The sequence below is a fragment of the Streptomyces sp. NPDC001903 genome, assembly GCF_042891345.1.
Taxonomy (GTDB): domain Bacteria; phylum Actinomycetota; class Actinomycetes; order Streptomycetales; family Streptomycetaceae; genus Streptomyces.
In genome coordinates, this window is the sequence record NZ_JBIASZ010000007.1 from 1 (window position 1) to 115343 (window position 115343).

At 74.4% G+C, this 115343-nt stretch carries 87 protein-coding genes, 1 tRNA gene and 2 pseudogenes (1 of these 90 running past the window's edge); 60 read left to right on the plus strand and 30 right to left on the minus strand.

The window, feature by feature from the left end; translation table 11 throughout:
* The 3 genes and pseudogenes from ACFYZS_RS17515 to ACFYZS_RS17525 all read left to right on the plus strand — a co-directional run.
* Positions 1–207 (plus strand): annotated as a pseudogene (locus tag ACFYZS_RS17515) (ABC transporter permease); the annotation flags it as partial.
* Between the two features lie 38 nt (positions 208–245).
* A complete protein-coding gene (locus ACFYZS_RS17520; protein WP_389013444.1) occupies positions 246–998 on the plus strand; it encodes a sirohydrochlorin chelatase in 753 nt (250 codons plus the stop codon).
* A gap of 112 nt (positions 999–1110) precedes the next feature.
* Positions 1111–1551 carry a hypothetical protein gene (locus ACFYZS_RS17525; RefSeq protein ID WP_389012719.1) on the plus strand — a complete coding sequence of 147 codons (441 nt, stop codon included), beginning with the start codon at positions 1111–1113 and terminating at the stop codon, positions 1549–1551.
* 10 nt (positions 1552–1561) lie between these two features.
* On the opposite strand, the gene ACFYZS_RS17530 is transcribed toward ACFYZS_RS17525, so the two are convergent.
* Positions 1562–2572, minus strand: coding sequence for a ketopantoate reductase family protein (locus tag ACFYZS_RS17530; protein WP_389012722.1), 1011 nt, complete (start codon positions 2570–2572; stop codon positions 1562–1564).
* 46 nt (positions 2573–2618) lie between these two features.
* On the opposite strand from ACFYZS_RS17530, the gene ACFYZS_RS17535 reads away from it, so the two are divergent.
* Entirely contained in the window at positions 2619–3467 is an 849-nt protein-coding gene (locus ACFYZS_RS17535) for an aldo/keto reductase (protein ID WP_389012725.1), read from the plus strand.
* 19 nt (positions 3468–3486) lie between these two features.
* On the opposite strand, the gene ACFYZS_RS17540 is transcribed toward ACFYZS_RS17535, so the two are convergent.
* Together ACFYZS_RS17540 and mgt are read right to left on the minus strand one after the other, a co-directional pair.
* Positions 3487–4038 (minus strand): DUF1697 domain-containing protein, encoded by a 552-nt coding sequence (locus tag ACFYZS_RS17540; RefSeq protein WP_389012728.1) that lies wholly within the window; start codon positions 4036–4038, stop codon positions 3487–3489.
* Positions 4035–5296: pseudogene (gene mgt / locus ACFYZS_RS17545) on the minus strand (macrolide-inactivating glycosyltransferase). Before mgt ends, ACFYZS_RS17540 begins: the two are co-directional and overlap by 4 nt.
* Before the next feature lie 78 nt (positions 5297–5374).
* Between mgt and ACFYZS_RS17550 the strand changes: the two are divergent.
* Both ACFYZS_RS17550 and ACFYZS_RS17555 read left to right on the plus strand, forming a co-directional pair.
* On the plus strand, positions 5375–6235 hold the full coding sequence (locus ACFYZS_RS17550) for a phosphotransferase enzyme family protein (RefSeq protein WP_389012731.1): 861 nt from the start codon (positions 5375–5377) through the stop codon (positions 6233–6235).
* A 23-nt stretch (positions 6236–6258) separates the two neighbouring features.
* Complete coding sequence (locus ACFYZS_RS17555) at positions 6259–6894, plus strand: hypothetical protein (RefSeq protein WP_389012735.1); 636 nt, start codon at positions 6259–6261, stop codon at positions 6892–6894.
* Between the two features lie 43 nt (positions 6895–6937).
* Here ACFYZS_RS17555 and ACFYZS_RS17560 read toward each other — a convergent pair whose 3' ends face one another.
* Both ACFYZS_RS17560 and ACFYZS_RS17565 read right to left on the minus strand, forming a co-directional pair.
* Entirely contained in the window at positions 6938–7690 is a 753-nt protein-coding gene (locus ACFYZS_RS17560) for a 3'-5' exonuclease (protein ID WP_389012738.1), read from the minus strand.
* Positions 7691–7762: 72 nt separating this feature from the next.
* Positions 7763–9061 carry an SAV2148 family HEPN domain-containing protein gene (locus ACFYZS_RS17565; protein ID WP_389012741.1) on the minus strand — a complete coding sequence of 433 codons (1299 nt, stop codon included), beginning with the start codon at positions 9059–9061 and terminating at the stop codon, positions 7763–7765.
* A gap of 307 nt (positions 9062–9368) precedes the next feature.
* On the opposite strand from ACFYZS_RS17565, the gene glgX reads away from it, so the two are divergent.
* On the plus strand, positions 9369–11483 hold the full coding sequence (gene glgX / locus ACFYZS_RS17570) for a glycogen debranching protein GlgX (RefSeq protein WP_389012744.1): 2115 nt from the start codon (positions 9369–9371) through the stop codon (positions 11481–11483).
* Here the strand turns inward: glgX and ACFYZS_RS17575 are convergent.
* A complete protein-coding gene (locus tag ACFYZS_RS17575; RefSeq protein ID WP_389012747.1) occupies positions 11468–12850 on the minus strand; it encodes an MFS transporter in 1383 nt (460 codons plus the stop codon). The genes glgX and ACFYZS_RS17575 overlap by 16 nt on opposite strands.
* Before the next feature lie 82 nt (positions 12851–12932).
* Between ACFYZS_RS17575 and treY the strand changes: the two genes are divergently transcribed.
* A complete protein-coding gene (gene treY, locus ACFYZS_RS17580; RefSeq protein WP_389012749.1) occupies positions 12933–15251 on the plus strand; it encodes a malto-oligosyltrehalose synthase in 2319 nt (772 codons plus the stop codon).
* Between the two features lie 117 nt (positions 15252–15368).
* On the plus strand, positions 15369–16754 hold the full coding sequence (locus ACFYZS_RS17585) for a M14 family zinc carboxypeptidase (protein ID WP_389012752.1): 1386 nt from the start codon (positions 15369–15371) through the stop codon (positions 16752–16754).
* On the opposite strand, the gene ACFYZS_RS17590 is transcribed toward ACFYZS_RS17585, so the two are convergent.
* Positions 16744–17259, minus strand: a complete 516-nt coding sequence (locus ACFYZS_RS17590; protein ID WP_389012754.1) for a GNAT family N-acetyltransferase — start codon at positions 17257–17259, stop codon at positions 16744–16746. The genes ACFYZS_RS17585 and ACFYZS_RS17590 overlap by 11 nt on opposite strands.
* 84 nt (positions 17260–17343) lie before the next feature.
* Positions 17344–17907 carry a DUF1707 and FHA domain-containing protein gene (locus ACFYZS_RS17595; RefSeq protein ID WP_389012756.1) on the minus strand — a complete coding sequence of 188 codons (564 nt, stop codon included), beginning with the start codon at positions 17905–17907 and terminating at the stop codon, positions 17344–17346.
* A gap of 112 nt (positions 17908–18019) precedes the next feature.
* Between ACFYZS_RS17595 and treZ the strand changes: the two genes are divergently transcribed.
* Positions 18020–19774 carry a malto-oligosyltrehalose trehalohydrolase gene (treZ, locus tag ACFYZS_RS17600; RefSeq protein ID WP_389012759.1) on the plus strand — a complete coding sequence of 585 codons (1755 nt, stop codon included), beginning with the start codon at positions 18020–18022 and terminating at the stop codon, positions 19772–19774.
* 11 nt (positions 19775–19785) lie between these two features.
* Complete coding sequence (locus ACFYZS_RS17605; protein WP_389012762.1) at positions 19786–20562, plus strand: class I SAM-dependent methyltransferase; 777 nt, start codon at positions 19786–19788, stop codon at positions 20560–20562.
* Positions 20563–20580: 18 nt separating this feature from the next.
* Here ACFYZS_RS17605 and ACFYZS_RS17610 read toward each other — a convergent pair whose 3' ends face one another.
* Both ACFYZS_RS17610 and ACFYZS_RS17615 read right to left on the minus strand, forming a co-directional pair.
* The gene (locus tag ACFYZS_RS17610; protein WP_389012765.1) at positions 20581–21714 is read right to left on the minus strand and encodes a M24 family metallopeptidase; all 1134 of its coding nucleotides are present in this window, start codon (positions 21712–21714) and stop codon (positions 20581–20583) included.
* A gap of 39 nt (positions 21715–21753) precedes the next feature.
* Positions 21754–22599, minus strand: a complete 846-nt coding sequence (locus ACFYZS_RS17615) for a LysR family transcriptional regulator (protein WP_389012768.1) — start codon at positions 22597–22599, stop codon at positions 21754–21756.
* 138 nt (positions 22600–22737) lie between these two features.
* Here ACFYZS_RS17615 and ACFYZS_RS17620 point away from each other — a divergent pair, with 138 nt between their 5' ends.
* The 3 genes from ACFYZS_RS17620 (at position 22738) to ACFYZS_RS17630 (ending at position 24220) form a co-directional block, all read left to right on the plus strand.
* The gene (locus ACFYZS_RS17620) at positions 22738–23256 is read left to right on the plus strand and encodes a hypothetical protein (protein ID WP_389012771.1); all 519 of its coding nucleotides are present in this window, start codon (positions 22738–22740) and stop codon (positions 23254–23256) included.
* 88 nt (positions 23257–23344) lie between these two features.
* Entirely contained in the window at positions 23345–24073 is a 729-nt protein-coding gene (locus ACFYZS_RS17625; RefSeq protein WP_389012774.1) for a hypothetical protein, read from the plus strand.
* A gap of 74 nt (positions 24074–24147) precedes the next feature.
* A tRNA-His gene (locus tag ACFYZS_RS17630) sits at positions 24148–24220 on the plus strand.
* Between the two features lie 62 nt (positions 24221–24282).
* Here the strand turns inward: ACFYZS_RS17630 and ACFYZS_RS17635 are convergent.
* Together ACFYZS_RS17635 and ACFYZS_RS17640 are read right to left on the minus strand one after the other, a co-directional pair.
* Positions 24283–25038, minus strand: a complete 756-nt coding sequence (locus tag ACFYZS_RS17635; RefSeq protein WP_389012778.1) for an alpha/beta fold hydrolase — start codon at positions 25036–25038, stop codon at positions 24283–24285.
* Between the two features lie 209 nt (positions 25039–25247).
* Entirely contained in the window at positions 25248–27308 is a 2061-nt protein-coding gene (locus tag ACFYZS_RS17640) for a phosphocholine-specific phospholipase C (protein WP_389012781.1), read from the minus strand.
* A 187-nt stretch (positions 27309–27495) separates the two neighbouring features.
* Here ACFYZS_RS17640 and ACFYZS_RS17645 point away from each other — a divergent pair, with 187 nt between their 5' ends.
* From ACFYZS_RS17645 to ACFYZS_RS17680, 8 genes are read left to right on the plus strand one after another with little or no spacing between them, the layout of a single operon-like run.
* A complete protein-coding gene (locus ACFYZS_RS17645; protein WP_389012784.1) occupies positions 27496–29778 on the plus strand; it encodes a hypothetical protein in 2283 nt (760 codons plus the stop codon).
* Position 29779: 1 nt separating this feature from the next.
* The gene (locus ACFYZS_RS17650) at positions 29780–31111 is read left to right on the plus strand and encodes a hypothetical protein (protein WP_389012787.1); all 1332 of its coding nucleotides are present in this window, start codon (positions 29780–29782) and stop codon (positions 31109–31111) included.
* Positions 31108–33648: a GTPase-associated protein 1-related protein gene (locus ACFYZS_RS17655; protein WP_389012790.1), complete on the plus strand. Its 2541-nt coding sequence runs from the start codon at positions 31108–31110 to the stop codon at positions 33646–33648. The genes ACFYZS_RS17650 and ACFYZS_RS17655 overlap by 4 nt, the downstream gene beginning before the upstream one ends.
* Positions 33645–35345 carry a hypothetical protein gene (locus tag ACFYZS_RS17660; protein ID WP_389012793.1) on the plus strand — a complete coding sequence of 567 codons (1701 nt, stop codon included), beginning with the start codon at positions 33645–33647 and terminating at the stop codon, positions 35343–35345. The genes ACFYZS_RS17655 and ACFYZS_RS17660 overlap by 4 nt, the downstream gene beginning before the upstream one ends.
* A gap of 46 nt (positions 35346–35391) precedes the next feature.
* Positions 35392–35520 carry a hypothetical protein gene (locus tag ACFYZS_RS17665; RefSeq protein ID WP_389012796.1) on the plus strand — a complete coding sequence of 43 codons (129 nt, stop codon included), beginning with the start codon at positions 35392–35394 and terminating at the stop codon, positions 35518–35520.
* A 36-nt stretch (positions 35521–35556) separates the two neighbouring features.
* Positions 35557–36219 (plus strand): tellurium resistance protein, encoded by a 663-nt coding sequence (locus tag ACFYZS_RS17670; protein WP_389013446.1) that lies wholly within the window; start codon positions 35557–35559, stop codon positions 36217–36219.
* A 38-nt stretch (positions 36220–36257) separates the two neighbouring features.
* Positions 36258–37397, plus strand: a complete 1140-nt coding sequence (locus tag ACFYZS_RS17675; protein ID WP_389012799.1) for a PP2C family serine/threonine-protein phosphatase — start codon at positions 36258–36260, stop codon at positions 37395–37397.
* Positions 37394–38725, plus strand: a complete 1332-nt coding sequence (locus tag ACFYZS_RS17680) for a protein kinase (protein WP_389012802.1) — start codon at positions 37394–37396, stop codon at positions 38723–38725. Before ACFYZS_RS17675 ends, ACFYZS_RS17680 begins: the two co-directional genes overlap by 4 nt.
* A 12-nt stretch (positions 38726–38737) precedes the next feature.
* Here ACFYZS_RS17680 and ACFYZS_RS17685 read toward each other — a convergent pair whose 3' ends face one another.
* The 3 genes from ACFYZS_RS17685 to ACFYZS_RS17695 form a co-directional block, all read right to left on the minus strand.
* On the minus strand, positions 38738–39067 hold the full coding sequence (locus ACFYZS_RS17685; RefSeq protein ID WP_389012805.1) for a hypothetical protein: 330 nt from the start codon (positions 39065–39067) through the stop codon (positions 38738–38740).
* 29 nt (positions 39068–39096) lie between these two features.
* Positions 39097–40566, minus strand: a complete 1470-nt coding sequence (locus tag ACFYZS_RS17690) for a hypothetical protein (protein WP_389012808.1) — start codon at positions 40564–40566, stop codon at positions 39097–39099.
* 278 nt (positions 40567–40844) lie between these two features.
* Positions 40845–41048 (minus strand): MbtH family NRPS accessory protein, encoded by a 204-nt coding sequence (locus ACFYZS_RS17695; RefSeq protein ID WP_053690667.1) that lies wholly within the window; start codon positions 41046–41048, stop codon positions 40845–40847.
* Between the two features lie 231 nt (positions 41049–41279).
* On the opposite strand from ACFYZS_RS17695, the gene ACFYZS_RS17700 reads away from it, so the two are divergent.
* The 9 genes from ACFYZS_RS17700 to ACFYZS_RS17740 all read left to right on the plus strand — a co-directional run bounded on the left by ACFYZS_RS17700 (position 41280) and on the right by ACFYZS_RS17740 (position 65519).
* Positions 41280–43631 carry a lantibiotic dehydratase gene (locus ACFYZS_RS17700; protein WP_389012811.1) on the plus strand — a complete coding sequence of 784 codons (2352 nt, stop codon included), beginning with the start codon at positions 41280–41282 and terminating at the stop codon, positions 43629–43631.
* Positions 43631–45136: an amino acid adenylation domain-containing protein gene (locus ACFYZS_RS17705; RefSeq protein WP_389012814.1), complete on the plus strand. Its 1506-nt coding sequence runs from the start codon at positions 43631–43633 to the stop codon at positions 45134–45136. Before ACFYZS_RS17700 ends, ACFYZS_RS17705 begins: the two co-directional genes overlap by 1 nt.
* A complete protein-coding gene (locus ACFYZS_RS17710; RefSeq protein ID WP_389012817.1) occupies positions 45133–46224 on the plus strand; it encodes a threonine/serine dehydratase in 1092 nt (363 codons plus the stop codon). Before ACFYZS_RS17705 ends, ACFYZS_RS17710 begins: the two co-directional genes overlap by 4 nt.
* 104 nt (positions 46225–46328) lie before the next feature.
* Positions 46329–46604 carry an acyl carrier protein gene (locus tag ACFYZS_RS17715; protein ID WP_389012820.1) on the plus strand — a complete coding sequence of 92 codons (276 nt, stop codon included), beginning with the start codon at positions 46329–46331 and terminating at the stop codon, positions 46602–46604.
* 10 nt (positions 46605–46614) lie between these two features.
* Positions 46615–48909 carry a lantibiotic dehydratase gene (locus tag ACFYZS_RS17720; protein WP_389012823.1) on the plus strand — a complete coding sequence of 765 codons (2295 nt, stop codon included), beginning with the start codon at positions 46615–46617 and terminating at the stop codon, positions 48907–48909.
* A 186-nt stretch (positions 48910–49095) separates the two neighbouring features.
* Positions 49096–55449: an amino acid adenylation domain-containing protein gene (locus ACFYZS_RS17725; RefSeq protein WP_389012826.1), complete on the plus strand. Its 6354-nt coding sequence runs from the start codon at positions 49096–49098 to the stop codon at positions 55447–55449.
* A 52-nt stretch (positions 55450–55501) separates the two neighbouring features.
* Positions 55502–62827: an amino acid adenylation domain-containing protein gene (locus ACFYZS_RS17730; protein WP_389012828.1), complete on the plus strand. Its 7326-nt coding sequence runs from the start codon at positions 55502–55504 to the stop codon at positions 62825–62827.
* On the plus strand, positions 62824–64224 hold the full coding sequence (locus ACFYZS_RS17735) for a cytochrome P450 (RefSeq protein WP_389012831.1): 1401 nt from the start codon (positions 62824–62826) through the stop codon (positions 64222–64224). The genes ACFYZS_RS17730 and ACFYZS_RS17735 overlap by 4 nt, the downstream gene beginning before the upstream one ends.
* Positions 64225–64253: 29 nt before the next feature.
* Entirely contained in the window at positions 64254–65519 is a 1266-nt protein-coding gene (locus ACFYZS_RS17740; protein ID WP_389012834.1) for an MFS transporter, read from the plus strand.
* 53 nt (positions 65520–65572) lie between these two features.
* Here the strand turns inward: ACFYZS_RS17740 and ACFYZS_RS17745 are convergent, their stop codons facing one another.
* From ACFYZS_RS17745 to ACFYZS_RS17755, 3 genes are all read right to left on the minus strand, one after another.
* Positions 65573–68491, minus strand: a complete 2919-nt coding sequence (locus tag ACFYZS_RS17745) for an AAA family ATPase (RefSeq protein WP_389012837.1) — start codon at positions 68489–68491, stop codon at positions 65573–65575.
* Between the two features lie 109 nt (positions 68492–68600).
* The gene (locus tag ACFYZS_RS17750; protein WP_389012839.1) at positions 68601–68828 is read right to left on the minus strand and encodes a hypothetical protein; all 228 of its coding nucleotides are present in this window, start codon (positions 68826–68828) and stop codon (positions 68601–68603) included.
* Between the two features lie 90 nt (positions 68829–68918).
* A complete protein-coding gene (locus ACFYZS_RS17755; protein WP_389012842.1) occupies positions 68919–72149 on the minus strand; it encodes a type 2 lanthipeptide synthetase LanM family protein in 3231 nt (1076 codons plus the stop codon).
* A 322-nt stretch (positions 72150–72471) separates the two neighbouring features.
* Between ACFYZS_RS17755 and ACFYZS_RS17760 the strand changes: the two genes are divergently transcribed.
* The 4 genes from ACFYZS_RS17760 (at position 72472) to ACFYZS_RS17775 (ending at position 75342) form a co-directional block, all read left to right on the plus strand.
* Positions 72472–73107 (plus strand): LuxR C-terminal-related transcriptional regulator, encoded by a 636-nt coding sequence (locus tag ACFYZS_RS17760; RefSeq protein WP_389012845.1) that lies wholly within the window; start codon positions 72472–72474, stop codon positions 73105–73107.
* A 5-nt stretch (positions 73108–73112) separates the two neighbouring features.
* Positions 73113–73559 (plus strand): response regulator transcription factor, encoded by a 447-nt coding sequence (locus ACFYZS_RS17765; protein ID WP_389012848.1) that lies wholly within the window; start codon positions 73113–73115, stop codon positions 73557–73559.
* A 90-nt stretch (positions 73560–73649) separates the two neighbouring features.
* The gene (locus ACFYZS_RS17770) at positions 73650–74579 is read left to right on the plus strand and encodes a hypothetical protein (RefSeq protein WP_389012851.1); all 930 of its coding nucleotides are present in this window, start codon (positions 73650–73652) and stop codon (positions 74577–74579) included.
* A 19-nt stretch (positions 74580–74598) separates the two neighbouring features.
* Positions 74599–75342, plus strand: coding sequence for a hypothetical protein (locus tag ACFYZS_RS17775; protein ID WP_389012854.1), 744 nt, complete (start codon positions 74599–74601; stop codon positions 75340–75342).
* A gap of 6 nt (positions 75343–75348) precedes the next feature.
* On the opposite strand, the gene msrB is transcribed toward ACFYZS_RS17775, so the two are convergent.
* From msrB to ACFYZS_RS17795, 4 genes are all read right to left on the minus strand, one after another.
* The gene (gene msrB / locus ACFYZS_RS17780) at positions 75349–75756 is read right to left on the minus strand and encodes a peptide-methionine (R)-S-oxide reductase MsrB (RefSeq protein WP_389012857.1); all 408 of its coding nucleotides are present in this window, start codon (positions 75754–75756) and stop codon (positions 75349–75351) included.
* Between the two features lie 21 nt (positions 75757–75777).
* Entirely contained in the window at positions 75778–77175 is a 1398-nt protein-coding gene (murC, locus tag ACFYZS_RS17785) for a UDP-N-acetylmuramate--L-alanine ligase (protein WP_389012860.1), read from the minus strand.
* A gap of 115 nt (positions 77176–77290) precedes the next feature.
* A complete protein-coding gene (locus tag ACFYZS_RS17790; RefSeq protein ID WP_266634243.1) occupies positions 77291–77758 on the minus strand; it encodes an indole-3-glycerol phosphate synthase in 468 nt (155 codons plus the stop codon).
* A gap of 148 nt (positions 77759–77906) precedes the next feature.
* Positions 77907–78710 carry a pyrimidine reductase family protein gene (locus ACFYZS_RS17795; RefSeq protein ID WP_389012863.1) on the minus strand — a complete coding sequence of 268 codons (804 nt, stop codon included), beginning with the start codon at positions 78708–78710 and terminating at the stop codon, positions 77907–77909.
* 36 nt (positions 78711–78746) lie between these two features.
* On the opposite strand from ACFYZS_RS17795, the gene zapE reads away from it, so the two are divergent.
* The 5 genes from zapE to ACFYZS_RS17820 all read left to right on the plus strand — a co-directional run bounded on the left by zapE (position 78747) and on the right by ACFYZS_RS17820 (position 83789).
* Positions 78747–79859, plus strand: coding sequence for a cell division protein ZapE (zapE, locus tag ACFYZS_RS17800; RefSeq protein WP_389012866.1), 1113 nt, complete (start codon positions 78747–78749; stop codon positions 79857–79859).
* Between the two features lie 73 nt (positions 79860–79932).
* The gene (locus tag ACFYZS_RS17805) at positions 79933–80358 is read left to right on the plus strand and encodes an OsmC family protein (protein WP_030863232.1); all 426 of its coding nucleotides are present in this window, start codon (positions 79933–79935) and stop codon (positions 80356–80358) included.
* Between the two features lie 89 nt (positions 80359–80447).
* The gene (locus ACFYZS_RS17810) at positions 80448–81788 is read left to right on the plus strand and encodes an alkaline phosphatase PhoX (protein ID WP_389012869.1); all 1341 of its coding nucleotides are present in this window, start codon (positions 80448–80450) and stop codon (positions 81786–81788) included.
* A gap of 81 nt (positions 81789–81869) precedes the next feature.
* Complete coding sequence (locus ACFYZS_RS17815; RefSeq protein ID WP_389012872.1) at positions 81870–82778, plus strand: PPK2 family polyphosphate kinase; 909 nt, start codon at positions 81870–81872, stop codon at positions 82776–82778.
* Between the two features lie 84 nt (positions 82779–82862).
* Positions 82863–83789: a polysaccharide deacetylase family protein gene (locus tag ACFYZS_RS17820; RefSeq protein WP_389012875.1), complete on the plus strand. Its 927-nt coding sequence runs from the start codon at positions 82863–82865 to the stop codon at positions 83787–83789.
* Between the two features lie 16 nt (positions 83790–83805).
* On the opposite strand, the gene ACFYZS_RS17825 is transcribed toward ACFYZS_RS17820, so the two are convergent.
* Genes ACFYZS_RS17825 through ACFYZS_RS17840 form a run of 4 tightly spaced genes read right to left on the minus strand, consistent with a single transcriptional unit; the run spans position 83806 to position 86163 of the window.
* Entirely contained in the window at positions 83806–84006 is a 201-nt protein-coding gene (locus ACFYZS_RS17825) for a hypothetical protein (protein WP_389012878.1), read from the minus strand.
* A 14-nt stretch (positions 84007–84020) separates the two neighbouring features.
* The gene (locus ACFYZS_RS17830) at positions 84021–84680 is read right to left on the minus strand and encodes an ABC transporter (protein ID WP_389012880.1); all 660 of its coding nucleotides are present in this window, start codon (positions 84678–84680) and stop codon (positions 84021–84023) included.
* Positions 84677–85492: an ATP-binding cassette domain-containing protein gene (locus ACFYZS_RS17835; protein WP_389013449.1), complete on the minus strand. Its 816-nt coding sequence runs from the start codon at positions 85490–85492 to the stop codon at positions 84677–84679. Before ACFYZS_RS17835 ends, ACFYZS_RS17830 begins: the two co-directional genes overlap by 4 nt.
* Positions 85489–86163 carry an AIM24 family protein gene (locus ACFYZS_RS17840; protein WP_389012883.1) on the minus strand — a complete coding sequence of 225 codons (675 nt, stop codon included), beginning with the start codon at positions 86161–86163 and terminating at the stop codon, positions 85489–85491. The genes ACFYZS_RS17835 and ACFYZS_RS17840 overlap by 4 nt, the downstream gene beginning before the upstream one ends.
* A 71-nt stretch (positions 86164–86234) precedes the next feature.
* On the opposite strand from ACFYZS_RS17840, the gene ACFYZS_RS17845 reads away from it, so the two are divergent.
* The 5 genes from ACFYZS_RS17845 (at position 86235) to ACFYZS_RS17865 (ending at position 92104) form a co-directional block, all read left to right on the plus strand.
* Positions 86235–87002: an aminoacyl-tRNA hydrolase gene (locus tag ACFYZS_RS17845; protein ID WP_389012886.1), complete on the plus strand. Its 768-nt coding sequence runs from the start codon at positions 86235–86237 to the stop codon at positions 87000–87002.
* A 118-nt stretch (positions 87003–87120) separates the two neighbouring features.
* Entirely contained in the window at positions 87121–88434 is a 1314-nt protein-coding gene (locus ACFYZS_RS17850; protein ID WP_389012889.1) for a DUF692 domain-containing protein, read from the plus strand.
* Positions 88431–89519: a TIGR04222 domain-containing membrane protein gene (locus ACFYZS_RS17855; RefSeq protein WP_389012892.1), complete on the plus strand. Its 1089-nt coding sequence runs from the start codon at positions 88431–88433 to the stop codon at positions 89517–89519. Before ACFYZS_RS17850 ends, ACFYZS_RS17855 begins: the two co-directional genes overlap by 4 nt.
* 32 nt (positions 89520–89551) lie before the next feature.
* Positions 89552–90313, plus strand: a complete 762-nt coding sequence (locus tag ACFYZS_RS17860) for a TIGR04222 domain-containing membrane protein (RefSeq protein ID WP_389013451.1) — start codon at positions 89552–89554, stop codon at positions 90311–90313.
* A gap of 99 nt (positions 90314–90412) precedes the next feature.
* On the plus strand, positions 90413–92104 hold the full coding sequence (locus tag ACFYZS_RS17865) for an alpha/beta fold hydrolase (RefSeq protein ID WP_389013454.1): 1692 nt from the start codon (positions 90413–90415) through the stop codon (positions 92102–92104).
* 131 nt (positions 92105–92235) lie between these two features.
* Here ACFYZS_RS17865 and hemQ read toward each other — a convergent pair whose 3' ends face one another.
* Both hemQ and hemG read right to left on the minus strand, forming a co-directional pair.
* Positions 92236–92949, minus strand: a complete 714-nt coding sequence (gene hemQ, locus ACFYZS_RS17870) for a hydrogen peroxide-dependent heme synthase (RefSeq protein WP_030154553.1) — start codon at positions 92947–92949, stop codon at positions 92236–92238.
* A 47-nt stretch (positions 92950–92996) separates the two neighbouring features.
* The gene (gene hemG / locus ACFYZS_RS17875) at positions 92997–94451 is read right to left on the minus strand and encodes a protoporphyrinogen oxidase (RefSeq protein WP_389013456.1); all 1455 of its coding nucleotides are present in this window, start codon (positions 94449–94451) and stop codon (positions 92997–92999) included.
* A 166-nt stretch (positions 94452–94617) separates the two neighbouring features.
* Between hemG and ACFYZS_RS17880 the strand changes: the two genes are divergently transcribed.
* Both ACFYZS_RS17880 and ACFYZS_RS17885 read left to right on the plus strand, forming a co-directional pair.
* Positions 94618–95637, plus strand: a complete 1020-nt coding sequence (locus ACFYZS_RS17880) for a DUF4349 domain-containing protein (RefSeq protein ID WP_389012895.1) — start codon at positions 94618–94620, stop codon at positions 95635–95637.
* A gap of 79 nt (positions 95638–95716) precedes the next feature.
* Positions 95717–97105 (plus strand): FAD-dependent oxidoreductase, encoded by a 1389-nt coding sequence (locus tag ACFYZS_RS17885; protein WP_389012898.1) that lies wholly within the window; start codon positions 95717–95719, stop codon positions 97103–97105.
* Between the two features lie 182 nt (positions 97106–97287).
* Here the strand turns inward: ACFYZS_RS17885 and hemE are convergent, their stop codons facing one another.
* A complete protein-coding gene (hemE, locus tag ACFYZS_RS17890) occupies positions 97288–98391 on the minus strand; it encodes a uroporphyrinogen decarboxylase (protein ID WP_389012901.1) in 1104 nt (367 codons plus the stop codon).
* A gap of 91 nt (positions 98392–98482) precedes the next feature.
* On the opposite strand from hemE, the gene ACFYZS_RS17895 reads away from it, so the two are divergent.
* The 12 genes from ACFYZS_RS17895 to ACFYZS_RS17950 all read left to right on the plus strand — a co-directional run bounded on the left by ACFYZS_RS17895 (position 98483) and on the right by ACFYZS_RS17950 (position 114020).
* Positions 98483–99139, plus strand: a complete 657-nt coding sequence (locus tag ACFYZS_RS17895; protein ID WP_389012904.1) for a DUF3000 domain-containing protein — start codon at positions 98483–98485, stop codon at positions 99137–99139.
* A 304-nt stretch (positions 99140–99443) separates the two neighbouring features.
* Complete coding sequence (locus tag ACFYZS_RS17900) at positions 99444–100106, plus strand: response regulator transcription factor (RefSeq protein WP_007267191.1); 663 nt, start codon at positions 99444–99446, stop codon at positions 100104–100106.
* Between the two features lie 124 nt (positions 100107–100230).
* Positions 100231–101502 carry an HRDC domain-containing protein gene (locus ACFYZS_RS17905; RefSeq protein ID WP_389012907.1) on the plus strand — a complete coding sequence of 424 codons (1272 nt, stop codon included), beginning with the start codon at positions 100231–100233 and terminating at the stop codon, positions 101500–101502.
* Positions 101503–101634: 132 nt separating this feature from the next.
* Positions 101635–102384 carry a ferritin-like domain-containing protein gene (locus tag ACFYZS_RS17910; RefSeq protein WP_389012910.1) on the plus strand — a complete coding sequence of 250 codons (750 nt, stop codon included), beginning with the start codon at positions 101635–101637 and terminating at the stop codon, positions 102382–102384.
* A 135-nt stretch (positions 102385–102519) separates the two neighbouring features.
* Positions 102520–103746 (plus strand): acetyl-CoA C-acyltransferase, encoded by a 1227-nt coding sequence (locus ACFYZS_RS17915; protein ID WP_229335995.1) that lies wholly within the window; start codon positions 102520–102522, stop codon positions 103744–103746.
* The gene (locus tag ACFYZS_RS17920) at positions 103743–105872 is read left to right on the plus strand and encodes a 3-hydroxyacyl-CoA dehydrogenase NAD-binding domain-containing protein (protein ID WP_389012913.1); all 2130 of its coding nucleotides are present in this window, start codon (positions 103743–103745) and stop codon (positions 105870–105872) included. The genes ACFYZS_RS17915 and ACFYZS_RS17920 overlap by 4 nt, the downstream gene beginning before the upstream one ends.
* A gap of 132 nt (positions 105873–106004) precedes the next feature.
* Positions 106005–107060 carry a signaling protein gene (locus ACFYZS_RS17925; protein WP_389012916.1) on the plus strand — a complete coding sequence of 352 codons (1056 nt, stop codon included), beginning with the start codon at positions 106005–106007 and terminating at the stop codon, positions 107058–107060.
* Positions 107061–107169: 109 nt separating this feature from the next.
* Entirely contained in the window at positions 107170–109164 is a 1995-nt protein-coding gene (locus ACFYZS_RS17930; protein ID WP_389012919.1) for a hypothetical protein, read from the plus strand.
* A 98-nt stretch (positions 109165–109262) separates the two neighbouring features.
* Positions 109263–110768 carry an SDR family NAD(P)-dependent oxidoreductase gene (locus tag ACFYZS_RS17935; protein WP_389012922.1) on the plus strand — a complete coding sequence of 502 codons (1506 nt, stop codon included), beginning with the start codon at positions 109263–109265 and terminating at the stop codon, positions 110766–110768.
* Positions 110769–110770: 2 nt separating this feature from the next.
* Entirely contained in the window at positions 110771–111580 is an 810-nt protein-coding gene (locus ACFYZS_RS17940; RefSeq protein ID WP_389012925.1) for a rhamnogalacturonan acetylesterase, read from the plus strand.
* Between the two features lie 12 nt (positions 111581–111592).
* Complete coding sequence (locus ACFYZS_RS17945) at positions 111593–112405, plus strand: Ig-like domain-containing protein (RefSeq protein WP_389012928.1); 813 nt, start codon at positions 111593–111595, stop codon at positions 112403–112405.
* A 13-nt stretch (positions 112406–112418) separates the two neighbouring features.
* Positions 112419–114020, plus strand: a complete 1602-nt coding sequence (locus ACFYZS_RS17950) for a glycosyltransferase family 2 protein (protein WP_389012931.1) — start codon at positions 112419–112421, stop codon at positions 114018–114020.
* Between the two features lie 31 nt (positions 114021–114051).
* On the opposite strand, the gene ACFYZS_RS17955 is transcribed toward ACFYZS_RS17950, so the two are convergent.
* The gene (locus ACFYZS_RS17955) at positions 114052–115149 is read right to left on the minus strand and encodes a hypothetical protein (protein ID WP_389012933.1); all 1098 of its coding nucleotides are present in this window, start codon (positions 115147–115149) and stop codon (positions 114052–114054) included.
* A gap of 173 nt (positions 115150–115322) precedes the next feature.
* On the opposite strand from ACFYZS_RS17955, the gene ACFYZS_RS17960 reads away from it, so the two are divergent.
* A protein-coding gene (locus ACFYZS_RS17960) for an LCP family protein (protein WP_389012936.1) crosses the window boundary here: on the plus strand, positions 115323–115343 show its start. Its footprint extends 1044 nt past the window's final position; only the first 21 of its 1065 coding nucleotides appear in the window; the start codon lies at positions 115323–115325; the stop codon falls past the right edge of the window.

Genomic DNA, 115343 nt, shown 5'->3' on the forward strand with positions numbered 1-115343 from the left:
ATGGCCGCCGAAATCATCGCCAGCTCCCCCGACCTCGGACTCGGACTCGGCCAACTCCTCGAAAACGGCCGCAACAACATCGACCTCCCCGGCGTGTTCCTCGCCATCCTCCTCATCCTCGTCGTCGGCATCGCCATCGACCTCCTCATCTTCAGCCCCATCGAACGCCGGGTCCTGCGCACCCGCGGCCTCCTGGTCAAGAGCTGAGCCGCGCCATGCTTCCCCTCTTCCGCGCCCCCGCACCGGTGAGCGCCCCCGTCCTGCTCGTCATCGCCCACGGCAGCCGCGACCCGCGGCACGCGGCGACCGTGCACGCCCTCACCCGGCGGGTGCGGGCGCTGCGGCCGGGGCTGCGGGTGGAGACGGCGTTCCTGGACTTCGACACCCCGACGGTGGCGCAGGTGACCTCCGCCCTGTACCGGTCCGGCGTACGGGAGGTGGTGGCCCTCCCGCTGCTCCTGACCCGGGCGTTCCACGCGAAGTCCGACATACCCGCGGTGCTGGCCGAGGCCACCTCCCGCATGCCGGACCTCTCGGTCCGGATCGCGGACGTCCTCGGCCCGTCCCCGCTGCTGGTCGGCGCCCTGGAGCGCCGCCTCGCGGAAGCGGGCCTCGACCCGGCGGACCGGGCCACCACCGGTGTGGTGCTCGCGTCCGCCGGTTCCTCCGACCCGGAGGCGATCGCAGTGATCGCTGAAATCGCGCGGGAGTGGCGGCACACCGGTTGGTGCGCCGTGCGGCCTGCGTTCGCCTCCGCCTGCCTGCCCCGTACGGAGGACGCCGTACGGGCCCTGCGCGCCGAGGGCGTCCGCCGGGTGGCGGTGGCCCCGTACGTCATCGCCCCCGGGCGCCTGCCGGACCGCATCGCCGCGGGTGCGGAAGCCGCCGGGGCGGACCTGGTGTCCGGCGTCCTCGGCGCGGCCCCCGAACTGGCCCGCCTGCTGCTGCGCCGCTACGACACGGCCCCGCGCAGCGCGCCCCTCCTCGCCGCGGCCTGATTCCCGTTCGAGTGAACCAAGGGCTCGGGACGGTGGATCACGGGTAGTCCAGCCGCGAGGTTCCGTGCATCACACAACGGGATCGATCGTCCTGGCCGCCCCTGGAGGGCTGATGTCCATGTCACGCCGTACGCGCAAGCTCCTCGCCACGTCCGCCGCCGCCCTGATCCTGTCCGCCGCGGGGGCGGGTCTCACCGCCCCCGCGAACGCCGCCCCCTCCGGTGCGCCGAGTGCGGTGCGGGAGGTCAGGGCGGCCGGGTTCAACGCCACAGGCGTCTGGACCATCTACCAGAGCAACGCCACCGTGCGGGTGGACCTGCGGCAGGACGGCAGCGGGAACCTCTTCGGATCCACGTCGTCCGGGAACACCGTGGGGACCGTGCAGGAGGGCTCCGTCACCGGGAACGACATCTACTTCGTCGTCCAGTGGAACCACGGGCCCAAGGGCCGTTACACGGGCTCCCTCGGCCCGGACCGCCGGCTCTCCGGCATCACCGTCGACCTGAACAACCCGTCCAGCCAGGCCACCTGGCGCAGCGACCGCACCTTCTGACGCACCGCCGCTAGGCCGTGTCGGCCCTGGCCGCCGCCTCGTCGGCCAGGGCCGTCAGGTCCTCGATGCTCATCGCGCCCGGCGGAAGGCCTTCGCGGGCGAAGATGTTCGCCGCGTGGCGCAGGGTGTCGTTCACCGGGGTCGGGACCCCGTGGAGGCGGCCCAGCAGGGAGATCTCGCCGTTGAGGTAGTCCGCCTCGATGGAGCCGGTGCCCCGGCGCAGGGACTGCCAGGAGGAGCCGCCCCGTACGCCCGGGGGCTGGGCGACCTTGCCGTCCCGGGCCGCCGCCTGTTCCGCGTCGGAGGCGTAGGCGATCCCCGCCGCCCCGAGCACCGCCCGTCCCTCCCGCTGCGCGCGCAGCAGCAGGGCGGCCTTCGCCGGGTGCGGTTCGGGTCCCGTCGTCGCCTGGACCGCGTTGCCCAGGTTCCCCAGCAGCTTCGCGTACTTCCACCGCATCACGTCCTCGACGACCGGCGCCTCGAAGCCGGACTTCTCCAGGTCGGCCGCGATCCGCCGGGCCCGGGCGTCCGCTCCGCCGGCCGCCAGCCCGATGTGCAGGATGCCCGTGAGCGGCGCGCACAGCGCGGAGACCACGCCCGGCTCCAGGAAGGTGGCGGGCAGCCAGACGCAGACCCCGTACACGCGGGCGAAGCGGCGCAGCGCCAGCCGCTCGCTCTCCACCCCGTTCTGGGCGCACAGCACCGGCAGCCGCTGCGCCGCCGTACCGCCGCCCGCCACCTCCGCGTCGCCCCACGCGTCGAGCGCGGCGATCGCGTCCTGGGTCTTCACGGTCAGCAACAGGACGTCGTCGGGCCGCAGTTCACCCAGCTCCTCCGGTCCCGTGACCACCGGGATCCGGTGCACCCGGGCCCCGTCCGCCGTGGTGAGCCGCAGCCCGTCCGCCGTGAGGGCCTGCGCGTGCGGGCCGCGCGCGACGAGGACCGCCTCGGCGCCCGTCTCCGCCAGCCGTCCGCCGATGGTCGCGCCGATCGCCCCGGCGCCGATGATGATGTAACGCATGGTCCGGAGCCTGGCACATCCGGCGCCCTGCGTTACCGTCGGGGGCATGGTGGACGACGTGTTCCTTATCGGCGGAGAACTCCCGGTGCGGCGGCTCGGCCTCGGTACGGGCGGCCTGGTCGGCCCCGGCTACTGGGGTCCGCGCGGCAGCCGCGCCGAGGCCCGGACGCTGCTGCTCACCGCCGTCGAGCGCGGTGTCACGCTCATCGACACCGCCGACAACTACGGCCCCGACCTGGCCGAGGAGCTGATCGCCGAGGCCCTGCACCCGTACGGGGAGCGGCTCGTCATCGCGACGAAGGGCGGGGTGGTGCGCACCGGCCCCGACCGGTGGCACGCCGCGGGGCGGCCCGAGCAGCTGCGGGCGATGTGCGAGGCGAGCCTGCGCCGGCTGCGGGTGGAGAGCATCGGCCTCTACCAGCTGCACCGCTTCGACCCGGCGGTCCCGGTGGCGGAACAGCTGGGCGCGCTGGCCGCGTTGCGGGCGGAGGGCAAGATCCGGCACATCGGCCTGGACACGGTGACCGCCGAGCAGCTCCGGCAGGCGCTGGAGGTGGTCCCGGTGGCCGCCGTGCAGAACCCGTACAACCTGATGGACCGGTCCTCGGCGGAGGTGCTCGCGCTGTGCGAGGCGCGGGGGATCGCCTTCCTCCCGCACTACCCGCTGGGCAGCGGGGCCCTGGCGCGCGAGAGCGCGGCGGCGGTGGCCGCCGTGGCCGCCGAGCACCGGGCGGGGCCGGGGCAGATCGCGCTGGCCTGGCTGCTGCACCGGTCTCCGGTGCTGTGCCCGACGCCGGGGACCGGGTCCTTGGTCCACCTCGCCGAGAACCTGGACGCGGCGACCGTCCGGCTGACGCCGCGGGAGATGTCCGTACTGGACGCGCTCGGCCGGTAGCCCGGCGCCGTCGCGCCCGTCAGTCTGCCGTCAGCTCCACGAGTTTGGCGACGGTGTTCCAGTTGCGGGTCGTCGCGTCGATGCCCTTGAGGACGGCGGGCTTGTGGAGGGCCTCGCCCAGCTTGGAGCGGCCGAGGCCGTCCGGAGCGTAGAGGTAGACCACCCGGTCGCCGACCCGGTACTCCTCCGGGAGGTACGAGGGACCGTCGATCGGGGCGAACCGCTCCTCGCCGGGCTGCGCGGAGAGGAAGGTGGCGTGCAGCTGCCTGCCCTCCAGTTCGGCGGCCGGGAAGGGGCAGGCCTCGACGACGGCGCGCAGGTACTCCCCGTCGACCACCAGGCAGGCCACCGCGAAGCCGAAGCGGGCCTCGACGGCCCGCTCCAGCTCGCGGGCCAGGGCGGCCGGGTCCTTCTCGGGGCTCGCGAAGACGGCGTTGCCGCTCTGGAGGTACGTCTGGACTCCGGTGAGGCCGAGGCCCGCCAGGACCTCGCGCAGCTCGGCCATCGGGACCTTCTTGGCCCCGCCGACATTGATCCCGCGCAGCAGGGCGGCGTACTTCTTCGTGGTCATGACCGAACGATAGGACGGGGTACCGACAGTTCGGCCTCGATGAGGTCCGCGGCCCTTCGCGTACCGCCCTCGGTGGCCATCCGTGCGCGGACGGCCTCGGCGCGGGCGGCGACCTCGGGGTCCGCGACGAGTGCGAGGACGGCCTCCCGCAGGGTGCGGGCGTCGGCCTCCTCCCTGGGGAGGTGGCGGGCCACGCCGAGCCCTTGGAGCATGTCGGCGTTGCCGAACTGGTCGACGGCCTGGGGGACGGCGACCATCGGGGTGCCGGTGGCGAGGCCCTCCTGGCTGCCGCCGGCGCCCGCGTGGGTGATGAAGGCGTCGGCCTGGCGCAGGATGTCCAGCTGCGGAACCCAGCGGTGGACCTCCACGTTGGCGGGGACGGCGCCGAGCTCGGCCTCGTCGGTGAACCTGCCGATCTGGAGGACGACGTGCCAGTCGGGGAGGTCCCCGAAGGCCTCGACGCAGGCGCGGTAGAAGGCGGGCTGCCGGGTGAAGGTGGAGCCGAGGGAGACGAGCAGCACCTTCTTGCCGGCGGCCGCGGCCGGGCGCGCCCAGGTGCCCTGGGCGGCGCTGCGGTCGCCCTGGCAGGCGCCGACGAAGGTGTGGACGGTCTCGTCGACGCGGTCGGCGTGCGGCTGGAGGGCGCGCGGGATGAGCACGATGCTGCGGCGCGGCCGGCCGACGAAAAGGTCGCTGTCCTCATCGATGCCGTTCTCGTCGAGCCAGGCCCGGAAGCGGGCGTAGTACGCCCGCCCGCGCTCGGAGGCGCGCAGTCCGGCCGTCATCGGCTCGCCGACCTCCTCCTCGTACCCGGTCCAGGCGACCAGGTTCGGGGAGAGGGAGACGGCGGGCACGCCCCAGCGGTGGGCGAGGACGCGCGCCGGGTAGGAGGTGATGTCGTGGAGGACGAGGTCGGGCTCGTCGCCCTCGAAGGCCGCCGCCAGCTGCGGCAGGGCCTGGACGGCGTCCTCCAGGAACGGCTCGATGTTGTCGATGAGCTCGGTCCCCCAGGCCTCGGGCTCGTCGTCGGTGGGGAGGATGGAGTTCCAGATCACCGGCACGGCCCCGGTCTGCGCGACCTTCCCGGCGAAGGAGGCGGGGATGGCGTAGCTGACGCGGTGGCCGCGGGCGACGAGTTCCCGGATCACTTCGATGCTCGGGTTCACGTGCCCGTGGGCGGCGATGGAGAACATGGCGATGTGCGCGGGCTTGGCTGAGGTCATGCACCGAGGCTAACGAGACGATACGTCTCGTGCAACGCGGTTTTCCGGCCGCGCACGGGGCGGGGTGCGAGACTGGGCGGATCCACGAAGATCCGGATCCGGAGAGACACGGCATGGACGAGGCGCAGGCCAGGGACGTACTGACGGCGGCGGGCCTGACGGGGCCGGCCGGCCCGGCCACGCTGCTGGCGCTCGGCGAGAACGCGGTGTTCGCGGTGGGCGAGCTGGTGGTGAAGGTCGGCCGGGAGGCGGCGCTGCTGGGGCGGGCCGAGCGGGAGCTCGCGGTGGCGGCCTGGCTCGAAGCGGCCGGGGTCCCGGCGGTCCGCGCGGCGGAGCCGAAGGCGCGACTGGCGGCGGGGCACCCGGTGACGGTGTGGCACCGCCTCCCCGACCCGGTCCGCCCGGCCGGCCCCGAGGACCTGGCGGCGCTGCTGCGGCAGGTCCACGCCCTCCCCGCGGCGCCGTTCGCGCTGCCCGCGCGGGACCTGCTGGGCGGGGTCGAGCGCTGGCTCCGGCTCGCGGGCGAGGCGGTCGACCCGGCCGACGCCGCCTACCTGCGGGCCCGGCGCGACGCCTACGCCGGCGAGGTGGCCGCGCTCGCCCCGCACCTCCCGCCGGGCCCGATCCACGGCGACGCCCTGCCCCGCAACGTCCACGTGGGCCCGGACGGTCCGGTCCTGGTGGACCTGGAGACCGTCTCGGCCGACCTGCGCGAGCACGACCTGGTGGTGATGGCCCTCTCCCGCGACCGGTACGGCCTGCCGGCGCGGTCGTACGAGGACTTCGTGGCGGCGTACGGCTGGGACGTACGCGACTGGGAGGGCTGCGCGGTCCTGCGCGGCGCCCGCGAGACGGCCAGCTGCGCCTGGGTGGCCCAGCACGCCCCGGCCAACCCGAAGGCCCTGGCCGAATTCCGCCGCCGGGTCGCCTCCCTGCGCGACGCCGACCCGGAAACCCGCTGGCACGCCTTCTAGGAATGCCGTACCAAAGACGGCACATGAAACTGCACACCACGATCCACACCGCCCGCCTGGGCGCGGCGGAGTTCAAGGTCATCCGCCCGGCCCGGACCCCGGTCCACGCCCTGCTCGTCGACGACCCCTGGTACGTGAACGGCTGGTTCGACCGGGAAGCCGCACGGACCACCGCGGGGCTGTGGGCCCTGGCGGCCACCTCTCCCCGGTCGCTGGTCCACCTGCCGCTGCGGGCCAACGCCGCGCCGGCGGGCGAACCGCGGGACACGGGCGCGCGGCGCGCGCTCGACCTCGTCCTGCTGCACCACTCCCTGCAGTTCGCCCCCTCCCGGTGGAAGGAGCTGCGCGGCCGGCTCGGACCCGGCCGCCCCCGCACCGTGGAGCTGCCCTGCCCCGGTCCCGACGCGGAGCCGCACGCATCCGCGCGGTACCACCGGGAGGACCGGGACCGGTTCCGCCAGGCCATCCACAGCGAGACGCTGTTCATGACCGGCAGCGCCAGGACTTTCCGGGAGGCCGCCGGGCGGTTCGCCGACCTCGCCCGCACGGGCCCCGGCCGGGTGTTCAACCACGGGGGCAGGCACTACTGCCGGAGCGTGGACTGCGATCCCGCCGACCGCGACCTGCACATCGAGTACCGCGATGAGTGGCCGCCGTAGGGCGTGTCCCCAAGGTCCTGCCCGGCCCGGCACGCCCCTCGGGTCAGGCCGTCGCCGGGAGGGCGGTGCGCAGCGGCCAGTTGGGGTCGATCACCGCGTCCGGGGTGCCCTGGCGGCGGAGGTAGGACTGGAAGTCGCGGGCCCAGCGCTCGTGCCAGGCGCCCTGGCGGGCGTGCAGGGCGGCCGGGGTGAGCGCCGCCACCTCCGGGTGACGGGCGGCTATCGCACGGGCCACCTGCACGGCGGCCAGCGCGTCCGCGCCGGCGTCGTGCGCGGAGTCCAGGGTGACCCCGTACACCCCGCACACCGCCTCCAGCGTCCGCTTGCCGCGCCGGTAGCGGTCCACGGCCCGGTCGATGGTCAGCGGGTCCACCACGGGCCCCGTCCCTCCCCCGGGCTGCGCCGGGGCCGCCCCCGGCCCGCCCAGCCGGTCGGCCAGCGAGGGCAGTCCGTGCCGGGCGAGCTCGGCCGTCAACAGGGACAGGTCGAAGGCCGCGTTGTACGCGACGACCACCGCGCCCCGGCGCCAGTGCTCCACCAGCGCCTGCGCCACCTCGTCCGCGACCTCCCGCGCCGGCCGGCCGTCGGCCACCGCCCGCTCCGTGCTGATCCCGTGGATCGCCGAGGTCTCCTCGGGGATCGGTATCCCGGGATCCGCGAGCCAGCCGCGCCGCCCGCACACCTCGCCCGCCCGCACCTCGACCAGCGCCGCCGTCACGATCCGCGATTCCACCGGCTCCGTACCGGTCGTCTCCAGGTCGAATCCGATCAGCACACCGCCGTGCCAGTCCCCCATGCCGCGCCCCTCCCCCGCACTCCCCGTGCACCTTCGGTCTGTGACTTTCAGCCTGCCACGGGGCACTGACAGTCAGGACACCGGGCGGGAGTCCTCCCAGATCGACTCGAATTCCTCGCGGTACGTCGGGAACAGCCCGTGCTCCGCGTCCCGTGCCGGGCCGCGGGCGCCGCCGCCCCGCAGGACCAGCACCGGCGCCTCCATGCCGCGCGCCCGGCGCAGGTACGACTGCACCACGGCGATGCCCGAGGTCTCCCCCTCCACCAGGTACGCGGTGAAGCGGGGCGTCTCGTCGAAGACGTGGATCTCGAACCGCGAGGGGTCCCGCAGCCCCGCCCGCACCCGGCGCACGTGCAGGATGTTCATCTCCACCGAGCGGCTCAGCTCGCCCTTGCGCAGGCCGAGCTCCCGCTCGCGCCGCTTCACGGCGCTGCTGGCCGGGTTCAGGAAGAGCAGCCGGACCCGGCAGCCGGCCTCGGTCAGGCGCACGAGTCTTCGGCCCGAGAAGTTCTGCACCAGCAGGTTGAGCCCTATGCCGATGGCGTCGAGCCGCCGCGCGCCCCCGAACAGGTCCTCCGCGGGGAGCTGCCGCTGCAGCCGCACCCGGTCCGGGTGGACCGAGATGACGTCCGCGTACCGGTCGCCCACCAGGTCCTCGACGGCGTCGATGGGCAGCCGGTCCGCGCCCGGGGAGCCCGCGCCGCCGCCCAGTACCTCCAGCAGCCGCGCGGAGGCCCGCTCGGCCTGCTCCAGCACCGCCCGCGACAGGGCCCGGTTGCGGGAGACCACGTTGCGGGTGACCTCCAGCTCGTCGAGCGCGAGCTCGATCTCCCGCCGGTCGTCGAAGTACGGCTCGAAGCAGGGCCAGTGCTGGACCATGAGCTCCCGCAGCTGCGGGAGCGTCAGGAAGCTCAGCACGTTGTCGTCGGCCGGGTCCAGCAGGTAGCCCTTGCGACGGCTGACCTCGCGGACCGCGACGGCCCGCTGCACCCACTCCTGCCCGGCGGGCCCGGCGGCCGCGACCACCCAGTCGTCCCCTCCGTGCACGGGCTCGTAGATCGGGCGCAGCACGGCGCCGACGACGGCGCGCAGCCGCTGCTCGATCAGATTCAGCCAGATGTACGCACGGCCGGCCCGCTGCGCGCGGGTGCGGACCTCGCTCCACGCGTCCGCGCCCCAGTCCAGCTCGGCCCCGGCCCGCACACTCCCGGCCGCCGTCGGGGCCAGCGACACCGCCCCGGCCGGCACCCCCGTCGGCACGCCGCCGGACACCCCGCCGGGCGCACCACCGGGTGCACCTCCTGGGGCGTCCGCCGGGCCGCCCTCGTGACCGCTGTCACCAGGGGGCAGCTCCAGACCTCCCGAGCTCACCCGTGCACCGCCTTCTGCGTCTGGACGCCCGTCTCCAGTGATCACGGAAGGGTACTCCGAGCTCGGCGCCCGATGCAGCCCGATGGGGTGCGACGGGCCTTACCCGGGTGCTCCGTTGACCCATTATCGGATGCCCGCATAGTCCGCTGACCCGCATATCAGCTCTCCGGGTCACCCGGTAGGAGCATCCCAAGTCCCCGCGTGCGGGCCCACTTTCGGGGAAGATCTGGAACAGACGCGGTCCACGCCGGATCGGCACCGAGACATCAGCCCGCCAGCCGGGGGAACGAGGGGAAGAGCCGAATCCATGCAGGTCTGGCCGGGACAGGCGTATCCGCTCGGTGCCACGTACGACGGCGCCGGCACCAACTTCGCGGTCTATTCCGAGGCCGCCCGACGCATCGAGCTGTGCCTCCTCCACGACGACGGCTCGGAGACGGCGGTCGAACTGCGCGAGACCGACGCCTTCGTACGCCACGCCTACCTGCCCGGAGTGATGCCCGGGCAGCGCTACGGCTTCCGCGTGCACGGCCCGTACGAGCCCGAGCGCGGGCAGCGCTGCAACGCGGCGAAACTGCTGCTGGACCCGTACGCGCGGGCCATCGCCGGGAGCGTCGACTGGGGCGAGGAGGTGTACGGCTACCACTTCGGCCGGCCCGATTCGCGCAACGACCTCGACTCGGCCCCGCACACGATGAGTTCGGTCGTGGTGAATCCGTACTTCGACTGGGCCAACGACCGCCCGCCGCGCCACGAGTACCACCACACCGTGCTGTACGAGGCGCACGTCAAAGGGCTGACCATGCGTCATCCCGACCTGCCCGAGGAGCTGCGCGGCACGTACGGGGCCCTCGCCCATCCGGCGGTCATCGGGCACCTCACCAAGCTGGGGGTGACGGCGCTGGAGCTGATGCCCGTACACCAGTACGTCAACGACCACCGGCTGGTCGACGACGGGCTCAGCAACTACTGGGGCTACAACACGATCGGCTTCTTCGCCCCGCACAACCGCTACGCCTCCGGCGACCGCGGCCAGCAGGTGCTGGAGTTCAAATCGGCGGTGCGGGCCCTGCACGAGGCGGGGATCGAGGTCATCCTCGACGTGGTCTACAACCACACCGCGGAGGGCAACCACCTGGGCCCGACGCTGTCCTTCCGCGGGCTCGACAACGCCTCGTACTACCGCCTCACGGACGATCCCCGGCACTACATGGACACCACGGGGACCGGGAACTCGCTGCTGATGCGCTCCCCGCACGTGCTCCAGCTGATCATGGACTCGCTGCGCTACTGGGTCACCGAGATGCACGTGGACGGCTTCCGCTTCGACCTCGCCGCCACCCTCGCCCGGCAGTTCCACGAGGTGGACCGGCTGTCCTCGTTCTTCGACCTGGTCCAGCAGGATCCGGTGGTGAGCCAGGTGAAGCTGATCGCGGAGCCCTGGGACCTGGGCGAGGGCGGCTACCAGGTGGGGAACTTCCCGCCGCTGTGGACCGAGTGGAACGGCAAGTACCGCGACACCGTACGGGACTTGTGGCGCGGGCAGCCGCGCACCCTCGCGGAGTTCGCGGGACGGCTGACCGGCTCCTCCGACCTGTACCAGGACGACGGCCGGCGCCCGCTGGCCTCCATCAACTTCACCACCTGCCACGACGGATTCACCCTGCACGACCTCGTCTCGTACGACGAGAAGCACAACGAGGCGAACCGCGAGGGGAACCGGGACGGCGAGACCCACAACCGGTCCTGGAACTGCGGGGTGGAGGGACCCACGGAGGACCCGGAGGTCCTGGAGCTGCGCGAGCGCCAGATGCGCAACTTCACGGCCACGCTGATGCTTTCGCAGGGCGTGCCGATGCTCAGCCACGGAGACGAGTTCGCCCGCACGCAGGGCGGCAACAACAACGCGTACTGCCAGGACAACGACCTGTCGTGGGTGAACTGGCCGGAGCCGGGCAAACCGGCCCCCGCCCTGCTGGAGTTCACCCGGCGGATGGTGTGGCTGCGGCGCGACCACCCGGTGTTCCGGCGGCGCCGGTTCTTCCACGGCCGGCCGGTGGAGGGGACCGACGACGAGCTCTCCGACATCGCCTGGTTCACCCCGCACGGGGAGCCGATGCGGGCCCGCGACTGGCAGGCGCAGCACGCGCGCTCGTTGACGGTGTTCCTCAACGGGGAGGCGATCTCCGAGCCGGGCTCGCGCGGGGAGCGGATCACCGACGACTCGTTCCTGCTGATGTTCAACGCGGGCGCCGATCCGCAGGAGTTCACGATTCCGGCCGGGCACGGCGCGCAGTGGCGGCTGGTCGTGGACACGGCGCGGGCGGACGTACTGCCACCCGGAACCGGACCGCAGTACGCGGCCGGGGACCGGGTGGCGCTGACGGGGCGGTGCCTGGTGGTGCTTCAGCGCCCGGCGTAGGAGGAGCCGGACGCGGCCCCCCGCGCGGGGCCCGGCTCCCGCGGGGAGCCGGTCTGCTGCGCCGGGATGAACACCTTCGGCGCTGCGGGGTGCGCGCGGGCGGCCGGCACGCGGGTCGCGAGGGCGAGGACGAGGGACAGCGCGGCCGCCCCGACGGCGACCGCGAAGGCCCCGGCGGGCCCGTACCACTCGGCGAGCCGCCCGGAGGCGGCGAGCGCGGCGGCCTGCCCGGCCACGAGCGAGCTGGCGGCGAAGGCCATGGACTCGGCGAGCCGGGCGGGCTCCACGACCCGCTCGGTGAGTGCGAACGCGGTGATCAGGTGCGGGGCGTACGCGGCCCCGAGCACCGTGACGACCGCGTACAGCGGCCACAGGGCGTCGGTGAAGAGCAGCGGTACGGAGAGCACCAGCGCGGCGGCGGTCGCCGCCCGCCAGCGCACCCGCAGCCCGATGCGGGCGGGCAGCGCGCCGAGCGCGAGGCCCACGGCGGCGCTGACCACGCCCATCGCGGCGTACACGATGCCCGCCTGGCCGGGGACGCCCAGACGAGCGGTAAGGGCGGCTATTCCGGCCTGGCAGGCGCCGAACATGGCGCCCTGGAGGAGCAGGGAGCCCCGTACGGCGTACACGACGCGCGGGTGGCGGGCGGAGCGGCGGGCCGCGCCGGCGCCGGCGCCCGCCCCGGCCTCGGCACCGGCACCGGCACCGGCACCGGCCCCGGCTTCCTCCTCGCGGCCCGCCTTCGGGCCCGCCCCGGCCGTGACGGCGGCGGTGGGGTGCAGGGCGAAGGCGGTGCCGAAGACGGCGACGAGGGCGGCGGCCCCGCCGAGGGCGATCGCGGGGTGCGCGACCAGCGCGGCGAGTCCGACGAGGGCCGGCCCGAAGACGAAGGAGACCTCGTCCAGGGTGCCTTCGAGCGAGTGGACGGCGCCCACCACCCCCTCGTCGGCCTCGGCGCGGTGGGCGAGGGCCACGGAGCGGGTACGGGCGAGCGGCCCGATCAGCGGTACGGAGGCCCCGGTGACGGCGCCGATCGCGGCGAGCGGGGCGGTCGCGAGCCCGCCGAGGGCCCCCGCGACCAGGGCCCCCGTGGCGACGGCGTTGACGGCCGCGGCCGCCAGCACCACGGGCCGCTGCCCGTACCGGTCGGCGAGCCGGCCCAGGACGGGCCCGAAGACCACCTGCCCGGCGGAGAGGGTGCCGCCGACGATGCCGGCGGTGGCGAGCGAGCCGCTGGTCTCGGCGACCAGCAGCACGCTCCCGAACTGGGACATCGCGACGGGCAGTCGCGCGAGGAAGGAGAGGAGCGGGAGGAGGGGCCCGGTCAGGGCGATGACTCTTCGATAGGTGTTGACGGTTCCGGCCACTTGATCAACGCTAACCCGGTGGAGTCACCCGGATGCATTGGGTAATGGCACGGAATCCGGGAAGGTGGGTACGTACGTTCTCATGAGCCAGCCGTATGCGCGCATCCAAACGGAATCTGATGTTCTGACAGCCGTCACTCAGGCGACATCCGCGGCCCCGACACCCGCACCGGCTCCCGGCCCGCGGTCGACGTACCGCCTCCAGCTCCGGCCGGAGTTCCCCTTCTCGTCGGCCGGGGAGGCCGTACCGTACCTCGCCTCGCTCGGGGTGTCACACCTGCACCTGTCGCCGGTGCTGGAGGCCGTCCCCGGCTCGGCGCACGGGTACGACGTCACCGACCACACCCGGGTGCGGGCCGAGCTCGGCGGCGAGGCCGGACTGCGCGCGCTGGCCGCGACCGCCCGGGGTCACGGGCTCGGCCTGGTGCTGGACATCGTCCCGAACCACATGGCGGTGCCGGCCCCGCTGCGGCTGAACGGCCCCCTGTGGGAGGTGCTGCGCGACGGCCCGGACTCCCCGTACGCACGCTGGTTCGACATCGACTGGGAGGCGGGCGGCGGACAGGTGCTGCTGCCGGTGCTCCCGGGCCCGCCCGAGCCGGACGCGTTCACGATCGACCGGGACCGCGGCCTGCTGCGCCACGGCGAGCTGGAGTTCCCGCTGCGGGAGGGGACCGCCGGGCTGGCGCCCGCCGAGCTGCTGGCCGCCCAGTGGTACCGGCCCGCCTGGTGGCGCGCGGCCCGCACGGAGCTCAACTACCGCCGGTTCTTCACCATCGCGGAGCTGATCGGGGTCCGGGTGGAGGATCCGCAGGTGTTCGCGGCCACCCACGCGAAGGTGCTGGAGCTGGTGCGGGACGGGGTGGCCGAGGGGCTGCGGATCGACCACGTCGACGGGCTGGCGGACCCCGAGGGGTACCTGCGGCGGCTGCGGGCGGCCGTGGGCGACGGATGCTGGGTGGTGGTGGAGAAGATCCTGGCCCGCCACGAACGGCTGCCGCCCGGCTGGCCGGTGGCGGGGACCACCGGGTACGACGCCCTGAGCCGGGTGGACGGGGTGTTCACCGATCCGGCGGGGGCCGCGGAACTGGCCCGCCGGTACGCGGAGTTCACCGGAAGCCCGGAGTGGGAGCAGACGGCCCGGGCGTGCGCGCGGGAGGTGCTGACCGGAGACCTGGCGGCCGAGCTGGCGGCACTGGAGCGGGCCGCCGGTCCGGGACTCGCCCAGGGCGTCCGGGAGTTGTTGATCGCCTATCCCGTCTACCGGCCCTACCCGGGGGAGCCGGAGCTCGACCGGCAGGCCCTGGCGGAGGCCGCCGCTCCGGCCGGTCCGGGCCCGGTGGCCGGCGTACGGGACCTCGTGCTGGGCGATCCGGCCTTCGCGGCGCGCTTCGCCCAGACCTCGGCGGCGCTGCGGGCCAAGTCGCTGGAGGACCGGGCCTTCTACCGGCACGCCCCGCTGCTGTCGGCCACGGAGGTCGGCGGGGATCCGGGGCAACCGGCCCTGCCGCCGCACGAGTTCCACGCGTACTGCGCCGCGCTCGACCGGGACTGGCCCCGCTCCGGGACGGTGCTGTCCACGCACGACACCAAGCGCAGCGCGGACGTGCGGGCCCGGATCTCGGTCCTCTCCCAGGCCCCCGAGGTGATGGGCCGGCCCGCCGGGCCCGATCCCCAACTCGCCTGGGTGGCCCGGCAGACGGCGCTCGGCCTCGGGGCGGTCCCCGAGCGCGCCGAGCGCCTCGGCCAGGCGCTCCTCAAGGCCGTCCGCGAGGCGGCCCTGCACACGAGCTGGACCGACCAGGACCCCGCGTACGAGGCCACGGTCGCGGGGTACGCACCGGACGACCCGGAGCTGCCCGCCGGGCTGGCGGAGGCGGCCCGGGCGAACCTGCTCGGCATGGCGCTGCTGCACCTGGCGATGCCCGGGGTCCCGGAGGTCTACCAGGGCGCCGAGACGGAGTACCGGGCCCTGGTCGACCCCGACAACCGGCGCCCGGCCCTCTTCCCGCGCGAGGCACTGGCCCGGCTGGACGCCGGGGAGCCGCCGCGGGGGCAGGCGCAGGAGAAGCTGGAGCTGACGGCCGCCCTGCTGCGGCTGCGGCGGGACCGGCCCGAGCTGTTCACCGGGTACGCCGCGCTGGCGGCCCGGGGCGCGGCGGCGGAGCACTGCCTGGCCTTCGCCCGCCCCGCCGGGCTCGTCGCGGCGGCCACCCGGCTCTCGCACCGGCTGGCCGGGGCCGGGGGCTGGCGGGACACCGTCCTGGTCCTCCCGCCGGGGCGGTGGACGGCGCTGCTGGAGCAGGGGAGCTCCTCCGCGTACCAGGGCGAGGTCCGGCTCGCGGAGCTGCTCTCGGCGCGGCCCGTCGCCCTCCTGCTGCGCGAGGACGGGGGCGGCTGAGGGGGGTCCGGGGGATCATGCGGGTGGCCCTCGCGGCAAGGCGTTGGCCAGGGGTTTCCGGGAAGTGTGGGGCGCGCGGAGCAGTAGGGGGCGTGCGCGGCGGGCATTGCATGAGACGTGACCCTCCTCCGTGACATCTGCTACCCCACACCATCCGAACTCGCGCTGGCCGCCCGCGCCCTGGCGGACGAGCACCCCGGCCGGGTCCGGCTCCGCCAGGCCGGCACCTCCCGGGCCGGCCGGCCCCTGTGGCTGCTCTCCGTCGGGCCGGGCGGCGGCCCGAGCGGCGCGTGCGTGCTCGTCGTCGCCGGGGCCCACGCCAACGAGCCCGTCGGCGGCGCCACCGCCCTCGCCCTCGCCCGGCGCGTCCTGCACGAACCGGCGTTCCGCGCGGGCCGCGGCTGGCACTTCCTGCTCTGCGCCGATCCCGACGGGGCGGCCCTGCACCGCACGCCCCGCCCCCGCTCCCTGCTCGACTACCACCGGAACTTCTTCCGTCCCCCCGGCCCGGAACAGCCCGAGTGGGCGCCCTCTTTACTGCCCCCGGACCGGCTGCCGCCCGAGACCCGGGTCCTGACCTCCCTCATCGACGAGCTGCGACCCCTCCTGCAGGTCTCCCTGCACGGGACGGACCTCGGCGGCTCCTGGGTCCAGCTCACCCGGGACATACCCGGCCTGGCGGAGCCGTTCGCCAAATCGGCCGCCGAGCTGCGGATCCCGGTGGAGACCGGAGCCTCGGACGCGGCCGGCTGGCACTCCCCCGGGCCCGGGATCTTCGTGATGCCGCAGCCCGGGGCCGGACCGGGCGGGGCGTTCCACCCGGAGGACACCCGGCTCAGCACCTGGTACCACGCCCACCGGTACGCCGGCACCACGGCCATCGTCGAAGTCCCCATGTGGGCCTCGGACCTGGTGGACGACCCCGCCCCGCACCCGGACCCGCGCGGCGCCCTGCGGATCCTGGCGGGGCGGCTCGCCGCCGACGCCGCGCTGGTGGCCCGCGTACGGGACCGGGTGCCGGTGGCGCCGGATCCGGGCGCGGATCCGGCGGCGGGTCCCGCCGCCGGTCCCGGCGGGCGTGCGGTCCCCGGCGCGGACGCCGATGCGGCCGCCCTGCTGCGCGCCGTCGACTGGACGCTCGCGCTGATCCCCCGGATCACCGTGGAGTGGACCGGCCCCGGAGCCCCCGCCGAGGCCACGGCGGCCGCCATCACCAGCATCGACGCCTTCGGGCGGCGGCTGTCCCTGCGCGCCGCAGCGATGCTGCTGCGGGTGCTCCGGGCCCAGGGGCACCCGGCGGCCCCGGGGCTGGACCGGCTCGTCACCGGCTGGTGCGAGGAGTTCGCCGCCCGGTTCCGGGCGCGCCGGATCCCGGTGGCCACCCAGGTCGAGCACCAGAGCCGTACGGTCCTGGCCGCGTACGAGCGCCTCGTCGCGGAGGGACCGCAGGGGGCCGGCGCGCCCGCCCGGCCGGCCGAACCCGACGGGACGGTCAGTGCGTAGCGGCCGCCGCGGCCTTCCCGGGCCGCGGCGGCACGGACAGGGTGTAGCGGCGCTTGGGCGCGCCGGCGGCCCCGAGCCGGTCGTAGAAGCGGATCGCGCCCTCGTTCCAGTCCGGGGTCTGCCACTGGACCTGGTCGAGGCCGAGCGCGCGGGCGAGGTCCGCCACCCCGTCCATCAGGGCGGCGCCGAGGCCGTGGCCGCGGGCCCCCTCGGCGAGGTAGAGGCAGTCCATGTGGAGGTAGTGGCGGGCGTCCCAGAACGCGAACTCGGCCGAGCAGGCGGCGTATCCGGCGACCGATCCGTCCGGGGCCTCGGCCAGCAGCACCCACAGCCGGGCGCCGTCCGCGAACAGCTGCGGCCCGAGCCGGTCGGCGAGGTCCGGGGGCCGGGGCGCGGACTTCTCGTACGCGACGTGCTCGTGGACGAGCTCGACGAGGCGGGGCAGGTCCTCGGGGCGCGCGGCGCGCACGACGGGCCGGTGTTCCTTGGGGTCTTCAGCTTCCATGGGCACCATCTTCGGCCCCGGCACGACGGGCGGGGCGACGGGGCCTTCCCGGTCCGAACGACACGGCCCCCATGCCTACACCCGCTAGCTCGACGAGAGCCGGAAGTTCATCCGGCCGAAGCCGATCTGGTCCCCGTCCCGGACCGCCACCGAGCCGGTCACGCGGCGGCCGTTGACGGTGGTGCCGTTGGAGGAGCCGAGGTCCGTGAGCACCCACACCCCGTCGCGCATCCCGAGCTCGGCGTGGACCCGGGAGACCGTCTCGTCGGTGAGCCGCAGCCCGTTCCCGGGGTCGCGGCCGATCCTCAGGGCGCGGGCGCTCGGGTGCGGCAGCAGGAGCTTGGGCAGCCGCTCGGCGTTCCAGGCGCGCCGGACCCCGGCGGACACGGCCGAGGCCCGGCCCACCCAGGCGAAGACGCGGCGGGTCCACGGGCCTTCGCCGCCCCCGCGGCTGCCGAGGTCGGCGGTGAGGACCGCGAGGTCCTCGGAACGGCGGGCGACGAGGGCGAGTTCCATACGTCGCAGGAACGTGTCGTGGGACAGCTTCCCGAGGGCCGCACCCTCGCGGAGCTGCTCCAGCGCCCGGTCGCGCTCCGCGTCCGAAAGGCGCGGTACCGGGAAGGCGGGGAACTCGAAACTCGACGTCACAGGGTGATTGTCGGCCCGTCAGGGCCGGAGTGTCCAGAACTCCTCCGGCCGTCCACGCGATGATGGTCCCGGCACACGTTCCGGGTACCGCAGCAGACGAGGGGAACCGTCCGTGCAGTTCGAGGTGTGGGCACCGCAGACAGACCGGGTCGCGCTGCGGCTCCGCGAGGCGACGTACGAAATGGCCCGCGATCCGGACCGGGCCGGCTGGTGGACCGCCGAGGCCCCGGCCGCCGACGGGGACCGGTACGGATTCCTGCTGGGCGTGGCGCCCGGGGCGGAGTCCGTACGGCCCGACCCGCGCGGGCGGCGGCTGCCGGACGGGCCCGACGGCCTCTCGGCGGTGGTGGATTTCGAGCCGCTCGCCCCGCAGGCGCCGTCGCCCGGCACCCGGCTGCAGGACGCGGTCCTGTACGAGCTGCACGTCGGCACCTTCACCCCCGAGGGCACCTTCGACGCGGCCGCCGAGCGCCTCGGGCACCTCACCGCGCTCGGGATCACGCACGTGGAGCTGATGCCGGTCTGCTCCTTCCCCGGCCGGCACGGCTGGGGGTACGACGGGGTCGCGCCGTGGGCGGTCCACGAGCCGTACGGCGGCCCGGCCGGGCTGGCCCGGTTCGTGGACGCGGCGCACACGGCCGGGCTCGGCGTGGTGCTGGACGTGGTCCACAACCACCTGGGCCCCTCCGGGAACCACCTCCCCGCCTTCGGCCCGTACTTCACGGACACCCACCACACCCCGTGGGGCGCGGCGGTCAACCTGGACGCGGCGGGCTCCGACGAGGTGCGCGCGTACCTGCTGGGCAGCGCCCTCGCCTGGCTGCGGGACTACCGGATCGACGGGCTCCGGCTGGATGCCGTGCACGCGCTCGCCGACGGGCGGGCCCTGACCTTCCTGGAGGAGCTGTCCGCGGCGGTGGACGAGCTCGCCGCCGAGTCCGGGCGCCCGCTGTTCCTGATCGCCGAGTCCGACCGGTGCGATCCGCGCACCACGACCCCGCGCGGGGCCGGGGGGCTGGGCCTGCACGCGCAGTGGAACGACGACTTCCACCACGCCCTGCACTGTGCGCTGACCGGCGAGTCCCAGGCGTACTACGCCGATTTCGCGGACGCGCCGCTCGCCGCCCTGGCCAAGACCATGACCCGGGCGTTCTTCCACGACGGGACCTGGTCCTCGTTCCGGGGCCGCAGCCACGGCCGCCCGGTGGACCGGCGGCGGACCTCCGCGCACCGGTTCCTGGGCTACACGCAGACCCACGACCAGATCGGCAACCGGGCGCTCGGCGACCGGCTCGCCGCCTCGCTCTCCCCCGGGCTGCTGGCGTGCGGTGCGGCGCTGGCGCTGACCGGCCCGTTCGTACCGATGCTGTTCATGGGCGAGGAGTGGGCCGCGGGCACGCCGTGGCAGTACTTCACCGACCATCCGGACCCGGAGCTCGCCGAGGCCGTGCGCAGCGGCCGGCGCCGGGAGTTCGCGGCGCACGGCTGGAAGGCCGAAGAGATCCCGGACCCGCAGGACCCGGCCACCCGCGACCGCTCCTGCCTGGACTGGTCGGAGCCGGAACGCGCCCCGCACGACCGGCTGCTGGCCTGGTACCGGACCCTGATCGCGCTCCGGCGCACCCACCCGGACCTGCGCGATCCGGACCTGGCGGCGGTGCGCGTGGCGTACGACGAGGAGCGCCGCTGGGTGACCTTCCGGCGGGGCGACGTACGGGTGGCGGTGAACCTGTCCCCCGAGCCGGTGACGATCGCCCTGGGCCGCAACGGGGTCCGCGTGCTGGCGGCCTGGAACCCGGCCGAGCACCCGGGACCGGACGGCCGCGTGCACGTCCCGGCCGAGTCGGCGATCGTACTGGGGCCGTAGCCTTCCCCTCCATGGAACAGGTACGGGATGAACGCGACGGACCGGAGCCCGCGGCGGCGTACGACCGCATAGGGATCGGCTACAAGAACGTACGGCGGCCCGATCCCCGGCTGGGCGCGCTGATCCGGCAGGCGCTGGGCGGCGCGCGCACGGTCGTCAACGTCGGCGCCGGAGCGGGCTCGTACGAACCCGAGGACGCCGAGGTCACCGCCGTCGACCCCTCCCAGGTGATGCTCGACCAGCATCCCGGTCCGCGCAAGGTGAAGGCGGGGGCGGAGGAACTGCCCTTCGCGGACGGCGCGTTCGACGCCGCCATGGCGGTGTTGACCGTCCACCACTGGCCCGATCCGCACCGCGGGCTCCGCGAGCTGCGCCGGGTCTCGCGCCGCCAGGCCGTCTTCACCTGGGACCCGGAGCACCGGCCGGAGCTGTGGGTGGTGGAGGAATACCTGCCGGAGATCCGGGAACTGGACGGGGCGCGGTTCACGCCCCTGGCCGAGGTCGTCCAGGCGATGGACGCGCACACCGTGCTGCCGTTCCCGATCCCGCACGACTTCACGGACGGTTTCCAGTCCGCCCACTGGCGGCGGCCGGAGGCCTATCTCGACCCTGCCGTACGGGCGGCCAGCTCCACCTTCGCGACGCTGCCGCCCTCCGTCGTGGAGCCGGCGATGGAGCGGCTGCGCGCCGACCTGGCCTCCGGGGCCTGGCAGCGGCGCCACGCCCACCTGCTCGGGCGGGAGAGCGTGGACTACGGCTACCGGCTGGTCGTCGCCGGGGAGTCGTGACCGCCCGGGCCGCGGCCCTCACTCGACGACGGCCAGCTCCCGCGGTGCGTTGTTGAAGCTGCGGCCGCCGTCCTCGGTGACCGTCACGATGTCCTCGATGCGCACTCCGAAGCGGCCCGGCAGGTAGATGCCCGGCTCCACGGAGAAGCACATCCCGGGGACCAGCGGCCGCTCCTCGCCCTCGACCATGTACGGGGGCTCGTGGGTGGTCACGCCGATGCCGTGGCCCGTGCGGTGGATGAACCGGTCGCCGTAGCCGAACTCGGTGATCACCGCGCGGGCCGCCCGGTCCACGTCCTGGCAGGCGATGCCCGGGCGGACGGCGGCGGAGGCGGCCCGCTGGGCCTCGCGGACGATGTCGTGGACGCGCTGTTCCTCGGCGCTCGGCTCGCCGACGTGCACGGTGCGGGAGATGTCGGAGCCGTAGCCGTCCTTGAGCCCGCCGAAGTCGAGGACCACCATGTCGCCGTGCACGATGGTCCGGCCGCCGGCCTCGTGGTGCGGGTTGGCCCCGTTGGGGCCGGAGCCCACGACCGTGAAGTCCACCTGGGAATGGCCGTGTTCGCGCAGCAGCGCGGCCAGGTCGGCGGCGATGTCGGTCTCCCGCCGGCCGGCGAACGGGACCTCCAGGATCCGCGCGTACGCGGCGTCGGCCGCGGCGCCGGCCGCCGCCAGCCGCTCCAGCTCCCGCGGGTCCTTGACCGCGCGGAGCATCGGCAGGACCTCGGTGAGCGGGGCGTAGGAGGTGCCCGCCAACCTCCGCTGGAGGCCCAGCAGATGCAGGGCCCAGGTGTTGTCGCTGACCCCGAACCGGCCGCCCGCGTCGAGGAGCGGCGCGGCGACCCCGTACGGGTCCTTCCCGTCGGCCCAGTCGCGCAGGATCAGCGCGGGCGCCCCGGGGGCCTCGGCCGCGTCGGGCGCCTCCAGGGCGGGCACGACGAGTACGGGCTCCTGCCCGGCGGCGAGCACGAGCAGGGTCAGCCGCTCGGTGTCGCCGGGCCGGTACCCGGTGAGGTGGGCGAGGTCGGGGCCGGGGGCGATCAACAGGCCCGCGAGGCCCGCGTCGGCCGCGCTCTGCGCGGCGGCGGCCATCCGGGCGGCGTAGTCGGCGTGCGTGAACGGATCGGGTTCGAGGTCGCGTGCGAAGTCCATGGGGCGATCCTCCCGCCGCCGCGGGCGGGGCGCGAGGGGTTACCGGGACGCCGTGAGCCGGGCGGCCAGGGCGGTGGCGGCCGGGGTCGGGGTGCCGGGGGCGAGGAGTTCCGTACGGTGCACCAGGCGCGGGTCGGACAGCGGTACGGCGACCCCTGCCCCGGCGGCCCCGGCCACCCGGCGGGGCAGCAGGACCAGGCCGTGCCCGGCGGCGGCGAGGGCGCACAGGGCGTGCAGGTCGGTGCCCTCGTAGTGCAGGGCCGGGCCGGTGCGGACGGCGGCGGGCGCCGGCGCCACCCCGGGGGCGTCGATCCAGCGGGCGTCGGCGAGGTCCTCCAGCCGGAGCGAGGCCCGCCCGGCGCAGGGGTGTCCGGCCGGGAGCAGTACGGCGAGGGCGTCCTCGCCGGCTCCGGTGACGGTGAGCGGGGCCACGTCGGGCAGCCGGAGCGGGTCGCTGGGCGCGGCGAGGCCGTCGACCAGCCCGAGGTCGCAGCCGCCGGTGGCGACCGCGGCCGGCACCTCGGCGGGCGGCAGCACCCGCAGCGAGACCCCGGTGGCGGGCAGCGCGGCCAGCAGCCGGGGCCCGACCGCGAGCGGGGACGCGGCCACGGTGACCCGCCCGGGCGGCGCGGCGGCCAGCCGCAGCACGTCGGCCCGGGCCGCGTCGAGCCGCAGCAGCAGCGGCCCGGCGTGCTCCAGCAGCCGCACCCCGGCCGGGGTCGGCTCGACGGGCCGCCGGGTGAGGAGCTCCGCCCTCAGGTCGCCTTCGAGGGCGGCGATGTGCTGGGACACGGCGGACTGGGTGTAGCCGAGCTCGCGGGCGGCCCCGGAGAAGGAGGACAGCCGGGCGACGGTGACGAAGGTGCGCAGGAGGTGCGGATCCATGGCGCCAGCGTGCACCACCGCGGGGCGGGCGCGGCGGGCCGGGGCGCGCGGGCGGGCCGGGCCGGCAGACGCGCGCAGGCGGGCGTACCTTCGGCGTGGCCGGGCGGTGGCGGGGTGCGGGCTCCCTATCGTGGCAGGGTGAGCATCCCCAGTGGCCGGCCCGAAGGCCGCAGCAGGCCACAGCGCGCACGCCGGACCGACTCCGCCGGGGCCGTCTACGGCTCCCTCCTCGCCACCTCCGTGGTGGCCACCGCCGGCACGGCCGGCGAGTATCCGCGGGTCCAGCTCGTGATCCTGCTGATCGTCACGGGGCTGGTGTTCTGGGCCACGCACGTATACGCCCAGCTGGCAGGGGAGCGGCTGGTCGGCGAGCCGTGGAGCCGGCACGAGATCCGCCGCGTCGCCCTGCACGAGTGGCCCATCGTCGAGGCCGCCGCCCTGCCCGCGGCCGCCGTCGCCCTCAGCGGCCTCCTCGACCTGGACTACGTCGCGACGGCGTGGCTCGCCATGGGCGTGGCGGTGGTCCAGCAGGTCGCCTGGGCCTGCATCGGCGCCGCCCGCGCCGGCGCCACCCGCGGCCAGTTGGCGACCGAGGGGGTCGTCAACCTCGTCCTCGGGCTGGTCCTCGTGGCCACCAAGGCCGCACTGAAGCACTGAAGCGCCGAGGCGCCGATCAGCTCCGCTTATCGAACATGCAGGAACAATCGTTGGCGCTGAACCGGACCGGCGTCGCAGGATGATCGGCATGACCACCGCCACCGCCACCGCGCGCATCGCCCTCGTCGGCGACCGCTCCCCCCATGTGAAGTCCCACACCCGGATCCCGCTCCTCCTCGACGCCCTCGCCTCCCGCGACGGGCTCGTCCTCGACGCGTACTGGATCCCCACCTCCGACGCCGAGGCCGAGGCCGCCTCCGGGGCCCTGGCCCGTTTCGACGCGATCTGGCTGCTGCCCGGCAGCCCGTACGCCAGCGAGGCGGGGGCGCTCGCCGCGATCCGGGTGGCGCGGGAGGAGGGCATCGCGTTCCTCGGCACCTGCGGCGGCTTCCAGCACACGCTGCTGGAGTACGCCCGCTCGGTCTGCGGACTGGCCGGGGTCGCGCACGCCGAGAACGACCCCGGGGCCGAGGAGCTGCTGATCGCCCCGCTCGCCTGCTCGCTCGTCGGGCACGAGGGCCTCGTACGGGCCGAGCCGGGCTCGCTCGCCGAGTCCGCGCTCGGCGCGGAGCGGTCCATGGAGCGCTACCACTGCGGCTACGGACCCGAGCCGCGGTACCTGCCGGTGCTCGCCGCGCACGGGCTGCGGCTGTCGGGGCACGACGAGGAGGGGCAGGCGCGGATCGCGGAGCTGCCGGGGCACCCGTTCTTCCTGGCCACGCTGTTCCAGCCGGAGCTCTCGGGGGACGGAACCCGCCCGCACCCGGTCGTGAAGGCGCTCGCGACGGCGGCCGTCGCACACGCCGCGGCCGGATAACGCGTGGCGGGACCACCCTCCTGATCAGCTATGCTGTGCATGCACATCGAACGGGCGGTCCGCCGCCCTTCGTGGTGGGTGTAGCTCAGTTGGTAGAGCACCTGGTTGTGGTCCAGGTGGCCGCGGGTTCAAGTCCCGTCACTCACCCTGATCCCCTGGGGTACGAGGTCTCCTCGTACCCCAGGGGTTTTTTGCGTCCGCCTCTCCCGCTACCCCCGGAGGAACGCCTCCACCGCCGCGGCGAAGGCGACCGGGGTCTCGTGCGGCGGGTAGTGGCCGGCGCCGGGCACGGGGTGGACCCGGCAGTTGGGGTACGAGACCTGCCAGGTCGCCCGCATCACCTCGGGGGTCAGGGCGAGGTCGTGCTCGCCCGCGAGGACGAGCACCGGGACGGTGCTGCCCTTCACGGCGGCGGACAGGTCCAGCGGCTGCCAGCTCTCCAGGTAGGCGGCGAAGGCCTCCGGGCGGGAGACGTCGAGGGAGTGCCCGATCATCCGGTCCAGCCAGTGGCGGCTCGCGCGGTGGCCGGTGACCAGGTCGAGGATGGTCCGCCGGTTCTCGGCGCTGCCCGCGGCGCCGTGGAAGAGGGCGTGGGTCGCGTCGTCCATCTCGTACGGGCCGGCGGGGACCGGGTTGATCCCGATCAGCTTCTCGATCCGCTCGGGGGCCCGGACCAGGACCTGCTGCATGGCCTTGCCGCCCATGGAGTGGCCCATGAGCGAGAACGCGTCCCAGCCGATCTCGTCGGCGAGCGCGAGGACGTCGTCGGCGATCTCGGGGAGGGTGTAGCGGCCGGCGACGTCCCTGCGGTCGCCGTAGCCGCGGTAGTCGAGGAAGACGTACGAGAACCCCTCGGGGTCCAAGTAGTCAAGTACGGAGCCCCAGTTCGCGGAGGTGCCGAACCAGTCGTGCAGCACGATGACGCGGACGGGGCCGGTGCCGATCCTGCGGTGGGCGATGGCCATGCGTTCTCCCTCGGTGACGGGGATGCCGGAGCCGGACGCCGTACGTTCTGCCCAGCCGCCCCGCCGTCACACCGGCCGGTTCGCCGCGCGTGACGCGGCCGCCACCTCGCCCACGAGGATCACTTCCCGTTGAGCCACGCCCGCGGAGTCAACGCAAGCGTTGACTCCGCGGCGCGCGAAAGCCGGGGCGGCCACCCCGGAGAGTGATGTCAGACGGTCTTGATCGCCGGGTCCGAGACGCCCGGGGCGCCGGTTTCCACGTGGCCCGCGAAGCGGCGCAGGAAGGTGGTGTCCGCTCCGGAGGTGACCTTCACGTCGTACCAGCGGCCCGTCGTGGAGAGGTCCGCCGTATACGTGGCCGTGCCGCCCGCCGCGACCCGGAGGGTCTGGGTCGCGCCGCCGTAGGCGTTGGTCACCGTGAGGTCGACCGCCGCCGCGGCGGAGTTCGTCAGCGTCAGCTTCAGGTTGCCGGTGGCGGCGTCGTGGCGGGCCGTGACCTCGGGGCCGGTCTTCTTCGCCGGGCCCTTCCAGGTGCGCAGGAACCCGTTCGGACCCCAGACCGTCAGGTTGATCTGGTTGCCGGTGGAGCTGCTGGTGCTCCAGGTGTCGGACAGGGTCTTGCCCGCCTCGACCGTGTAGGGCCAGGGGCCGTCCGTCCGGTTGCCCGAGGTGCTGTGGAAGTGCGCGCCGAGGGTGGGGCCGGAGGAGAAGGTCAGCGTGAACTGGCCCGTGGAGGCGGTGGCCCTGCCGTCCACGTAGGGGGCGTAGCCCAGCGCGCGCGTCGGCTTCGCGCCCGCCTCCTGCCTGGGCAGGGTGCCCGTCGCCGGCGGGACCGGGTGGTAGGAGGGGTGCGCGTTGTGGTCCGGCGGGACGTAGCCGGCCGTGGAGGGCAGGGCCGCCGGCGTCGCGTCGGCCTTGGTGAAGTCGAACGCCGAGGTCAGGTCGCCGCATACCGCGCGGCGCCACGGCGAGATGTTGGGCTCCTGCACGCCGAAGCGCTTCTCCATGAAGCGGATCACCGAGGTGTGGTCGAAGGTCTCGGAGCAGACGTAGCCGCCCTTGCTCCACGGGGAGACCACGATCATCGGGACGCGCGGGCCGAGGCCGTACGGGCCGGCCGCGTAGCCGCCGCCCCCGGCGTACAGGTCCCGGGTGACGTCGGCGGTGGACAGGCCCCACGCGGCGGAGGCCGGCGGGTACGGCGGGACGACGTGGTCGAAGAAGCCGTCGTTCTCGTCGTAGGTGATGAAGAACGCCGTCTTGGCCCACACCGCCGGGTTGGCGGTCAGCGCGTCCAGGACCTGCGAGATGTACCAGGCACCGAAGTTGACCGGCCAGTTCGGGTGCTCGCTGAAGGCCTCGGGGGCGGCTATCCAGGAGACCTGGGGCAGGGTGCCGGCCACGACGTCGGCGCGCAGCTTGTCGAAGTAGCCCTCGCCCGCCTTGGCGTTGGTGCCCGTACGGGCCTTCTCGTACAGGGCGCTGCCCGGCGCCGCGTTGCGGTAGGCGTTGAAGTACAGCAGCGAGTTGTCGCCGTAGTTGCCGCGGAAGGCGTCGCTGATCCAGCCCCACCCGCCGGCCGCGTTCAGGCCGTCGCCGATGTCCTGGTAGATCTTCCAGGAGACCCCGGCCGCCTCCAGGCGCTCCGGGTAGGTCTTCCAGCCGTAGCCGGCCTCCTGGTTGCCGAGGACCGGGCCGCCGCCCGTGCCGTCGTTGCCCGTGTGGCCCGTCCACATGTAGTAGCGGTTCGGGTCGGTCGCGCCGATGAAGGAGCAGTGGTAGGCGTCGCAGACGGTGAAGGCGTCGGCGAGCGCGTAGTGGAAGGGGATGTCGTTCCGCTTCATGTACGCCATCGTGGTCGCCGTCTTGGCCGGGACCCACTTGTCGTACTTGCCGTTGTTGTACGCGGCGTGGCCGCCGGCCCAGTCGTGGTTGAGGCCCTCGACGAACTGCATGCCCAGGTTGGTGACCTGCGGGTTGAAGGGGAGGATGTCCTTCGTCCCGTTGGACTGGTAGAAGACGGACTTTCCGTTGTCCTGGAGGACCGGACGCGGGTCGCCGAAGCCCCGTACGCCCTTCATCGAGCCGAAGTACTGGTCGAAGGACCGGTTCTCCTGCATGAGGACCACGATGTGCTCGATGTCCTGGATGGTGCCGGTGGCGCCCTGCGCCGGGATGGCGGCCGCGCGCGCGATGCTCTCGTTCAGCATCGCGGCCGCAGCGGTTCCGCCCGCGATCTGCAGGAACCTGCGGCGATTGAGTTCAGCCATGGGATGACGACCTCTGCGGGTGAGGGGGTTGTCGAGGGGCGCCCCAAGGAGAGCGGTCCCGGGGTACCGGACGGAGATCGGTTCGTGACGCGACGCGGTACAGCTGGAGAACGGAAAGACCTCCCGGACACCCCGTGCATCTGCTGAAATGACCTCCCAGACACACTGCACGGGGGGTGCGGAGCAGATGGCGGGGACCGAGTTCGGGCACGCCCTGGGGCGCTCCCGCGCACTTTCCGGCCTGCCGGCCGCTCCGCTGGTGGCACGGTACGGGGAACTCGTCTCCGCGCAACAGGCCCTGGGCTTAAGCCACTTGGGCGAGTTACTGGTCGCGGCCGGGGGGCGGTTGCGGGTACTCGACGGGATCTTCGCGGTCGAGGGTCCCGGCAGGCGGCGCCATGTGGGCCCCGAGGCACTGCGGGAGCTGCGGGATCTGCGGGCCGCCCGGGCGGACGCCGAGGCCGTGGCGCTGCTGGACCGGCTGGCAGGGATCCAGGAGCGGGACCCTGCCGCGCTGCGGCGGATCCTGCTGTACCAGCTGGTGCGGCTGCTGCACGACCATCCCCGGGGGGACCTGCCGGAGACCGCCGCCGGGTTCGGGGTCGACCCCGACGAGGCGGCGGCCCTGGTGCACGCCACCGCCGCGAGCCCCCGGCTGGACCCCGCGCAGCGGGCGGCCGCCGAGGGGCTGGAGGACGCGTGGCTGGCCGGGCGGGTGCGGGCCGCCGCCCGGAGCGCCGCCGCGCTGCCGCGGACCGCGGCGGGCGCGGATGCGCTGCTGGCGGGCCGGCTGGCCGAGCTGGCCGGTCGGGTACGGGCGGCGGACGCCCTGCTGGACGAGGGCCGCGCGCACGAGGACCGGGGGGAGCGGGAGCAGGCCGCGGCGGCGTACGGACGGGCGGCCGCGCTGGCCTGGGACTGCCCGCGCGCGGTGCGGGGCCTGGTCCGCACCCACCGGCCGGCCGAGGGCGGGCCCGGCCCGCTGGAGGCGTCCGCGGTGCCGGGCGCAGTGGCCCTGCGCAGACCGCCCGGCGCCGACCCGGACGGGGTCTGGCGGATCGTCCGGCTGACCCGGCACGAGCCGGTCACCACACCGCTCCCGGAGGTACCGGGTCCGCTCGGCGCGGGCCCGCTGACGGACGGCCGGGCCCCGCTCGGCCGTCAGGTGCGGTACGTGGCCCTCCCGGCCGACGGCGGCACCCCGCTGATCAGCGCCCCGCTGCTGGTGGCCCCCGAGGTGACGGAGCTCCGCCTCACCGACGGCCGCTCCCGCGTCGGGGTCACCTGGCTCCGCCCGCCCGGCGCGACCGGCGTACGGGTGACCCTGACCGACCCCGAGGGGCACACCACGGACCTCGGCACCCCGAGCCCCGCGGGTCCGGCCGGCGCGGGTCCGGCCGGCGCGGGCGCCGGGGAGGACGGCCGGGAGGGCGTGCGGGCGGAGGGGATCGGGCCCGGGGAGTACGTGGTCCGGGTGCGGTGCCGGTACGCGGGCGCGGGCGGCGAGGCGGTGTCCGGCGGGATCGAGGCCGCCGTCAGGGTGCATCCCTGGCCGGAGCCGGTGGCCGGGCTCAGGGCCGCCGTCCGCGGGGCCGGCGGGCTGGAGCTCCGGTGGACGGGGGGCGCCGGGGGCGACGTACGGTTCGTCCAGTGGCCGGGGGCGGCTCCCGCCGAGGGCGCCGAGCTGGTGGCCGCCGAGCTGCCCGCCCCGCTGGCCTGGGTGGACGCCGCCGGGATCGCCCAGCCGCCGCCCGGCACGCTGGCCACCGTCAGCGCCGTCGCGGTCCTGGGCGAGCGGGCGCTGGCCGGGCCCGGCGTGGCGGTCGAGGCCCCCGAGGGGGTCCGCGGGCTCACGGTCCGGCGGACCTCCGCCGGGCGGGCCAAGGTCAGCTTCGACTGGCCCGACGGGGCCGGCCGGGTCATCGTCGCCGTCACCCCCGAATCCGGCGGCGAGCGGACCGAACACCCCGTCGTGCGGGCCGTGTTCCTGCGCGAGGGGCTGGAGCTGCCGGTCGGCCCCGGCGCCGTCCGCGTCTGCGCGTACGCCGCCCCGCGCAGCGCGCACGCGGTCGCGGCCGCCCCGCGCGACGCCGGGCAGGCGGCCCTCGGGGCCGAGGTGGCCATCGCGTACCGGGTCCTGCCCGGGCCCCGGCGGATGCTGCGGCGCGGGCCCGCCGTGCTCCGGGTGAGCCTGCACTCCCCCGGCGGGGACCCCGGCTCCGGGCTGCCCGACTTCGTCCTCGTCCGCGGAGCGGGCGGTGGCGGGCCCCGGCCCCACCGGCCCTCCGACGGCGCCGAGTTGTGCCGGGTGACCGGCGCCGAGCTCGCGGTCTCGGGGACCGTCGAGCGCGAGATCCCTCCCCACCCTCCCGGCCGCGGCCCGTATGCCGTACGCGGTTTCCTCCTCGGCGGCCGTGCCGCCTCCGTCCGGCTCGACGAGCCCTCCCTCACCTCCCTGGTGGTCCGCTGACATGACCTCCGTCGTCTGCCCCTACTGCTTCGACCGCTCGGCCGCCACCCGGCTGCCGTTCCGCTGCCAGATGTCCGCCACGGGAGTGCGCGGCGGCAAACCGTGCACCGCCGAACTCGACGACACCTGGGCGGAATTCATGGGTCCGAGCGTGCCGCCCGCGCTCAAGATGCGCGGACCGGTCTTCACCGCCCCGCGCGGCCTCGCCGGCCGCCTCGTCAGCGGCGGGGGCACGCGCGCGGACTGCCCGCGCTGCGGGGTGTCCACCCCGGTCCGGGTCTGCCTGCGCTGCCACAGCGACTTCCCGAGCGACTACACCGACCAGGACACCCGGATCATCGCCCTGCTGGGGCCCAAGGCGTCCGGCAAGAGCACGTACGTCTCGGTGCTGATCAACGAGCTGCGCAACCGGGTCGGCCGGGCCTACGGCGCCTCCATCACGGCGATGGGCGGGGAAACCCAGCGCCGGGACCGGGAGATGGCCGAGGACCTGTACGACCGACTGCGGCTGCCGGAGGCGACCAGACCCGCGGCGCTCGGCTTCAACGACCCGCTGCTGTACCGGCTGAGCCTGCCGCTGCGCCGCCGGCTGCGCGGGGACGGCAGCCGGCACACCGCGCTGGTGTTCTTCGACGCGGCGGGCGAGGACCTGGGCAGCGCCGAGGCCATGGACCGCTACACGCACTACCTGGCGGCCGCCGACGGGATCATCCTGCTCGTGGACCCGCTCCAGATGCGGGCCGTACGGGACCAGCTGCCGGTGGACGCGGACCTGCCGCTGCCCACGGTGGAGACCCCGCCGCAGCAGATCGCGGCGGACCTCGCGGCGCAGCTGCGGGCCCACGGGCGGGGCACCTCGCGCGGCCGGGTCACCACGCCCGTGGCCGTCGCGGTGACCAAGACGGACTCCCTGTTCTCGCTGGTGGGGCCGCACTCCCCGCTGCGGCGCAATGCCGACCACGCGGGCGGGGCGGTGGACGACGAGGACCGGCTGGCGGTGCACGAGGAGATGCGGGGACTGCTCGACGGCTGGGACTCGGGGGCGCTGTTCCGGCAGCTGGACCGGGACTTCGCGCAGCTGTCGCTGTTCGGGCTCTCGGCGCTGGGCTCCCCGCCGCCCGCGCACGCCCCGGCCGACGCCCCGAAGTCGGGACCGCAGCCGCTGCGGGTCGAGGACCCGCTGCTGTGGCTGCTGGGGCTGGGCGGGCTGCTGCCGCGCTCCGGGACCGGCGGCGGGACCGGCGGCGGTGGAGGTGGCGGCGCGGGCCGTCGTACGGCCGCCACGGCGAGCGGGGCCGAGGGCCCGCGCCACGGTTCGGGAGGAGAGGCGTGAACCTCGCGCAACTGCACTACACCTCGGCGCCCCCGGGTCCGGACGGCTCGGGTTTCCGGTTCACGGCCGTCAGCCCCGGGGTGCCCGCCTCACTGCTGCGCGAGGCCGAGCAGCTGATCGGGTACGAGCCGCCCCGGGACGCGCCGCCGCGCCCGAGCGCGGACCAACTTCGTTCCTTTCCCCAGGCCTTGAGCCTGAACGTGCTCTCCGATGGCAGCCGGCTGCTGGCCCGCTCGGTGTACACGGGCGCCGACTACAGCGGACGCTGGGGCAATTTCCACGCCCACGCGGTCCATCTGCCGCAGCCCGCCGATCCCGACCGGCCGGCCGGCGGACACCTGCCGATCACGGCCTGGGGCTCCGCGCAGTGGGCGGCCGACTCCCCGCCGGCCGGAGCGCCCGTGCCGCCACTGGCGGCGGTGCCCGCCCCTGGCTCGCTGGACTTCGATGCGCTGGCGGTCTTCGTGGCGGCCCGCGGGCGCTGGCTCGCGGGGTTCTTCGCCGATGTGCGCCGGCTCGTGGAGGATCCGGCGGCCCCGCAGGTGGTCCTGGTGGAGCAGGACAGCGAGGCCGTGGCCTGGTGGATCATGCTGGCCTGCAGTGTGCTGCCGCACCGGAGCGGGCAGTGGCTCACCTTCACCACGTACACCCGGCGGCCGCAGTTCGCCCGGCAGCAGATCATCGGGGTGGTGCCGGAGGACGGTCTGAGCCTCGCCGGACAGGAGCACCGCTACCGGGTGTACGACGCCGCCCGCGCGGCGGCGCCCGCCGCGGCCCCCGATCCGTGGGCGCAGACCGCCGCCCGCATCTGGCAGGCGCAGCGGCAGCAGCTGTTCGCGCACGTCCAGCAGCTGCCTCCCGGACCTCCCGGTGCCTCGTCGAGCGGGGCGGCCGGGCCGTACGAGGCGGGGCCGCTGGCCGCGCTCGCGCTCGCCGACGGGGTCGACCTGGACTCGGCGGGCCGCGCCGCGGCCGCCGACTGGGCGGCCGGACACCGCGCCGCGCTGGACGACGCACAACTGCGCGCGCTGGCGCGGGCGCTGGCCCGTCCGGCGCAGGACCGCGGGCCCGAGGAGGCCGCCGCGAGCGGGCGGCTGCTGTCCGCCCTGGCCGGCTGGGCGCCCCCGGAGGTGAGCGAGCCGCTGGTGGAGCTGGCGCTGGCCCGGGCGGTCCGCTCCGGGGGCGCCGCGCCGCCCGCCGGGCTGCTGGGCGAGTCCGCCCGGCTGCGGCTGGCCGCCGAGCTGGAACCGGAGCTGCGAGCGGCGCTCGCCGACCCGGCGCGCGAACCGGCCGAGCGGGCCGGCCTGTTGCGGGTCGCCGCGGACCTCGGGGTGGACACCGAGGCCCTGCTGCCGGACCTGGCACGGCAGTTGGCGCACGCTCTGATCTCCGATCCGGAGCCGGCGTACGGGAAGGCGGTACGGGCCGCGCTGGCGGAGCTGCCGCGGCTGCGGGAGCTCGTACTGGCCCGGCTCGACGATCAGGCTGCGGGCGATCCGGCCGCGGGGGCGCGGCTGTTCGCCCTCACCCCGCTGCGGCTGACCGGCACCGAGGCGCTGCCGCACCTGCGGATGTGCGCGCAGGCGCAGGCACCCGCGGTTGCGGACGGGGACCGGATCACGGCGCTGACCCTGCTCCTGGAGCACTCCGGCACCTCGCCGGAAGAGGATCCGCTGGTACTGCGGACCGCGATGCGGCTGGTGTGGGGCGCTGAGCCGCCCACCGCGGGCGAGGCCTGGCTGGCCCTGTCGGCGCTGGGCGAGCGGGTCCACCGGGAGGCCGGGACCTGGGAGTTGCTCGCGCGGGCGGCCGTGTCCGCCCCCGTCGGCGACCGGGACGCGGAGGCCCTCGCGGTAGAACTGCTGCGCCGCGGCGGCGGGGAGCTCCCCACCCCGCTGCGGGCTTCGCTGCTGCTGCTGGAGCTGGCCCGGGACCTGGGGACCCGGGAGATCGGCCCGGGCTGGGTCCGCCGGGCCCTCGCGCTGAGCACGGCGGACCCGACGCCGGCGGCGCGGGAGCACGCCTACGCGGCGGTGGCCGCCCGCCTGCTCGCCGAGGACCGGCCCGAGAGCGAACTGCGGGCCCTGATCGAGAGCGACGACGCCGAACTGCTCGCGGCGTACCGCCGGGCCGCCCGGCATCCGCGGGTGGCGGACCGGCTCAGGCTCGACCCCGGGTACGCGGCGGAGTGCTTCACCAGCTGGTCCGCGCAGCCCCAGGCGGGCCCGGCGTGGCAGCGGACCCGCACCGACCTGCTCGACGGCGTGCTGCGGCCGGTCGTACGGGGGCTGCCGGCGGCGCAGCTCGCCGCGGTCGAGGAAGCCCTGGCCCGGCCGGGCGGCCGCTGGGCACAGGACTTCCGCGGCTGGCAGCGGCCCGGCGCGTTCGGACGGCTGCGGGACCGCTTCGGCGGCTCCGGCCGGCGCGGCGCCAAGGAGGCACCCGGCAACCCGCCGCTGCGGGGCGCCGGCGGGCCCATCGCACCCGGGGACGCCGGCGGGCCCGGCGGATCCGGCGACGACAGGAGGCGGCCGTGACCTCCGGCGGCATCGACATCGAGCTCATCGCGAAGATCTTCGGGTGGGCCACGCTGGCGATCGGGGTGCTGGTCTGCCTCGGGTACGGGCTGTGGCGGTTCATGGCCCTGGCCCTGGATGCGGCCACGACCGCGTTCGCGCCGCGCACCCCCGGAACCCCCGACCCGCGGATCTCCCCGTACACGGGCCCGGAACCGGCTCAACCCGCCTACTGGGCGCGCCAGATGTGGATCGACGCGGTCGCCGCCGGGCGGGCGGCCGCCCGCACCGTGTGGTTCCTGCTGGTCCACCACTGGCTCGACGAGCTCGTCCGCCACCGGCTGCTGGGCGGGCGCAACCCGACGACCGGCGACCGCGCCGAGAACGTGTTCGGGCGGCTCGTGCTGCGGTTGCTGGCCCCGGCGACGGCACTGGCCGCACTGCTGTCGGCGCTGCTCTCCGCCGCCCTGCTCCTCGGCATCACGGTGGCCTTCGCCGCCCAGCTGCTGCTCGTACGGGGCGTGGCGCTGGCCGGAGTGGCCGGCGGGCGCGGGGCGGAGCGGCTGTGGAAGCTGGCCCGCGGTATCCGCATGAAGTGCCCGTACCCGGACTGCTACCGGCCCTTCCCGCTGGCCGTGCACGTCTGCCCGGGCTGCGGGGCCGCCCACCGCGAGCTGCGGCCCGGCCGGTTCGGGGCGCTGCGGCACGTCTGCCGGTGCGGGCGGGCGCTGCCCACCACCGCCCTGGCCGGCCGGCGGAAGCTCGCCCTGCGCTGCCCGCACTGCGATCAGGAGCTGCCGGCGGCCGTGGGCACGACGCGGGTGGTGCACGTGCCGCTGATCGGGGGCACCTCCGCCGGCAAGACCATGCTGATGGCGGCCATGCTCGACGGCCTGCGGTCCTGGTCGCACGAGTCGGCGCTGACGGTCGAGTTCGCATCGGTCACCGACCGGCGCGAGGTCAACACCCTGGGCCGGCAGGTGGAGACCTCGGGGTGGGCGCTCAAGACGCAGGGCGGGCAGCCGCGTGCCCTGATGCTGCTCGTCGGGTGCGGGCGCGGACCGCTCAAGTGCCGGCGGCTGCTGTACCTGTACGACCCGATGGGCGAGTCGCTGCGCGACGCGGCCACCACCCGGCTGCAGCAGTACCTCGCGCACGCGGACGGGGTGGTGCTGGTGGCGGACGTGCTGGCCGCGCCCGACGTACGGCGCGCCCTGCGCGAGGGCGACGGGCGGCTGGCGGTGGCGGCCCGGCCCGCCGACCTCGGTCCCGTGGACACGTACGCGGCCTTCTCCGGGGAGCTCCAGGGCCTCGGCGGCCGGCGGGGGCGCCTGGGCGTGGCGGTGGTGGTGACCAAGCGGGACGTGCTGGACCGGCTGAGCTCGCTGCCGCGGCCGCACGGGCCGGTCGAGGCCTGGCTGGGCGAGATCGGGCTGGACGGGCTGGTCCGCACCCTGGACCACGATTTCGCGGCGGCCCGCTACTGGGCGGTCAGCGCGCACGCCGCCACCGGTGCGGGAGCCCTGGTGTCCGAGCAGCGGCGGGCGGCGGAGCCGGTGCTGTGGCTGCTGGCGCGGACGGGCCTGCGGTTCGGCGGCCCGCCGGCCGCGGCCCGGCAGCCGCGGCTGCCGCGCCCGCGCGGGCGCGCCCGCCCCGGTGGGCCGGCCGGCCCGACGGGACCCGGCGACCCGGCGGCATCGGATCGATCAAGCCTGTGACGTGGGGCAGGCAACCCCCTAAGGTCACTGAGAGGAGCAAGTGCCCATGGTGACACCGCAGATCGCACGGGGACGGCTGCTGATGCTGATCCTGTTCGTGGCGGCGGCCTTGATGACGGCGGCCGCCGGGGTGGCGGCGCTCGTGCAGTACGTACCGCAATGGCTCGGGAGTTGAAGGAGATTAGCGGTGAGTGACATCCCCGGCGGGCCGATGGCGAACCGGCCCGTCCACTTCATCTGGCTGCTCGACTGCTCGTACTCGATGCAGGGCGAGAAGATCGGCCAGCTCAACTATGCGATCAGAGAAGCCGTTCCGGAGATGCGCTCTGTCGCGCGCGACAATCCGGCGGCCCAACTGCTGCTGCGCACGATGACGTTCTCCACCACGGCCCGGTGGCACCACCAGGATCCCGTACCGGTGGACGACTTCACCTGGCAGGACGTCCAGGTGGACGGCATGACCAACCTGGGCGAGGCGCTCCAGATGGTGGCCCGGGAGCTGGACACCCCGCCGATGCCGCAGCGGGCGCTGAAGCCGGTGCTGGCGCTGGTCTCCGACGGGGTGCCCACGGACGACTGGAAGGCGGGGCTGCGGGCGGTCGACGCGACCCCGTGGGGGCGCAAGGCCGTACGGGTGGCCATCGCGATCGGCGCGGACGCCGACCGCACCGTGCTCCAGGAGTTCCTCGGCAATCCGGAGCTCCAGCCGCTGGACGCGAACAGCCCCAAACAGCTGGCCGCGGCGATCCGCTGGGCCTCGACGGCGGCGGTCAAGGCGGCCTCGCAGATGGTGGCGGGGTCCACGGACCCGCTGGCGAAGCAGCCGCAGTACGCCCCGCCGGTGCTCGACGACGACGATGACGACGTGTGGTGAGCGGGCCCGTGTCACCGGAACCACCACCCGTACCACCCGTGCCTCCCGCACCGCCGGTGCCCTCGCACGCGCCGGGGCCCGTACCGGCGTTCGTACCCGCGTCCGTACCGCCGTGGGCCACGCTCCTCCAGAGCGTCCAGGGCGTGAACAAGAGCCGCAACCAGGACTATTGCGAGGTCCAGGGGCGCGGCACGGCCGAGGAGCCGCTGATCATGGCGGTGGCCGACGGCCACGGCTCGGCGGCGCACGCCCGCAGCCACCTGGGCTCCCGCTTCGCCGTGGACCTCTTCGTCGAGGAGGCCCGGCGGTTCGGCGCGCTCGCCCAGCCGCGCGGCGACGAGCGGCCGCCCAGCCTGGCCTGGCTGATGCACTACGCCGAGCACGCCTTCCCCCGCCAGCTGGTCAGCGCCTGGCGGGAGAAGGTGCTCGGCAACTGGGCGCGGAACAGCTCCCACGAGGAGCCGGGCCTGTCCGAGGAGCACAAGGTGCTGCTGTACGGGAGCACGCTCGTCGGCGCGGTGCTCACGCCCCGGGTGTTCGCGGCCTGGCAGCTCGGCGACGGCGAGCTGACGGTCGTGGACGACGCCGGGCGGGTGACCGTACCGCTCGCGCCGACGGAGGCGGACCTGGGGGACGAGACGGAGTCGCTGTGCACCCCGGAGGCGTGGCTGCGCGTACGGACGCACTGGGCGCCGGTGACGGCCCCCTCGCGGGCGCCCCGGCTGGTCGCGGTCTCCACCGACGGGCTGTCGAAGAGCTTCGCCTCGGACCGGGGGTTCCTGCAGTTCATGGCGGGGCTGGACGACCGGCTGTCGACGGAGGGCGCGGACAGCGTGCGGGCGGTCCTCCCGCAGTGGCTGGCCAGGGCCTCGCAGCACTCGGGGGACGACACCACCCTGGTGGCCGCCTGGCACCAAGCCACCCCGCCGGCCGCGGGAGGACCGGCCGCGGCCCCGGAACCCGCCGTGAGCCGGCAACCGCCCGCGGACCCGGAAGGGGCCACGGAAGCGGCGTCGGCTGCGGCTCCGGCCACGGACCCGGGAACCCCCGCGGGACCGGCCCCGGACGCGGGACCGGACACGGCACCGGACACGGCTGCGGCCCCGGTCCCGGACCCCGCCCGCCCCCCGGCCACCGATCCGGCACCACCGACCTACCCTCACGGGAGAGACGAATGAGCGGCATGCTCGACAGCGGGACCCTGCTGACGACCGACACCGGCCTGGGCGTGGAGGTGTTCGACCTGCTCGGGGCGGGCGGGCAGGGGGAGGTCTACCGGGTGCGCACCCCCGCCGGGTACCAGGCGCTCAAGTGGTACTACCCGGCCTGCGCGACCCCGGCGCAGGAGGCCATCGTCCGCCAGCTGGTGGGCCGCGGCTTCGACGACGACCGCTTCCTGTGGCCCCTGGACTTCGTCGCCGACGGGCGCGGCGGGTTCGGGTACCTGATGGGCATCCGCCCGGACCGGTTCAAGGGCCTGCCCCTGCTGTTCCGGCGGCAGCTGCGCACCTCGCCGCGGGCCCTGCTGAAGGCCTGCCTGTACATGGTCGAGGCGTACCAGGCCCTGCACTCGCGCGGGATCGCGTACCGGGACATCTCCTGGGGCAACATCTTCTTCGACCCGACCACCGGCGACGTGCTGGTCTGCGACAACGACAACGCGGTGGTGGAGGGCGACAGCACCGGGATCTCGGGGACCATGGAGTTCATGGCGCCCGAGCTGGTGCGCGGCGATCCGGGAGTGGCCCCCGGCACGCAGAGCGATCTGCACTCCCTGTCGGTGCTGCTGTTCATGTTCCTGATGAACCACCATCCGCTCAAGGGCCGCCGCGAGTTGGCGATCCACTGCCTCGACGAGGTGGCGGAGCGCAAGCTGTACGGGAAGCAGCCGCTGTTCGTCTTCGATCCGCAGGACCGGTCCAACGCGCCCGACCCGACCGAGCAGGCGACCGTACTGGCCACCTGGGCGGCGGCCCCGGAGTCGCTGCGGGAGCTGTTCACCAAGAACTTCACGGCGGGTCTGCACGATCCGACGACGCGGGTCCGCGAGTCGCAGTGGCGGGACACCCTGCGCGCGGTGCTCGACGCGGTGGTGGAGTGCGCGCAGTGCGGACGGCAGAACATGACCGAGCCGCGGTCCACCACTCCGGGCACCTGCTGGAGCTGCGGGAGCACGCTGGTGCTGCCGCCGCGGCTGGTGCTGACCACGCCTCCGCCGCGTACCGAGCACCACATCCTGCTGCACCGCTCCTCGCGGGTGCAGGCGCACCACCTGGCCCCGGAGCCGGCGCGGCACGACTACGGCGACGGGACGCTGGTGGCGCTGCTGACCGAACACCCCCAGAAGCCGGGCCGGTTCGGTCTGGCGAACCGGTCGGCCTCGGCGTGGACGGGCACCCGTGCGGACGGCTCCACCCAGCGGATCGACCCCGGGCAGACGGTTCCGCTGCGGTCGGGCCTGGAGCTGGACTTCGGCGGCGCGCGGGCCGTCGTGCGGGCGAAGTAGGGCTCCTGGGGCTCAGTTGCCCAGGAGGCGGCTGATCTCCTGGGCGAGGGCGAGTCCGCCGCTGCCGACGCCGAGACCGAGCGTGATGGTCTCCAGGGAGCGGCGGATCACCCCCGGCTCGGCGGGACGGCCCTCCTGCGCGGCCCGGTCCAGCTCTCCGTGCAGGACCTCCGCCGCTTCGATGCGGCCCGGGGCCGCGCCCTGGTCGCGCAGCCACTGGGCGAGCTCGGCGGCCAGTCGCAGGGTCTGCGCGGCGCCGCCGTCCTGCTGTCCGACGTTGATGGTGCCGTGGTCGCCGATGATGCCGGCGTTGACGTCCCCGTTGAAGTTGAAGGTGCCCATTCGCTCTCCTGCTTCCGCTGGTCGTGGGGTCAGGGCGCGCCGCGGCCGGGGCCGCCCTGCCCGCTCTGGCCGCCCTGGGGCCTGCCGGGCGCCGCGCCCGGCCCGCCCTGGTTGAAGGTGCCGTTGTCGCCGATCACACCGGCCTGCACACTGCCCTGGAAGGTGTAGGTGTGGGTGTTGATGACCTGCTGCGCCTGGTCGTAGGAGCCGGTGTCGACGTTGTGGTCCTTCAGGAACCGCTCGGTCGCTATCAGCACACCCTGCTGGAGGCGCTGGAGGAAGTCCTGCGAGTCGGTGCGCTCGGTGTAGCCCAACTGGTCCCAGTCCGAGACCTGTTCACGGATGCTGCCGACGGCGCCGTAGTCGTACAGCAGGTGCTTCTTGTCGATCTCGCGCCGTACCTTCTCCAGGGCGCGGGCGCGCCCGCGGCGGGCCGAGGCGCGGCGCGAGAGCCGTGAGGCGGCGCCGAACAGTGCGGGCCCGGCGGTGCGGGTGGCGTGGGAGACCAGGTCCCACCAGCGCTCGAGCCCGTCCACGGGGAGCCGGTTCACCCGGTCGAAGCGCTCCTGGAGCGGGGGGATGCCGTACGCCGACACCTCCCAGGTGAGGCTGGGGTGGTGGAGCCGGGCGCGCAGGTGCATGGAGACGATGGCGCGGCCGCCCTCGCCGGCCCGGACCAGGCTGAGGTAGGTGCGCATGCCGGCGCCGGACTGCATCAGGCCCGCCTGGACGAGCTGCTTGGGGATCTGGGCGTGCGGCCGCTTCAGCCGGTCGGGCAGGAGTTCCGCGCCGACGTACGGCACGTGGTTGCCCAGGACGTAGAGCCGGTTGCGGACCTGGAGGCCCTTGAGGCCGGCGATGTGCTCCATCTCGCGGGCCACGTAGGTGTGCAGGTCGACCGCGTCGAAGGGCTTGATGGGCAGTTTGGCGCCGTTGCCGGCCGGGTCCTCGGCGGGCCGGCTGACGTCGATGGGCTGCCAGACCATCTCCTTGAGCTTGGAGCCGCTGCCGACGAAGGGGTTGGTGCTCTCGGCACTCGCGGTGTACGGGACCACGTTGGCCCGCTTCTGCTCCGACAGGCGCTGTTCCACGTCGGGTTCGACGGGCGGGGCCAGGTCCGCGGCACGCTCCGCACCGTGCTCCACGGCGAGCGCGGCCGTACGGGCCCGGCTCTCGGCCTGGTGGACCAGCCACCAGGCGCTCGGGTACGCGAGGACGACGAGCCCGGCGGCCACGCAGGCGAGCACCCCGAGCCCGCTGACCAGCGCGTACAGCAGCACGGGCACGGCAGCCCACACCCCGGCCCCGCAGATCCAGGCCAGCCGCCGGTCCCGTACGTCGATCCGCCGCACGGCGGCGCGCCCGTGCCGGGCCAGCGCCACCAGGTCGATGCCGAGGGAGAGCCCGGTGGCGCGCAGCCCGTCCTCGGTGAGCTCGACGTCCACGTACCGGGCGAAGCCCTCGTCCAGATGGGCGCCCGCGCACAGATGCCGCGTCACGGCATCCTTCCGATACTGCGCGAGCGCCGGTAACTGCCGTCCCCCCACGTACCCCTCCCCCGTCTCCTCCCGCCACCCTACGGACCCGCCCGCACCCTGTCCCCCGATTGCCCCCGATACGGGCGTCCGGCGGCGGCTCGTGCGGCACGTCGAGGTCGTGCGGCCGGTGGGCACGGCGCCCGCGAGGGCCCGGCACGGCACCGGACCGGGAGTGCACCGGTCGGCGGGGCTCCGTTCCCCCGCGGCTCAGCCACGCCGACCGGCGTTCGTGCCCCCGTTCAGGACGCGGCCATGCGCCGGCGCAGGCTCAGCGGGCGCATGTCCGTCCACACCGCGGCGATGTGGTCCAGGCACTCCTGCCGGGTGCCCTGGGTGCCCTCGGCCTGCCAGCCCGCCGGGAGCTCCCGGTCCGCACGCCAGATGGAGTACTGCTCCTCGTCGTTGCGCACGACCCGGTAGCCGTTCTCGTCGGTCTCGGTCATTGGTCCGGCCCTCCCCTTGTTGTTCGGCTGTTCCCTGATGGGTCACAGCGTGCAGCCCCGGGGCGGGGCGCCATAGGGACAAACGCGCAGAAGGACCGGCGGTCGGTGCTGCCGCTCCTTCCCTGGTGGCGCCGGTGCGCGCGGCGGCAGTGTTCGGGGCAGCCAGGGTGGCGACCGAGAGGTACAGCGCCGCCGGCCACGTCACCCCATCAGGCTGGAAGGAGCTCCGCCATGTCGGACACCCCAGAGATCGTGCACCTGCCCACCGGCGGGTGGCGGTTGTGGGAGCACTTCGCACTCCGCGGTCCGGGTTTCCCGGCCGAGGGGGTCCTGCGCATGGCTCCGCCCGGACTCGCCCTGGCCGCCGACAAGTTCGGTCCGGGCGAAGCCCTCGCCGGCCCGGACTGGGAGGCGTTCACCGGGGCCTTCGACACCGGCGCCGTCGGCACCGCCGAACTGCTCCAGGACATCGCCGCCTCGCCGCGCTTCCGGGCCGCCGTGGCCTGGCAGAACCCGGCCGTGCTGCGCACCGGGATCGCGCCGTTCCTGAACTGGACGCCGACCGCCGAGAGCCGGACCAGCATGCCCCGCCAGCGCGAGGAGCTGGTGGCCCACTACTGGCAGCGGTTCTGCGTCAAGAACGACACCATCGGCTTCTTCGGCCCCGTCGGCTGGGGCCGCTGGGACCTCGCCACCGAAGGAGTGGAGGTCGACCCCGGCGCCGGCGGGTTCCTCGCCGACTCGCGGGTGTACTTCGCCAGTTGGGCCATCGACGCCCTCGCGAAGTCGCTGAACGCCGACCCGGCGATGCGGGCGTGGATCCCGCCGCGCCGGGTGTCCTTCGTACGGACCGAAGGCCTGTCCGTGCACCTGCCGGGCCGGCCCCCTCAGCCCATCGGCGAGGGCGCCCGCGCCGTACTGGACCTGTGCGACGGGACCAGGCCCGTGGCCGCCATCGCCCGGGCCCTGGGGATCTCGGTGGAGCAGGCCACCGAGAGCGTCCAGTGGCTGCTGGCCAAGCGGTGGGTGCACTGGCGCCTCGACGTGCCGACCGGCACCTACCCGGAGCGGGAGCTGCGGGCCGTCCTGGAACGGATCGGCGATCCGGCCCTGCGGGAGCCGGCCCTGGAGAAGCTGGCCGTCCTGGAGCGCGGGCGGGACGCCGTACAGGCGGCCGGTCTCGACGCCGAGGCGCTGACCTCGGCGATCGCCGCCCTGGAGGCGGACTTCGCGGCGCTGACCGCCACCGACGCCCAGCGCTCCAAGGGAGAGCGCACCGCTCCCTGCCGGGGCCTCGTGTACTCCGACGCCCGGCGCGCGGCGACGGCCACGCTCGGCACCGCCCTGCTGGACGAGCTGACGCCGCTGGCGCAGTGCCTCACCGCGGCGCGCTGGATGACGAACCGGTTCGCCGAGCGGGTCCGGCCGCGGCTGCGCGCGGTGTACGAGCGGCTGAGCGCGGCCGGCCCGGTGGACCTGGGGGCGATGTGGCTGGGCTGCCTGCCCTCCCCGTACCCGGAGGCGGCCCGCGACCTGGACGCCGTCCAGGCCGAGCTGCGGGAGAAATGGGCGCGGATCCTGGCCGTGCCCGAGGGGGCCCGGCGGGTCCGGGTGTCCTCGGCGGCCATCGCGGAGCGGGTGCGCGAGGAGTTCGACGAGCCCGGCGCGGGCTGGTCGCTGGCCCGCTACTTCAGCCCGGACGTGCTGCTGCTCGCCGACAGCGCGGACGCGGTGGCCCGCGGGGACTTCGAGATGGTGCTGGGCGAGATGCACAGCGCCCTCAACACCATGGGCGCCTCCCTCTTCGTCCACCAGCACCCCGACCGCGAGCAGCTGATCGCGGAGACCAGTCTCGACTTCCCCGGGCCCCGGCTGCTGCCGATGCTGCCCAAGGAGCTGCCGCTCAAGTGGTCGACGCGCAGCAGGCCTTCGCTGGACCGGCCGCAGGACTACTACGTCTCGCTGGTCGACGACACCGGCGACCCGCACCGCCCGCGCACCGTCCTGTGCGCCGACGTGCGGGTCGAGGACCAGGGCGGCCTGCTGATGGCGGTCCTGCCCGACGGGGCCGCGTTCGACCTGCTGGACGTGTACGCGAACACCCTGACCCAGCGCGTCATGGACCGTTTCACCCTGCGCCCCGACGGCGACCACACCCCGCGCATCAGCATCGACAAGATGGTGGTGGCCCGCGAGACCTGGGCATTCCACGCCTCGGACCTCTCCTTCGCCGACGAGAAGTCGGAGGCCAAGCGGTACGTGCGGGCGCGGCACTGGAGGCAGGAACACGACCTGCCGCGCTTCGTGTTCGTGGTCTCGCCGACCGAACCCCGCCCCTTCTACGTGGACTTCGACAGCCCGGTCTACCTGACCATCCTCGCGAAAGCCGCGCGCCGGCTGGCCCGCAAGGACCCCGGGGCCAAGCTGAAGGTCAGCGAGATGCTGCCGACGCCGGAGCAGGCCTGGCTGACCGACGACGAGGGCGCCTCGTTCACCTCCGAGCTGCGCTTCGTCGCCGTCGACCAGACGGTCACGGACGTCTCGCGGCCCGCGGAGGAGCCCGCCGCGGACGGGGGCGCGTGATGCGGACCTTCGTCGACGACATCGCCGCGCACGCCGCCCTCGACCCGGGCCGGATCGCGGTGACCACCCCCGCCGGGGAGGTGACGTACGGGGAGCTCATCGCCCGGATCGACGCGCTGGCGGCGGTGCTGCGGGCCCGGGGCGCCCGGCCCGAGACGGTGTGCGCGGTGGCCGTGGAGCGCGGGGTGGACGCCGTCGTGGCGCCGGCCGCGGTGCTCCGCTCCGGGGCTGCCTTCCTGGGCCTCGACCCGGAGCAGCCGGCGGCCCGGCTGGCGGCGCTGGTCCGCAGCGGCGGCGCCGACATGCTGCTGACCACCTCGGCCCTCGCCGGCGGGCTCGACCTGCCGGTGCCGGGGACCCCGGTACTCCTCGACCGCCCGGGGAGCGCGCCCGAGGAGGCCCCGGGGACCGGCGGGCCGCTCGGCGGGCGGTCCCTCGCGTACGTCAGCCACACCTCCGGGAGCACCGGCGAGCCCAGCGCCGTCCTGGTCGAACACGCCGGGCTGGACTCGTACTTGCGCTTCGTGGCCCGCGACTACGGCCTCGGGCCGGACACGGTGGCGCTCCAGGTGGCCCCGCTCGGCTACGACGCCTCCCTGCGCGACACCTTCGCCCCGCTGCTGGCGGGCGGGCGGCTGGTCGTGGTGCCGCGTTCGGCACTGCTGCGGCCCGAGGAGTTCGGCGCCGCCGTGCGGGAGCACGCGGTCACCGCGCTGCTGAGCGTGACGCCCTCCTTCCTGTCCTTCCTGGCCGGGCAGCCGGACGCGGACCGGCTGCTCGCCGGAGTGCGGGTGGTGGTGTCCAGCGGTGAGTCGCTGCGGCCGTTCCTGACCGCCGGCGGCCGGGCCCTGGTGCCCGGCGCGCTGGTCAACCAGTACGGGCCGACCGAGTGCACGATGACCTCGACCCGCTTCGCCGTACCGGCCGAGCCGGACGTCCTGACCGACGTCGTGGGCGGGCCGATCGACGGGGTCGTGGTCCGGCTGCTGGACGCCGGGCTGTCGCCGGTGCCCGACGGGTCGGTCGGGGAGGTCTGCATCGGCGGGGCCGGGGTGGCCCGGGGCTACCGCGGCCGGCCCGCCCGTACGGCCGAGTGCTTCGTACCCGACCCGCTCGGGCCGCCCGGTGCGCGGATGTACCGGACGGGCGACCTCGCGGCCCTGGGCCCGAACGGGCTGGAGTACCTGGGGCGCCGGGACCGCCAGGTCAAGATCCGCGGCTACCGGGTGGACCCGGCCGAGGTGGAGGGCGCCCTGCTGTCCCATCCCGCGGTCACGGGCGCCGTCGTCACCTCCGACACCGACGCGCAGGGGCGGGTGTTCCTGGTCGCGCACGTCACCGGGGAGCTCGCGGAGGTCAAGGACGCGGCGCTGCGCGCCCACCTGGGCGCGACCCTGCCCCCGCACCTGATGCCGCGCCGGTTCGCGCGGCTGGCGGAACTGCCCACCACCCGCGGCGGGAAGGCCGACCGCCGCGCCCTGTCGCAGACCGGAGGCCGGCCGTGACCACCGCACCGAGCGCGCCGCGCGCCTCCAGGACGTCCATCGCACTGCCGGGGCCGCGCGCGCCCATGACGCCCAGGGCGCCGGTCGCGGCGACCGCACCGACCGCCTCCGCCGCCTCCCGGGGCCTCGCGCTCGGCCGGGCCGACGTGGAGGCCGCCGCCGTCCGGATCGCCGGGCACGTACGCAGGACCCCGCTGCTGGCGGGCCCGGCCGGGCCCGGGCTCCCCCGGACCGGCCGGGGACTGCTGCTGAAGGCCGAACACCTCCAGCACGGAGGGTCGTTCAAGCTGCGCGGGGCCGCCAACGCCGTCCTGGCGCTGGGCGCCCGCCGGATCGTGACCGGCTCCTCCGGGAACCACGGCATCGCGCTGGCCCGGCTGGCCGCCCCGCTCGGCGCCGAGGTGACGGTGGTGCTGGCCGCCGGGGCGCACCCCGCCAAGATCGCCGTGATCAAGGCCCTCGGCGGGCGTACGGTCCGGGTGCCGGGCGGGGTCGCCGAGCGCGATGCCCGGGCGCGGGAGCTGGCCGAGGAGACGGGCGCGGTGCTCATCCCCTCCTCCGACCACGAACTGGTGGTCGCCGGACAGGGCACGGTCGGCCTGGAGATCCTCGCCGAGGCGCCCGACACCGAGACGGTGTACGTGCCCACCGGCGGGGGCGGGCTGCTCGCCGGGGTGTGCCTCGCCGCGTACGGGCACCCGGTGCGGGTGGTGGGCGTCGAGCCCGCGGGCACCCCCCGCTACGCCCGGTCCCTGGCCGCGGGGCACCCGGTACGGCTGGCGCCCGGTGACACCGTCGCCGACGGGCTGCGCGGGCAGCAGCCGGGGGCGGTGACGTATCCGGTCGTCCGGGACCGGGTCGACGACCTGGTCACGGTGTCCGACGGGCAGATCCTGGCCGCGGCCGCCCTGCTGCGGCGGCGCGGACTCGAGGCCGAGCCCTCCGGCGCGGTCGCGCTGGCCGGGGCGATCCGCGCGGGCCGCTCCACCGGCACCGCCGTGGCCGTCGTCTCGGGCGGCAACACCAAGGCGGCGCTGATGGCGGCCGCCGCGGCCGCGCCCCCCTCCCGTACCCACTGCACCACCTGAACCACCCGTACGACCCGCACCACGTGCACCACACACAGACCCACGCCACGTGCTCCACCCCACCACCACACGCCACCCGTGCGTCCGCTCCTGGAGGAGAACCCATGACCATGACCGCGAACGAGACCGCGACCGCGCAGCTGACCGCCACCGCCCTGACGGAGCTGGTCGTCTCCATCTACCGCGAGACCCTGGGGGTCGCCGACCTCGACGAGCAGAGCGACTTCTACGAGTGGGGCGGCGACTCGCTGACCGCCTTCCGGATCACCGCACGGCTCGAGGAGGCGCTCGGGGCGGAGGTCCCGGTGGCCCTGGTCTTCGCCTACCCCTCGCCCGCGGACCTCGCCGACGTCGTCCACGCCGACTTCGTCCAGGCATGAGGGGCCGGTCATGACGGACACCTACGTACCCGGCGGCCGCTGGCGGCTGTGGGACCAGTTCGCCCTGCGCGGGGCGGGTTTCCCGGCCGGGGGCGTGCTGCGGCTGGCCCCCGACGGGCTGGCCGCGGCCGCCGACAAGTTCGATCCCGGCGAGGGCCCGGCCGGCCTGGCCGGTGAGCGGTGGCGGGAGTTCACCGCCCTGTTCGCCGACGCCCAGGTGGAGGCGGCGCACACGCTCCAGGACATCGCCCGGATGCCCGCCTTCCGGGAGGCGGTGGCCTGGCAGAACCGCCCGGTGCTCACCTCCGGGATCACGCCCTTCCTGAACTGGACGCCGTCCGCGGCGGGCCGGACCAGCATGCCCCGCCAGCGCGAGGAGCTGGTGGCCCACTACTGGCAGCGGTTCTGCGTCAAGAACGACACCATCGGCTTCTTCGGCCCCGTCGGCTGGGGCCGCTGGGACCTCGCCACCGAAGGAGTGGAGGTCGACCCCGGCACCGGCGGGTTCCTCGCCGACTCGCGGGTGTACTTCGCCAGCTGGGCCGTCGACGCCCTTGCCGCGCGGATCGAGGGCGATCCGGCGGTACGGGAATGGGTGGCGCCCCGGCGCGTGCCGTTCGTCCGCCAGTCCGGCATGGACGTGACGGTGCCGGGCCGGCCCCGCCAGCCGCTCGGCGAGGAGGGGAGCGCGGTGCTCGCGCTCTGCGACGGCGTGCGCCCGGCGCGGGAGATCCGCGCCGCGCTGCCGGGCGTGGACGTGTCCGCCGTACTGGCCGACCTGGTCGCCCGCCGGTGGGTGGTGTGGAAGCTGGAGGTGCCCGCCGACGCCCGCCCCGAGCGGTACCTGCGGGCCTGGCTGGAGCGGGTCGGGGACGCGGAGCTGCGCGAGCCCGGCCTGGCCGCCCTGGACGCCCTGGAGCGGGGCCGGGACCGGGTGGGCGGGGCGGACGGGCCCGAGGAGCTGGTGGCCGCCCTGACGGCACTGGAGGGCGAGTTCGTCGCGCTGACCGAGACCGCCGCCGTACGCGAGAAGGCGGCCGGTACGGCGCCCTGCCGGGCCCTGGTGTACTCCGACTGCCGGCGGGCGGCGACCGCCACCCTCGGGCGGACCGTGCAGGAGGCCCTCGCCCCGCTGGACCCGCTGCTGACCAGCGCGGGGTGGCTCACGGCGCGGCTCGCCGACGCCGTGATGGCCCGGGCGCGGGAGGTGTACCGGCGGCTGGCCGGGCAGGGGCCGGTCGACCTGGCCGCGTTCTGGTTCGCCTGCATGCCGATCCTGCACGGCGCCGCCCGCACGGAATCCGCCGAGCTCCAGCAGGAGTTCCGCCGGCGCTGGGACGCGATCCTGTCGCCGCCTCCCGGCACCCGCCGGGTCAGGCTGGCGCTGGAGGCCGTCGCGGGGCCCGTCGCCGAGCAGTTCGGCGGCCCGGGCGGGGGCTGGGCCACCGCCCGCTACCTCAGCCCCGACATCATGATCGCCGCCTCCGGGGAACGGGCCGTCGCCCGCGGCGACTTCGAGCTGGTGCTCGGCGAACTGCACGTCGCCGCCAACACCTTGGGCTCCTCCCTGTTCGTCAACCAGCACCCGGACCCCGCGGAGCTGCTCGGGCTCACCGGCCGGGACCACCCCGGTCCCCGGCTGCTGCCGCTGCTGCCCAAGGAGCACCGCTCCCGGCTCTCCGCGCGGACCCGGCAGGTCCTGGTCCGCCCCGAGGACCACTACGTCGCCCTCGTCGACTTCACCGCCGATCCCGCCCGGCCCCGTACGGTGCTCAGCGCCGACGTGGCGGTGACCGAGCGGGCGGACGGCGAGCTGGCGGTGGTCCTTCCCGACGGGTCCGAGTTCCCCGCGGTGGACGTGTTCTCGCACGTGCTGACCACCCTGGCGATGGACCTGTTCCAGATCCTGCCGGACGCGACGGACCACTCCCCCCGGGTCACCGTGGACCGGCTGGTGGTGGCCCGCGAGACCTGGCGGCTGCCGCCGTCGGACATGGACTTCGCCGAGGAGAAGGACGAGGCGCGCCGGTTCGTCCGGGCGCGGCAGTGGCGGGAGCGGCGCGAGCTGCCGCGGTTCGTGTTCGTCGTGCTGCCGACCGAGACCCGGCCGTTCTACGTGGACTTCGACAGCCCGGTGTACGTCAACATCCTCGCCAAGGCGGTCCGCAGGATGGCCCGCAAGGAGCCGGAGGGCCGGGCCGTGTTCACCGAGATGCTGCCGAGCCCCGAGCAGGCCTGGCTGACCGACGACCAGGGCGAGGCGTACACCTCCGAGCTGCGGTTCGTGGCGGTGGACGAGGGCTGACGCGACCGGCAGGGCCCGCATACGGAGCGACGCGTACCGGCGGCGCGCACGGCAGAGCCACAGGCCGTGCGGGGCCGCCGTTGCGCGTTCTACCCCCCGCGGCTGCGTGCGCGGCTGCGTCTTCTTCCCTACTGACGGATCTCCGCAGACAGCAGTGTTGAGGAAAACACCGCTTGGAGGCCCACAGTGAAGGTTGTCGCAGCGCACGGCGGACCGGCGAGGCACGGCAGCGAAGCCGGCGACGTCGTACGTGACGGTGACGGAGTGTCGTTCGCGCAGCGGAGGCTGTGGTTCCTCGACCAGCTCACCGGAGGCTCCGCCGAGTCCCTGCTCCCGCTGGCCCTGCGGATCCGCGGCGCCCTCGACGCCGCGGCCCTGGAGCGCTCGCTGGCCGGCATCGTGGACCGGCACGAGGTGCTGCGCACCCGGTTCACGGCCGTCGACGGGGAGCCCGTACCCGTGGTGGACCCGGCGGGCCGCACCCGGCTGGCGCGGACGGAGGCGGGCAGCACCGAGGAGCTCTTCGACCGGGAGCTGGCGCGCCCCCTGGACCTGGCGAAGGAACACCCGCTGCGGGCCACCCTCGCCCGCATCGGCTCGGACGAGCACGTGCTGCTCCTGGTGGTCCACCACATCGCGGTGGACGGCTGGTCCTGGGACGTGCTGCTGCGCGAACTGGACGCCGGCTACCGGGGCGAGGCGGTGGACGCGCCGCCGCTGCAGTACACCGACGTCGCCCGGACCGAGGCCGAGCGGCTGAGCGGGCCGCGGATGGAGCGGCTGCTCGGGTACTGGCGGGAGCGGCTGGCCGGGGTCGCCCCGCTCGCTCTGCCCGCCGACCGGCCGCGGCCGGCGTTCTGGGACGGCTCCGGAGACGTGGTCCGCTTCGAGCTGCCGGCCGAGCTGGTGGCCGAGGTGGACCGGGTGGCCCGCGAGCAGCGCGCGACCCGCTACATGCTGCTGCTCGCCGTGTACCAGGCCCTGCTGGGCCGCTACTCCGGCCGCTCCGACATTGCCGTGTGCACCACCCTGGCCGACCGCGGACGTGCCGAAGTGGCCTCGCTGATCGGCCCGTTCGTGAACACGATCGTGCTGCGCACCGACCTGTCCGGCGATCCGACCTTCGCGGACCTGCTGGGCCGGGTCCGGTCGGGGGCCCTGCGGGACTTCTCCCACTCCGAGGCGCCCTTCGACCGGGTGGTCGGCGAGGTGGTCACCGAGCGCGACCTGTCGCGCCACCCGCTCGCGCAGGCCTCCTTCACCCTGCTGAACACCGTCCCGTCGGCGGCCCGCCTGGACGACCTCGACGTCGGCCTCGTGCGGACGCCGCTGACGGGCACCCCGCTGGACGTCTTCCTCGACCTCAGCCTGCGCGCCAACGGGGACATCGCGGCGCGGCTCCAGTACTCGACCACCCTGTTCGACCAGAGCACGATGGTCCGCTTCACCGAGGGGTACGTGGAGCTGCTGCGCGCGGTGACGGCCGCGCCGCGGACCCCGGTGGCCGAACTGGCCGGCCGCCTGGCGCCCTTGCCCGGCAAGGAGCGGGCGCGCCTGGTCGGCATGGCGGGCGCGGAGCGCCCCGCGCCGGCGGCGACGCCGTTCGCGGTGGCGGGCGAGCCGAACGCGGTGGCCCTGGTGTGCGGGGAGAAGATCCTGCGCTACCGCGAGCTGGACGCCCTGGGCGGCGGCCTGGCCACCGCCCTGCGGGGAGCCGGCGTCGGCCCGGGCGCCCCGGTCGGCGTGTGCATGAAGCGCGGGATCGGCTCCGTGGCCGCGATGACCGCGATCTGGCGGGCCGGCGGGGTCTACGTGCCGCTGGATCCGGCGCTGCCCGAGGAGCGGTTGCGGTTCATGGCCGAGGAGGCCGGGCTGGCCTGCGTCCTCACCGATGCCGCGACCGCGGAGCTGGCCGGCGCGCTGGGCCCGCGGGTGCTGCGGGTGGAGGACGCGGAGCCCGACGCGGGCGCCCCGCACCACGCCCCCGGCCCGCGGGACCTCGCGTACACCATCTTCACCTCGGGCTCCACCGGCCGCCCGAAGGCCGTCGGCATCGAGCACGGCGCCATCGACGCGCATGTCGCCGCCGCCCGCGAGGAGTTCGGGATCACCTCCGGGGACCGGGTGCTCGCCTTCTCCTCCTTCTCCTTCGACGCCTCGCTGGACCAGCTGCTGACCGCGCTCGGCTGCGGGGCCACCCTGGTGATCCGGCCGGACGAGCAGTGGCTGCCGGCGCAGATCCCCCTGGTAGTCGAGCGGTACGGGATCACCGTGCTGAACCTGCCGCCCACGTACTGGGCCGAGCTGGCCTTCTCGCTCACGGACCGCACCGCCGCCTCGCTCGCGTCGCTGCGCCTGCTGATCCTGGGCGGGGAGTCCGTCCCGGCCGCGGCGCTGGCCGCCTGGCAGGGGCGGGCCCCGCACGTACGGGTGCTCAACGCGTACGGCCCGACCGAGACCACCGTGACCGCCACCACCCACGAGATCGGCGCGGCCGAGGACCCCGGCCGGGTGCCGATCGGGCGGCCGCTGGGCGCGCGCCGGGTGTACGTGGTCGACGCGCACGACGAGCTCGTGCCGGTCGGCGAGGCGGGCGAGCTGCTGATCGGCGGACCCGAGCTGGCCCGCGGCTACCTGGGGCAACCCGCCCTCACGGCCGCCAAGTTCGTCCCCGACCCGTACGGCGGGCAGGGCGGGCGGCTCTACCGCACCGGGGACCTCGTGCGCCGACTGCCCTCCGGGGAGCTGGAGTTCCTCGGCCGCACCGACGACCAGGTCAAGATCCGCGGCTTCCGCATCGAACTCGGCGAAGTGGAGGCCGTGTTGGGCGAGTGCCCCGGCGTGGTGGCGGCCGCGGTGGCCGTCGGCGCGGACGCCCAGGGCGGCAAGAGCCTGACCGGCTACGTGGTGGCCGGCCCCGACGGCCCGGTGGAGCCCGCCGTACTGCGCTCCTTCTGCGCCGGCCGGCTGCCGCACTACGCCGTGCCCGCAGACTTCGTGGCGCTCGACGCGCTGCCCGTCAACGCCTCGGGCAAGCTCGACCGGGCCGCCCTGCCCGCCGCCCGGCCGGACGGGGAGCGCACGGAGCGGGACCGGGCGGCCGCGGGCGGCGGCGAGTTCGTCGCGCCGCGCGACGCCACCGAGCGGGTCGTCGCCGACATCTGGGCGGAGGTCCTGGGCGTCGACCGGATCGGCATCGACGACGGGTTCTTCGACCTGGGCGGCCACTCGCTGCTCGCCACCATGGCCGTGTCCCGGATCGCCGAACGGCTCGGCCGCGAGGTGGAGCTGCGCACCCTGTTCGAGAACCCCCGCATCCGCGAGTTCGGCCCACTGGTGGCCGCGGCCCGGCAGGCGGGCGCCGCCACCGTGGTCCCGGTGGACCGCTCCGGACCGCTGCCGCTCTCCTTCGCGCAGGAGCGGATGTGGTTCCTGGACCGCATGTCCGACGTCGGCGACGAGTACGTGCTCTGGTTCTCCTGGCGGATGCGCGGCGGGCTCGACCGGGACGCCTGGCAGGGCGCCCTCGACGAGGTGGTGGCCCGGCACGAGGCACTGCGCACCGCCCTGGTCGAGGTGGACGGCCGGCCCGCGCAGCGGGTGGTCGACGGGGTCCGCGTACCGCTGGTGTGGCAGTCGGCCCCGCCCGGCGACGACGAGGCCGTACGGCTGGAGCGGCTGCGCGCGGTGGCCGTCCCGTACGCCACCCGCCGCTTCGACCTGGCCGGTCCGCCGCTGCTGCGGGCGGGGGTGTGGGAGCTGGACCCCGAGGACCACGTGGCCGTGATCGCCTTCCACCACGCGGCGACCGACGGCTGGTCCAAGGACGTGATCATCGGCGAGCTCGCGCAGTCGTACGCCGCCCGCGTGGCCGGGCGTCCGGCCGCACTGCCGCCCGTCCCGATCCAGTACGGGGACTTCGCGGTCTGGCAGCGCGACCGGATGGCCGGCGAGGTGCTGGAGCGGCAGCTGGCGTACTGGGAGCGGGCCCTGGCCGGTGTGCCCGTACTGGAGCTGCCGACGGACCGGCCGCGCCCGGCGGGCTGGTCGGGCCGGGGCGGCGCGGTCGAGATCGACCTGCCGAAGGAACTGGAGGCCGCGCTCGGCGAGCTGGCCCGCAGGCACGGGGTGACCCGGTTCACGGTGCTGCTGGCCGTGGTGCAGATCGTGCTGGGCCGCTGGTCCGGCCAGCAGGACGTGGCGGTGGGCACTCCGGTCGCGGGCCGCGGCCAGCTGGAGCTGGAGCGGCTGGTGGGGCTGCTGGTGAACACGGTGGTGCTGCGCGGGGACCTGTCGGGCGAGCCCTCGTTCACGGAGTTCCTGGGCCGGGTGCGGGAGTCGGTGCTCGGGGCCTTCGACCACCAGGAGGTGCCGTTCGAGCGGCTGGTGGAGCAGCTGCGGCCGGAGCGGGACCCCTCGCGCAACCCGCTGTTCCAGGTGATGTTCGACGTGCAGGAGAGCGCGGCGGGCGGGCCGCGGGTCGAGGGGCTCGACGTGGAGCACTTCGTCCTGCCGTGGGGCTCGGCCAAGTTCGACCTGACCGCCACCTTCCTGCTCTATCCGGACCGTTTCGCACTCAACGTGGAGTACGCGAGCGATCTCTTCGACGCCGCCACGGTCACCCGGTTCGCCGGGCACGTGGGCCGGGTGCTGGAGTCGGTGGTGGCCGATCCGGAGCAGGCGGTGGGCCGGCTGGAGCTGCTGTCCGCCCCGGAGTACGCGGAGCTGGCCGAGGCGGCGGGCTCCCGGGCGGCCGCCCCGGTGGCGGCTCCGTTCACCGTGGCGGGCGCGCCGGACGCCGTCGCCCTGCTCTGCGGGGACGAGAGCCTGACGTACGGCGAACTCGACGGCCTGACCGGCGGGCTGGCCCGGGCGCTGACGGCCTCCGGCGTACGGCCCGGCACCCCGGTCGGCGTGTGCCTGCGGCGCGGGATCCGCTCGGTCGCCGCGATGGCCGCGATCTGGCGGGCGGGCGGGGTCTACGTACCGCTGGACCCCCGGCTGCCCGAGGACCGGCTGCGGTTCATGTGCGCCGAGGCGGGCGTGCACAGCGTCTTCAGCGACGGCTCGACGCAGGCGCTGGTCGCCGGTCTCGGGCCGCGGACCGTCTCCGTCGACTCCGTCGTGCCCGACCCGGGCGCGCCGCACCACACCCCCGATCCGCACGACCTCGCGTACACCATCTTCACCTCGGGCTCCACCGGCCGTCCCAAGGCCGTCGGCGTGGAACACCACGCGCTGGGCGCGCACGCCGCCGCGGCCCGCGAGCTGTTCGGCATCACGGCCGAGGACCGCGTCCTCGCCTTCGCCTCCTTCTCCTTCGACGCCTCCCTGGAGCAGGTGCTGCCGGCGCTCGGCGCGGGAGCCTCGGTGGTGGTCCGCCCGGACGAGGTGTGGTCGGTGGAGGAGCTCGCCGAGGCCGTCCGCACCCGGGACATCACGGTCATGGAGGCGACCCCCGCCTACTGGGAGGAGATCGTCGCCCGCCTGGACGCGGTCGCCGGTGACCTCAAGGGCCTGCGCCTGCTGGTGACCGGCGGCGAGGCACTGCCCTCGGCGCCCCTGGCCCGCTGGTTCGCCCACTTGCCCGACGTGCCCGTCGTCAACACGTACGGCCCGACGGAGTCGGTCATCTCGGCCACCGCCCACACCGTCACCGCGCCCGTCGAGGGCCGGGTGGCGATCGGCCGGCCGCTGGGCTCCCGCCGGGCGTACGTGGTCGACGCCCTCGACCAGCTCGTGCCCGTCGGGGTGCCGGGCGAGCTGCTGATCGGCGGGCCGGAGCTGGCCCGCGGCTACCTCGGGCAGCCCGCCCTCACCGCGCAGAAGTTCGTACCGGACCCGTACGGCGCCGGCGGCGGACGGCTCTACCGCACCGGCGACCTGGTGCGCCGACTGCCCTCCGGGGAACTGGAGTTCCTCGGCCGCACCGACAACCAGGTCAAGATCCGCGGCTTCCGCATCGAGCCGGCCGAGATCGAGGCCGTCCTCGAACAGCACCCGGACGTGCACGCGGCGACCGTCCTGGTCCGGGAACTGCGGGGCGAGCGCGCCCTCGTCGGCTACGCGGCCGGCCAGGACCGGGGCCTGGACGCCGAGGCGCTGGCCGCCTGGTGCCGGACCCTGCTGCCCGGCTACATGGTGCCCGCCGCCTTCGTCCTGCTCGACGCCCTGCCGCGGACCGTGCAGGGCAAGGTGGACACCGCCGCCCTGCCCGACCCGCACCTGCCCGCGCCGGCCGCGTCCGTGGCGCCGCGCACCCCGACCGAGGTGGTGACGGCCCAGATCTGGGCCGAGGTCCTGGGCCTGCCCGAGGTCGGGATCCGGGAGGACTTCTTCGCCCTCGGCGGCCACTCGCTGCGCGCCGTGGCGGCCGCGTCCCGCCTGCGCACCGCGTTCGACTGCCCCATCCAGGTACGCGACCTGTTCGACCACCCGACCGTCGAACTGCTCGCCATCGAAGTGGAACGACAGCTCATCGACCAGATCTCCGCGATGAGCGACGACGAGATCGACCTGTCCCTGACCTCCGACTTCTGATCGCCGCCGCGGTCCGAACCTCGATCCCAGCCTTGATTGGACGGCACTTCCGATGACCACTGCACAGGTCGAACCCTCCACCTCGTCCTCCACGACCCCCGGCGGCCTCTCCCCGGCGGCCCGCCGGCTCCTCGAGATGCGCCTGCGCGGCAAGGCCTCCGCCGCGCCCGCGGGGATCCCCCGCCTCGACCCGCGCCCCGCGCAGGCCCCCCTGTCGGCGGCCCAGCAGCGCCTGTACTTCCTCGACCAGCTCGACCCCGGCGGCGTCGAGTACCTGATGCCCGCGGCCTGGCGGTTCACCGGCCCCCTGGACACCGCCGCGCTCGACGCCGCGATCGGGGACCTCGTCGCCCGCCACGAGCAGCTGCGGGTGGTGTTCTCCCACGAGGACGGAGTGCCCGCCCAGCGCGTGATCCCCGCCGCCGACGCGGCCGGCCTCGACCTGGTCGACCTGCCCCCGGCGGTCCGCGAGGGCGGCCCCGAGGCGATCGCCGCGGCCGTACGGGAGGTGGCGCTGCGCCCCTTCGACCTGGCCGCCGCGCCCCCCTTCCGGGCCACCCTGCTGCGGATCGGCGCCGAGGACCACGTCCTCGTCCTGGCCATGCACCACATCGTCTCGGACGGCTGGTCGCTGGACATCCTGACGGGCGACCTCGGCGCCTGCTACCGCGCCAGACGCCGGGGCCTGGCCCCGCAGCTCCCGCCGCTCCCGGTCGACTACACCGACTACGCGCACTGGCAGCGCGGGGCCGACGAGAGCGCGGACCTGGACTACTGGCGTACGGCGCTGGCCGGCCTGACCCCGCTCGAACTGCCCGCCGACCGCCCGCGGCCCGCCGTCCGCAGCTCCGCCGGAGCCGTGCACGCGGTGGAGCTCCCCGAGGCGCTGACGGCGGCGCTGGCCGAGCTCGGCCGCCGGGCCGACACCACCTCGTACATGACCCTGATGGCGGCCTTCCAGGCGGCGCTCGCCTTCCACAGCGGCCAGGACGACATCGCGATCGGCACCGTCGTCGCCAACCGGGAGCGCCCGGAGACCGAGCAGCTGGTCGGGTTCTTCGTGAACACCCTGGTGATCCGCACCGACCTGTCGGGCGACCCGACCTCGGCGCAGCTCCTCGCCCGGACCCGGGAGAGCGTCCTGGGCGCCCTGTCCCACCAGAGCCTGCCGTTCGAGCGGGTCGTCGACGAGCTGAGCCCCGAGCGGGACCTGTCGCGCAACCCCCTGTTCCAGGTGCTGTTCTCGCACTCCGCCGCGGCGCGGCAGGGTGCGTACGCCCTCGGCGGGGCGACGGGCACGGCCTTCCCCATCGACCTCACCACGGCCAAGTTCGACCTGACGCTGGACGTCAGCGAGGACGCGGACCGCCTCCGGCTGCAGTTCGTGTACCGCCCCGACCTGTTCGACGCGGCTTCGGTGGCCCGGCTGGCCGAGCACACCGTCGCGGTGCTGCGGGCCTTCGCCGAGGCCCCGGACGTGCCGCTGGGCATGGCCGACCTGCTCACCGCGGACGAGCGGGCCGCGCTGCTCGGCCCCGAGGGCCCGGCGAACCGCCTGCCGGCCGGCGCCGTACCCGAGCCGGCCCCGCGGCTCGCGATGGAGCGCCTGGCCGAGCGGATCCGGCTGGCCCCCGCCGCCGTGGCCGTCTCCGGCGGCGGCCGCAGCCTGACGTACGCCGAACTCGACGCGGCCTCGCTGGCCCTGGCCCGGCGGCTGCGGGCGGCGGGCATCGGGGCGGAGTCCCTGGTCGGGGTCTGCCTGGGCCGCTCGGTCGACCTGGCCGTCGCCCTGCTCGGCGTCTGGCGGGCGGGCGCGGCGTACCTGCCGCTGGACCCCGCCCACCCGCGGGCCCGGCGGGAGTTCACCGTCGGGGACGCCGGGGTGGAGTGGGTGGTCGCCGACGCCGTCGGCCACGCCGCGGTGGAGGGGCTCGCCGTGGGGGTGATCCCGCTGAACGACCCCGCCGACGACACGTCCGACGACTCCCGCGACGACACCGGGGACCTGCACTGCGCCGTCCCTGGGCCGGAGGCCCTCGCGTACGTCATCTACACCTCCGGCTCGACCGGGCAGCCCAAGGGCGTCGAGATCACCCACGCGAACCTGGCCTGGCTGCTCGGCGCCGCCGACCGGCACTTCGACTTCGGTGCGGACGACGTGTGGACGCTCCTGCACTCCCCCGCCTTCGACTTCTCCGTCTGGGAGCTGTGGGCCCCGCTGACCTCGGGCGGCCGCGTCGTGGTGCTGACCGAGGACGAGGTCCGCGACCCCGCCGCCGTCCACGCCGTCCTGCGCGACGAGCGCGTCACCGTGCTCAACCAGACCCCGGCGGCCTTCAAGGGGCTGCGGGCGCACCTGGCCCAGCAGGGAGAGGAGTTCGGCGCGCTCGCGCTGCGCACGGTGGTCTTCGGCGGCGACGCCTTCGACGCCCGCGACTACCGCGACTGGTTCGCCGTGCCCGAGGGCGGGCGGCCCGCGCTGGTGAACATGTACGGGATCACCGAGACCACCGTGCACGTCACGTACCGGCTGATCACCGAGGAGGACACGGTCTCCCCCGTGTACTCGCCGATCGGCCGCCCCCTGGCCGGACAGCACGGCTACGTCCTGGACCGGGCGGGCCGCCTGGTGCCGCACGGCACCGTCGGCGAGCTGTACGTGGCCGGCGGCGGCGTCGCCCGCGGCTACCGCAACCGGCCCCAGCTGTCCGCCGAGCGCTTCCCCCTCGACCCCTTCGGGCCGGCCGGGAGCCGCATGTACCGCACCGGCGACCTCGTACGGGTGCTGCCCGACGGGCAGTTGGCGTACGCCGGGCGCGCCGACCACCAGGTGAAGATCCGCGGCTTCCGCATCGAGCCCGGCGAGATCGAGACCGCGCTGCGCGCCCTGCCCGGCGTACGGGACGCCGCGGTGGTGGCCCGGCCCGACGCGCACGGCGGCGCCCGGCTGGTCGCCCACGTGGTGCTGACCGAGGGCCGGCCGCTGGACGCGCCGGACCTGCGCGACCGGCTGCGCCTGACCCTGCCCGAGTACATGGTGCCCGCGCTGTTCGTCCGCCACCCGAAGCTGCCGATCACGGCGAACGGAAAGGTGGACCGCAAGTCCCTGGTGGCGGTGGCCGTCGAGGGGGCCGACGCCGCCGCCGGGCACGTCCCGCCGGCCGGTCCGGCCGAGGAGGCGCTGGCCCGCATCTGGTGTGACGTACTGGGCGCCGAGCGGATCAGCCGTACGGCGAACTTCTTCGACCTGGGCGGCGACTCGATGCTGGCCCTGCGCGTCATCGGGCAGGCCCGCAACGCCGGACTGGGCCTGAGCGTGCCGGACCTGTTCCGGGCCCGCACCCTCGGCGATCTCGCGGCGCTCGCGACCGAGGCGGCCGAGGACACCGCCCCCGCCCCCGTGGAGCCCTTCTCCCAGCTGGACGCGGCCGACGCGGCCCGGCTGCCGCAGGGCCTCGACGACGCGTACCCGCTGACCATGCTCCAGGCCGGGATGCTGCACGAGATGCTGGCCGATCCCGGACGCGGCGCCTACCACAACGTCACCGACCTCAAGATCACCGTGCCGGAGGGCTTCGACCTCGCCGCCTTCCGGACCGCCGTGGACACCGTGGTGCGCGGCCACGCCATCCTGCGGTCCTCCATCGACCTGGTCTCCTTCTCCGAGCCGCTCCAGCTGGTGCACTCCGCCGCCGAGCTCCCGGTCGGCTACAGCGACCTGCGCGGCCTGCCGCACGAGGAGCAGTGGGCCCGCGTACGGGGCTACGTCGACGCGGAGTTCGCCCGTCGCTTCGACCTGGCGGCCCCGCCGCTGGTCCGCATCCACCTGCACCACCTCACCGACCGGGAGCTGCGGCTCACGCTCACCGACTGCCACGTCGTCCTCGACGGCTGGAGCCTGACCTCGCTCATCGCCGACCTGCTGGACCTGCACCGGCAGGCCGTGGCCCTGGGCCGGACCCCGCAGCTGCCGGCGGCGCCCCCGTACGCCGAGTACGTGGCGCTGGAGCGGGCCGCGCTCGTCGACGAGGAGGGCCTGGAGTACTGGCGGACGGCGCTGGGAGAGCTGAGCCCGATCCGGTTCACCCGGCGCGGTACCGAGGCCTCCGACGGCGGGCAGTTCGTGCACGAGGTGCGCCGCTCCTACGCCGCCCTCGCCGAGCCGATCGGCCGCCTGGCGCGGCTGGCCGGGGTGCCCCTCCGAACGGTCCTGCTCACCGCCTTCCACCACACCATGAGCCTGTTCGCCGAGCGCGACGGCTCCGCCGAGGGGCACTCGGTCGGCCTGGTCACCAACGGCCGGCCCGAGGTGCCCGGCTCCGACCGGATGCGCGGGCTCTTCCTCAACACCGTGCCGTTCGGCGTCCGGCGCCCCCGGGGCAGCTGGCTGGAGTACCTGAAGGCGGCGTTCGCCGCCGAGCAGGAGATGCTCCCCTACCGCAGGGTGCCGCTGGCGCGCCTCGCGCAGCTGCGGCCGGGTCAGCCGAGCCTGGCGGACACCCTCTTCAACTACGTCAACTTCCACCGGCTGTCGGGGGACAGCTGGGACGACTCGCTGGAGATCGCCCGTACCGCCTTCCCGCTGATGCTCAACGCGAGCGTGGAGTCCTTCACCCTCGACGTCGACCCCGACCACCTGGCCCCGGCCACCGCCGAGCAGCTCGCCGACCTGATGTGCGGGGTGCTGAAGGCGATGACCGCGCAGCCCGGGGCCGCGGTCACGCCGCCGGTGCTGGCCGGCGAGGCGCGGATGCGGGCGCTGGAGGAGTGGGGCCGGGGCCCCGAGCTGCCGAACACCTCGCTGATGTTCCACGAGTGCGTGGCGGAGCACGCGGTCCGCACGCCCGGCGCGGTGGCCGTCCGGCAGGGCGGGCAGGAGGTCACGTACGCGGAACTGGACTCCTCCGTACGCCAGTTGGCCGCCCGGCTGCGGGCGCTCGGGGTCGGCCCCGAGGTGCCGGTCGGGATCTGCCTCGACCGGGGTCCGGAGATGGTCCGGGCCGTGCTCGGGGTGCTGCGGGCGGGCGGCGCCTTCCTGCCGCTGGAGTCGCAGCACCCGGCCGACCGGCTGAAGTTCATCGTCGAGGACAGCGCGATGCCGGTGCTGATCACCCAGTCCTCGCTGCTGGGAACGGTGCCGTTCGACGGCCCGACCCTGGTCGTGGACGACCCGGCGACCTGGGCGGCGCCGATCGGGGAGCCGGTCCCGGCGCCCGCCGTCACCGCGGACAACGCGGCCTACGTCCTGTACACCTCGGGCTCCACGGGCACCCCCAAGGGCGTCACCATCCAGCACCGCAGCCTGACCAACATGCTGGAGGGACAGCGCGACCTGTTCCCCGTGACCCCCGCCGACCGGGTGCTCCAGTTCGCCTCCCTCAGCTTCGACGTCTCGATCATGGATCTGACCTGGGCCCTGGCGAACGGCGCCCAGCTGTGCACTCCGCCCAGGGAAGCGCTGCGCGCGGGCTCCGACCTCGCGAACACCCTGCTCGAGTACGGGATCACCGTCGCGATGCTGGCCCCGAGCGCCCTGGCGGCCCTCGGCGAGGACCGCTTCCCCGCGATCCGGATCCTCCAGGTCGCCGGCGAGGCCTGCCCGGCCGAACTGGCCCAGAAGTGGGCGCGCGGGCGGCGGTTCTACAACGTCTACGGGCTCACCGAGACGGCCGTGTGGTCCGTCTCGACCCTCCTCAAGCCGGACTGCAAGCGCCCGCCGATCGGCTGGCCGATGCGCAACACCCAGGTCTACGTGCTCGACGAGGACCTCCAGCCGGTCCCCGTCGGGGTGCAGGGCGAGGTCTACCTCGGCGGGCGCGCCATCGGCCGGGGCTATGTGAACCGCCCCGACCTGACGGCCGCCGCGTTCGTCCCCGACCCGTACGGCGCCCCCGGCGGCCGGCTGTGCCGCACCGGCGACATCGGCGTCCAGCTGCCCGACGGCGCGGTGGAGGTCCTCGGCCGCCGCGACAGCCAGGTGAAACTGCGCGGGTTCCGCATCGAACTCGGCGAGATCGAGCACGGGCTGCGTGAACTCCCCCAGGTGCAGCAGGCGGTGGTCCTGCTGCGGCGGGACCTGCCGGAGCCGGCCCTGGTGGCGTACGTGGTGCCCGAGGCGGGCGTGGAGCCCGTCGTCGAGCCCTTCCGCGAGGCGCTGCGGGCCAAGGTGCCCGCGTACATGGTCCCCGCCCGTTTCGTCTTCCTCGACGCCATGCCGGTCAACAGCAGCGGCAAGGTGGACAAGAAGGCCCTGCCGCTGCCCTCGGCCGACCGGCTGGGCAGCGCCACCGACTACGCCGCGCCCGGTACGCCCGCCGAGGTGGTCCTCGCCGAGGTGTGGCGCAGCGTGCTCGGGATCGAACAGGTCGGTGTGCACGACGACTTCTTCGCGCTCGGCGGCAGTTCGCTCTCCACCGTCCGGGTCGCCGCGCAGGCCGCCGCCCGCGGGCTGAGCGTCTCCGTACGGGACCTGCTCGAACTGCCCACCATCGCCCGGCTGGCCGCCCGCGCCGCTCGGGCGGCGGGGTCCGCGGAGGGTTCTCCCGGCGCCGCTGCCGTCACCTCCGAGGTCCGGCTGCGCGAGGGGGACGGCGCCCCGCTGTGGTGCGTGCACCCCAGCGGCGGCAGCGGCGCCTGGTACGTGCCGCTCGCCCGGGCCCTCCCGCCCGGTCAGCCGGTGCGGGCCTTCCAGGCCCGGGGCCTGCTGGGCGGGGTGGACCCGACCACCATCGCCGGGATCGCGGCCAACTACGCCGCCGAGATCACGGCCCACGGCGGGCACGGCCCGCACGACCTGCTGGGCTGGTCCATGGGCGCCAACATCGCGCTGGAGATGGCCACCCAGCTGCACGAGGCCGGACACACCGTCGCACCGCTGACGCTGATCGAGCCGCACCTGCCCCACCCGGCGGCCGGCGAACGCCTCGCGGCGGTCGGCCGGGACATGGAGCGGGGGCTGCGGATGCGCGACCGCGTCCGTACGCTGGCGCCCTCCCCGGAACGGGAGGCGGCCGTGGCCGAGCTCACCGCCCTGCTGCTGGGGGCCGGCATGAGCCCCGGTGAGGCGGCCCTGGTGGAGCAGGCCCCCATCGAGGTCTGGCACTCGCTGCTGACCGCCCTGTCCGACTACGCACTGCGCCCCTACCCCGGCCACGTCCACCTCCTGGTGGGCAGCGCGGCCGCGGAACTGCCCGACGGCGAACCGATGCCCGGGCTGGACGTGGACTTCCGCACCTACGTCGAACGCTGGCGCGAGATCGCGCTCGGCGGGCTGACCGTCCACGTCACCGAAGGCGACCACATGTCCATGATGTCCGAACGGCTGATGCACAAGACCGCTGCTGTGCTCGGCCGGATCCAGTCGGAGGCACGCCGATGACCGTCCTGACCACGAACACGAACACGAACACGACCGCGCGCACGATCGCGGTCCCGAACCCGGACCCGACCGCGCAGACGTCCGCGCCGGTGTGCCCGGTCACCGGGCACACCGCGCCGCCGGCCGCCCCGCTCGCCGCCCCGCGGATCACGCCGCCGGCCCCGCCGGCCCCGCCGGCCCCGGCGGCCCCCTTCACCGAGCGGTACCTCCTCGACCCCGCCGTCAACGCGGACCCGTACGGGTACCTCAACTCCCTGCGCGACCACGACCCCGTGTACTGGTCCGCCATGCACCGGGCCTGGCTCGTCACCGGGCACGCCCAGCTGATGCACTGCCTGCGCGCCCCCGCCGTCTCCGCCGAGCGGGTGCGCCCGCTGATGGACGCCGTGCCGGAGGGCGCCCGCGAGGACGCCGAGCGGGCCTTCGGGATCCTCTCCCGCTGGATGGTGTTCAACGACGCCCCGCAGCACCGGCGGCTGCGCCAGGTCTTCCAGGAGCAGTTCGCGGCCCGCTCGATCGGCCGCTACCGGGCCTTCGTCGAACGCGCCACCCGCGCCATGCTCACCCGCCGCGCCGTCCCCGGCCGGATCGGGGACCTGGTCGCCGACATCGCCCGGCCGCTGCCCGCCCTCGTCTTCGCCCGCTGGCTGGGCGTCCCCCAGGCGCACGGCCCCTCCTTCTGGTACTGGAACGCCCGCGTGGGCGACCTGGTCCTGGGGGCCGCCCAGGAGGAGCGCGAGTACCGCACCTCGCTCCAGTCCCTGGTCAACCTGGACGACTACCTCGCCGACCTGGTGAAGCAGCGCCGCGCCGACCCCAAGGACGACCTGATCAGCGCCGTGCTGGCGGGCGGCCAGATCGGGAAGTCGGTCAGCGAGGAGGAGTTCGTCGGGATGCTGACGCAGATGGCCTTCGCCGGCGGCGAGACCACCAGCAACCTCATCGTCAACGCCGTACTCGCCCTGCTGGAGCACCCCGACCAGCTGGCGGCGGTGCGGGAGGATCCGTCGCTGGTACCGATGGCGGTGGAGGAGGCCATGCGCTTCGACGGCCCCTCCAAGATGTCGATCCGCACCGCCGCCCGGGACTTCGACCTCGACGGGCGCTCCGTCCGCGCCGAGGACCGGCTGTTCCTGGTCACGGCGGCCGCCAACCGGGACCCGTCGCGCTTCGCCCACCCCGACACCTTCGACGTCCGGCGCGGCAGCGCCTCGCACCTCGGGTTCGGCTTCGGCGCGCACTTCTGCATCGGGGCGGCCTTCGCCCGCCTGGTGGCCGGCGCGGTGATCGACGTACTGGTCCGCGAGTACCCGGGCCTGGAGCTGCTCGACGGGCGGCACACCTGGCAGCCCTCCCTCCTCAACCGCGCGCTGACGGCCCTGCCCGTCCGCTACTGACCACGGCCGTCCCTACGGAGGGATCATTCATGGCTTCCACCCTGGTGGACGCGCGGGACCGGCTGAGCGCCCCCGCCCGGCTGCCCTCGTTCCGGCTGCTCTGGCTCGGGCAGTCGCTGTCCCTGCTCGGCGACGGGTTCAGTTACATCGCCTTCTCCTGGATCACGCTCGGCCTCACGCAGTCCACGCTGGCCCTCGGCTACGTCCTCGCCTTCCAGGCGGTGCCGCGGGCCCTGCTGACCCTGGTCGGCGGCTCCCTCAGCGACACGTGGTCCTCCCGGACCCTGATGAAGCTCTCCAGCTGGGCCCGGGCCGCCCTGATGGCGGGCGTGGGCCTGGCCGGCCTGGCCGGGTCCCTGACGCTGTGGATGCTGTGCTGCGCCGCCGCGGCCTTCGGCGCGGTCGACGCCTTCTTCCAGCCCGCCCGGGCCTCCATCCTGCCCTCGGTGGTGGACAAGGAGCAGCTCGCCCCGGCCAATGCCCTGCTCGCGGTCGCCTCCAAGGTGGCGGCCGTGCTCGGACCGGCCGTCGGCGGCATGGTGGTGGCCTTCTCCAACGCCCCCGTCGCCTTCCTCGTCGACGCGGTGTGCTTCGCGCTCTGCGGTGTGTGCGTGGCGGGGATCCGCCCGCTGCCGCGCCCCGCAGCCGAGGAGAAGGGCCCGGCCCTCGCCTCCGCCCCGGCCGGGGCGGAGCCCTCGCTGGGCGCCCGGATCCGCGCCGGGCTGCGGTACGCCTTCGAGGACCCGCGGATCCGGACGATCCTGGCCGTCGACGCGGCGGTGACCTTCTGCCAGGCGGGGCCGTTCACCGTCGGCTTCGCCACCCTGGCCAAGGTCGACCTGCACGGCGGCTCGACCACCCTCGGCCTGCTCAACGGCGCGCTGGCCGGCGGGGCGATGCTGGGCACCCTTGTCGGCGGCGCCGTGAGCGGCAGCCCCCGGATCGGCCTGCTGATCGCCGCGCTGGCGGGCTGGCTCGCGATCGGCACGGGCCTGCTCGGTCTCGTCGGCAACACGGCGGGGGCCCTCGCGACGGTGCTGGCGATGGGCTTCGGGATGGGCTTCCAGGGGGTCTTCGGCCTCAGCTGGATCCAGCGCACGATCGACGGCCCGGTGCTGAGCCGGGTGATCTCGGTGGACATGGTGATCGGCTACGCGGTGGCCCCGCTCTCCCTGATCGTCTGCGGGGCCCTGGCGCAGTCGGGCACCGCGCCGATGTTCGCCGTCTCGGCGGCGGTCCTGGCGGTGACGGCGGTCGGCATCCTGAGCTCGCGCACGGTCCGCGAGATGCGGTGACCGGGCGGGCCGGTGCGGGTGCCCGCGCCGCTGCCCGCGCCGGCGCCGGCGCTTCAGGGCGCCGACGCCTCCAGGGAGGCCGAGAGCTCGCAGAGCGCGGCCCGGTTGGCCCGGCCGGTCTTGGCGCCGAGGGCCGCGATGTGCTTCTCGACCGTGCGCGGCGAGATGTAGAGCCGGTCGGCGATGTCCTTGTTGCCCAGCCGCTCCGCGAGGAGCCGGAAGACCTCGTACTCGCGGACCGTGACGCCCTGGGCGCGCAGGACGTCCGGGATCGTGCTCGTACCCGTACGGCGCTGGCGGCCCGGGGCGCCCATCCGGCGCAGGGCCGCGCGGCAGGCGCCCGCGACCGCGGCCACGCCGCCCTGGTGGAAGTGCTCCTCGGCCTGGCGCAGCCAGGCCACCGGTTCTCCCCAGCCGTCCTCGTACGCCGCGTCGGCGATGAGCCGCAGGCCCAGGTGGAGGGCGGTGGCGTACGGGGCGGCGACGCGCAGGGCCTCGGCCACGGCGGCCGCCGCCTCCTCGGGGCGGCGTTCCCGGCCCAGCAGGACGGCCCCGGCGAACAGGACGAACTGCCGGTTCCAGCGCATCCGGCCGGGCGCGGTGGCGGCGATCTCCTCGTACGCGGCGCGGTCGGCCTCCCCCGACAGCACGTCCAGGAGCAGGCCGATGCCGTACCGCCCGCTGAGGTAGTACGTACTGGGGTTGGTGTCCTCCAGGTCGGCGACGGCGCGCAGTTCCGCGACGGCCCCGGGCCGGTCCTCCTCCGTCAGCGCGCAGAAGGCCCGGGCGAGGCCGCGGGTCAGCGGTTCCTCCTGGGAGCCGGCCCCGTCCCACTCGGCGAAGGCGGCGAGGGCGCCCTCCATGGCGGGCCGGTCGCCCCGGTGGGCGGCCAGCGCGGCCCGCGCCATCAGGACGTACCGGGTGGCCGGGGCGAGCCGCAGGCGCTGCACGACAGCCAGGCACTCCTCGGCGGACTGCTGCGCGGCGGTGAACTCGCCCCGCAGGACGCAGTCCAGGATCAGGATGCCGTCGATGGTGTGGACGATGGTGGCCGAGCCGAGCCGCTGGGCCTCGCTCCGGGCGGCCAGCAGGGGGGCGGTGGCGCCCTCGGTGAGCCAGTAGTTGCCGCCGATCCGGGTCAGCGCGTACATGCGCTGGAGCGGGAGCTGGTGCTGTTCGGCGGTCTGCAGGGCCGATTCCAGCAGGGCGGTGGCCTCGTCGAAGTCCCGTTCGCGGGCGAGGGTGGCGAGGAGTTCCAGCGCCTGGCAGGCGACGGTGGCCAGGCCGTGGCGCTGGGCGGCCTGCAGGGCGGAGTTGCCGAGCTTCTCGGCCAGTTGGGTGCGGTCCGGGCCGGGGGTGTCGAGCGCGAGGTAGGCGGCGGTCACGTCGATCGAGGCGGTGGTGCGCTCGTCGGGGTGGGCGCCCAGGAGGGATCTGGCCTGGGCTATCTGTCTGTTGCCGTCCTCCCAGCGGCCCGCGGTGTGGGCCACCTTGGCGAGCCGGGTGTGCAGCGCGGCGAGCCGGGTGGCGCTCAGGCCGCTGCCGCCGAGCGTGTGCAGGTTCTCCGCGAAGCCGAAGGCCCGGGCGAAGTCGCCGGCTTCGGCGAGGGCGGGCAGCAGGGCCTCCAGGGCGTCGGTGCGCCCGGCGGGGTCCTGGCTGGCGGCGAGCAGCCGTTCGGCGCGGCTGAGCAGGGTGATCGCGGAGCTGATCCCCCCGGCCGCGAGGGCGCGCAGCCCGGCGTCGGTGAACAGGCGCCCGGCCTCGGCGTCGTCCCCCGCCTGCGAGCGCAGCTCCGCGACCAGGGGGCACCAGTCCCCTTCGAGCTCGGGGTAGAGCGCCTGCACGGCATCGGCGGCACGGCCCGACATCTGCGCCCGGTTGCCGGGCGTGAGCTGGGTGTGCAGGGCCTCGGCGGTGAGCGAGTGGCGGAAGGCGTACCAGTCGGGGGCGGGTTCGTCCGGGACGACGAGCTGCGCCGCGACCCCGGCGTGCAGGTGGCTGAGCAGCCCGCGGTCGTCGATGCCGGTCATCCGCTGGAGCACGGTCAGCGGGAAGCGGCGGCCGATCACGGCGGCGGCGGAGAGCAGGGTCAGCCCTTGCGGGCCGAGCCGGTCGATGCGGCGCAGGATGCCCCGGGCGAGGGCGGTGGACACGTCGCTGCGCAGGTCGCCGACGACCCGCCAGCCGTCCTCGAAGCGGACGAGGGCGCCGCTGCCGATCATGCCCTGGAGCAGTTCCTCGACGAGGAAGGGGCTGCCCGCGCTGTCGTCCCAGAGCCGGTCCAGGGCCGGCTGCGGGACGAGTTCGGGCTCGGTGTCCAGCTGGGCGGCGATGACGGCGCCGACCTCGGGGCGGGTGAGCGGGGCGAGTTCCAGTACGGTCCCCACGCCGCGCCGGCGGGCCGAGCCGGCCATGTCGAGCGCGTCGCAGGGCTCCGTACGGATGGTGGCCAGGAGCACCACGTTCGTGTACTCCAGGTTGTCCACCAGGTATTCGACGACCGCGAGCGTCTCGGGGTCGGCGTCGTGCAGGTCCTCCAGGAGGAGGAGCTGGCCGTGCTCCTTGCCGGTGGCGATGAGCAGCCGCAGGACGGCCTCGCCGAGGATGACCATGGAGCTGTTGTTCTGGGCGTCGCTGCTCCAGTCCGGGATGATCCTGCCGAGCGCGGGCCGGTAGGGGCCGAGCGGCAGGTCGTCCAGGGGCTCACCGCTGCGGAAGAGCGACATCAGCGCTTCGGTGAGTGGCCGAAAAGGGATGGTGGGGCCGGTGGTGCTGCTGCGGCCGCGCAGGGCCCGCATGCCCATGCCGAAGGCCATGCCGACTGCTTCGGCCGCCAGCCTGGATTTCCCGATCCCGGCTTCACCGACCAGGAAGACGACCCCGCCGCGGCCTTCGCCCGCGTCGGTCAGTGCCTGCTTGATCTCGCGCAGTTGCGGGTCACGACCGACGATGTACCGCGAACGGGAACGCATGTCCGCAATCTAGTTCATGGGATCGGCCGATTGTGCGACGAAAGTTGGCCGTTTCGAACAGAGGCGGGGTGAAGATCCGGGAGAGATCCGGAGAAGATCGGACACGCGCCTACCAGGTGACGTTCGGGGCCGAGACGCTCGTGTCGATCGAGCTCAGGGTGATGACGATGCCGCTGGTGAGCACCACGCCGGCCAGGGCACGGGCCCGGGCGCACGCCTTGTTCCGTCCCGACAGGGTGATCCCGCCGGCCGGGTCCTCGGTCCGCGCCTGGCCGGCTGCCGCGGCGGCGGCCTCGTCGGCGGCGACGGACTGGGCGGTGACCTGGGGCTTCTGCATGGTGGTGAGTACCTTTCTCGATGCCTGACGGGGAGTGGTGCCCAATGCTGAAGTGCGGGGTGTTGCCGGGGGTGCGAAGTACCGGGCGCGCTATGCGGGTTCGAGGAGCAGGACGGACGGGACGGCCGCCGGGAAGCCGAGCCTGAGCAGGGCGTATCCGATGCCGGAGAGACCGGTGAGGAAACCGGGGGACGGGACGTGGTCGGGGGTGCCGCAGCGGTGGCCGTGATCCTCGAGTCGGCCGAGAATCTCCCCGGCCCGGTGGCCGAGGGCCGCCTTGGCCCCGTCGTGGCCCCGCCCGGCGAGCACGCCGAGCAGTTCCAGGGATCCGAGGGCGCCGCTGTGCAGGCTCAGGTCGGACGAGGCGCCGGGCGCGCCCAGCAGGGCGGCGCACCGGTCGAGTTCCGCCGCGGGGATCCGCGGCCCGTCGGCCCCGAGGGCATCGGCGCCGAGGATGTCGGCGGCGGCCAGCGCGGTGCCCGCGAGGCCCGTGTGCCAGTCGAGTTCGGCGGGGCGCAGCAGGGCCGCGTCCAGCGCCGGGCGCAGCAGGGCCGCGCCGGTCCGGGCGTACGCGGCCCCCGGCTCCCCCTCCTGCTCCAGGGCGGCGGCGTAGCGCAGCAGGGCCCAGCCGATGCCGGCGTCGCCGTGCGCGAAGCCGGGGACCGCGGGGCGCTGTTCGGCGAGGCCCTTCTCGGCCCGGACCAGCAGCCGGTCGGCGAGCCGCCGGGCCACGCCCCGCGCCACGGACCCGTGGGTGCGCTGCGCGGCGACCGCGGCGGCCAGGGCTCCGGCGAGGCCGTCGGCCAGGTCGGCCGGTCCTTCGGCGCCTTCCCCGGCGCCCTCCTCGGTCTCCGCCAGGGCGCAGTGTTCCAGCGCGGCGAGCGCGTCGGGCAGGCAGTCGCCCAGGTCCCCGCCGAGCAGCGGGGCCAGCCGGGCCGCCGTGTAGACGATGCCGCCGATCCCGTGCAGGGCGCCGGGTCCGACCGCGGCCCCCAGCTCGGGGTCGGCGGCGAGCGCGGCGAGCAGCGCGGGCAGCGGCCGTAAGGCCTGCCGGGCCAGCGCGGTGTACCGCTCGGCCCCGGTCAGGGCGCCGAGCTGGGCCAGGAAGAGCGCGACCCCGCAGTAGCCCTGGGCGAGCCCGCCGCCCATCGGCAGGACGGCCCAGTGGTCGCCGGAGACCTGCTCCAGGCCGAGCCAGTTGACGCGGTCGCCGCCGTGCACGGCCCGGGCCGCGATCTCGTCGGCGATCCCGCAGGCCGCGGCCAGCAGCCGGGAGGGCTCGGGGACGACGACCGGCGCGGCCGGGCCGGCCAGGGTCGAACGGGGGCCGCCGACGCTGAGGTTGGCCCCGGTGACGGCGAGCGTCGCCGAGATGATCCACTCCTGGTCGTGGCGGTCCACCTCGCCCATGGCCGCGATCTTGGCGCGGGCGGCGTGCAGGCTCGGGGCCGGCAGCACCCCCTCGAGCCGGTCTCCCCGGGAGGTCCGCAGCGCGGTGTCCGAGGGGTGGTGGAAGAAGAGGGGCACGTCCCCGGACCACAGGTCGGCGATCTCGTCCTCGATCAGCCGCTGCCGGGCCGCGTCGTGCTCGGATTCCGTCCAGAGCACGGCGAGTACGGTGTCCCGGGTCAGCGCGTCGCCCAGCAGGTCGGGGTGGGTGGACTCGTCGAGCAGGGTCGTGTAGAGGCGGGTGGAGCGGGCGATCAGGCGCCCCGGGCTGGTCGCCCAGCGGGCCAGCAGCCCGCCGTCGTCCCCGGCCCCGGCCCCCGCCCCGGCCCCGGCCCCACCGCTGCCGAGCAGTTCGGCCCGGTGCTCGGTGATCGCGTCGTAGCCGGCCCGGAACCCCTCCAGCAGCGCCGCGCGGTGGTCGGCGTGGCCGGCCGTCCTGCCCTGCGGGCCGGGCCGGTTCTGCCCGGCCTCCGTGGCCACCGGGGCGCGCAGCAGCCGCATCCCGTCCGTTCCGGCCGCCTCCCAGCGCAGTCCGTCGCTGGGGTACGAGCCGCCGTCGCCACCGCCGAGTGCCGAGATGTCCATGGCGCCGTTCTCGCCGATCAACAGGCTCGGCAGCAGGCAGGTGCGGTACACCGAGGCGGCCAGGGCGTCCGCCGCCGGGTCGGACCCGCAGGTCACGGCTGCCGGCAGGCCTGCGTGCAGCAGGGTCTCGGCGTCCACCAGCACCGGCTGGTCGCCGCAGGCGATGACGTTCTCGTAGTGCATGTCCACGCCGTCGACCGCGTACAGCAGGGCGAGCAGCGCGCCCTGGCGCCGGTAGAACCGGTCCAGTTCGGTGGGCGAGGCGCACCAGCCGTGCTCGATGAACTCCAGCCAGCCGTAGCCCTCGCCGCGTACCGAGCGCGGCGTCCTGAGCCCCAGGCCGGCCACCTTGGCGTTGGCCCAGCCGACCGCCTGGTCCAGCAGGACGTGCTGGTCGAGCGGCCGGGGCTTGTACACGACGGTCGAGCCGTCGGCGAAGCGCAGCAGGGCCACGGACCGGTTGCCCTGGTGGACGTCGCCCCGGCCGAGGTCCACCCGTACGAGGGCGCCCGGGTCGGCGCCGTTCAGCAGGCCCGCGACGATCTGCGGCCGGTCGGCGGCGAAGCGCTCGAACAGCTCCGCCGTGGCCGAGGCCGCGTGGCCGCAGGCCTGGCCGAGCATCCGCGCCAGCACCGGGTGGCGGGTGAACAGCTCGGCGAGGCCCTGCCGGGTGCCGAGCCGGGCGAGGAAGTCCGCGAACCGCTCCCGCGGGGTCTCCCCCGCCAACAGGCCCTCCGTACGGGCCCGGTGGAGTTCGCGGACCAGGGTGCGGGCGGACTGCCGGATCAGCCGGTCGCCGAGCCGCTCCTCGAAGGCGGCCCGTACGGCGTCGAGTTCGCCGTCGGCGAGGTGGAGGTGCGCGGCCGCCTCCGACCAGGCCGAGTCGATCAGGGGGCGCAGCGCGGGCAGGAACACCGCGGCGCCGTCCGCGTCGGCGGCCGCCGCGGGGGCTTTGGCGGGGGCCTCCAGGGGGGCCGCGGCCACCGCCCGTTCGATGGAGCGGGCCCACTCGGGCTCGGCCGTACGGGCGGCCAGCCGGCCGGGGGCCTCCGCCGCGAGGGCGTACGCCACGTCCTCGGTGGTCCCCAGGCTCGCCAGCCGGGCCGCGAAGCCGTCCGCGTCCCCCAGGGACCAGGAAGCCGGTCGGCTGTGGGGGGCGTCGGCCGGCGCGGGTACCGGGGCACCCGGGGCGGCGAGCCGCTCCCGCAGGTTCAGGGCCCGGGCCCACCAGGAGGGGGCCAGGCCCCCGACCTGGGATTCTTCGGCGGTGGTGGCGGTGTTGGTCACAGGAGAAAACTCGCAGAGTGCGGGGGGCGCGCACATGGGGGCCGATCCCCCATATTCCGTGGGCGCGCCCCCATGGGGGTCGCGGGCCCGGCGTACGGGGTGGTGGGAAGGCCGCGGACCGGGGCCGCGGCGTACGGATTCCGGCAGGTCGCGGGCGGCTTCGAGGCCTGCCCGCGCAGGATCCGGGCCGGTGCGGGCGCCCGTCGGCAAATGTGGGGGCCGGGGCCCGATGCCGCACCCGGCCCCCGACCCGCAGCCTGTGTGCAGTGCCCCTTCCGCCCTGTCCGGCACCCCGGCCGGCGGATGATCATCGGAGGACCTGGTGGGAGTACCCGTCCCTGTCGACGTCGTCGCATTCGACCCCGTGCTGGAAGCCGGAACCAAGAGCACCTTGTTCGCCTGCCCCGAGGTGGCCCTGACCTCCCCGGGCGAGGCCCCGCGGGTCGTGGTCATGACCGTGGACCAGGTCGGCCGGCCCGAGCTCGACGTCCTGCGCACCGTCCGCGACGCCCCGGCCCGCCCCGATGTGGTGCTGGTGGCCGGCGAGTTGGCGCCCGACGGCGCCCTGCACGCCATCGCGGCCGGTGCCCGAGGGCTGCTGCGCCGCCGCGAGGCGGACGTCACCCGCCTCTCGCGCGCCGTCCTCGCCGCCTCCCGCGGCGACTGCACGCTTCCGCCGGACCTCCTGGACCGGCTGCTGGAGCGCTCCGGCGCCGGCGGCCGGTCGGCCGGCGGCTCCCACGGGGGTACGGATCCGTGGGCGGCGGCGGGCCTGAGCGACCGGGAGCGCAGCGTGCTGCGGCTGGTCGCCGACGGCCACGAGACGAACGAGATAGCCAAGCAGCTGTGCTACTCGCCGCGGACCGTGACGAGCGTCGTCCACGACATCACCCAGCGGTTCCGGCTGCGCAACCGCGCCCACGCGGTCGCCTACGCGATGCGGGTGGGCCTGCTGTGAGCGCCGTGGCCGAACTGACGCGCGAGACGCGCGAGATGTACGCCTCGTACGAGGCCTACGAGACACGCGAGATCACGCCCGTACGGAGCCCCGCGGCCCCGGACCGGCTCAGCCTGCTGCGCCAGGCCGGGGACGGCCGGATGCCCTACCCGGCCCTGGTCCGCCTGCTCGGCGCGGCCACCTCGGCCGCAGCCCCCTCCGCCCAAGCCGCCTGCGCGAGCACCCCGGCCGGCCGGGGTGCGCCGGCCCCGCCGGACGCCCCGCGGCTCACGGCCCGCCAGACCGCGGTGCTCACGCTGATGGCGGAGGGCCACGGAAACGCGGTGATCGCCCGCACCCTGTCCTGCTCGGAGCACACGATCAAGAACGTGATCTACGAGCTCATGTCCCGCCTCCAGGCCCGCAATCGCGCCCACGCGGTGGCCTGCGCCGTCCGCCACAGCCTCATCTGACGCGTTGGCCGGAAAGTCGCCCTTGCCTGTCGATCAACGGGTGTACGGTCATCGCTCAGGCGGGAGGCTCGGGCCGGGGGTCGGGGGAACATGAGCGACGCAATGCGCCGTCGGAGTGCGGACGTCCGGCGGAGGGTGGAGCAGATAGCGCTCGGCCTGATGGCCGCGTCGGGTGTGGTGGTCCTGCTGGCCGACCTGTTCGGATGGCTCGACGCGCTCGCCCCCGGAGGCGCGCTCCCCAAGGTCACGCTGCTCATCCTGAGCACGGTGACGGTCTTCCTGTTACTCGAACTCGACCGCCTGAAACGGCTCGACGAGGTCCACGACGACGTCAAGGCCCTGGACACCAGCGTCCAGACGAAGATCGACACCTTGAACGCCAACGTCGAGGCGCACCTGTCCAAGCTGGACATCGACGCCATCGCCCGGCGTCTCAAGCGGCAGCACTACGGCGGCGTGGTCGCGGTGCACAGCCGCTTCCCCGAAGACGTGTTCAACGGGTTCCTCGGCAACGCCGCGGACGAGCTGGTGATCCTGCAGACGTGGATCCCCAACCTGCACCACCTCAAGGCCGCGATGCACAAGGCACTCGCCGACCAGCAGGTCCACGTACGCATCCTGCTCCTGCACCCCTCGTCGCCGGTGGCCGGGCTGCGGGACGAGGCGCTCAGGGCGGTGCGGGATCCGGCACTCGCGGTGAACGTGCGCGCCAGCGTGGAATACTGCCTCGCCGGGCTGGCCCAGCTGAACGCGGAGATCCCGGCCGGGAGCCGGGCGCGCCTCCAGGTGAGGCTCTACAACTCCCTTCCCTCGATCGCCGTGTTCAAGGCCGATCAGCATTTTCTGGTCAGTTCGTTCCTGCACGGCCAGCTCGCCATCGACTCCACCCAGATCGAGATCGACGGTGCGGACACCGTCATGGGCGAAGAGGTCCAGCAGGAGCTGCGCACGCTGTGGAGCATCGGCAAGGACGTGGACCTCCTCGACTGGCGCACGTCGGTGGCAAACATCAGCCTGTGATCCACGGAGAGGTACGGCCATGCACGATCTGCACGCCCTGGACGGGTTCGAAGACGCACTGATCGAGCGGTTCCGGGCGCATCCGGTCCTGGCGAACGTCACCGGGCTTGCGGAGGAGGACTTCGCCGCGCTCCTGCTCCAGCGGCGCTTCGTCTCGCTCGCCTTCACCCCCTCCTATGACCTCGCGATCGACCTGCTGCGCGACGAGGCGGGGCTGCGGATCGCCCGGGTCATCCTGCGGGAGGAGTATCCGGACGGCCACGGCCACACGCCCTCGCACCGGGAGGACATGACGCAGGACATGCGGCGGCTGGGGATCTCCCGCTCGGACCTGGTCGCCTCCCGGCCCACGGCCGACACGCAGGAGGTCGTCTCGGACACCCTGGAGCTGATCGCCGACGCGGGCGGCCACGCCGACGCCGACCTGCGGCTGCTGACGATCCTGCGGTTCTGGGGCGAGGTGCTGGTGTCCGTCGAGTACGGGCGACTGTGGGAGCGGATGGCGCCCCTGCTGACCGAGGAGGGCAGGAACCGCTCCCGCTTCTACTTCCCGCACCACGTCCACGACGCGAAGACGCACTCGCTGGCGACGGTGTCCCTGCTGTCCGGCTCCCACTCCGACCGGCTGGCCGCGCGGGTGACCGAGCTCCTCGCCCAAGAGGAGTCCACCGATCGCTTCCGGGAGCTGGAGGAGCGGGCCCTGCGCCTCAAGACCCGCTTCTACGACCAGTTCCTGCCCGCCGTGGACCGCCTCGCCGGGTGATCCCCGTCAGCCCGCCTCGGGGGTGAGGCGCAGGGAGATGGAGTTGATGCAGTAGCGCTGGTCGGTGGGGGTGGGGTAGCCCTCACCCTCGAACACGTGCCCGAGGTGGGATCCGCACTTCGCGCAGAGGACCTCGGTGCGGACCATCCCGTGCGAGACGTCCGCCTTCAGCTCGACGGCGTCGGAGTCCTTCGGGTCGAAGAAGGACGGCCAGCCGCAGTGCGACTCGAACTTCTCGGTGGAGCGGAAGAGCTCGGCGCCGCAGGCGCGACAGGAGTAGACGCCGGCCGTCTTGGTGTCGGTGTACTCACCGCGGAACGCCGGCTCGGTGCCGGCCAGGCGCAGCACCTGGTACTCGGCCGGCGTCAGCTCCGCCTGCCACTGCTCGTCCGTCTTCTCGACCTCGTACGACATGACTCTCCCGCTCCCTCGTTCTCAGTCCGACAGGCGGGCGAGGATCGCCGGACCGAGGTCCGTGACGTCACCCGCGCCCATCGTGAGAACGAGATCACCGGGCTTCGCCATTCCCGCGATGACGTCGGCGACCTCGGCCTTGTCGTGCTCGGCGGTGACGTCGGCGCCCGCGCTGCGCGCGGCCGCGATGATGATCTCGCTGGTGATGCCGGGGATCGGGTCCTCGCGGGCCGGGTAGATGTCGAGGACCACGGCGGAGTCCGCGAGGGCGAGGGCCTGGCCCATCTCCTTGCCCAGCTCCTGGGTGCGGGAGAAGAGGTGGGGCTGGAAGACGACCAGGATCCGGGAGTCCCCGGCGGCGCCGCGGATGGCCTCCAGGTCGGCCGTCATCTCGGTCGGGTGGTGCGCGTAGGAGTCGATGACCTGCACGCCCGAGGCCTCGCCCTTGAGCTGGAGGCGGCGCTTGACCCCGGTGTACTTGCCGAGGGCGGAGGCCAGGTTGTGCACCGGGATGCCGAGGGCCACACCGGCGGCGAGGGCGGCGACGGCGTTGTGCGCGTAGTGGCGGCCGGGCACGGAGACGGTGAAGGTGAGCATCCGCCCGTCGATGACCACGGTGACCTCGCTGGTCAGACCGCGCGGGGTGATCTTCGTGATCCGGACGTCGGCACCCTCCTCCTCGCCGTACGTGACGACGTCGAGGCCCTCGGTGGCGCGGACCCGGGCGGCGATCTCGGCGGCGCCCTGCTGGCCGTGGGCGATGACCAGGGTGCCACCGGGGACGATCTTGCCGACGAAGGTCTCGAAGGACTCGTAGATCTCGTCCATCGACGCGTAGTTCGCGTGGTGGTCGAGCTCCGCGTTGAGGATGATCGCGACCTGCGGGGTGTACTTGTGGAAGCTGCGGTCGCTCTCGTCCGCCTCGGCCACGAAGATGTCGCCCTCGCCGTGGTGGGCGTTGGAGCCGGGGGCGTCCAGGTCCCCGCCGATGGCGTAGGAGGGGTCCAGGCCCAGGGCCGACAGGGACACCGCCAGCATCGAGGTGGTGGTCGTCTTGCCGTGCGTACCGGCGACCGCGATCGGCCGCAGGCCGTCCATCAGCCCGGCCAGGGCGTCCGAGCGGTGCACGACCGGGACGCCGAGCTCGGCGGCGCGCGCCAGCTCCGGGTTGTCGGCGCGGATGGCGCTGGAGACGACGACGCAGGTGGCGTCGGAGGCGAGGTGCTCGGCCGCGTGCCCGATGTGGACGGTGGCGCCGTGGGCGCGCAGCGCCCGGGCGGTCTCGGAGTCCTTGGCGTCACTGCCGGCGACCTGCGCGCCGCGCTGGGCGAGGATCTTCGCGATGCCGGACATGCCGGCGCCGCCGATGCCGATGAAGTGCGGACGTTCCATGGCGTTCGGCAGGCCGGGCGGCGTCATACGGGATCTCCCCAAGGTGCGGGTCGGTACGGAGCGGTACGGGTCGGTCGCGTCGGGGGCCGGCGGTGCGGACGGCCGTCCCGCGGTCGCCCCGGCGCGTGTGTCGGACGCCAGCCTATTCGTTGTGGGCGAAGAGCTTGAGCACCGGAACCCCGACCTTGTGGCGCGCACGGGATGCCCAGTCCCGGTGGAAGAACTCCTCGACGAAGTGCGGGGCGGTCAAGACGATCACCTCGTCGGCGTTCGACTCTTCGACGACGGCCTTGAGTTTGTCGAGCGGGTGGTCCTCGATGATCTGTCCGCTGGCCTTGGCGCCCTTCTTGCGCAGGGCCTCCAGGGAGTGGACGAGCGCCTGCTCGGCCGGGCCGCGGGCGGCGTGGCCCTCCGGTACGTCGGCCTCGCGGAGCGCCTCGGGGAGCTCGCCGAGTGCCACGTCGTCGATGGCGCGCAGCAGCCGGTCCTGGTCGCCCCTGGGCTGCATGAGGACCAGGAAGGAGACCGGGTCGTCCCCGTGCAGGCTGGTGACGAAGTCCACGTCGACGCTGGTCAGCGGCTGCTCGATCATCAATACGCTCGTGAACACGGACGCCCTCTCCTTCATGGGCCAGGGCCGGTCGGCCGGCCCCTGCGGAAACCATCCTGCCCCGCTCTCACACGGGACCCTGCGTGGATACATCTGCCCAGGTATGTGCCCACCGGAAGCTAAGCGGAACAACAAATTCCGCCTCTTCTCAGATCCGACGGTAGCTCGTGTAGAGGAACCCGGCCTCTTCCAGTACGGAGGCGGGCGCCAGCCGGTGCGGCACCGCCACCGCAGGCCCTCCGGAGATGCGCTGGGCCCCGCCCGCGGCCAGCATCGGCGAGATCGTCAGGCACAGCTCGTCCAGCGCGTCGGCGGCCACGAACTGCCCCAGCAGCCGGGGTCCGCCCTCGGTGAGCTGGCGGCGCAGCCCCCGGGCCGCGAGCTCCCCCACGATCCGGGCCGGATCCACGGCCGCCCCGTCGCCCGCCAGCACCACATCGGCCCCGGCCGCGGCGGCCGCCGCCACCCGTTCGGCGGGTGCGGCCGCGCCGGTCACCACGAGGGTCGGCACGAGGGGGGAGGTGAACAGGGGCAGGGAGAAGTCCAGGTCCAGACTGGCCGTGACCACCGCGATCGCGGGCGCCGGACCCTGCCCGGCGGCCGCGCGCCGGGCCGCGAAGGCCTCCCGCGCCCGGGCCGGACGGTACCCCTCCTGGCGAACCGTTTCGGCGCCCACGACCACCACGTCGGCCAGCGCCCGCAGGGTGCCGAAGATCCGCATGTCGGTCTCGCTGGAGATCGGCTGCGAGCGCCCGTCGTGCTGGGCGGCGCCGTCCAGCGTGGAGACCATGTTGGCCCGCAGCCAGTGGCCCTCCGGGCCGAGCGCGGGGTACGCGTACGCCTCCGCCAGCTCGTCCAGCGACCACTCGCGGTCGCTGCGGTCGCCGCGGTCCGCGGGGGCCGGGGCCGGGCCGGCCGGTGTCTGATCGGTCACAGGGAACAGGCGTCGCATCGGTGAAGTGTGCCACGCCCCGTAGAGTTAAGAGCTGTGTCAACATCACTCTCCACCTCCGGATCCACCTACGGGCGACCCCCGATAGCCGGCCCGGCCGAGGCCGGCCCGCAGGCCCTGTGCGCCCGCGAGCCGCGCGTGCCCGCCGAGCGGCTGGTGGCCGAGATGGTGCCGCCGCCGCGTTTCGACTCGGTGCGCTTCGACACCTACGACCCGGACCCCGGACAGCCGAGCCAGTCCCAGGCCGTCACCGTGCTCAGCGGCTTCGCCGCCGGGCTGGGCGGAGCCCACGCGAGCGGCGGCGGAAAGCGCCGCTGGTTCGCGAAGAAGGCACCGGCCCCCACCGCCCCGCGCGGGGTCTACCTCGACGGCGGCTACGGCGTCGGCAAGACCCACCTGCTGGCCTCCCTCTGGCACGCCACCCCGGCCGAGCCCGCGCTCAAGGCCTTCGGCACCTTCGTGGAGCTGACCAACCTGGTCGGCGCGCTCGGCTTCCAGCAGACGGTCCAGACCCTGGGCGGCCACCGCCTGCTGTGCATCGACGAGTTCGAACTGGACGACCCGGGCGACACCGTCCTGGTCTCCTCGCTGCTGAGCCGGCTGGTCGAGCAGGGCGTGGCGCTGGCCGCCACCTCCAACACCCTGCCCGGCAAGCTCGGCGAGGGCCGGTTCGCCGCCGCGGACTTCCTGCGGGAGATCCAGGGGCTCTCGGCGCACTTCCGCCCGCTGCGCATCGACGGCCAGGACTACCGCCACCGCGGCCTGCCGGAGGCGCCGGCGCCGTTCTCGGACGAGCAGGTCACGAAGGCCGCGTACGCGACCGAGGGCGCGAGCCTGGACGACTTCCCGGGGCTCCTGGAGCACCTGGCCAAGGTCCACCCCAGCCGGTACGGCGCCCTCACGGACGGCATAGCGGCGGTCTGCCTGACCGACGTCGGCCCGGTCCCGGACCAGTCGACGGCGCTGCGCCTGGTGGTCCTCGCCGACCGGCTGTACGACCGCGAGATACCGGTCCTGGCGTCGGGCGTCCCCTTCGACCAGCTCTTCAGTGAAGAAATGCTGAACGGCGGCTACCGCAAGAAGTACTTCCGGGCCATCTCGAGGCTCACCGCACTGGCACGCGACGCGAAACCCCTGGTGTCCCAGTAGGTTTGGGGGCGCCGGACCGACCCGCCAGCCGGGACGGTCCGGCCGTTCCCAACATCTTCCGAAGGGATCCACCATGGCCACCACGCGTACCGCGCACACCAACTGGGAAGGCAACCTGCTCAAGGGCGCCGGTGTCGTCACCCTCGACTCCTCGGGTCAGGGTTCGTTCGACGTCTCCTGGCCCTCGCGCGCCGAGGCCGCGAACGGCAAGACCAGCCCGGAAGAGCTGATCGCCGCCGCGCACTCCAGCTGCTACTCGATGGCCCTCTCGCACGGCCTCGACGGCGCCGGCACCCCGCCCACCCGGGTGGAGACCAAGGCCGACGTGACCTTCCAGCCGGGCGAGGGCATCACGGGCATCCACCTGACGGTCCGCGCCGAGGTCCCCGGCCTGGACGCGGAGGGCTTCGCCGCCGCCGCCGAGGACGCGAAGAAGAACTGCCCGGTCAGCCAGGCCCTGACGGGCACGACGATCACCCTGAGCGCGGAGCTGATCTAACGGTCCGGCGGCCTCGGCGCGTCCGGGGCAGGGGGGCGCGGGCCCGTGGTAACACGGGGCCGTCACCCCCCTCGCCCCGGGAGCCGCCGATGTCCGTCACCCGCCGCACCCTGCTCGCCGGCATCACGTTCAGCGGAGCGCTCGGCTCCCTCTTCGCCGGCGGCTCCCCCGCCGTCCCGCTGCCCCGCCGGGGGTACGGCCCCCTGGTCTCCGACCCCCACGGGCTGCTCGACCTCCCCGCCGGCTTCCGCTACCGCGTGCTCTCCCGGGCCGGCGACCCCCTGCGCTCCGGCGAAGGCCCCGTACCGGCCAACTGCGACGGCATGGCCGCCTTCGACGCGGGCTCCGGCCGTGTCCGCCTCGTCCGCAACCACGAGAACCGCACCACCGCCGCCCTCCGCGTCCCCGCCGTCGACGGCCTCACCTACGACCCCCACGCCCTCGGCGGCTGCACCCTCCTCGACCTCGACCCCGGCGGCGGCGTCACCTCCGAGCGCGTCGCCCTCGCCGGTACGGCCGTCAACTGCGCGGGCGGCCGCACCCCCTGGAACACCTGGCTCAGCTGCGAGGAGACCGAGGACCGCGCCGGGACCTCCGGCTACACCAAGGACCACGGCTACGTCTTCGAGGTCGACCCCGCCGACCCGCACCGCAGCGGCGCCGTCCCGCTCACCGCGATGGGCCGCTTCGCGCACGAGGCCGTCGCCGTCGACCCGTACCTCGGGACCGTGTACGAGACCGAGGACGCCTTCGTGGAGCCCTTCGGGCTCTTCTACCGCTTCCGGCCCGCGCGGCCCCTCGCCGGGCCCGGCTCCCTGCGCGCGGGCGGCGCCCTCCACGCCATGCGCGTCCCGGGCCTGGCCGACCTGTCCGTCGTGGACGAGACCGGCGCCGAGTTCCCCGTCGAATGGGTCCCCGTACCGGATCCCTCGGCGGCGCGGACCCCCATCCGGTTCCAGGACTTCGGGCCGGGCGGGATCACCCACGCGCAGAAGCTGGAGGGCTGCTACTGGGGCGACGGCGGAGTCCACTTCGTCTCCAGCTACGCCCGCCGCCTCGAAGGCGCGCCCGCCGACCACCACGGCCAGGTCTGGTTCCACGACCCGCGGCGCTCCACGATCCGCCTGGACGTGCTCTTCGGCCCGGCCGCCGACATCCGGTTGCCCGGGGACTCCCCCGACAACATCTGCCTCGCCCCGGACGGCGGCCTGATGGTGTGCGAGGACGGCGGCGGGGACCAGTACGTCTTCGGCGTCACGCCCGGCGGCGAGGTCTACCCGATGGCCCGCAACGCCGAGGACATCGGCAAGCCGGGAGCCCCGGAGTGGGGCGAGTTCGCCGGGGTCACCTTCGCCCCCGACGGACGGACGATGTACGTCAACGCCTACACCCCGGGGACCACCTTCGCCGTGACGGGCCCCTGGCACTGACGCGTCGGCCGCGCCCTCGCGACCCCGCCCGATGTGGTGGAGGATCGGAGGGAATCGACCGGATCGGGGTAGGTGGCGGCGGTGGCCAAGGAGAGCAAGAAGAGCAAGAAGACCAAGACCGACAAGAAGAACAAGAAGGACAAGAGGCAGGACGCCCCCCTGCGCCCGCTGCTGCGCGCCCCCGCCGGCGAGCGGCTCGACCTCGGCGCCTTCGACCCCGCATCGACCCCCGGCGGCCCGGCCGGCAAGGCCGCCGGCCTCGCCGCCACCGCCGCGCTGGCCGAGCCGCTCGCCTCCCTCCAGGAGCGGCTGTACGCGGCGAGCACCGCGGGCGAGCGCCGCCGCGTCCTCCTCGTCCTCCAGGGCATGGACACCAGCGGCAAGGGCGGCACGGTGAAACACGTGATCGGCCTGTTCAACCCCGCCGGCTGCCGGATCAGGTCCTTCAAGGCCCCCACGCCGGAGGAGCACGCGCACCCCTTCCTCTGGCGCATCAGGAAGGCCCTGCCCCTGGCGGGCGAGATCGGCATCTTCGACCGCTCGCACTACGAGGACGTCCTCGTCGCCCGCGTCCGCGAGCTGGTGTCGCGCAGTCAGCTGAACCGCCGCTACGCCCAGATCAACCGGTTCGAGCAGTCCCTCGCGGACGACGGCGTCACCCTGGTGAAGGTCTTCCTCCACATCAGCCGCGAGGAGCAGCGCGAGCGGCTGCTGGAGCGGCTGGACAACCCGGACAAGCACTGGAAGTTCAGCCCGGGCGACATCGACGACCGCGGCCTGTGGCCCGAGTACCGGCACGCGTACGAGCTGGCCCTGCAACGCTGCTCCATCGACGCGGCGCCCTGGTACGTCGTCCCCGCGGACCGCAAGTGGTACCGCAACTGGGCGATCACCAAGCTGTTGCTGGAGCATCTGGAAGAGCTGGATCCGCGCTATCCCCCGGCCGGTTTCGACGTGGAGGAGAGCCGCAAGCGGCTGCTGGAGACCTGACGCCCGTCACGCGGTCGGGCGATTCGTATGCCCGCGTCCGCGCCGCTGCGGTCCGCTTGGCAGATGGTCATATATTTTGCGTCCGTGACCCTTTCTGTGCGCAATGTGGCGGTCGCGGCCGCCCTCGGTGCCGCTCTCTGCACCACCCTCGCCGGATGCGGGGGCGGCAGCGGCGGCTCCGCATCCGGTTCCGGCCACCAGGCCGCCCGTATGGGCACCCCCGGGGCCTCCGCGGCGCCGTCCGCCGCCGCCTCCGCAGGCGCGCCGCAGGCGGCCGGCTCCTCTCCGGCCGCCGCCCCGCCGCCCGCCAAGGCCCCGACCCTGGCACCCGGCCCGGGCGGCCTGACCCCGGTCTTCGAGCGGGCCAAGCAGCAGACCGACAAGACCGTCGCGCTGACCTTCGACGCCGACATGACCTCCGACCAGGGGCCGCGCGCCGCGGACGGGGAGCACTTCGACAACCCGCAGCTCATCTCGACGCTGCGCACGCTCAAGGTGCCCTCGACGATCTTCATGACCGGCCGCTGGGCCGAGGAGTACCCGGACCAGGCCAAGGCCATCGGCACCGACCCGAACTTCGAGATCGCGAACCACTCGTACAGCCACCACGCCTTCACCTCGCCCTGCTACGGGCTCCCCGCGCTCGACGCGGCCGCCGCCCGGGCCGATGTGGACCGGGCCTTCGCCGCCTTCCGCACGGCCGGCGCGGTCAACACGGTCCCGTACTTCCGCTTCCCCGGCGGCTGCTACAACGACCAGGCGCTGCGGGCCATCTCCACGGCCAAGGTCACGGCCGTCCAGTGGGACGTGGTCAGCGGGGACGCCTTCGCCAAGGACCCGGACGCGGTGGCCGAACAGGTCCTCACCGGGGTGAAGCCCGGCTCGGTGGTGGTCATGCACTGCACGCGCAGCGCGGCCCCCGTCACCGAGGAGGCCATCCGCAAGATCGTCCCCGAATTGCGGGGGCGCGGCTACCGCTTCGTGAAGGTCTCCGAGCTCATCGGGAAGTAGGCGCGGGCGCGCGGCCTCAGCCGGAACAGGCCGAGCGCTGCGCGTCCTGCCACTCGCACACCGGGCACAGCACCCGGCCCGGGGTCGCGACCCCGTACTCGGTGGGCTTGCCGCACTCCACGCAGTCCGCGTACGGCGGCCCGGCCACCCGCGCCACGGGGGCCGCGGGGGCGGCGCAGTACGACTCGGTTCCGGTCGGCGCGTCCACTTCGTCCATGTCCGCGAGCCTACTCAGCTCCGCCGCGCGCCGGCGAGGCAGGCCACGGCACCCGCCCCGCAGGCCAGCGCCAGCGCCCCCGCGAAGGCCCCGACCGGCAGCGTCACGGCGTGTGCCCGGGAGCCCTCCACCAGCGCCGTCACCGCGCTGCGCGCCGGGGAGCCGGCGAGGCCCCAGGCCAGCAGCGAGCCCAGGCCGCCCGCCAGGACCGCGACCCCCGTCGGGCGCAGCAGCGGCCGGCTGCACAGCGCCCCCACGGCCGCGCCGGTCAGCGCGCACGCGAGGGCCGCCACCACCCCGGCCAGGGCGGCGTCCTGCGCATCCACGTGTTCCGCGCGGCCGGAGTCGCCCATCAGCAGCACGGCCGCCGTGCCCGCGGCCCCGGCGAGCAGCGCCCCGCCCAGCGCGGTCAGCAGGGCCGCCGCGTGCACCCGTACGGGACCGGCCGCGGCGGCCGCGCAGTCGCGGGCGGCGTCCGGCTCGTTGGTCACGCAGACCCGGACCAGCCAGGCCGTGATCGGCACCAGCCCGGCGGCCGCGAAGCCCAGCGAGTCCAGCAGCGGGTCGCCCGGCCGGACCCCGGCGGCCAGGAAGGCCGCGTACAGCAGGAGCGGGGCGATCCAGCGCTGGGAGCGCAGCAGCAGCGCTCCCTGGTAACGCAGCAGGCCGGTCACGGGAGTTCCTCCACGGCGCGGATGTGCCAGGGCGCGGGCGCGGTGAGCAGTTCGCGCAGCACCGCGTCGGACCGGGCGGCGGGCACCGTCAGCAGCAGGCCGCCGCCGGGCGCGGGCGCGGCGGCCAGCCCGGGGGGCGGCTCGGCGCCCGGCGGTCCGGCGGCCTCGATCCGTACGTACGGTCCCGCGGCGGCCGGCTCCTTTACGGGGACCAGCGCGGTCCCCTCGACCCGGTGGTGCGCGTCGGCCGCGCCCGCGAGCCGGGCCGGGTCGTGGTCGACGAAGACCACGGTGCCCCCGGCGGCGGTCCGCTCGACGACGGCCCGGTCCAGCTCGGCGCGGGCGGCGGTGTCGAGCCCGGTCCAGGCTTCGTCGAGGACGAGCAGCCCGGGCTCGGCGAGCAGGGCCTGGGCGACGGCCACCTTCTGGCTGCTGCCCTTGGAGAGTTCGGCGAGCGGGGTGCGCGCGTACGCGGCCGCGCCGAACCGCTCCAGCCAGTGGGCCGCCCGGCCCGCGGCCTGCGCCCGGCCGAGGCCGTGCACCCGGCCCATGTGGGTCAGGTAGGCCGTCGCGGTGAGCGGCAGCGCGGCCGGGAAGCGTTCCGGCACGTACGCGGTGCGGCGCGGCCGCCCGGTGACGCGCCCCTCGGACGGGGTGTCGATCCCCGCGATGATCCGCAGCAGGGTGGACTTGCCGCCGCCGTTGCGGCCTTCGATGCGCACGAGGGCGCCCGGCGGCAGGTCCAGGGCGACCCCGCGCAGCACCCAGGGCCGCCGCAGTCCGTGGCGTCGGCCCACACCGGTCAGTTTCAGTGGGCCGCCGCCGTCTCGGTCACCTCGCTGGGGCGGACGATGACGAAGCCCTCGCCGCGCAGCATCAGCTGGACGGCCTCGCCGGAGCCGCCGCGGATCATCGAGCCGACCGACTGGGAGCGGTGCAGGCCCGTCTCCAGCCGGGCGCTCCAGCCGACCACCGCGTCGGTGTCCACGTACACGGGGTTCTGCGCCGTGACCGGGATGATGATCGGGTGGCCGTCGCAGATCACGGCGAGCTTTCCGGTGCCGGTGAAGAGGCTGTTGAAGAGGCCGCCGCCGGTCATGCCGGCGCCCTTCACCATCTTTATCTCGTAGGAGAGCGTCGGGTCGAAGCAGAGCACGTTGCGGCCGTTGACGGTCAGGGCGTCGCCGGGCTCGAAGTCGATGATGAAGCAGTTGGCGGCCTGGTGCGCGAACCAGGCCTCGCCCTGGCCGCGTACGGACATCAGCGCGAGGCCCTCGCCGGTGACGGCGCGCTTGAGCATGCCGCCTATGCCCTGGCCCTTGCGCTCGAACTGGAGGTCCCCCCGGAACGCGACCATCGAGCCCTGGCGGGCCAGCATTTCACCGTTGACGGTGTACTTCACGGACTTGGCGTTCTGCAGGGTCATGCCCGGAGCGGCGGCCGGCTGGGCCAGGTTCCCGGATGCGAAAAGGTCGCTCTTCATGGGCTCGATCCTCACCCGCCCGAGCACCCCGCGGCATCATCCTGAAGGGGGAGCCTGGCATCCTTGGCGGGATGAGCAGCCAGCACCGGAACCACACTTCAGAGGTACCGGCGGTCGGGGCGGACAGCCCCTTCCGCCGGGAGCACGCCGCCCGCGACGAGGCCCCCCAGTTCGTCCTGCCCCTCGTGGTGCGGATCGAGAAGGCCGAGCCGCCGGCCCGGACGGACGCGCTGGAGACGGCGGCCCGCGCCGTGCTGGTCCTGCTGACCGACGAGCGGGCGCACGGCGGGGGCGAGTGGGCGGAGGCGGTCCGGGACTGGCAGGACGCACGGATCCGGAAGGTGGTGCGGCGGGCGCGCGGGGCGGAGTGGCGCAAGGCCGGGACCCTGCCCGGAGTCACGGTGCACGGTGACATGGCGGAGGTACGGGTCTTCCCGCCGGTGCCCCTGGACGGGTGGCCCAAGGAGCTCGCGAAGCTCCAGGTCTCGGGGACCGACCTGGACGACCCGGAGCCCGTCGCTCCGGCCGCGCCCGGGATTCCGGTGCTGTGGCTCAACCCGGAGCTGGAGATGTCCGCCGGCAAGGCGATGGCCCAGGCCGGGCACGCGGCGCAGCTGGCGTGGTGGGAGCTGACCGGAGCCGAGCGCACCGCCTGGCAGGACTCCGGTTTCCGGCTGGCCGTGCGGACGGCCCCGCGCGAGCAGTGGGCGCAACTGGGCGCGAGCGGCCTGCCGGTGGTGCGGGACGCCGGATTCACGGAGATCGCGCCCGGCTCGGCGACGGTGGTCGCGGACCACCCGGCGCTGCGGGCCCGGCTCGCCGGCGGTGCGGCCGGCTGACACCGGCGGCGCCGGGCAGGAACCTCAAATGTTGCTCTGAACGTCCCTCTCCGCGATTGGCCCGACTCCGTCGGGGCCATCACACCGGCACACGACCGACGAGAGGGGGCGAGGGGACATGGACACCATGGCGCACCTGGGGGTGGGCATCGGATGGCGGCCGGAGATCGCTGACGCGGTGGAGCGGCTGCCGGGACTGGACTGGGTCGAGGTGGTGGCCGAGAACATCTGCCCCGGCCACCTGCCCGCCCCGCTGCTGCGGCTGCGCGAGCGCGGGGTGCGCGTCGTCCCGCACGGGGTCTCGCTGGGCCTCGGCGGCGCCGACCGGCCCGACCCCGCAAAGCTGGCCGCGCTCGGGGAGCGGGCGGTGGCGCTGGGGGCGCCGCTCGTCACAGAGCACATCGCCTTCGTACGGACCTCCTCGCCCGCGCTGGAGGCGGGGCACCTGTTGCCGGTGCGGCGGACGCGGGACGCCTTGGACGTGCTCTGCGAGAACGTCCGGATCGCGCAGGACGCGCTGCCGGTGCCGCTGGCCCTGGAGAACATCGCCGCGCTGATCTCGTGGCCCGGGGAGGAGCTGACGGAGGCGCAGTTCCTGACGGAGCTGGTGGAGCGGACGGGGGTCCGGCTGCTGATCGACGTCGCCAACCTGCACACGAACCGGGTGAACCGGGGCGAGGACCCGTTCGCCGTGCTCGACGCGATCCCGCTGGAGGCGCTGGCGTACGTGCACGTCGCCGGGGGCGTGGAGCGGGACGGGGTGTGGCACGACACGCATGCGCATCCCGTGCCGGAGGTGGTGCTGGACATCCTGGCCGAGCTGCGCAAGCGGGTGTCCCCTCCCGGTGTGCTGCTGGAGCGGGACGACGACTTTCCGGCCGAGGCGGAGCTGGCCGGGGAACTGGCCGCCATCCGGGAGGCGGCGGACCTCGCGGGGCCGTCCCCGGTCCACCCGTCCCCCGTGCCCCGAAGCAGCGCCCCGGACCCTCGGGCGCCGGAGGGCGAGGAGCCCGCCGGGCCGGAGCGCGCCCGGGTACGGGTCGGGGTGGAGCAGGCCGCGCTGTTGTCGGCGCTCGTGGCGGGGACTCCCGTGCCCGAGGGGTTCGACCGGCGGCGCGTACGGGTGCAGGCGCGGGCGCTGGCCGCGAAGCGGGCCGGGATCGTCGCCGGGCTGGCGCCCGAGCTGCCCGGGATCCTGGGCGGTGAGGCGCCGTACCGCGAGGCCTTCCTCGCGTACGCCCGCAGCCGTCCGATGACCGCCGGATACCGGCGCGACGCCCTCGACTTCGCCGAGCACCTGCTGATCCGGGACCTGCCCGCCGACCCCGCCGCGCGGCGGCGGCTCACCACCTGGTGGCAGGACCGGGTCGGGGCGCGGCCGCCGCGCCGGATCGTGCGCTGGGCGCGGACGCTCGTGGGGCGTGCGGCATGAACGTCCTCGCCGTCGCGATCTGGATCGCCGTCATCGTCTCCACCCTCGTGCTGTTCCTCGGCGTGCGCCGCTCCCGGCCGCGCCCGGTCCGCCCGGCGCCGCGTCTGCACGACCTGTCCGAGGCCGCGTTCACGGCCGGCGGCCCCGGCGCGGTCGTGGACTCCGCGCTCGTCTCGCTGCTCGGCGACGGCCGGCTGGTGGTCGGCGGGCCGGGGATCGTGGCGCTGCGGTCCGGGGCACGGGCCGGCGACCTCGCCGAGCGGGCCGTGTTCGAGGCCCTGCGGCAGGCGCCGTCGGGCTGGCTCTACCAGGTGCGGTACGCCGCCATGCTCGACCCGGCCGTCCAGGAGACCGGTGACGCGCTCGCCGCCCGCGGGCTGCTCGCCGTGCCCGGCTCCGGGCGGCGGTGGCGGCGCTGGGGGCTGGCCCAGGTCGTGGTGTGCGCGGTGTGGGTGGTGGCGTCACTGCCCCTGACGTTCGTCGCCATGGCGCTCGAGTCGGGCTCCGGCTCGCAGGTGCCGTTCGTCCTCAAGGTGCTCCCGGTGCTGCTGGCCGGGATCGTCATGGGATGCGTCCTCGCCGCCCGGGCCCGGCAGCGGCTGACCCCGGCGGGGCGGGCGGCCCTGCGCGAGATCCGCGCGCACCACATGAACGACCAGACCCCGCACGTGCAGACGGCCCTGTACGGGCTGCGGGGGCTGCGGGACCCCGCCCTGCGGGAGCAGCTGGTGACGGCCGCCCGCGGGACCAGGCTGGCGGCGGCCCAGGCTCGCAGCGCGCGGCGCGGTTCCCCCTCGTCCACCTCCTCGTCGTCGTCGTCCTCGTCCTCGTCCTCGGGTGTCTACTGCGGGTCTTCCGCCGAGGTCCTGCCCGTCGTATGGTGCGCGGGCAGTGACGGCGGATCCTCCTCCGGAAGCTGCGGGAGCAGCGGTTCCGGTTGTTCGGGCGGCGGTTCGGGTTGTTCCGGTGGTTCGAGCTGTTCCAGCGGCTCCAGCTGCTCCGGCGGTTCCGGTTCCAGCTGCTCCAGCAGCAGTTCGAGTTGCAGCAGTTCGTCCGGTTCGAGCTGCGGCAGCAGCAGTTCCTGACCGGGCACTTCTCCACCCCGTGGGAGTCAGCCATGTTCTGGGTCCTGCTCCTCCTGATGGCCTGGGCGGGGGTGCTGACGTCGTGCGCCCTCCTGCTGAGGGCCGCCGCCGTGGCCTCGCTGCCCGCGCCCGCGCCGCCCGACGGCCATGCGGGCGCCGGCCGCCGCCCTGACGAACTGAACCTGTACGAGGCCGCGTACCTCGCCGGCGGCCCCCGGCGCGTCGCCGAGCTGACACTGCTCTCGATGCAGCGCGGGCGCCGGCTGCTGCTGGCCCACACCGGCTGGGCGACCGTGGTCGACCCGGTGGGGCGGGATCCGCACGAGCGGTCCGTACTGGGCGCGCTCGGACCGCAGGGGCAGGCCCCGGTGGCCGTCGTACGCGGCGCGGCGGCCCGGGACGATGCGGTACGGGCCCTCGCGGACCGGCTCCACGCGGCGGGCCTGGCGCTGCCGGCCGCCGCCCGCAGCGGCGTGGCGGGCGGGGTACGGGCCGTGCGGCGGGCCGCCGCCTGGGTGGCGGCGCTGGCGGCGGCCGCGCTGTGCGTGCCGGAGGAGGGGACGACCGCGGCGGTGATCCTGTCCTGGTTCGCACTGCCGCTGCTGCTCACGCTGGGGTGCCTGGCCATCGCCCGCTTCGAGACGTACCCGTACTCCGCGTGGGCCTCCCCGGCCGGGCAGCGGCTGCTCGTCGCGCTGGACCGCGAGCGCGGCGAGGGGGACACCCTCACGGCCGTGGCGCTGCGCGGGGTCCGGGTGCTGGCGGATCCCGCCCTCCGGGCGGCGCTGGCGTAGGCAACGGGGGGATTGCGCCCGACACCGGGCGGCGGTCCTGTACAAGGCCCCGTACGGAGCATCTGATCGCTTCATCCGAAGAGATGAAGGCGGCCCATGATGCGGACTCCGCTCGCCCGCTGCGCAGTCGCCGCGGCGGTCCTCTCCCTCACCCTGTGCATCCCGACGCCCCACGCCCACGCCACCGTCCCGGGCCCGGACCCCGCGGGCGCGGATGCCGCGGCGCGGGCGGCCGCCGCGGACGCGGGCGCCGAACTCGTCGCGAGCCGGGCCGCGAAGGCGGCCGCGCTCGCCGCGGGCGCCGGCGGGCTGGACTTCCGGGCGTGCCCCGCCGTCGAGGAGCTGCCCTCCCCCGTGCGCTGCGCGATCCTGCGGGTGCCGCTGGACTACGCGCGGCCCGACGGGCCGCAGATCCCGCTCACCGTCAGCCGGGTCCCCGCCACCCGGCGCGGCGGGGCGGCGCGGCAGGGGTCACTCGTCTACAACCCCGGCGGACCCGGTGCTTCCGGGATGTTCTTCCCGCTGGTCGCCGATCTCCCCGAGTGGGAGCGGATCGGCGCCGCCTACGACCTCGTCGGCTACGCCCCGCGCGGGGTCGGCCGCTCCGCCCCGCTGTCCTGCGAGGACCCCGCGGACCGGGGGACGGGTCCCACCCAGGTCCCGGCGGAGCCCTCCCCCGCGTACAAGCGGCAGCGCGTCGCCGACGCCCGGGCCTACGCCCGCGGCTGCGCGCGGCGGGCCGGCGCGGCCCTCACGCACTACACGACCCTCGACAACGTCCGCGACCTGCACGTGCTGCGCGCCGCGCTCGGCGAGGAGAAGCTGACCTTCCTCGGCGCCTCGTACGGCACCTACCTGGGCGCCGTCTACGCCACCGTCCACCCCGGCCACGTCCGCCGGATGGTCCTCGACTCCGCGGTCAACCCCGACCCCCGCCGCATCTGGTATGTCAACAACCTCGACCAGGCCCAGGGGTTCGAGCGGCGCTGGTACGACTTCCGCGCCTGGGCCGCCCGCCACCACGCCGCGTACCGGCTCGGCACCACCCCGGAGGCGGTGCAGGCGAGCTACGAGCGCGTACGGGAGGCGGTGGCGCGCACCCCGGCGGGCGGGGCGGTGGGGACCGGCGAGCTCCAGGCCGCCTTCCTCCAGGCGGCGTACTACGACGACGTGTGGCCGGAGCGGGCGGCCGCGCTCGGCGCGTTCCTGGCCGGCGACCCCGGCCCGCTGGCCGAACAGGCACGCCAGGGCCCGGAGTCGGCGGCCGCCCGCGAGAACGCGCGGGCGGTGTACACGGCGGTGCTGTGCAACGACGCCGCCTGGCCCGCGCGGTGGGAGACCTGGGACCGCGACAACACCGAACTGGCCCGCCGGGCACCCTTCGAGACCTGGGCCAACGCCTTCCTGAACCTGCCGTGCGCGTACTGGCCGGTGCGTGAGCGGCAGCGGCCGGTGGCGGTCGGCGCCCGGCCGGCGGCGCTCCCCCGCACCCTGATCGTCGCGGCGGAGCGGGACGGGGCCACCCCGTACCCGGGTGCGCTGGAGCTGCAGCGGCGGCTCGGCGCCGAGGCCGCGCTGGTCACGGAGGAGGGCGCGGGGGCCCACGGAGTGGTCGGCGGGCGCAATGACTGCGTGGACCGTCACGTGGAGCGGTACTTGCTCACGGGTGACACCTCGGGGTGGCGTGTCACGTGTGCGCCGCATCCGGAGCCCGCACCGGTGTCGCTGGACGACCGGGCAGCAAGAGGCCCCGGGAAGGTACCCAGGGCTCTGCTGCCGCCAGTCGTCTGAACTTCCGGGCGGGGTCTCCGGCTGCGTCGTTTCGGGGGTCAGGCCGTCATCCGGACCAGCCTCCCGATCCACCGGGGGCCGCTCCCCAGTCAAGAGAGCGGTCTTCCGGTTCCTTCCCCCCAGGGGAGGTATCAGGCGAGTCCGGCCACCAGATCGGCGACGGACTTGCGGCGTCCGGTGTAGAAGGGCACTTCTTCACGGACGTGCATACGGGCCTCGGAGGCGCGCAGGTGACGCATGAGGTCGACGATGCGGTACAGCTCGTCGGCCTCGAAGGCCAGCATCCACTCGTAGTCGCCCAGCGAGAAGGACGCGACCGTGTTGGCCCGGACGTCGGGGTAGCCGCGGGCCATCTTGCCGTGGTCCGCGAGCATGCGGCGGCGGTCCTCGTCGGGCAGCAGGTACCAGTCGTACGAGCGCACGAACGGGTAGACGCTGACGTAGTCGCGCGCGACCTCGTCGGCCAGGAAGGCCGGGATGTGCGACTTGTTGAACTCGGCCGGGCGGTGCAGGGCCATGTTCGACCACACCGGCTCCAGCGCGCGGCCGAGCTTGGTGCGGCGGAACAGGTTGTACGCGGTCTGCAGCTCGTCCGAGGTCTCGGCGTGCCACCAGATCATGACGTCCGCGTCGGCGCGCAGGCCGGAGACGTCATAGGTGCCGCGGACGGTGATGTCCTTGGCGGCCAGCTGGTCGAACAGCTCCTGGACCTCGTCGGCGTAGCCGGTGCGGTCCTCGGGCAGGACGTCCTTCAGCTTGAAGACGGACCACAGGGTGTAGCGGATGACCTCGTTGAGGTCCTTCGCCTTCTTCCCCGCGTTGGGAATCTTCTCTGGTGCAGTCATGTGTCCATTGTCCCGTGTGCTGATCAGTGGTCGGTGCCAGGGGTCCCTTACGCGGAAACCCCGGCAAACGTGGCCTTCACCACGTCGGCGGCGCCCGCGGCGCTCGCGATGCACGCCGGGATGCCCACGCCCTCGTACAGCGCGCCGCACACGGCGAGGCCGGGCAGGGCCGCGACGGCGCCGCGGATCCGGTCCACGCGGTCGAGGTGGCCGACCGGGTACTGGGGCAGCCCGCCCTCCCAGCGGGTGACGGTGGAGGCGATCGGCCGGGCCGCGAGGCCCACGGCCTCGCCCAGGTCGCGCAGCGAGACGTCGACCAGCTCGGAGTCCTCGCGCCCCAGGTCGCCCTCGTCGCCGTGGCGGCCGACCGAGGTGCGCAGCAGGAAGAGCTCGGGGTCGGCCCCGGCCCAGGCCCACTTGTTGCTGGAGAAGGTGGAGGCCTTGATGGTCCGCCCGTCGACGGGCGGTACGAGGAACCCGCTCGCGCCGCCCCCGGTGATCGCTGCGGGCAGCTCCGAGCGGCGGAAGGCCATCGTCACCAGGGCCATGGAGGCGTACTCGACGCTCCGCAGCTCGGCGGCGGCGGCCGGCGCGAGCCCGTCCAGCAGGCGGGCGGCGGGCCCGGCCGGGACGGCCAGGACCACGGCGTCCGCGTCGACGGCCCCGGCGTCGGTGACGACCTTCCAGCCTCCGGCGGTGCGCAGGAGCTCGCGCACCGGGGTGCCGGTGCTGATCCGCGCCCCGGCCGCCCGGCACGCCTCGGCCACGGCCTGCGGGAGCCGGCCGATGCCGCCGTCGATGCCCGCGAAGACGGGCCGTCCGGCCTGCCCGGACTGCTGTGCGGCCGCCCGCCGCTGGAGTTCGCGTACGCCCTCGCCCAGCGAGGCGTGCGTGCGGGCGGCCTCGAAGAGCTGCGGGACGGCGGCGCGCATGGAGATGCGGTAGGCGTCGCCGGCGTAGACCCCGCCCAGGAGGGGCTCCACCAGGCGGTCGACGACCTCGTGGCCGAGCCGGGCGGCCACGTACTCGCCGACGGCGACGTCCTCGCCGATCTCGGCGGGCGGCAGCTCGCGTTCGGCCTCGATGCGGGCCAGGCCCTCGGCGGAGAGCACTCCGGAGGCGGCGAGCGGTGCCAGGTCGCCGGGGACGCCCATGACGTGGCCGCGCGGCATCGGCCGCAGGGCGCCGCGGGTCCACAGGTGGGCGGTGGCGGTGGCGGGCGCCTGGAGGGCCTCGGCGAGGCCCACGGCCCGGGCCAGCTCCAGGGCTTCGGGGCGGCGGGCGAGCACGGATTCGGCGCCGAGGTCGACGGGGGCGCCGGCGAGTTCACCGGCGAGCAGCTTGCCGCCGAGTTGCGGCCCGGCCTCCAGGAGCGTGACGCGCATCCCGTCGGCGAGCAGCCGGTGGGCCGCGGCGAGGCCGGCGATGCCGCCGCCGATGACGACGGCGTGGCGGGCCGGGGCGCCTTCGCCGGCCGCCTCGGCCGTACCGTCCGTACGCATGTCCGCTTCGTGCATGGACACATCGTCTCAGACCGTTCGGCGGACGATCACCGAGGCCGGACCGTGACCGCATCGGGATCGGCCCGGAACCGCCGGAGCGAAACCCGCGGCGGGACCCTGTACGTCACACCGGCGACAACAGCCGATCCTCGGGGGGGTTCCACCGATGCGCACCATCCGCAGCAGCAGAGGCACCGCTGTACGGCACCGCGGCGCGGCCGCTCTGGCCGGCCTGTCCCTGGCCGGGGCGCTCGCGCTCACCGGGTGCGGGGCCGGCCAGGACGCGGCGGGCTCCGCCTCGGCCGACAAGGCCGCGGTCCGCGCCCCGGAGGGCGCGGCCCAGGGCAAGCCGGGGGCGGCCGCGGCTCCCCCGGCGGCGGCCGGGTCCGCCGGGTCGGAGGCGGCCAAGAACGGACAGCAGCCGACCGCCGTGCGCCCGAACGTCATCCGTACCGCCACGCTCGCCCTGGAGACGGCGGACCCGCAGAAGGCCCTGGCCGCGGCCCGTACGGCGGCGGAGGGCGCGGGCGGTTACGTGGGCAACGAGTCGACCGGACGCGGCGAGGACGGGCGGATGACCTCGACGCTGACCCTGCGCGTGCCGGGCGACCGCTTCGACGCGGTGCTCGGCGCCATGGAGGGCAGCGGCAGGCTGCGCAGCCGCAAGGTCGAGGCGCAGGACGTGACGCAGAAGGTCGCGGACGTCGACAGCCGGGTCAGGTCGCAGCAGGCGAGCGTGGCCCGGGTGCGGGACATGATGGACAAGGCCACGGCGCTCGGCGACGTGGTGATGCTGGAGAGCGAGCTGAGCAAGCGCCAGTCGGACCTGGAGTCGCTGCTCGCGCAGCAGACGGCGCTGAAGGACCAGACCTCGATGGGCACGATCACGATGGAGGTGTCGGAACCGGCCCCGAAGCCGGCGGAGAAGAAGGACGGGGAGCCGTCCTTCACGGCCGCACTGAAGGGGGGTTGGAACGTCTTCACGACGATCGTGCGCTACCTGGCCCTGGCGGTCGCCGCGGTGCTGCCGTTCGCGGTGACGGCCGCCGTGGTCCTGCTGGTCCTGCGCGTCCACCGGCGGCTGCGCCCGGCGAAGCCGAAGGCGGGCCTGACCCCGAGGAAGGCGCCGTCCGTGCCGGCGGCCCGGCCCGCGGACCCGACGGAAACGACGGAGGCCTCCGGCTGAACGCGCGTTCCGCCCGTAGCGTGTTCTCCACGAGACGGTGGCACGCGCGGTGAGTGCGGTGCGCAGAACGGGGCGGACGATGGCTACGGAACGACTGGTGGTGGTCGGCGGTGACGCGGCGGGGATGTCCGCCGCGTCACAGGCCCGACGGCTCAAGGGCCCGGCGGAGCTGGAGATCACGGCCTTCGAGCGCGGGCACTTCACCTCGTACTCCGCGTGCGGGATCCCTTACTGGATCGGCGGCCAGGTCCCCGGCCGGGACGACCTGATCGCCCGTACGCCCGAGGAGCACCGCGCCCGGGACATCGACCTGCGCATGCGCACGGAGGTGGTGGAGCTCGACCTCCCCGGGGGCCGGGTCCGGACCCGCGATCTGGATTCCGGATCCGAGGCCTGGACGGGCTACGACAAGCTCGTCCTGGCCACGGGCGCCCGGCCGGTCCGGCCCAAGCTGCCCGGGATCGGCGCGCACGGGGTGCACGGCGTCCAGACCCTGGACGACGGCCAGCGCCTCATGGACACCCTGCGGCGGACCGAAGGCTCCGAGGGCCGCCGGGCGGTCGTCGTCGGCGCCGGCTACATCGGCGTGGAGATGGCGGAGGCGCTGGTCGCGCGCGGCTACGAGGTCACCGTCCTGCACCGCGGACCGCAGCCGATGGCCACGCTGGACCCGGACATGGGCGCCCTGGTGCACGCCGCGATGAACCGGATGGGGATCCTCACGGTGTCCGGCGCGGAGGTCACGAAGATCCTCACGGACGACCGGGGCGCGGTCCGGGCGGTGGCCACGGCGGCGGGGGACGAGTACCCGGCGGACGTGGTGGTGCTCGGCATCGGCGTGGAGCCCCGTACGGCGCTGGCCCGCGCGGCGGGACTGCCGCTCGGCGAGTCGGGCGGCATCCTGACCGACCTGTCGATGCGGGTCCGCGGCCACGAGAACATCTGGTCGGGCGGCGACTGCGTGGAGGTCCTGGACCTGGTGGCCGGGCGCATGCGGCACATCCCGCTGGGCACGCACGCCAACAAGCACGGCCAGGTGATCGGCTCGGGCGTGGGCGGCGGCTACGCCACCTTCCCGGGCGTGGTCGGCACGGCGGTGAGCAAGGTCTGCGACCTGGAGATCGCCCGTACGGGCCTGCGCGAGCGCGACGCGCTGGAGGCGGGCCTGCGCTTCGTGACGGCGACGATCAGCTCGACGACGACGGCGGGCTACTACCCGACGGCCGCCGACATGACGGTGAAGATGCTGGCGGAACTGCGCACGGGCCGCCTGCTCGGGGTCCAGATCGTCGGCGGCGCGGGCTCCGCGAAGCGGGTGGACATCGCGGCGGTGGCCCTGACGGCCGGGATGACGGTGGACCAGGTCGTCTCGCTGGACCTGGGCTACGCCCCGCCCTTCTCCCCGGTCTGGGACCCCGTCCTGGTGGCCGCCCGCAAGGCCGTCTCGGCGGTGCGGGCGGCGGGGTAGGACACCCCCTAGGGGGTGTCGTCAAAGTCCCTTCTGGCCGGCGGGGTCTGGCACGCGCGCTCGCCGCGTTGTCGTCGGTCGACGACGCGAGCGTCGCCTCTCTCCTCCGCCTTGCGATCGCACGCACCAGACCCCGTCGGCCCCGCCCTCACGGGCGGACGAAGCTACTTTGACGACACCCCCTAGCGCGCCGTCTTGGTGTGGACGTAGTCGACCAGGCGGGTCAGGGCGTCCGGGGGGGTGGTGGGGAGGACGCCGTGGCCGAGGTTGAAGACGTGGCCCTCCAGGCCGGAGGCGGCCGCGAGGACCTCGTCCGTCTTCGTCCGTACGGCCTCCTCGGTGGAGAAGAGCACCGCCGGGTCCAGGTTGCCCTGGAGCGCCTTGCCGGGGCCGACCCGGCGGGCGGCCTCGTCGAGCGCGACGCGGTAGTCGACGCCCACGACGTCCGCGCCGGCCTCGCCCATCAGGCCGAGCAGCTCGCCCGTGCCCACGCCGAAGTGGATGCGCGGAACGCCGTAGGAGGCGACGGACTGCAGGACCTTCGCCGACGCCGGCATCACCGAGCGGCGGTAGTCCGCCGGGGCCAGCGCGCCGACCCAGGAGTCGAAGAGCTGCACCGCGGAGGCGCCGGCCTCGATCTGGACCTTGAGGAAGGCGGAGGTGATGTCCGCGAGGCGGTCCAGCAGGTCGGCCCAGAGCTCCGGGTCGCCGTACATCAGGGCCTTGGTGTGCTCGTGGTTCTTCGACGGGCCGCCCTCGACCAGGTAGCTCGCGAGGGTGAAAGGCGCACCGGCGAAACCGATCAACGGCGTGGCACCGAGTTCACCCGTGAGCATGCCGATCGCCTCGGTGACGTACGAGACGTCCTCCGGGGTGAGGTCGCGCAGCTGTGCGAGGTCCTCGCGGCGGCGGATCGGCTGGGCGACGACCGGGCCGATGCCCGGCTTGATGTCCAGGTCGACGCCGATGGCCTTCAGCGGGACCACGATGTCGGAGAAGAAGATCGCCGCGTCGACGTTGTGGCGGCGGACCGGCTGGAGCGTGATCTCCGTGACCAGGTCGGGCCGCATGCACGACTCCAGCATCTGGGTCCCCTCGCGCACCTTGCGGTACTCGGGGAGCGAGCGCCCGGCCTGCCGCATGAACCACACCGGGGTGTGCGGCACCGGCTCCCGCCGGCACGCCTTCAGGAAGGCGGAATCGTACGTCTGACTCGGCTGGCCCTGGAATGGGGTCTCCCCGGCGCCGGCGGAGCCGTGCGCGAGGGGAAGGTCGTTGGCGCTCACGCGCCAAATCTTCGCACGTATGAAGAAGTGCCCGGCCCGGCGCGGGTGTCCCTGCGCCGCACGGACGCTCGTTCCGCCTAGTCTTCCCCGCATGGCTGCGGCTCAGGGACGATTTTCAGATGGCGCTGACGGTGTGGACAGCGCGAAGGAGGGCTCCGTCCCGCTCCCGTTCCGACGCGCGGTCGACGGCTTGAAGAAGGCGCGGCTGCGTCCGGGGATCGAGATCGACCCCACCAGACCGCCCCAGCGCCTGGCCCCGCACGCCTACGCCCTCGAGGCCGCGGTCGTCGACGGCGAGGACGATCTGGCCGACGGCCGGCTCATCCTGCTGCACGATCCGTCCGGGCACGACGCCTGGCACGGGACCTTCCGGCTGGTGACGCTCGTACGTGCCGAGCTCGAGCCCGAGATGGCCGCGGACCCCCTCCTGCCCGAGGTGTGCTGGTCCTGGCTGACGGGGGCGCTGGAGGCGCGCGGCCTGGCGTACGGGGAGGCGAGCGGGACCGTGACCATGGCCGGCTCGCACTACTTCGGCGGGCTTTCGGAGCGGCGGCCGGCCACGCAGATCGAGATCAGGGCCTCGTGGACGCCGCGCGAGGGCGTCGGCGGCGTCCCGGACACCTCGGCGCACCTGTCGGCGTGGTGCGAGCTGCTGTGCCAGATCGCGGGGCTGCCGCCGGTCGGGCCGACGGACTCGGGCACGGGCGTGGTGTCCCTGCCACAGCGGCGCGGTCCGCACCACCCGTAGCCGTGCCCCCGTACGGCGGCACGGCCGTGATCGCTCTCCGCCGGAGCTGCCGAATGCGCGGCGCCCCGTAGAACGGCCGATCGAGCGCCGGCGGCGCGGTGTCGGAACCGGGCGCCCGTTGTGGGCTTCTGATCACCCGATGATCGATCGTGCGTCCGAATTGCCCGAATTGTTACTCACCAAATCGTGATCATTCCCTAAAGCCGGGCGGGTGACGTGCCGAAGGAGTCAGTGACCATCCGCACGGTTCGCACCGGCTTCCTTCCCCGAGCCGGCCGTCCCGCCACTCCCCCAGGAGGCCTAGGTGTCCGTTCTTCTCGAGCAGCCCGCAAGCCTGGTCGCCTACCGCCCGAACAAGCCGACGGCCATGGTCGTCGTGGCCGACCCGCGCGTCCGTTCCACCGTGACCCGCCATCTGTGGGCCCTCGGAGTACGTGACGTGATCGAGGCGTCGTCCATCGCGGAGGCCCGCCCCCGCGTCGGCAGCCCGCGCGACATCTGCGTGGCCGACGTACACCTGCCCGACGGTTCCGGTCTCACCCTGCTCTCCGAGACGCGGGCCGCCGGCTGGCCGAACGGCCTGGCCCTGTCCGCCGCCGACGACATCGGCGCCGTGCGCAACGCCCTCGCGGGCGGCGTCAAGGGCTACGTCGTCACCGGCACGCGGACCAACATCGGGCTCCCCACCCGGCCCGGCGCCGCCCCCATCGGTGCCGCCGCCGCCCGCATGCACCGCCGCCCCCCGGGTGCCCCGAGCCACCCGGGCGGCTACCGAGAGCTCTCCGGCCGCGAGGTCGAGGTCCTGCGCCTCGTCGCGGAGGGCCAGTCCAACAAGGCCATCGGCGTCTCGATGGGCCTGTCCGCCCTGACCGTCAAGTCCCACCTCGCCCGCATCGCCCGCAAGCTGGGCACCGGCGACCGCGCCGGAATGGTCGCCGTCGCGCTGCGGACCGGGATCATCCACTGACACCCTCCCGGCGACCCCCGGGGAACTGCCGGAGAAGCCGGGGAAACACCCGAGCCCGTGCCCCGCGCCCGTCGACGGAACGTTCCGGCGACGGGTGCGCCGTATCCACGGATACCCTTGAGCGGTGACCGACGCCCAAGAGACCGCAGCAGACCTGCGCACCACCACCGGGGGCGGCCCCCCGGACGACGTCGAAAAGGCGCCGATTCCGTTGCTCGAGCCCCGCGAGGGGATCCCTCCGGTGGTGGCCGACGAGGACGCCCTCGCCCGGGTGGTCGCGGCCTTCGCCGCGGGCACCGGACCCGTGGCCGTCGACGCCGAGCGCGCCTCCGGATACCGCTACGGCCAGCGCGCCTATCTGGTGCAGCTGCGCCGCGAGGGCGCCGGATCCGCGCTGATCGACCCGGTCGGCTGCCCCGACCTGTCCGCGCTGGGCGAGGCCCTGTCCTCCGCCGAGTGGATCCTGCACGCCGCCACCCAGGACCTGCCGTGCCTGCGCGAAATAGGCATGGTGCCCACCTCCCTGTTCGACACCGAGCTGGCCGGCCGCCTCGCCGGCTTCCCGCGGGTCGGGCTGGGCGCGATGGTCGAGAGCGTGCTCGGCTACGCGCTGGAGAAGGGCCACTCCGCCGTCGACTGGTCCACCCGCCCCCTCCCCGAGCCGTGGCTGCGCTACGCCGCGCTCGACGTGGAGCTGCTGGTGGACCTGCGGGACGCGCTGGAGAAGGAACTGGACCGGCAGGGCAAGCTGGAATGGGCCCGGCAGGAGTTCGACGCCATCGCCGCCGCCCCGCCCGCGCCGCCGCGCAAGGACCCGTGGCGCCGCACGTCCGGCATGCACAAGGTGCGCCGTCGCCGGCAGATGGCCGTCGTACGGGAGCTGTGGGAGTCGCGGGACCGGATCGCGCAGCGGCGCGACGTGTCGCCCGGCAAGGTGCTGGGGGACGCCGCGATCGTCGAGGCCGCGCTCGCGCTGCCGGTGAACGTGCACGCGCTGTCCTCCCTGCCCGGGTACGGGCAGCGCATGGGCCGGCGCCAGCTGGAGCAGTGGATGGCCGCCGTGGACCGGGCGAAGGCCCTGCCCGAGAACGAGCTGCCGCAGCCGGGGGCGACCCCGGCGGGTCCGCCGCCGCCGCGCTCCTGGGCGGACAAGGACCCGGCCGCCGCGGCGCGGCTGGCGGCCGCGCGGACCGCCGTGACGGCGCTCGCGGAGGGGCTGAACCTGCCCCAGGAGAACCTGATCACCCCGGACACGGTCCGCCGGCTGTGCTGGGAGCCGCCGCAGCGGCTGGAGCCGGAGGCGGTGGCGCAGGCCCTCGCGGGGCACGGCGCCCGGCCGTGGCAGATCGAGCAGGTGACGCCGGCGCTGGTGCGGGCACTGGCCGCGACCGCCTGACGCAACGCCACATCACAGGGAGCCCCCGGCCGTTCGGCCGGGGGCTTTCCGCGTCCTCGGGGAGTGTCCCGGTTCCGCAACAGCCCCGCCGCTCCACTTTTGAACACGCTCAAACCTCGCTAGCTTTTGAACATGCTCAACAACGGGTACGAGGGATACGAGGCATGGGTACGCGACTTCGAGGCCGAGCGGGAGCGGCGCGCGGCGATCGGGGATCCGCAGTGGGACCGGGGGGCCGCCCTCGATCCGGCGCTCATACGGAGCCTGCAGCGATTCCAGGTGGGTGAGGACGGGGACGGCTCCGCCCTGATCGGCAAGGCGGACCGGGCCGGGGACCCGCACTACGCGCAGGCCGTGCGGCTCTTCGTGGCCGAGGAGCAGAACCACGCGCGGATGCTGGCGCTGCTCCTGGCGGCCGGCGGGGCCGGGGCCCTGGCGGGGCACTGGAGCGACGCGGTGTTCGTACGGCTGCGGCGGCTGCTGGGGCTGCGGGTGGAGCTGCTGGTGCTGATGGTGGCGGAGGCGGTGGCCCTGCGGTACTACCGGGCCGTGCGGGACGGGGCCCCGGATCCGCTGACCGCGGAGGTGGCGGGGCGGATCCTGGCCGACGAGGAACGCCACGTCCCCTTCCACTGCCGACGGCTGCGCGAGGCCCTGGCGCCCCTCCCGGCGCCGGCCCGCCGGGCCGCCACGCTGGCCTGGCAGGGACTGCTCGCGGGGGCGGGCGCGGTCGTGGCGCTGGACCACGGCCCGGCCCTGCGCCACCTGGGCGTCACCCGCCGCGCGTTCACCAGGGACGTCCTGCGCTCCTCCGGCCCCCTGGCCGGCTCCATCCACACCCACGGGCCCGCGGCCGGCCTCCGGGAGTCCGCGCGAGTGTGACGTTCGCCGCTCCTCCCGGAGGGGGTGTGCACGCCGGTTACCGGCAAGTAGCATGGCCGGGTGAGCGGGCGCTCAGCAGCAGATGCCGACCGCCCCCGCGCAGCAGTGCACACCCGCACCTGGAGGAGAGCCAACGTGCCTCGTACCGTCAGGGACGTCGTCTTCGTCGACGGCGTCCGCACCCCGTTCGGCAAGGCGGGCCCGAAGGGCATCTACAACGAGACCCGCGCCGACGATCTCGTCGTGAAGGCGATCCGGGAGCTGCTGCGCCGCAACCCGGACCTGGACCCCAAGAAGATCGACGAGGTCGCCATCGCCGCGACCACGCAGATCGGTGACCAGGGCCTGACGCTGGGCCGTACCGCCGGCATCCTCGCGGGCCTCCCGCAGTCCGTCCCGGGCTACTCCATCGACCGCATGTGCGCCGGCGCGCTCACCGCCGTGACCGCGGTCGCGGGCGGCGTGGCCTTCGGTGCGTACGACGTCGCCCTCGCCGGCGGTGTCGAGCACATGGGCCGCCACCCCATGGGCGAGGGCGTCGACCCGAACCCGCGCTTCGTCTCCGAGAAGCTGGTCGACGAGTCCGCCCTGTTCATGGGCATGACCGCCGAGAACCTGCACGACCGGTACCCGACGATCACCAAGCTCCGCGCCGACGAGTACGCCGTGCGCTCGCAGGAGAAGGCCGCCAAGGCGTACGCCGACGGCAAGATCCAGCAGGACCTGGTCCCGATCTCGGTGCGCAACACCAACGAGGCCGCCGGCGAGACCGGCTGGGGCCTGGTCACCACCGACGAGCCGATGCGCCCGGGCACCACGCTGGAGAACCTGGCCGGCCTGAAGACCCCGTTCCGTACGCACGGCCGGGTCACCGCGGGCAACGCCGCCGGTCTCAACGACGGCGCCACCGCAGCGATCATCGCGTCCGAGGACTTCGCCCGCGAGAACAACCTCCCGGTCAAGATGCGCCTCGTCTCGTACTCCTTCGCGGGTGTCGAGCCGGAGGTCATGGGCTACGGCCCGATCCCGGCCACCGAGAAGGCCCTCGCCCAGGCCGGCCTGTCCATCGAGGACATAGGCCTGTTCGAGATCAACGAGGCCTTCGCGGTCCAGGTCCTCGCGTTCCTGGAGCACTACGGCATCGCCGACGACGACGCCCGCGTCAACCAGTACGGCGGCGCGATCGCGTTCGGCCACCCGCTGGCCTCCTCCGGCGTGCGCCTGATGACGCAGCTGGCTCGCCAGTTCGAGGAGCAGCCGCACGTCCGCTACGGCCTGACCACCATGTGCGTCGGCTTCGGCATGGGCGCGACCGTCATCTGGGAGAACCCGAACTTCAACGCCGAGGGAGACTCCAAGTGAGCACCACCGCTGAGCTCCTGAAGGGCGCGGCCGAGCTGTTCCCGGACGAGGTCGTCACGTCCGCGCACGTCCGCCACCTGGACCTGCCGTTCGGCGCCGGGCGCTTCGCGCTCATCACGCTGGACAACGGCTTCGACCACACCAAGCCGACCACCTTCGGCCCGCAGTCGCTGGCCAACCTGAACGCGGCGATCGACCAGGTCGAGCAGGAGGCCCTCGCGGGCTCCATCGTCGGCGCGGGCATCACCGGCAAGCCGTTCATCTTCGCCGTGGGCGCCGACCTCAAGGGTGTCGAGCTGCTCAAGCAGCACGACGAGGCGCTCGCCATCGGCAAGGGCGGCCACGACGTCTTCAAGCGCCTGGCCGCGCTGGCCGTCCCCACCTTCGCGTACTACAACGGCGCGGCGATGGGCGGCGGTGTCGAGGTCGGTCTGCACTGCACCTACCGCACCGTCTCGAAGGCCATCCCGGCCTTCTCGCTCCCCGAGGTCTTCCTCGGCCTGGTTCCGGGCTGGGGCGGCTGCGCCCTGCTGCCGAACCTGATCGGCGCGGAGCGCGCGGTCTCGGTGATCATCGAGAACTCGCTCAACCAGAACAAGCAGCTGCGCGGCAAGCAGGTCTTCGACCTGGGCATCGCCGACGCGCTGTTCGAGGGCGCGGACTTCCTGGAGCAGTCGCTCCTGTGGACCGCGAACGTCCTGAACGGCACCACCGAGGTCGTCCGCGCCGAGATCGACCGCGGCGAGGCCTGGGACGCGGCCGTCGCCAAGGGCCGCTTCATCGCGGACTCCAAGGTGCACGGCGCCGCTCCCGCCGCCTACCGCGCGCTGGACATCATCGCCGCGGCCAAGGACGGGGACCTCCAGGCCGGCTTCGACGCCGAGGACACGGCCCTGGCCGACCTCATCATGGGCGGCGAGCTGCGCTCGGGCATCTACGCCTTCAACCTGGTCCAGAAGCGCGCCAAGCGCCCGGCCGGTGCCCCGGACAAGTCCCTGGCCCGTCCGGTCACCAAGGTCGGCGTCGTCGGCGCGGGCCTGATGGCCTCGCAGCTGGCGCTGCTCTTCCTGCGCCGCCTGGAGGTGCCGGTGGTCCTCACCGACATCGACCAGGAGCGCGTGGACAAGGGTGTGGGCTACGTCCACGCCGAGATCCAGAAGCTGCTCGGCAAGGGCCGCATCAACCAGGACAAGGCCAACCGCCTGACCGCCCTGGTGACCGGTGTGCTCGACAAGGCCGAGGGCTTCGCGGACGCGGACTTCATCATCGAGGCCGTGTTCGAGGAGATGTCCGTCAAGCAGAAGGTGTTCGCGGAGGTCGAGGCGGTCGCCCCGGCGCACGCGATCCTCGCCACCAACACCTCCTCGCTGTCGGTGTCGGAGATGGCCTCCAAGCTGCAGCACCCGGAGCGCGTGGTCGGCTTCCACTTCTTCAACCCGGTCGCGATCCTCCCGCTGCTGGAGATCGTCCGCGGTGAGCAGACCGACGACGCCTCGCTGGCCACGGCCTTCGGTGTCGCCAAGAAGCTGAAGAAGACCGCGGTCCTCACCAAGGACGCCCCGGCGTTCGTCGTGAACCGCATCCTGACCCGCTTCATGGGCGAGATCCAGAACGTCATCGACGAGGGCACCCCGGTCGTCACGGCGGAGAAGGCCATCGAGCCGCTCGGCCTGCCGATGTCCCCGCTGGTGCTGCTGGAGCTCGTGGGCCCGGCGATCGGTCTGCACGTCTCGGAGACCCTGAACCGCGCCTTCCCGGAGCGCTTCACCGTCTCCCCGAACCTGGCCGCCGTGGTCAAGGCCGGCAAGCGCGGCTTCTACGTCTACGATTCCGGCAAGCCGGAGCTGGACCCCGAGGTCGCCGCCCTCCTGGTGCAGGGCGACGTCGTCCTCACCGAGGAGCAGGTCCGCGACCGCGTCCTGGACGCGGTGGCGCAGGAGATCGGCCTGATGCTGGAGGAGGGTGTCGTGGCCGAGGCCCAGGACATCGACCTCTGCCTCATCACGGGCGCCGGCTGGCCCTTCCACCTGGGCGGCGTCACGCCGTACCTGGACCGCGAGGGTGTCTCGGAGCGCGTGAACGGCAAGAAGTTCCTCGCCCCGGGCCTGGCGAGCGTCCCGGTCTGAGGTCCGTACGCCTGAACGCCCCGGACGCCCGCCCCCTCCCGAGGGGGCGGGCGTCCGCCGTTTCACGGACGGAACGGCACAAGACGGGGCCCGGCGCGGAAGCCTCCCGTCCGGGCTGGCAGAATGCGGCTCATGGCGGATGGCACGACACATTTCAGCCGCCGGAACCTGCTGTTCGCGGGCGGTGCGGTGGCCGCCGGCCTCACGGCGGGCGGTCTGTCCTGGGCGCTGCGCTCCGGGGCCGACGAGCAGGCCGGCGCGGGCCCGGTCGCCGAGGGCCCGATGGCCGGCGCGTTCGACATGCGGACCGGTGCGCAACTGCTCGCCCCGACTCCGCTGTTCAATACGACGGGCCCGCAGTCCTTCGCGTTCGACGATACGAACGGCCAGGTCTACGTACTGCAGACCGTCGAGAGCGGTATCCGGCTCGACGGCGAGGAGGACCCGCTCGACTCGGGCGACCGCAAGATCTCCGGCGATATGTGCCTGACGCGGCTGAGCAGTTCGGGAAAAACGCTCGGGCATATGTATCTGCGCGGCTTCGGCCACGGAATTTCCTGCGGAGTCGAGCCGACGGGCCAGCGCACGTACATATGGGTCGAGGGCCGCGCCGACGCCAAGAGCGGCTACGGCCGCACCGTGGTCCGGGTGCCGTTCAAGGACGGCTCGGTCCTCGACAGCGCGGACGAGTCCGTCCGCCACTTCGACCCGGTTCCCGGATCCACCGACGTCTGCCCCGCGCTCGACCTGCCCGGCGGGCGGGTGCTGGTGAGTCACGAGGAGGACGGCGTGCACCGGTTCTCGGTGTACGGGACGGCGGATTTCCTGGCCGGGCGCTTCGACGCCGCGCAGGTCCTCAAGGCCGGGGTGCAGGTCAAGCAGGAGGAGTGGTTCCAGGGCTGCGCGCTGTACGGGGACCACGTCTACGTGCTGACCGGCGGCCCCTACACCGGTAAGAACGGGGACAATCCGCGGAAGTCCGGCGGAAATACCTATGTCTCCGCAATTGACGTACGCACGGGGAAGGCGCAGGGGCGACATCACGTGACCGTGGCCCCGGATCTGGTGTACCGGGAGCCGGAGGGAATCGCGGTCTCCATGGCCGGCGGACGGCCGGCATTGTGCATCGGCTTTTCCGTGAAGACGCAGGACCGGCGTGAGCTGGCGTTGTATCGCTTCACGGCCTGACGGCATTGGCCCTCGGTTAACCCTGCGTTCCTGAGCCGTCAATGTTGCTGCTTATACTACTGCGACACTTCACAGAATCCTTATACCTCCACGGGGGAGGAACCGCACGATGGGCTCCAAGCGGCTGCGCGCCGTGCTCGGCGTTCTGATCACTTCTGGGCTCATCCTCAGCTTCGTCGGGATGCTGGTCGCCGTCGCCTTCGTCTCCCTCCCCCTGTTCGCCGGCTGCGCAGCGCTCAGCTACGTCGCCGACCTGATGCTCCACAACACCGAGTCGCCGACGCTGGAGAAGCTCCGCGACTCGCGCTTCGGCCTGACGATGCGCTTCCTGATCCGGCAGTTCCTGCTGCTGGGGCTGTGCGGAGCCATCGCCGACATCGAGTCGTTCGTGGCGCAGATGACCACCATCGGCCTGCTCCTGCTGTTCATCCTGCAGCTCGCGTACGGCGCGCTCCTCAAGCACGTCCGCAAGATGCGCAACGAACTGCCGTTCACCACGCGCGGGCTGGACCTGGAGGCGCTCGGCATCCGCCGCATGCCGCACCCGTTCCTGATGAACAAGCACGTCCGCAAGACGCTGCACCTGGACATCCCGCTGGTGGCCGGGGCACTGGCCACCATCGCGACGGACGACTGGCGCTTCGTCACGTACGGCATGATCACCACCGTCTTCCTGGCCTACTTCTCACTGCTGGTGCTGGTGCCCGACGCGCGCAACGCGCTCAAGCTGCCCACCACCGACGAGGCCATCGACGAGCTCAACCACCAGCTGGCCGAATATCGACCCCAGGTCGCGCTCTACTTCACCTTCGCGGCGGTCTCCAAAGACTTCATGTACCAGGTGAACATGTGGCTGGAGTCGCTGGAGGCACTGGAACTGCGACCCATCATCGTGCTGCGCGAGCGGGCCACCCTGCGCTACCTGGACGCGACCTCGGTCCCCGTCATCTGCATCCCGAAAGCGGACAATCTCGCCCGTATCGAGATGAACGAACTCCGGGTGGCCCTCTACCCCGGCAACGCGGGCAAGAACGTCCACATGCTCCAGCGCGCCGAGGTCAAGCACGTCTTCATCGGCCACGGCGACAGCGACAAGCTCGCGAGCAGCAACCGGGTCAGCAAGGTCTTCGACGAGATCTGGGTGGCCGGCCGAGCCGGCCGCGACCGCTACGAGCGCATCAAGCACGCCGTGTCGCACCACCAGATCGTCGAGGTCGGCCGCCCCCAGCTGATGCCCCTGCACCGCTGGACCGGCAAGGTCGCCGCCCCCGTCCCCACCGTCATCTACGCCCCCACCTGGGAGGGCTGGACCGACGACGCCTGCTACACCTCGGTCATCCCGGCCGGCGAGAAGCTGATCAAGGCGCTGCTCGACTACGAGCGCGACATCCGCATCATCTACAAGCCGCACCCGCTCACCGGCTCGCGCTCCGCCGAGGCCGCCGCCGCGCACCGCCGCGTCATCGCCCTCCTCGAAGAGGACAACGCCCGGCGCTTCGGCCGCAACCTCACCGACTCCAAGGCCGCCGCCAAGAAGCTCGCCCGGATCGACCAGCGCATCGCCGACCTCTCCGAGCGCGGCGTCCGCTCCAAGTACCCGGACCTCACCGAAGAGGAGCGGACCGCGCGCATCCGGCGCAGCCGCAACCAGGCGGGGGCCCTGTACTGGAACGCCGTCCCCGACGCCGCGCACCACGTGGTGACCGAGCGCATCCCGGCCTTGTACGACTGCTTCAACCAGTCCGACCTGCTCATCGGCGACATGTCCAGCGTCGTGTCCGACTTCGTCGCGACCCTGAAGCCGTACGCCATCTTCAACCTCGACGGGCTGCCCGACGAGCAGTTCCGCAACGAGCAGCGGACGGCGTACGCCTCCTACCTGCTCGACGGCGACTGCAACGGTCTGACCGAGGCCATCGAGGCGACGCTGAACCCGCGCGAGGACGTCATGGCGCCCTACCGCGAGCAGCTGAAGGAATACCTCCTGGGCGAGGAGTACCCGCCCTCGATCGTCCGCTTCAACGCGGCCGCCAACAACCTCTACCGGCGGGGGCTGCGCGACTTCCCCATCGAGTACCCGGAACAGGTCCCCTACCCCGTGTAGACCTGCCTCCCCCGGGCATCCGAGTCGCACCGCCCGTCCACCCACCGCCGCCCCGCACCACCGCCGTGCCGCACCCTCGCTCTCAGGAAGAAGGAGCCTTGTCCTCCAGACCTGTCCCCCACCGCACCGTCGCCGTCGTCCTCGCGGGTGGCACCGGCCAGCGCATCGGGCTCGAAATACCGAAGCAGCTGCTCAAGATCGCCGGAAAGCCGATCCTGGAGCACACGCTCCACGTCTTCGAGAACGCGCCGGACGTCGACGAGGTGATCCTCCTCATGACGCCCGCGTACGTGGAGGACGCCCGCCGCATCGTCGAGCGGGCCAAGCTGGGCAAGGTCACCCGGGTGCTCGCGGGCGGCTCGACCCGCAGCGAGACCACCCGGATCGCCATCGACGCCGCGGCCGCCGGCCTCGGCGAGGGCGAGGACTGCAACCTCCTGTTCCACGACGCGGTCCGCCCGCTGCTCTCGCAGCGCGTGGTGCGCGAATGCGTCGAGTCCCTGGAGCGCTACCAGGCCGTCGACGTGGCCATCCCCTCCTCCGACACCGTCATCGTGACCCGCACCCACGGCAACGACGGCGAGTTCATCACCGAGGTCCCCGACCGCTCCCGGCTGCGCCGCGGCCAGACCCCGCAGGGCTTCCGGCTCTCCACGATCCGCGCCGCGTACGAGCGGGCGGCCGCGGACCCCTTCTTCCAGGCCACCGACGACTGCTCCGTCGTCGTCAAGTACCTGCCCCACGTCCCGGTCCACATCGTCACCGGCGACGACTACAACATGAAGGTCACCCAGCCCGTCGACGTCTTCATCGCCGACAAGCTGTTCCAGCTCGCCTCCCACGCCGCGCCCGCCCAGGCCGGCGAGGCCGCCTACCGCGAGCAGCTGGCCGGCAAGACGATGGTGGTCTTCGGCGGCTCGTACGGCATCGGCGCCGACATCTCCCGCATCGCCGAGGGCTTCGGCGCCCGCGTCTTCGCGCTGGGCCGCTCCACCACCGGCACGCACGTGGAGAACCTCGACCACGTCGAGGAGGCCCTGGCGAACGCCTACGCCGAGACCGGACGCATCGACTACGTCGTCAACACCGCGGGCGTGCTGCGCGTCGGCCGTCTGGACGAGACCGACAACGAGACGATCCGCGAGGCTCTCGACGTCAACTACCTCGCGCCGGTCAACATCGCCCGGACCTCGTACAAGTACCTCAGCGAGACCCAGGGCCAGCTGCTGCTCTTCACCTCCAGCAGCTACACCCGCGGCCGCGCCGAGTACAGCCTGTACTCCTCGACCAAGGCCGCCATGGTCAACCTGACCCAGGCGCTGGCCGACGAGTGGGCCGAGGACGGCATCCGCGTCAACTGCGTGAACCCGGAGCGCACGGCCACCCCGATGCGCACCAAGGCCTTCGGCCAGGAGCCCTCGGCCTCGCTGCTCACGTCCGAGTCGGTCGCCCTGACCTCCCTGGACGTCCTGGTCTCCGAGATGACCGGCCACGTCATCGACGTACGCAAGCAGGACCCGACCACGACCCCGGCCCAGCGCTCGGGCTTCGAGGCGGCGCTGGCGTCCGTGCTGATCGCGACCACGGAGGACCAGGGGGTCTAGGCGTGACGTACGCACCGGGGCTGCGGCAGCAGGGCCGACGCCCGAGGATCTTCGTGGTGGGCGGCTCCAACGCGGTCAGCCGCCCGTACAGCTACCTGCCCATGGCCGGGTGGGCGCAGGTGCTGCCGCTCTTCCTCACGGACGAGGTGGAGGTGGTCGCCTGCGCCCGGGCACGGGCCAGCTCCAAGAGCTTCCGTGAACGCGGCCGGCTCCAGTGGATCCTCGACACGATGGAGGCCGGCGACTACCTGCTGTTCGGCTTCGGCCAGACCGACTGGAAGCCCGACCCGGGCCTGCACACCGACCCGTTCACCACGTTCCTCGAACACATGCGGGCGTACGTGGACGGCGCGCGGGAACGCCAGGGGCACCCGGTGATCTACCTGCCGTACGAGCGGCGACGGATCGACCGGCACGGCAACGTGGCCCGCTTCCTCGGCGACTACCCGGTCGCCGCGCGGCAGCTGGCCGAGGAGGAGCACGTACCGGTCGTGGACATGTACGGGCAGAGCCTGCAGTGGTGGGAGGAGCTCGGGCCGGAGGCGACCAAGTCCGTGTTCACCTACCTGCGCCGCGGCGAGCCCCTGCTCCAGGACGTCCTGGACGGGGACAACGTGCACCTGCGGGCCGAGGGCGCGATCGAGTGCGCCCGGTTCGCCGTCCGCAGCATGATCGAACAGGGCGTCGTCCCGTCCCACTGGGGCCGGGACCTCGACCGCACGCGCTTCTCGTACGACGAGATGGGCTGGCTGGACGAGGAGACGTTCAAGCACCGCACCACTTCCCGTGTGTCCCAGTTCCCCGGCGCCTAAGGAGTCCGGCACGTGAATCACCTCCTGTGCCGGGGCCGGGCCCTCGGGGACGAGCCGTCCCCGGGCGCGGTGTACGCGGCCCTCTACAGCTCCGCCGATCCGCGCCGCGGCGTGGCACCCGGCGAGACGATCCAGCTCGGCCTGTCCGTGGCACCCGACCAGGGCGCCACCCGCGGCTGCGCCTACCTGTTGGAGGCACCGCTGGCCGGCTCCGCCGACATCGTCGCCGTCCAGGGGCTGGAGTTCTTCCCGCAGCAGCGCTGGTTCCGGATCCGCGCCGAGGCCGGCGAGAGCGGCACCGGCGTCCTGCACCTGCGGGTCCACGACACGGCCACCGCGCCCCGGATCCGGCCCCAGATCGTGATCGGCGTCCCGGACGCGTCCGGCCGCAAGCTGATCCGGACGGGCAAGCTCGACGCCGACGCGCTGCCGCTGCGGCCGCCGACGGCCCGGGGCCTGCGCATCGCGGCGGAGCCGGGCCGGCCGGGCACGGTGAACCTGCTGTCCGGCGGCGCCCCGGCGGGCAGCTCGGCCGTCTCCGTGACGCAGCCCCGCGATGGTGAGGCCCAGCTCTCCTACGACGGCTGGGTGACGTACACCCCCGCGCCCTCCTTCACGGGGTACGACCGCTTCACGTACACGGTGGCCACCCCGGCCGGCGAGCAGCAGACCTCGCACGTGAACGTCTTCGTGGGCTCCCTGGAGCGGACGCCCGGCGTCTTCCCGGCGCAGCCGGTGGACACCGCCTTCCGGCCCTGGCAGTGGCCCGAACTCAGCGGGGAGATGCCCTGGCCCCGGCCCGGGCAGCCCGCGCGGAACCGATGAGGAAGACAGGACCATGAACACCGCCGCCGTGCGCCCCTCCGACGTCAAGGACGTGACGGTCGCCGTCCGGGTCTCCAACCAGGCCGCCGCGTTCGACGCCTGTCTGGCCTCCGTCCTCGTACAGTCCATCGGCACGGACCGGCTGGAGGTCATCGGGGTCGACGACGGGTCGACGGACGAGAGCGGCTCCGTACTGGCCCGGGCGGCCCACCAGTACCCGGCCTTCGTGCGCGCGGGGCAGGTCTCGCCGGGGCTGAGCCCGGCCGGGGCCCGCAACTGGGCGCTGAGCCAGGTGCGCGGACGGTACGTCATCTTCCTGGAGGCCACCGACCGGCTGGCGCCCGACGCCCTGGAGCGGATGGTCGCGGCGGCCGACGCGTACGAGGCCGACGTCGTCCTGGGCAAGCTGGAGAGCTCGGGCCGGCACACGGTCGAGACCTCGATGTTCCGCAAGAACCAGTCCTACACCGACCTGTACGCCTCGCGCGTCTACTGGTCGCTGACCCCGGACAAACTGCTGCGCACCAGCCTGCTGCAGCGCCGCGGGCTGGCCTTCCCCACCGACATGCTGATCGGCGACGACCAGGCGTTCACCGCCGGCGCGTTCATCGGGGCGGACAACGTCGCGGTGGTCGGGGACGCGACCTGTGTGGTGAAGGGTCCCGCGCCGGCCCCGCGGGTGACGCTGTCGGACCGGGTGGCCCTGGCTTCGCGGATGCTGGCACTGGTCGCCGCGCAGCTGCCCGAGGGGCCGCGCCGGGACAAGCTCCAGTCGCGCCACCTGGAGGTGGAGCTCGGCAGGGCGACCGCGGCCGCGCTGCTCTCCGCCACCGACGCGGCGGAGCGGGACCAGGCGCTGTGGGCCGCGGCCGAGGTGCTGCGCACCCAGGCCTCCCCCGGCGCTCTGGCGCTGCTGCCGCGCATGGTCGCCGTACGGTTCGCGCTGCTGGCGCAGGGCCGCTTCGCCGAGGCGCAGCGGATGGCCGCCTTCGAGGCGGACAAGGACCGGCCGGTGGTGCGCAAGACGGTGGAGAACGGGCGGGTGTTCACGACGCTGCCCTTCTTCCGCGACCCTCAGGTCGCCCTGCCGGACGAACTGTTCGACATCACGGGCGACATGACGGTCAGCCACCAGCTGCAGAAGGCCCGGTGGGAGGGGCCGATGCTGACGCTGGACGGCTTCGCGTTCTACGAGCAGCTGTCGACGAAGGACCGCACCACCCGGGTCGTGCTGCGGGAGCGGACGAGCGGCGCGCAGGAGAGCTACGCGGTGACGGCCCGCCGGGACGACACGCTGGCCAACGCCAAGGGCAAGCCCCGGGCGATGGGCCGGTTCTCGGCCCGGGTCAACCTGGCGCAGACCTCCAGCGGCTGGCCGCTGGAGCCCGGCACCTGGGACCTGTACCTCGCGGTCGGGTTCGAGGGGGTGACCCAGGAGGTGCGGCTCGGGCCCAAGCGCGCCGCCGATCTGGACACCACCGCCCGGATGCCGGTGCCGATCGGGGCGGCGCCCGATGCCCGGGGCATGGAGCTGGCGGCCACCCCGTACTACACCGAGTCCGGCGGTCTCAGCATCGAGGTCTCCCGACGGACGCCGCTGCCCCGGCGGGCCTGAGGCCGGGGCGCCGGGCGCCGGGCCTTCGGCCTCAGGCGGCTTCCCAGGGGCCGAACACCAGCCCCTGCTGGGTGGTGTCCTGGCGGGTGCACACCAGTGCGCCGTCCGCGTCGAAGGCGGCCACGACGATGCGGCCCGCCGCGTCGAGCGCCACCTGGGGGGCGTGCGCGCCGTGGCCGCCGAGGGAGGCCCACCACGTGCCGTAGCCCTCGTTCTCGGTGACGTAGGCGGTCAGTTCGATGTCGCCCTCGGCACCGGTCTGCGCGAGCACCGTGCAGTCGTAGCCGCCGACGACGGCCCGTACGACGCCCGGGGCTCCGCGGCCGCCGGCGCCGCCGAGGCCCATCAGGCCGCCCTGGACGCCCTGTCGGGCGGCCCGCCAGGCGACGAGCGAGCCGTCACCCGGGTAGCGCCAGAAGTACGTCACCCGGCGCGGGCCCGTCTCGCAGACGGCGGGGGTGCCGGGGACGACCGGGGTGGGGATGCGGTCCGCGAGCGCGAAGCGGCCCTGGCCTATGCCCGACCACCGGTCCGCGCCGGCCGGCCCGAGGAGGAGCATCTCCAGCTGCCCGCCGGCCGGCATCAGCGGGGTCACCCCGCTCGCGTACGGCTCCGGGGCGACCTGCTTCCAACCGCCCCACGCGCCCTCGGCATTGCGGCTGCGGCGCAGGACGCCGCCGTGGCGCATCGAGACGAGGACGTGCGTGGAACCGGAGCGCTGGTTGACGGCGATCCGCGGCGGACCGGCGAGCCGGTCGTCGGCGGGGCCGCCGCGCAGCCCGGGGGTGCCGAGGCTGTGCCATTCGGTCATGGGGCGGCCCGGCTGGAACTGGGTGGAGACGATGATTTCCGGCCGCCCCGATCCGTCCCGGGCGGACCGCAGGGCGACGAGGTGCACGTACCCCTCGCGGCTCTGCGCCATCGCTGCGGTCCCTGCCCAGCCCTCGACCTCGAAGGTGTCCGGGCCGGTCCAGCCGGTGCGCGGCGCCGCGGCCTCGGTCCAGCGCACCAGGCCCTGCGGGGTGCAGGCGTAGGCCGTCAGGCGGCCGTCGCCGCCCTTGAACAGCCAGTTTCCGGCCGGCGGCGAGGAACGGCGGGAACCCCGTCCGCCCGGGGGTGCGTCCTGCACCGCGCGGAGGGAACTGGGGTCCTGGATTCCGTTTTTGCCTCGGACCACGCCGCTCTTCACCCTTCTGCCGAGAATGTCCTGCTCAGGCGGCCGCGTCCGTCACCGGAAAGAACCAGCCACTCGAAAGTGTGTCTTATGATGCACCCCATCGATAATAGAAGGGCCCTGCCTCCATGACCGACCTGCCCTCTGCC

Coding starts and splice junctions, on each gene's coding strand:
- hemQ (WP_030154553.1), bottom strand. CDS start 92,949: ATGACTGCACCAGAGAAGATTCCCAACGCGGGGAAGAAGGCGAAGGAC.
- ACFYZS_RS17590 (WP_389012754.1), bottom strand. CDS start 17,259: ATGGAAGCTGAAGACCCCAAGGAACACCGGCCCGTCGTGCGCGCCGCG.
- ACFYZS_RS17795 (WP_389012863.1), bottom strand. CDS start 78,710: ATGCGACGCCTGTTCCCTGTGACCGATCAGACACCGGCCGGCCCGGCC.
- ACFYZS_RS17840 (WP_389012883.1), bottom strand. CDS start 86,163: ATGAAGAGCGACCTTTTCGCATCCGGGAACCTGGCCCAGCCGGCCGCC.
- ACFYZS_RS17895 (WP_389012904.1), top strand. CDS start 98,483: ATGGCTGCGGCTCAGGGACGATTTTCAGATGGCGCTGACGGTGTGGAC.
- ACFYZS_RS17730 (WP_389012828.1), top strand. CDS start 55,502: ATGACCACTGCACAGGTCGAACCCTCCACCTCGTCCTCCACGACCCCC.
- ACFYZS_RS17665 (WP_389012796.1), top strand. CDS start 35,392: ATGGTGACACCGCAGATCGCACGGGGACGGCTGCTGATGCTGATCCTG.
- ACFYZS_RS17695 (WP_053690667.1), bottom strand. CDS start 41,048: ATGACCGAGACCGACGAGAACGGCTACCGGGTCGTGCGCAACGACGAG.
- ACFYZS_RS17810 (WP_389012869.1), top strand. CDS start 80,448: ATGTCCGTCACCCGCCGCACCCTGCTCGCCGGCATCACGTTCAGCGGA.
- ACFYZS_RS17650 (WP_389012787.1), top strand. CDS start 29,780: ATGACCTCCGTCGTCTGCCCCTACTGCTTCGACCGCTCGGCCGCCACC.
- ACFYZS_RS17535 (WP_389012725.1), top strand. CDS start 2,619: ATGGTGGACGACGTGTTCCTTATCGGCGGAGAACTCCCGGTGCGGCGG.
- ACFYZS_RS17925 (WP_389012916.1), top strand. CDS start 106,005: ATGGCGGATGGCACGACACATTTCAGCCGCCGGAACCTGCTGTTCGCG.
- ACFYZS_RS17670 (WP_389013446.1), top strand. CDS start 35,557: ATGGCGAACCGGCCCGTCCACTTCATCTGGCTGCTCGACTGCTCGTAC.
- ACFYZS_RS17855 (WP_389012892.1), top strand. CDS start 88,431: ATGAACGTCCTCGCCGTCGCGATCTGGATCGCCGTCATCGTCTCCACC.
- ACFYZS_RS17645 (WP_389012784.1), top strand. CDS start 27,496: ATGGCGGGGACCGAGTTCGGGCACGCCCTGGGGCGCTCCCGCGCACTT.
- ACFYZS_RS17860 (WP_389013451.1), top strand. CDS start 89,552: ATGTTCTGGGTCCTGCTCCTCCTGATGGCCTGGGCGGGGGTGCTGACG.
- ACFYZS_RS17625 (WP_389012774.1), top strand. CDS start 23,345: ATGACCACCGCCACCGCCACCGCGCGCATCGCCCTCGTCGGCGACCGC.
- ACFYZS_RS17705 (WP_389012814.1), top strand. CDS start 43,631: ATGCGGACCTTCGTCGACGACATCGCCGCGCACGCCGCCCTCGACCCG.
- ACFYZS_RS17885 (WP_389012898.1), top strand. CDS start 95,717: ATGGCTACGGAACGACTGGTGGTGGTCGGCGGTGACGCGGCGGGGATG.
- ACFYZS_RS17715 (WP_389012820.1), top strand. CDS start 46,329: ATGACCATGACCGCGAACGAGACCGCGACCGCGCAGCTGACCGCCACC.
- treY (WP_389012749.1), top strand. CDS start 12,933: ATGAGCCAGCCGTATGCGCGCATCCAAACGGAATCTGATGTTCTGACA.
- ACFYZS_RS17555 (WP_389012735.1), top strand. CDS start 6,259: ATGAAACTGCACACCACGATCCACACCGCCCGCCTGGGCGCGGCGGAG.
- hemG (WP_389013456.1), bottom strand. CDS start 94,451: ATGCGTACGGACGGTACGGCCGAGGCGGCCGGCGAAGGCGCCCCGGCC.
- ACFYZS_RS17845 (WP_389012886.1), top strand. CDS start 86,235: ATGAGCAGCCAGCACCGGAACCACACTTCAGAGGTACCGGCGGTCGGG.
- ACFYZS_RS17615 (WP_389012768.1), bottom strand. CDS start 22,599: ATGGATCCGCACCTCCTGCGCACCTTCGTCACCGTCGCCCGGCTGTCC.
- ACFYZS_RS17865 (WP_389013454.1), top strand. CDS start 90,413: ATGCGGACTCCGCTCGCCCGCTGCGCAGTCGCCGCGGCGGTCCTCTCC.
- ACFYZS_RS17605 (WP_389012762.1), top strand. CDS start 19,786: ATGGAACAGGTACGGGATGAACGCGACGGACCGGAGCCCGCGGCGGCG.
- ACFYZS_RS17550 (WP_389012731.1), top strand. CDS start 5,375: ATGGACGAGGCGCAGGCCAGGGACGTACTGACGGCGGCGGGCCTGACG.
- ACFYZS_RS17740 (WP_389012834.1), top strand. CDS start 64,254: ATGGCTTCCACCCTGGTGGACGCGCGGGACCGGCTGAGCGCCCCCGCC.
- ACFYZS_RS17720 (WP_389012823.1), top strand. CDS start 46,615: ATGACGGACACCTACGTACCCGGCGGCCGCTGGCGGCTGTGGGACCAG.
- ACFYZS_RS17530 (WP_389012722.1), bottom strand. CDS start 2,572: ATGCGTTACATCATCATCGGCGCCGGGGCGATCGGCGCGACCATCGGC.
- ACFYZS_RS17825 (WP_389012878.1), bottom strand. CDS start 84,006: ATGGACGAAGTGGACGCGCCGACCGGAACCGAGTCGTACTGCGCCGCC.
- msrB (WP_389012857.1), bottom strand. CDS start 75,756: ATGTCGTACGAGGTCGAGAAGACGGACGAGCAGTGGCAGGCGGAGCTG.
- ACFYZS_RS17910 (WP_389012910.1), top strand. CDS start 101,635: ATGCTCAACAACGGGTACGAGGGATACGAGGCATGGGTACGCGACTTC.
- murC (WP_389012860.1), bottom strand. CDS start 77,175: ATGACGCCGCCCGGCCTGCCGAACGCCATGGAACGTCCGCACTTCATC.
- ACFYZS_RS17745 (WP_389012837.1), bottom strand. CDS start 68,491: ATGCGTTCCCGTTCGCGGTACATCGTCGGTCGTGACCCGCAACTGCGC.
- ACFYZS_RS17680 (WP_389012802.1), top strand. CDS start 37,394: ATGAGCGGCATGCTCGACAGCGGGACCCTGCTGACGACCGACACCGGC.
- ACFYZS_RS17770 (WP_389012851.1), top strand. CDS start 73,650: ATGAGCGACGCAATGCGCCGTCGGAGTGCGGACGTCCGGCGGAGGGTG.
- ACFYZS_RS17930 (WP_389012919.1), top strand. CDS start 107,170: ATGGGCTCCAAGCGGCTGCGCGCCGTGCTCGGCGTTCTGATCACTTCT.
- ACFYZS_RS17640 (WP_389012781.1), bottom strand. CDS start 27,308: ATGGCTGAACTCAATCGCCGCAGGTTCCTGCAGATCGCGGGCGGAACC.
- ACFYZS_RS17735 (WP_389012831.1), top strand. CDS start 62,824: ATGACCGTCCTGACCACGAACACGAACACGAACACGACCGCGCGCACG.
- ACFYZS_RS17775 (WP_389012854.1), top strand. CDS start 74,599: ATGCACGATCTGCACGCCCTGGACGGGTTCGAAGACGCACTGATCGAG.
- ACFYZS_RS17635 (WP_389012778.1), bottom strand. CDS start 25,038: ATGGCCATCGCCCACCGCAGGATCGGCACCGGCCCCGTCCGCGTCATC.
- ACFYZS_RS17540 (WP_389012728.1), bottom strand. CDS start 4,038: ATGACCACGAAGAAGTACGCCGCCCTGCTGCGCGGGATCAATGTCGGC.
- ACFYZS_RS17560 (WP_389012738.1), bottom strand. CDS start 7,690: ATGGGGGACTGGCACGGCGGTGTGCTGATCGGATTCGACCTGGAGACG.
- glgX (WP_389012744.1), top strand. CDS start 9,369: ATGCAGGTCTGGCCGGGACAGGCGTATCCGCTCGGTGCCACGTACGAC.
- ACFYZS_RS17685 (WP_389012805.1), bottom strand. CDS start 39,067: ATGGGCACCTTCAACTTCAACGGGGACGTCAACGCCGGCATCATCGGC.
- ACFYZS_RS17805 (WP_030863232.1), top strand. CDS start 79,933: ATGGCCACCACGCGTACCGCGCACACCAACTGGGAAGGCAACCTGCTC.
- ACFYZS_RS17850 (WP_389012889.1), top strand. CDS start 87,121: ATGGACACCATGGCGCACCTGGGGGTGGGCATCGGATGGCGGCCGGAG.
- ACFYZS_RS17700 (WP_389012811.1), top strand. CDS start 41,280: ATGTCGGACACCCCAGAGATCGTGCACCTGCCCACCGGCGGGTGGCGG.
- ACFYZS_RS17525 (WP_389012719.1), top strand. CDS start 1,111: ATGTCCATGTCACGCCGTACGCGCAAGCTCCTCGCCACGTCCGCCGCC.
- ACFYZS_RS17880 (WP_389012895.1), top strand. CDS start 94,618: ATGCGCACCATCCGCAGCAGCAGAGGCACCGCTGTACGGCACCGCGGC.
- ACFYZS_RS17950 (WP_389012931.1), top strand. CDS start 112,419: ATGAACACCGCCGCCGTGCGCCCCTCCGACGTCAAGGACGTGACGGTC.
- ACFYZS_RS17750 (WP_389012839.1), bottom strand. CDS start 68,828: ATGCAGAAGCCCCAGGTCACCGCCCAGTCCGTCGCCGCCGACGAGGCC.
- ACFYZS_RS17610 (WP_389012765.1), bottom strand. CDS start 21,714: ATGGACTTCGCACGCGACCTCGAACCCGATCCGTTCACGCACGCCGAC.